Annotated in this window: 96 protein-coding genes and 3 pseudogenes; 10 read left to right on the top strand and 89 right to left on the bottom strand. The window is 27.7% G+C overall.

Features of this window, described 5'->3' with window-relative positions; genetic code table 11:
- The 41 genes from H8S10_RS06020 to H8S10_RS05820 all read right to left on the bottom strand — a co-directional run.
- A partial coding sequence (locus H8S10_RS06020; protein ID WP_186838265.1) for a phage tail protein occupies positions 1 to 2085 on the bottom strand: 2085 nt, incomplete at its 3' end.
- A gap of 9 nt (positions 2086 to 2094) precedes the next feature.
- Positions 2095 to 2787, bottom strand: coding sequence for a phage tail domain-containing protein (locus tag H8S10_RS06015; RefSeq protein WP_186838264.1), 693 nt, complete (start codon positions 2785 to 2787; stop codon positions 2095 to 2097).
- The gene (locus tag H8S10_RS06010; protein ID WP_186838263.1) at positions 2777 to 6298 is read right to left on the bottom strand and encodes a phage tail tape measure protein; all 3522 of its coding nucleotides are present in this window, start codon (positions 6296 to 6298) and stop codon (positions 2777 to 2779) included. The genes H8S10_RS06015 and H8S10_RS06010 overlap by 11 nt, the downstream gene beginning before the upstream one ends.
- A gap of 21 nt (positions 6299 to 6319) precedes the next feature.
- Positions 6320 to 6859 (bottom strand): hypothetical protein, encoded by a 540-nt coding sequence (locus H8S10_RS06005; RefSeq protein WP_186838262.1) that lies wholly within the window; start codon positions 6857 to 6859, stop codon positions 6320 to 6322.
- An 84-nt stretch (positions 6860 to 6943) separates the two neighbouring features.
- Entirely contained in the window at positions 6944 to 7531 is a 588-nt protein-coding gene (locus tag H8S10_RS06000) for a major tail protein (protein ID WP_186838261.1), read from the bottom strand.
- Between the two features lie 5 nt (positions 7532 to 7536).
- Positions 7537 to 7869, bottom strand: coding sequence for a hypothetical protein (locus H8S10_RS05995; RefSeq protein WP_186838260.1), 333 nt, complete (start codon positions 7867 to 7869; stop codon positions 7537 to 7539).
- A gap of 1 nt (position 7870) precedes the next feature.
- Positions 7871 to 8254 carry an HK97-gp10 family putative phage morphogenesis protein gene (locus H8S10_RS05990; protein ID WP_186838259.1) on the bottom strand — a complete coding sequence of 128 codons (384 nt, stop codon included), beginning with the start codon at positions 8252 to 8254 and terminating at the stop codon, positions 7871 to 7873.
- Positions 8254 to 8922 (bottom strand): phage head closure protein, encoded by a 669-nt coding sequence (locus H8S10_RS05985; protein WP_186838258.1) that lies wholly within the window; start codon positions 8920 to 8922, stop codon positions 8254 to 8256. The genes H8S10_RS05990 and H8S10_RS05985 overlap by 1 nt, the downstream gene beginning before the upstream one ends.
- On the bottom strand, positions 8897 to 9202 hold the full coding sequence (locus tag H8S10_RS05980; RefSeq protein WP_186838257.1) for a hypothetical protein: 306 nt from the start codon (positions 9200 to 9202) through the stop codon (positions 8897 to 8899). Before H8S10_RS05980 ends, H8S10_RS05985 begins: the two co-directional genes overlap by 26 nt.
- 1 nt (position 9203) lies before the next feature.
- Positions 9204 to 10397 (bottom strand): phage major capsid protein, encoded by a 1194-nt coding sequence (locus H8S10_RS05975; protein WP_186838256.1) that lies wholly within the window; start codon positions 10395 to 10397, stop codon positions 9204 to 9206.
- A gap of 15 nt (positions 10398 to 10412) precedes the next feature.
- Positions 10413 to 11180: a head maturation protease, ClpP-related gene (locus H8S10_RS05970; RefSeq protein WP_186838255.1), complete on the bottom strand. Its 768-nt coding sequence runs from the start codon at positions 11178 to 11180 to the stop codon at positions 10413 to 10415.
- Positions 11173 to 12354 (bottom strand): phage portal protein, encoded by a 1182-nt coding sequence (locus H8S10_RS05965; RefSeq protein WP_186838254.1) that lies wholly within the window; start codon positions 12352 to 12354, stop codon positions 11173 to 11175. The genes H8S10_RS05970 and H8S10_RS05965 overlap by 8 nt, the downstream gene beginning before the upstream one ends.
- 4 nt (positions 12355 to 12358) lie before the next feature.
- Positions 12359 to 14017 (bottom strand): terminase large subunit, encoded by a 1659-nt coding sequence (locus tag H8S10_RS05960; RefSeq protein ID WP_186838253.1) that lies wholly within the window; start codon positions 14015 to 14017, stop codon positions 12359 to 12361.
- Positions 14004 to 14621, bottom strand: a complete 618-nt coding sequence (locus H8S10_RS05955; protein WP_186838252.1) for a P27 family phage terminase small subunit — start codon at positions 14619 to 14621, stop codon at positions 14004 to 14006. Before H8S10_RS05955 ends, H8S10_RS05960 begins: the two co-directional genes overlap by 14 nt.
- Positions 14622 to 14771: 150 nt before the next feature.
- Positions 14772 to 15137: an HNH endonuclease signature motif containing protein gene (locus H8S10_RS05950; protein WP_186838251.1), complete on the bottom strand. Its 366-nt coding sequence runs from the start codon at positions 15135 to 15137 to the stop codon at positions 14772 to 14774.
- The gene (locus H8S10_RS05945; protein WP_186838250.1) at positions 15125 to 15439 is read right to left on the bottom strand and encodes a hypothetical protein; all 315 of its coding nucleotides are present in this window, start codon (positions 15437 to 15439) and stop codon (positions 15125 to 15127) included. The genes H8S10_RS05950 and H8S10_RS05945 overlap by 13 nt, the downstream gene beginning before the upstream one ends.
- A 167-nt stretch (positions 15440 to 15606) precedes the next feature.
- Complete coding sequence (locus H8S10_RS05940; RefSeq protein WP_186838249.1) at positions 15607 to 16020, bottom strand: RNA polymerase subunit sigma-24; 414 nt, start codon at positions 16018 to 16020, stop codon at positions 15607 to 15609.
- 45 nt (positions 16021 to 16065) lie between these two features.
- Positions 16066 to 16431 (bottom strand): hypothetical protein, encoded by a 366-nt coding sequence (locus H8S10_RS05935; RefSeq protein ID WP_186838248.1) that lies wholly within the window; start codon positions 16429 to 16431, stop codon positions 16066 to 16068.
- A 58-nt stretch (positions 16432 to 16489) separates the two neighbouring features.
- Positions 16490 to 17515: a site-specific tyrosine recombinase/integron integrase gene (gene xerA / locus H8S10_RS05930; protein ID WP_186838247.1), complete on the bottom strand. Its 1026-nt coding sequence runs from the start codon at positions 17513 to 17515 to the stop codon at positions 16490 to 16492.
- 51 nt (positions 17516 to 17566) lie between these two features.
- The gene (locus tag H8S10_RS05925; protein WP_186838246.1) at positions 17567 to 17761 is read right to left on the bottom strand and encodes a hypothetical protein; all 195 of its coding nucleotides are present in this window, start codon (positions 17759 to 17761) and stop codon (positions 17567 to 17569) included.
- 33 nt (positions 17762 to 17794) lie between these two features.
- On the bottom strand, positions 17795 to 17983 hold the full coding sequence (locus H8S10_RS05920) for a hypothetical protein (protein WP_186838245.1): 189 nt from the start codon (positions 17981 to 17983) through the stop codon (positions 17795 to 17797).
- Positions 17984 to 17996: 13 nt separating this feature from the next.
- Positions 17997 to 18218, bottom strand: a complete 222-nt coding sequence (locus H8S10_RS05915) for a hypothetical protein (RefSeq protein ID WP_186838244.1) — start codon at positions 18216 to 18218, stop codon at positions 17997 to 17999.
- 141 nt (positions 18219 to 18359) lie between these two features.
- Positions 18360 to 18878 (bottom strand): ClbS/DfsB family four-helix bundle protein, encoded by a 519-nt coding sequence (locus tag H8S10_RS05910; protein WP_186838243.1) that lies wholly within the window; start codon positions 18876 to 18878, stop codon positions 18360 to 18362.
- Between the two features lie 140 nt (positions 18879 to 19018).
- The gene (locus tag H8S10_RS05905) at positions 19019 to 19210 is read right to left on the bottom strand and encodes a hypothetical protein (RefSeq protein ID WP_186838242.1); all 192 of its coding nucleotides are present in this window, start codon (positions 19208 to 19210) and stop codon (positions 19019 to 19021) included.
- A gap of 132 nt (positions 19211 to 19342) precedes the next feature.
- Complete coding sequence (locus H8S10_RS05900; protein WP_186838241.1) at positions 19343 to 19534, bottom strand: hypothetical protein; 192 nt, start codon at positions 19532 to 19534, stop codon at positions 19343 to 19345.
- Between the two features lie 2 nt (positions 19535 to 19536).
- On the bottom strand, positions 19537 to 19818 hold the full coding sequence (locus H8S10_RS05895; protein WP_186838240.1) for a hypothetical protein: 282 nt from the start codon (positions 19816 to 19818) through the stop codon (positions 19537 to 19539).
- Entirely contained in the window at positions 19811 to 19951 is a 141-nt protein-coding gene (locus H8S10_RS05890; RefSeq protein ID WP_186838239.1) for a hypothetical protein, read from the bottom strand. The genes H8S10_RS05895 and H8S10_RS05890 overlap by 8 nt, the downstream gene beginning before the upstream one ends.
- A complete protein-coding gene (locus tag H8S10_RS05885; protein WP_186838238.1) occupies positions 19944 to 20330 on the bottom strand; it encodes a YopX family protein in 387 nt (128 codons plus the stop codon). The genes H8S10_RS05890 and H8S10_RS05885 overlap by 8 nt, the downstream gene beginning before the upstream one ends.
- A gap of 7 nt (positions 20331 to 20337) precedes the next feature.
- Complete coding sequence (locus H8S10_RS05880; protein ID WP_186838237.1) at positions 20338 to 20490, bottom strand: hypothetical protein; 153 nt, start codon at positions 20488 to 20490, stop codon at positions 20338 to 20340.
- 14 nt (positions 20491 to 20504) lie between these two features.
- Positions 20505 to 21386 (bottom strand): DUF3102 domain-containing protein, encoded by an 882-nt coding sequence (locus H8S10_RS05875; RefSeq protein WP_186838236.1) that lies wholly within the window; start codon positions 21384 to 21386, stop codon positions 20505 to 20507.
- A gap of 14 nt (positions 21387 to 21400) precedes the next feature.
- Positions 21401 to 21787 carry a Cas9 inhibitor AcrIIA9 family protein gene (locus tag H8S10_RS05870; RefSeq protein ID WP_186838235.1) on the bottom strand — a complete coding sequence of 129 codons (387 nt, stop codon included), beginning with the start codon at positions 21785 to 21787 and terminating at the stop codon, positions 21401 to 21403.
- 1 nt (position 21788) lies between these two features.
- Entirely contained in the window at positions 21789 to 22145 is a 357-nt protein-coding gene (locus tag H8S10_RS05865; RefSeq protein WP_186838234.1) for a VRR-NUC domain-containing protein, read from the bottom strand.
- Positions 22146 to 22601 (bottom strand): hypothetical protein, encoded by a 456-nt coding sequence (locus tag H8S10_RS05860; RefSeq protein ID WP_186838233.1) that lies wholly within the window; start codon positions 22599 to 22601, stop codon positions 22146 to 22148.
- An 8-nt stretch (positions 22602 to 22609) separates the two neighbouring features.
- On the bottom strand, positions 22610 to 23461 hold the full coding sequence (locus H8S10_RS05855) for a hypothetical protein (protein WP_186838232.1): 852 nt from the start codon (positions 23459 to 23461) through the stop codon (positions 22610 to 22612).
- Positions 23462 to 23973: 512 nt separating this feature from the next.
- Positions 23974 to 24159, bottom strand: a complete 186-nt coding sequence (locus tag H8S10_RS05850; RefSeq protein WP_186838231.1) for a hypothetical protein — start codon at positions 24157 to 24159, stop codon at positions 23974 to 23976.
- A gap of 40 nt (positions 24160 to 24199) precedes the next feature.
- Positions 24200 to 24367 (bottom strand): hypothetical protein, encoded by a 168-nt coding sequence (locus H8S10_RS05845; RefSeq protein WP_186838230.1) that lies wholly within the window; start codon positions 24365 to 24367, stop codon positions 24200 to 24202.
- Positions 24368 to 24372: 5 nt separating this feature from the next.
- Positions 24373 to 24753 (bottom strand): hypothetical protein, encoded by a 381-nt coding sequence (locus H8S10_RS05840; RefSeq protein ID WP_186838229.1) that lies wholly within the window; start codon positions 24751 to 24753, stop codon positions 24373 to 24375.
- Positions 24746 to 25105, bottom strand: a complete 360-nt coding sequence (locus H8S10_RS05835; protein WP_186838228.1) for a hypothetical protein — start codon at positions 25103 to 25105, stop codon at positions 24746 to 24748. Before H8S10_RS05835 ends, H8S10_RS05840 begins: the two co-directional genes overlap by 8 nt.
- A complete protein-coding gene (locus H8S10_RS05830; protein ID WP_186838227.1) occupies positions 25102 to 25302 on the bottom strand; it encodes a hypothetical protein in 201 nt (66 codons plus the stop codon). Before H8S10_RS05830 ends, H8S10_RS05835 begins: the two co-directional genes overlap by 4 nt.
- Positions 25303 to 25675: 373 nt before the next feature.
- Complete coding sequence (locus tag H8S10_RS05825; RefSeq protein WP_186838226.1) at positions 25676 to 25885, bottom strand: hypothetical protein; 210 nt, start codon at positions 25883 to 25885, stop codon at positions 25676 to 25678.
- Between the two features lie 17 nt (positions 25886 to 25902).
- Positions 25903 to 26043 carry a hypothetical protein gene (locus H8S10_RS05820; protein ID WP_186838225.1) on the bottom strand — a complete coding sequence of 47 codons (141 nt, stop codon included), beginning with the start codon at positions 26041 to 26043 and terminating at the stop codon, positions 25903 to 25905.
- 155 nt (positions 26044 to 26198) lie between these two features.
- Between H8S10_RS05820 and H8S10_RS05815 the strand changes: the two genes are divergently transcribed.
- On the top strand, positions 26199 to 26576 hold the full coding sequence (locus H8S10_RS05815) for a helix-turn-helix transcriptional regulator (RefSeq protein ID WP_186838224.1): 378 nt from the start codon (positions 26199 to 26201) through the stop codon (positions 26574 to 26576).
- Positions 26577 to 26655: 79 nt separating this feature from the next.
- Entirely contained in the window at positions 26656 to 28158 is a 1503-nt protein-coding gene (locus tag H8S10_RS18065) for a recombinase family protein (protein ID WP_186838267.1), read from the top strand.
- 30 nt (positions 28159 to 28188) lie between these two features.
- On the opposite strand, the pseudogene H8S10_RS05805 reads toward H8S10_RS18065, so the two are convergent.
- A pseudogene (locus H8S10_RS05805) lies at positions 28189 to 28509 on the bottom strand (aminoacyl-tRNA deacylase); the annotation flags it as partial.
- A gap of 116 nt (positions 28510 to 28625) precedes the next feature.
- Here H8S10_RS05805 and H8S10_RS05800 point away from each other — a divergent pair.
- Positions 28626 to 30041: pseudogene (locus H8S10_RS05800) on the top strand (spore germination protein).
- A 57-nt stretch (positions 30042 to 30098) separates the two neighbouring features.
- On the opposite strand, the gene H8S10_RS05795 reads toward H8S10_RS05800, so the two are convergent.
- From H8S10_RS05795 to H8S10_RS05785, 3 genes are all read right to left on the bottom strand, one after another.
- Positions 30099 to 31604: a carboxypeptidase M32 gene (locus tag H8S10_RS05795; RefSeq protein ID WP_186838222.1), complete on the bottom strand. Its 1506-nt coding sequence runs from the start codon at positions 31602 to 31604 to the stop codon at positions 30099 to 30101.
- Between the two features lie 142 nt (positions 31605 to 31746).
- Positions 31747 to 32586: a glycerophosphodiester phosphodiesterase family protein gene (locus tag H8S10_RS05790; protein ID WP_186838221.1), complete on the bottom strand. Its 840-nt coding sequence runs from the start codon at positions 32584 to 32586 to the stop codon at positions 31747 to 31749.
- 149 nt (positions 32587 to 32735) lie between these two features.
- The gene (locus H8S10_RS05785; protein WP_055262875.1) at positions 32736 to 33173 is read right to left on the bottom strand and encodes a hypothetical protein; all 438 of its coding nucleotides are present in this window, start codon (positions 33171 to 33173) and stop codon (positions 32736 to 32738) included.
- A gap of 226 nt (positions 33174 to 33399) precedes the next feature.
- Between H8S10_RS05785 and H8S10_RS05780 the strand changes: the two genes are divergently transcribed.
- Positions 33400 to 33927 carry a hypothetical protein gene (locus tag H8S10_RS05780; RefSeq protein ID WP_186838220.1) on the top strand — a complete coding sequence of 176 codons (528 nt, stop codon included), beginning with the start codon at positions 33400 to 33402 and terminating at the stop codon, positions 33925 to 33927.
- 24 nt (positions 33928 to 33951) lie between these two features.
- On the opposite strand, the gene H8S10_RS05775 is transcribed toward H8S10_RS05780, so the two are convergent.
- From H8S10_RS05775 to H8S10_RS05680, 21 genes are all read right to left on the bottom strand, one after another.
- Positions 33952 to 34356: a hypothetical protein gene (locus H8S10_RS05775; protein WP_055262871.1), complete on the bottom strand. Its 405-nt coding sequence runs from the start codon at positions 34354 to 34356 to the stop codon at positions 33952 to 33954.
- Positions 34357 to 34754: 398 nt separating this feature from the next.
- The gene (locus H8S10_RS05770) at positions 34755 to 35363 is read right to left on the bottom strand and encodes a glycosyltransferase family 2 protein (RefSeq protein WP_186838219.1); all 609 of its coding nucleotides are present in this window, start codon (positions 35361 to 35363) and stop codon (positions 34755 to 34757) included.
- A 95-nt stretch (positions 35364 to 35458) separates the two neighbouring features.
- Positions 35459 to 37186, bottom strand: a complete 1728-nt coding sequence (locus H8S10_RS05765; RefSeq protein WP_186838218.1) for a CFI-box-CTERM domain-containing protein — start codon at positions 37184 to 37186, stop codon at positions 35459 to 35461.
- Between the two features lie 27 nt (positions 37187 to 37213).
- Positions 37214 to 38311 (bottom strand): protein kinase, encoded by a 1098-nt coding sequence (locus tag H8S10_RS05760; RefSeq protein ID WP_186838217.1) that lies wholly within the window; start codon positions 38309 to 38311, stop codon positions 37214 to 37216.
- 1 nt (position 38312) lies between these two features.
- Positions 38313 to 39146: an FHA domain-containing protein gene (locus H8S10_RS05755; protein WP_186838216.1), complete on the bottom strand. Its 834-nt coding sequence runs from the start codon at positions 39144 to 39146 to the stop codon at positions 38313 to 38315.
- Positions 39147 to 39155: 9 nt separating this feature from the next.
- Entirely contained in the window at positions 39156 to 40580 is a 1425-nt protein-coding gene (locus tag H8S10_RS05750; RefSeq protein WP_186838215.1) for a VWA domain-containing protein, read from the bottom strand.
- Positions 40581 to 40596: 16 nt separating this feature from the next.
- A complete protein-coding gene (locus H8S10_RS05745) occupies positions 40597 to 42237 on the bottom strand; it encodes a hypothetical protein (protein ID WP_186838214.1) in 1641 nt (546 codons plus the stop codon).
- Positions 42238 to 42399: 162 nt separating this feature from the next.
- Positions 42400 to 43116: a phosphatase PAP2 family protein gene (locus tag H8S10_RS05740; RefSeq protein WP_055262857.1), complete on the bottom strand. Its 717-nt coding sequence runs from the start codon at positions 43114 to 43116 to the stop codon at positions 42400 to 42402.
- 189 nt (positions 43117 to 43305) lie between these two features.
- Positions 43306 to 43644, bottom strand: a complete 339-nt coding sequence (locus H8S10_RS05735) for a DUF6054 family protein (RefSeq protein WP_055262855.1) — start codon at positions 43642 to 43644, stop codon at positions 43306 to 43308.
- A 177-nt stretch (positions 43645 to 43821) separates the two neighbouring features.
- Positions 43822 to 44433 carry a hypothetical protein gene (locus tag H8S10_RS05730; protein WP_186838213.1) on the bottom strand — a complete coding sequence of 204 codons (612 nt, stop codon included), beginning with the start codon at positions 44431 to 44433 and terminating at the stop codon, positions 43822 to 43824.
- A 32-nt stretch (positions 44434 to 44465) separates the two neighbouring features.
- On the bottom strand, positions 44466 to 45083 hold the full coding sequence (locus H8S10_RS05725; RefSeq protein WP_055262851.1) for a hypothetical protein: 618 nt from the start codon (positions 45081 to 45083) through the stop codon (positions 44466 to 44468).
- Positions 45084 to 45234: 151 nt separating this feature from the next.
- A complete protein-coding gene (locus H8S10_RS18250) occupies positions 45235 to 45360 on the bottom strand; it encodes a hypothetical protein (RefSeq protein ID WP_278336503.1) in 126 nt (41 codons plus the stop codon).
- A 308-nt stretch (positions 45361 to 45668) separates the two neighbouring features.
- Positions 45669 to 46055: a VOC family protein gene (locus tag H8S10_RS05720; RefSeq protein WP_186838212.1), complete on the bottom strand. Its 387-nt coding sequence runs from the start codon at positions 46053 to 46055 to the stop codon at positions 45669 to 45671.
- A gap of 66 nt (positions 46056 to 46121) precedes the next feature.
- Positions 46122 to 46508 carry a MerR family transcriptional regulator gene (locus H8S10_RS05715; protein WP_055262847.1) on the bottom strand — a complete coding sequence of 129 codons (387 nt, stop codon included), beginning with the start codon at positions 46506 to 46508 and terminating at the stop codon, positions 46122 to 46124.
- Positions 46509 to 46540: 32 nt separating this feature from the next.
- Complete coding sequence (locus H8S10_RS05710) at positions 46541 to 47665, bottom strand: aldo/keto reductase (RefSeq protein ID WP_186838211.1); 1125 nt, start codon at positions 47663 to 47665, stop codon at positions 46541 to 46543.
- A 238-nt stretch (positions 47666 to 47903) separates the two neighbouring features.
- Entirely contained in the window at positions 47904 to 48278 is a 375-nt protein-coding gene (locus H8S10_RS05705) for a hypothetical protein (RefSeq protein ID WP_186838210.1), read from the bottom strand.
- Between the two features lie 114 nt (positions 48279 to 48392).
- A complete protein-coding gene (locus H8S10_RS05700) occupies positions 48393 to 50015 on the bottom strand; it encodes a Na/Pi cotransporter family protein (RefSeq protein WP_186838209.1) in 1623 nt (540 codons plus the stop codon).
- Positions 50016 to 50106: 91 nt separating this feature from the next.
- A complete protein-coding gene (locus H8S10_RS05695) occupies positions 50107 to 51234 on the bottom strand; it encodes a metallophosphoesterase (RefSeq protein ID WP_186838208.1) in 1128 nt (375 codons plus the stop codon).
- A 136-nt stretch (positions 51235 to 51370) separates the two neighbouring features.
- Positions 51371 to 51586, bottom strand: coding sequence for a hypothetical protein (locus H8S10_RS05690; protein ID WP_055262837.1), 216 nt, complete (start codon positions 51584 to 51586; stop codon positions 51371 to 51373).
- Positions 51587 to 51740: 154 nt separating this feature from the next.
- Positions 51741 to 52334, bottom strand: a complete 594-nt coding sequence (locus H8S10_RS05685; protein ID WP_186838207.1) for a class I SAM-dependent methyltransferase — start codon at positions 52332 to 52334, stop codon at positions 51741 to 51743.
- Positions 52335 to 52475: 141 nt separating this feature from the next.
- Positions 52476 to 52637: a hypothetical protein gene (locus H8S10_RS05680; RefSeq protein ID WP_186838206.1), complete on the bottom strand. Its 162-nt coding sequence runs from the start codon at positions 52635 to 52637 to the stop codon at positions 52476 to 52478.
- A gap of 174 nt (positions 52638 to 52811) precedes the next feature.
- Between H8S10_RS05680 and H8S10_RS05675 the strand changes: the two genes are divergently transcribed.
- Both H8S10_RS05675 and H8S10_RS05670 read left to right on the top strand, forming a co-directional pair.
- Positions 52812 to 53234, top strand: a complete 423-nt coding sequence (locus H8S10_RS05675; protein WP_186838205.1) for a hypothetical protein — start codon at positions 52812 to 52814, stop codon at positions 53232 to 53234.
- Positions 53224 to 54330, top strand: coding sequence for a hypothetical protein (locus H8S10_RS05670; protein WP_186838204.1), 1107 nt, complete (start codon positions 53224 to 53226; stop codon positions 54328 to 54330). Before H8S10_RS05675 ends, H8S10_RS05670 begins: the two co-directional genes overlap by 11 nt.
- A 126-nt stretch (positions 54331 to 54456) precedes the next feature.
- On the opposite strand, the gene H8S10_RS05665 is transcribed toward H8S10_RS05670, so the two are convergent.
- Complete coding sequence (locus H8S10_RS05665; RefSeq protein ID WP_186838203.1) at positions 54457 to 54969, bottom strand: hypothetical protein; 513 nt, start codon at positions 54967 to 54969, stop codon at positions 54457 to 54459.
- Between the two features lie 144 nt (positions 54970 to 55113).
- Positions 55114 to 55944 (bottom strand): hypothetical protein, encoded by an 831-nt coding sequence (locus tag H8S10_RS05660; RefSeq protein ID WP_186838202.1) that lies wholly within the window; start codon positions 55942 to 55944, stop codon positions 55114 to 55116.
- 312 nt (positions 55945 to 56256) lie between these two features.
- On the opposite strand from H8S10_RS05660, the gene H8S10_RS05655 reads away from it, so the two are divergent.
- Positions 56257 to 56952 (top strand): YoaK family protein, encoded by a 696-nt coding sequence (locus H8S10_RS05655; protein ID WP_186838201.1) that lies wholly within the window; start codon positions 56257 to 56259, stop codon positions 56950 to 56952.
- Positions 56953 to 56979: 27 nt separating this feature from the next.
- Here H8S10_RS05655 and H8S10_RS05650 read toward each other — a convergent pair whose 3' ends face one another.
- Complete coding sequence (locus tag H8S10_RS05650) at positions 56980 to 57777, bottom strand: HAD-IIA family hydrolase (RefSeq protein ID WP_186838200.1); 798 nt, start codon at positions 57775 to 57777, stop codon at positions 56980 to 56982.
- A 126-nt stretch (positions 57778 to 57903) separates the two neighbouring features.
- A complete protein-coding gene (locus H8S10_RS05645) occupies positions 57904 to 58551 on the bottom strand; it encodes an MFS transporter (protein ID WP_186838199.1) in 648 nt (215 codons plus the stop codon).
- An 87-nt stretch (positions 58552 to 58638) separates the two neighbouring features.
- Between H8S10_RS05645 and H8S10_RS05635 the strand changes: the two are divergent.
- A pseudogene (locus H8S10_RS05635) lies at positions 58639 to 59586 on the top strand (substrate-binding domain-containing protein).
- A 61-nt stretch (positions 59587 to 59647) separates the two neighbouring features.
- Positions 59648 to 60454, top strand: a complete 807-nt coding sequence (locus H8S10_RS05630) for an EcsC family protein (RefSeq protein WP_186838197.1) — start codon at positions 59648 to 59650, stop codon at positions 60452 to 60454.
- Positions 60455 to 60522: 68 nt separating this feature from the next.
- On the opposite strand, the gene H8S10_RS05625 is transcribed toward H8S10_RS05630, so the two are convergent.
- From H8S10_RS05625 to H8S10_RS05610, 4 genes are all read right to left on the bottom strand, one after another.
- A complete protein-coding gene (locus H8S10_RS05625; protein ID WP_186838196.1) occupies positions 60523 to 60945 on the bottom strand; it encodes a HepT-like ribonuclease domain-containing protein in 423 nt (140 codons plus the stop codon).
- On the bottom strand, positions 60938 to 61372 hold the full coding sequence (locus tag H8S10_RS05620; protein WP_186838195.1) for a nucleotidyltransferase domain-containing protein: 435 nt from the start codon (positions 61370 to 61372) through the stop codon (positions 60938 to 60940). The genes H8S10_RS05625 and H8S10_RS05620 overlap by 8 nt, the downstream gene beginning before the upstream one ends.
- A 196-nt stretch (positions 61373 to 61568) precedes the next feature.
- Positions 61569 to 62225: an NAD(P)H-dependent oxidoreductase gene (locus H8S10_RS05615; RefSeq protein ID WP_186838194.1), complete on the bottom strand. Its 657-nt coding sequence runs from the start codon at positions 62223 to 62225 to the stop codon at positions 61569 to 61571.
- 102 nt (positions 62226 to 62327) lie between these two features.
- On the bottom strand, positions 62328 to 63074 hold the full coding sequence (locus tag H8S10_RS05610) for a hypothetical protein (protein ID WP_186838193.1): 747 nt from the start codon (positions 63072 to 63074) through the stop codon (positions 62328 to 62330).
- Positions 63075 to 63276: 202 nt separating this feature from the next.
- Here H8S10_RS05610 and H8S10_RS05605 point away from each other — a divergent pair, with 202 nt between their 5' ends.
- Positions 63277 to 64320: a DUF2804 domain-containing protein gene (locus H8S10_RS05605; protein WP_186838192.1), complete on the top strand. Its 1044-nt coding sequence runs from the start codon at positions 63277 to 63279 to the stop codon at positions 64318 to 64320.
- A gap of 64 nt (positions 64321 to 64384) precedes the next feature.
- Here H8S10_RS05605 and H8S10_RS05600 read toward each other — a convergent pair whose 3' ends face one another.
- The 15 genes from H8S10_RS05600 to H8S10_RS05530 all read right to left on the bottom strand — a co-directional run bounded on the left by H8S10_RS05600 (position 64385) and on the right by H8S10_RS05530 (position 80540).
- Positions 64385 to 64804: a hypothetical protein gene (locus tag H8S10_RS05600; protein WP_186838191.1), complete on the bottom strand. Its 420-nt coding sequence runs from the start codon at positions 64802 to 64804 to the stop codon at positions 64385 to 64387.
- 42 nt (positions 64805 to 64846) lie between these two features.
- The gene (locus H8S10_RS05595; protein WP_186838190.1) at positions 64847 to 65311 is read right to left on the bottom strand and encodes a nucleotidyltransferase domain-containing protein; all 465 of its coding nucleotides are present in this window, start codon (positions 65309 to 65311) and stop codon (positions 64847 to 64849) included.
- Between the two features lie 319 nt (positions 65312 to 65630).
- Positions 65631 to 65951: a nucleoside triphosphate pyrophosphohydrolase gene (locus H8S10_RS05590; protein ID WP_055262803.1), complete on the bottom strand. Its 321-nt coding sequence runs from the start codon at positions 65949 to 65951 to the stop codon at positions 65631 to 65633.
- Positions 65952 to 66043: 92 nt separating this feature from the next.
- On the bottom strand, positions 66044 to 66427 hold the full coding sequence (locus H8S10_RS05585; RefSeq protein ID WP_186838189.1) for a hypothetical protein: 384 nt from the start codon (positions 66425 to 66427) through the stop codon (positions 66044 to 66046).
- Positions 66428 to 66802: 375 nt separating this feature from the next.
- Entirely contained in the window at positions 66803 to 67300 is a 498-nt protein-coding gene (locus H8S10_RS05580; protein WP_186838188.1) for a hypothetical protein, read from the bottom strand.
- 10 nt (positions 67301 to 67310) lie between these two features.
- The gene (locus tag H8S10_RS05575; RefSeq protein WP_186838187.1) at positions 67311 to 67784 is read right to left on the bottom strand and encodes a hypothetical protein; all 474 of its coding nucleotides are present in this window, start codon (positions 67782 to 67784) and stop codon (positions 67311 to 67313) included.
- Positions 67785 to 67966: 182 nt separating this feature from the next.
- A complete protein-coding gene (locus H8S10_RS05570) occupies positions 67967 to 68737 on the bottom strand; it encodes an EFR1 family ferrodoxin (protein WP_186838186.1) in 771 nt (256 codons plus the stop codon).
- A gap of 181 nt (positions 68738 to 68918) precedes the next feature.
- Positions 68919 to 69227, bottom strand: coding sequence for a nucleoside triphosphate pyrophosphohydrolase (locus tag H8S10_RS05565; RefSeq protein WP_055262793.1), 309 nt, complete (start codon positions 69225 to 69227; stop codon positions 68919 to 68921).
- A 26-nt stretch (positions 69228 to 69253) separates the two neighbouring features.
- Positions 69254 to 69712 (bottom strand): hypothetical protein, encoded by a 459-nt coding sequence (locus H8S10_RS05560; RefSeq protein ID WP_055262791.1) that lies wholly within the window; start codon positions 69710 to 69712, stop codon positions 69254 to 69256.
- A gap of 32 nt (positions 69713 to 69744) precedes the next feature.
- Positions 69745 to 72231 (bottom strand): DEAD/DEAH box helicase family protein, encoded by a 2487-nt coding sequence (locus tag H8S10_RS05555; protein WP_186838185.1) that lies wholly within the window; start codon positions 72229 to 72231, stop codon positions 69745 to 69747.
- A 164-nt stretch (positions 72232 to 72395) separates the two neighbouring features.
- Positions 72396 to 72644, bottom strand: coding sequence for a hypothetical protein (locus H8S10_RS05550; protein ID WP_186838184.1), 249 nt, complete (start codon positions 72642 to 72644; stop codon positions 72396 to 72398).
- A gap of 268 nt (positions 72645 to 72912) precedes the next feature.
- The gene (locus tag H8S10_RS05545; protein ID WP_186838183.1) at positions 72913 to 77220 is read right to left on the bottom strand and encodes a hypothetical protein; all 4308 of its coding nucleotides are present in this window, start codon (positions 77218 to 77220) and stop codon (positions 72913 to 72915) included.
- A complete protein-coding gene (locus tag H8S10_RS05540) occupies positions 77207 to 77938 on the bottom strand; it encodes a DUF6063 family protein (protein ID WP_186838182.1) in 732 nt (243 codons plus the stop codon). Before H8S10_RS05540 ends, H8S10_RS05545 begins: the two co-directional genes overlap by 14 nt.
- A 2-nt stretch (positions 77939 to 77940) precedes the next feature.
- Positions 77941 to 79548: a hypothetical protein gene (locus tag H8S10_RS05535; RefSeq protein WP_186838181.1), complete on the bottom strand. Its 1608-nt coding sequence runs from the start codon at positions 79546 to 79548 to the stop codon at positions 77941 to 77943.
- Positions 79548 to 80540, bottom strand: coding sequence for a Wadjet anti-phage system protein JetD domain-containing protein (locus tag H8S10_RS05530; protein ID WP_186838180.1), 993 nt, complete (start codon positions 80538 to 80540; stop codon positions 79548 to 79550). Before H8S10_RS05530 ends, H8S10_RS05535 begins: the two co-directional genes overlap by 1 nt.
- Positions 80541 to 80944: the final 404 nt, after the last annotated feature.

The following is an 80944-nucleotide window of genomic DNA, read 5'->3' as shown; positions in this document are numbered from 1 at the left end:
CTCATTTATTTGCATAGCTATTGTATTAGAATCTCCTTCTCTATAACCAAAAACTAATCCATTATCACCAAAACTACAGATATGTCCTCCTGTAGATGCATACATAATACTGTCGTAGTTCGAATTATTTTTAAAATATAATGCACTTCCATAATCTAGTCTAGTATTTGCTTTTAATTGTATTCCTATAAAATTTCCTGTTAATTCATGAAGTGCTCTTGTAAATCTCATCATTGCTGAATATTTTGCTCCTGGATTTAGCACTTCCCTATCAGAATAACCTAAATCTAAATAATCTCCCTCTGGAGACATTACTATACTTAATCCGTTTATATCTTCATTGCTTGCAAATCTTGAACTCCTTATTCCTCCAACTTCTTGATCCTTATGAGTTAATAAAAGTCCACCTCTTGATAAAACAGAGAAATAATCTCCATTACCACTTTTTATCGTTCCTACTAATTCAACATTACCATTGTTACTTATATATACTGTCCTAACACCGTTCCCATCTGTTACACTCATTTCCCTAGCATCAATTTTATTTCCTTTTAATTGACCGAACCACGCTCTATCTAACCTTAAAGTTCCTATTAACGCATCTTTTATAGCTGCGCTTTCGAAATACTCTGTTCCATCTGCAATTTTAAATGTTGATGCTGATACTTGCATACTAAATTCAGTTGCCTTATTGTGAGTATTTATAGCTCTAACTCTGTAGTACCAAGTCTCTTGTGGTTTTACTTCGTGTAAAAAAGTACTTACATTTCCTTTAAAAATTAAATTTGAAAAATTAGGTGTAAAGTTTTCTATTTTACTTCCATAAACTTCGTAAGTATAATAAACTTTATTTTCATATGTCCAAGAAAGCTCTATAACTGCAAAACCAGCTATAGTAGTTACAACTGGAACAGAAGGAAGTGTATTAGGAAAGTTTTTATCAGTTACATCATTAGGTTTACTCTCTAACTTATCTAATCTGTCCACTATTTGACTATTTGAATCAGAATCACTAAAACCTTTTATAAAATTACCTAATACAATTATCTTTTTACTATTATTTGAGTTTCTTGAATATCTTTGTTCTATTATTCTAGCTTGAATTAATAGGTCATATTCTTCATCCAATATAATAACAGTATCTCCTAACCTTACTTTCAGATGTTCATATCCCAATATATTAGATAAATCCTCCACAGAAACTGTATAAGTAACTTTACTTCTTTCACATTCCTTCAATTTTTCATAAGTTGCATTTAGAAGTTCTTCAGGATCTTTTATATTGTTCTCTTCAAATATACCTTCTTTTCTTCCATATCTCTTTATAGCTTCTACATTTTCAATATATTTTTGCCCTATAGGCTTATTTACTGGATTGTTTGGTGTTGACCATTCTACATCAGCAAAATCTATTTTTCTACTATAGCCATTACCACTCTCAAGTGATGACCCTCTACCATATAGAACTGTAAAAATATCACCATGTTCTTTTTTCTTTACTTCTTCTAAATTCAAATCAAAGGTAAATCTTAATCCTGTATCTTCACCTAAGCTATATTTAATATCTACATATTTTTTACTTATTGCAGTTTTATTTTCATTTAACTCAAGCCTAAAATAAACTTCTCCGCCATAAGTTTTGATTATTTCATTTATTCCTGATAATGAATTAGTAAAATAAAAATTAATATTTTTATTACCTAATGCTGATACTTCTCCAACTGAATAGGAAGTACCTTCTAAGCATTTCTCTAATGCTTGTCTAGCACTTCCATTAATAACTCTTTTATCTTCTATTACACTAAACCTTAAATCGTAAAAATCATGCAAACACGATACTAATACATCATATTTTTTACTATAGTTAAATACTTCTTCAGTGTCATCAATAATAAATAATTGAAATTTACCATCTTCATCAAAGAATCCAACTTTATTTTCTTTAACTATATTTTTGTTTATTTTATCTATATGGAAGGTATATATCCACTCTCCATTTATCTGTTGCTTATATTCATCATCAGAAAAATCCTCATCTTGGAGGATTTCTATAACTTGATCATTTTTATTTAATATAAATAGCATAGTTCCTCCTTATAAAAATTCATTCTGCCACTCTAAGGTAATACTACATTTAGAATTTTCAGAAATAGTATATATATTTTCTCCTGGATATAATCTATGAAAATAACTATCTAATGTCATTATAGTTAAATCTACAATACCATTTTTAGTTATCTTATTCCTTGACATATCTATTTCTATGTTATCATTTTGATTAAAGTTACCTACAAGCTTTATAAAGTTATTATACTTAATATTTTGTATACTTATCTTAATCTCATTAACTTGTGATAAGACTTTTATTTTTACCTTTGGTTTAACTTCGGCAGTTCCAGAATAATAAATTATGTTGTTACTATTCAAGCTTATTGAATTTATTTCCTCTTCTATTCTATTACCTATACAAAGAAATTCTATTGCTCCTCCACCTTTTTTAAATGTTCCATCAATGTCAATTATATTATTAACTTTTGCCAATACATAACTAGAATAATTATTAGGAAGAGTTAGCTTACTATACTCTTCTTGGCTACCTTTAAGCCAACATATAAACTCCATTTCTGTATGTTTGTCAATTAATCCATTTTTTCTAATAAAAAAATCAACTTTTATTATTTTTTCATTTATACGTTTATTTTTAGTTGGTAATAATTGAGTCGTTACATTTTTTACATGAATAAAATTAGGTAGCGGTATATTGTTATAGATAATGCTAAAGGCCAAGTTTAACACCTCCTAACCTTTTATTTTTCTTTTCAGAAATTTCATTAAGTTTTAAATCTATTAACTCTGCTAATTTATTTCCTAACTTCAATAGTTCCTCTTTATCTGTTCCATTAAAGTTCTCTATATTTAACATAACCTTTATATCATTCTTAGATGTTGTATTGGTTATGCTAATTATTTTTCTAATTATCTCTTTAATGTCTAATGATTTATCACTTGCTTTTAATAAATTACTTTCTCTGCTTTTTGAATTATAGTAAGTACCTACAGTAATATAATCATTCATATTAGGAACATTAAAATCATACGATAAAGCCATTACTCTTGGTGTATTCCTTAACTCTGAATTATCTTCTATTATTCTGCTTCTTGAGGTCGTTTCTCTAACATTTCTTGTTACAGATACACTTCCATATATAGGCGTACTATAAGCATTTCTCAATCTATCCCAATCCCTAATTGATTGATTAGCCATTTGAGACGTAGCATTAGTAACATTTCTTTTCATTGTATTAGCAGAATTCGAGGCATTTTTTTGCATTGTATTTGATGAGTTTGTAATACCTTTTTCAGCAGTATCAATATTCTTCGTTGCTTCTTTAGATGCATCACTGGTTTTAGTAGAAAGTTGCTTATTTAATTGGTCCATAGCTGATGTTATATCCTTTGACATACTGTCTCCGTTTATCTTACCAGCTTTGCTCATTTGCTTTAAATTCCACTCTACTTGGTTAGCTGCTTCATCAACTGTCATTCCTTCTCTAATTCCTTGGAACATCATTTTAGTCGTGTCATTCATCCCTTGAAGAATAGTAAGTTGATTAGTATCCATAGAAGCCAATTGATTGCCTAAAACTCTTCCTGCTTCGCTATAATTACCTTCTACTATTCCAGGAACTACTCCTAATGTTGCATCCATTATAGTTGTAAGTTGTGTTAAGCTTTCTTCAGTTGAATTCAACATTTGAGACATACCTCTTGAGGTGGTTAATGCTATCTTGCCCATAGCCTCTTCGGTATTTAAGGTCATTTTATTGGTCATTTTACTCCACGCTTCATTTACAGTTAAGCCTCCAGGACCATCTGCTACAGCCGCAATCATATCGCAAATTCCCATTATAGCTATACCTAAGTTCCCAAATGTAAGTTGAACTATTCCAGATATAAATTCACATACACCACCAATAACAAATCCTAATCCCCCAAATTTTTCTTGAAGCATTAATAAAGAACTTTCGCTATCTCCCAACCAAGCCATCAAAGCTACTAAAGCTGCTATTAATAATCCTATACCTACTGGTCCAGATAATACTCCTACCGCCTTGCTTAACATACCTGTCCCTGATGATAGCCCACCTAATAAAGTTACTGCATTACCACCAACTATAATCAATTGACCTATTCCTGTAAGCAATGGTCCAATTGCTGCAACTACCGCCAATATAGTTACTATATTCTTTTGTTGTTCTTCATCTAAGCTACTGAACCAATTAGCTGCTTCAGTTATTAATTCAACCACCTTAGATATAACTGGTTCTAGTGCAACAAAGGCTCGTATCAATGCACCTTCAAGAGCTGATTTCATCGACTCTACTTCTCCACCTAAATTATCCTTCATAATTCTAGCCATTTCACCCAATGAACCATTTGAATTTTCTAGGTGTACAACTAAATCATCGTATTCGCCACCAAGCCCATCTAATAAAGCCATTAATGTATCGAATTGGGTTTTCCCCCCAATCATAGCTGCATATTGTGCTTGTTGTTCTTCAGTTAACTCTGATGTACCATCAGCAGTATTAATAAGCTTACTTCTTAACTCCTTTAAAACTTCTACCATATCCCTTTGTTTACCTTCACCATCAAACAAAGAGATATTCATAGAACTTAATGCTTTTCCTGCTTGTCCTGTTTCTGTAACTAAATTGGCAAATACAGAACTCAAAGCCTTTCCTGCTTCGCTTCCTTTAATACCTCTATTAGCTAAAACCCCAAGTAAAGCCCCCGATTTTTCCATAGGTATATTAAGCATTTTAAATGATCCACCTGCAACTATGTTGGCCTCATAAAAATGTTGCATTGTTTGGTTAGACTTTGTTTGTGCTTTTGCTGACACATCTAAATATTTAGCAAACTCTTCTGAAGCAATACCTGCAGCACTCATCGAGTCAGTAATTAAATCAGCTGCTAAGCCTAAATCCATCCCTCCCGCTTCTGCTGCTCTTAATACTGGTTCAATTCTAGCAATTGATGTTTCAACATCCCATCCAGCCAAACTTAAAAATGTTAGTCCTTCCGCTGCTTCAGAAGCACTAAACGATGTACTACTTCCCATTTCTAAAGCTTTTTGTTCTAAAGCTTTAAAAGAGTCAGATGTTTTATCGCTTATACCTGCTGTAGCCTGTAGATTACTCATAGCAGTTCCAAAGTTTGTTCCTGCTACTATTGCTGCTATTCCAGCTCCAGTTATAGGCACTGTTACTCCTGCTGTAAGCCCTTGTCCTATACTCTTTGTTTTTTCTCCAAACTCTTTTAAATCTCCACCAATCTTATCAAAAGGCATATTTTTAAGTTCTTTGGTTAACTCTTTAACTTCCACTTGAGCATTATTAAGTTCTGTTTGGTATCCATCTAAAGATTTTTTATTATCATCAATTTCTTTTTCCAATGCCATATACTGGTCTTTTAACTCTAATAATCCTTGCTTTAATTTCTTAGCTTCATCAGAATTTTCACCAAATTCACTTTTAGCTTGGCTTAACTTATTTTCTGCTTCTTTAATTTCTTTACCAAGTTTATTATGTTCATCTCTATTTTTGCTTAATATAGAATTAGTTTTATTTATAGCTTCCTCATAAACTATTGTCTTTTGAACTGCTGTATCAACTTTAAATGTTAATTGATTTATTTCATTACCTATCTTTTTAAAATAGTTTCCTGATTGATCTAACTCTGAACCTAACTTATTAAATGTTGACTCTGTTAATTTAGCATTATCATCTATACTTTTTAGTTTTTCCTCTGTAGACTTAGTTGACTTTCCTAAATTATCAAACTTATCTTGAGCCTCTTTCAATTCTTTACTAAGCTTATTTATATTGGCTTCAGTATCCCTTATATCACTACCTAATTTACTTAAGTCTCGGCTATTCTTTTGTACTAGTTTGGCTTGCTCTTGCCACTCTTTAGAATTTTTACCTAATGTCTCTTCTAATTTGTTAAGTTTTTGAGTTTGTTCTTCAACAATCTTTTTATTCTTTTCATACTCTTCTTTTTGCTTGGATAATTTCAGATTATACAATTCTAATTGTTTTGTGGTTTTCTGAATTTTTGCATCAAGACCTTTAAAGGTATTCTCAAAATCCTTAACTCCTTTGCCTGCTGACTTAAAATCTTTTTCACTATTTTTAATAATACTATTTATTGAGCTTATCTTCTTTTTAAAGTCATCAGCTTCAAGAGAAAGTTCTACTGCCAATTTTTCAATTACATCAGCTTTACTTCCCACACGCTCACCCCCTTCTCTTTTCTATAGATACTCTACATCTTCTGTTTCCTCTTGTTCCTCGTTTAGCTTTTTGTAAATATCAATTTGTTCAAAATAATTTTTAGGTGTTACTTCCCAAAAATTATTTTTATTTAATTTACTACTCCATAAAAACTCCATATAAGGAAAATCCCAGTCAGCTTTTTCCTCTTCATTAAACTCTAGAACATCTTCAAATTCATCTTCTTCACTATTGGTATCACTTTTCGGCATACATCTTTTCATAAGCTTTGAAAAATATTCGGTTATATTAAGAAAATTTCTTTCAATTTCCTCTTCGTTTCTATCTCTTATATAAATTGATAAAAATTCTTTTTCCGTAATCTCCCCACATCTAATTACCGATTGTAATAACAATGCACTTATACAATGCATATCAAACTCTGCTATTCCTTTTAATATTTCATGTATCTTTAAGTCTTTGCCACATTCCTCTAATTCCATTTGTGCCATTTTTAACACATGCATATCTAATGTTCCATAAAAGGTATATCCATCTATTTCAAATACTGCTCTATACATAAATCACCCATAAATAAAAAAGAGACTGCATAAGCAATCTCTCTTAACTCTATTTTTTTACCGTAGCTTTTTCTGTTTGAGGTGCTACTTTCTTTCCCTCATCTCTTCTTTTTCTTGTGGCTTTTGTACTGTTTTAAACCAATTTGTTTTTGCTTCTTCTGGAATGGTTGGATCATCAGTATCTACATAATGATAAATATCTCCATTTGATAATTGACCTATAGCAAAGTTTATTTCATCAACTGAACCTGCTCCCTTTCCTTCTTCTATTGTTTCAGCCGATATATTTGAAGGTGAGCAAACACAAGAATATATTACATATAATCTTTTCTCATTACTGTTCTTCTTCTTTCTTTCAAATAAAAAAGCCCCTTCAGGAGATATATCTCCAGAGTTAACCTTAAGGCCACCTTTAACAAGAGTATTTCCAAACAATGTTGATTGTTCCTCTGCTGTAAGTGCTAATACACTTAAAGTTCCTTCTCCTCCTGCAAATTCATATCCATTTTCAACTAGTCTATCATCTGCCCATTCTGGCTCACCTTCATAGCTTAACTTACACTCACACTTTTTAGCATATAGTATTGGTATTGGGGATTGAAACTCTCCATCTACAAGCGGTGCAAAATGTATATTAGATAATCCTCTTAATATTTTCTTTTTCTTTGCCATTTTTCTTATTCTCCTTCTATTTCATATTCTTCATATATAAAATCTAAACTTCTTCCCATATACTCCTTATCATTGAGTTCTTTTCCTCCATCATATATGAAGTCATGCTTTTTTAGTAAAGATTTTATTTTTTTATACTTGTCTATATTGGTTTTACTTTTAAACCAATATGCTACATTAATATAATAAGTTTCTGATAAATTAGTATTATCAAAGAAGTCACTATCTTCATCTTTATAAATACTAACTAATATATATTCATCAGAATTGCCTTCATATTGGTTAATAGCAATATCTATATTTAATTTCTGTAGAACTTCAACTATTTTGTTATACATATTAACTATCCTTCATATCCTCTTTAAGCGATTTAGCCATAACTTCTAAAACTTTATCTTTAGAATTTTTACTAGCTCTTTTCATCCACTTCTTACCTGAAATTCTTTTAGTTCCATGTTCCTGATAATATCCTCTTTCAATAACTTCTCTATCATCAGAATTAATACCAACTGTACTGGTCCTTTTAGTTCCTTTTCCTTTTCTATTAATTTCTCCTATGCTTCTTTTAAGCTCTCCAGTATCTTTAGGAACTTCATTACGCATAGCTCTCTTCAAAACTATATCTCCCTTATCTAAAGCTTTATCAATATTCTTTTGATTAGCTTTATTTGCAAGTTTTGAAATTTTATTATTTAACTTTGAAAAATCTACATTTAATCCCACTATTCAATCACTGCCTCTAACTCTAATATTTCGTCTTTCTCTTCAACATTATTTGTACCAACAATATTGTAATAGTAGTTTTTATATTTAATTTTGTATTGAACAGTTACTTGTTTATTAAGCGTTGCATCTAATTCTTTTAAATATCTTATAATAAACTTCTTTTTAAGTTTGTTTTCTACTTTACCATTGTTAGTATCTTCAAGAGTTTTTACGGTATTTATAGCTTCTATATCTCCCCAAACGGTTCTAAATAAATCCCATTTATCATCAGTTAGAGGATTATTATCATCAATTTTGGTGTAAATTGATATGTGTTTACTCATATCGTTCTTTAATTCTGTTAGATATATATACATCTTTTCTTTAAAATTATCAGGATCTATATGGGCAATACTATATAGTGTATTATTTAATCTAATTGTATTAGATGATTTTAAATTAGGTAGATAGTATGTTTTTATTTTTATAGATACTTTTACCCCTGTATCATCATACTTTAATCTATCTTGCTCTCTTATAGTTTTATAAGAAAAAAGAAGCTTTCCCTTTATAGAAAACTCCTTCTCTTCACAAGCATTATTATTTTCATCATAACTTTCTATATAGTCCCCAAACTCTATAATTCCATCATTGAAGCTATCAAAGTTCTTCTTTCTTTTCAACATATCTTTTCACCTTATACTTATTTCTAATTTGATAAATTTCATTTCTATAATTATTATCAAATTCATTTACGCAGTCGTTCCATGCATATAGGCAATAGTTAAGAAATAAATTACGTTCCATTCCAGGAGCAGAATAGTCTATCTCCGCTCCTAATTTATGATTTAAAGTTACTTGTGCATCTTCAATCATTTCTGTAATTCTTTTATCTGTTGATTCATCTTGCCAAGTTACTTTTAATTTTTCTTTTACCTTTTGAAGTAAATCAGCTATATTTTTCATACTACTTACTCTTTCTTGCTGATAACGCTGCAGCTTGTGTCTCATTCTTCACTGTTATATATGCAGGATCTAAATCAGATATATCTAATAATATAGATACTGTATCATCATAAGCTTTACCCATACCATACATTTTTATCTTGTATACTCTTTTATCTTCTAGGAACTTCAATTCATCTGAATACTCAATTACACCTTCTTTAGCTCCACCAATTCCCATAAAATACTCTTCTGGTAAACATAGTACTGCTTCCCCATCTTCTAACTCATTTGATATAACAACCTCTGTTGGGAATGGGAATAAGTTATTTACATATGCTCCTGCTCCATTTAATACAGTTGTTGCAGGCATAATCTTTGATAAATAATCACATTGATTACAAATCATAAGAACCTTGTCAAACTTTCTATTTCTTTCTTTTTCATTCTTAACTAATTTAACAAGTAATTTTCCATACTCAACTGGTGAAAAACTTGTTACTTTTATTGCAGTCTTTTTAGGATAAACACCACCACTTACTGATACACCTTCGTGTATGTCTCTTGTTAACCCTATTGGCTTTTTATTTCCATCACCATTTACAATTCCTTGCTCTAATCCACATAGTAAAGCCTCTCTTAAGAACATTCTTATATATCCATCTAAAAATACTGGTCCTAAATCTAACATATCTTTTTCAATTACAGCAAATGCACTTAACTTGCATTGAGTAACTTCTATAGTTCTAAATGCACTTGTTATTTCTTCTGTTATCGCTGAATTTATATCGCCCCAAACTGCAGTTTGAACTGTATGGTCATTTAATATCCACTTAGTTAAATATTTTACAGATACAAAATTTATTTTGCTTAAAAGCGGATGATCTGCAACTAAATCTTTATATACATCCTCAATAATAGTTTCTGGCATAATATCTATTAATCCAGTCATAGCTTGTTTATAATTAGGAGACTTACCTACTTCAATTAACTTGTTATAGTAATTTGTTTCTTGCGGCGTTAATTGTCTATATCCTCTTTGAGCTAAAATAGTTTGGTTTCCATGAGCCTCTTCAAAATCTTGCTTAACAACATCTACTATTGATTGATGGAAGCCTTCCCATGCTTGTTGAATTTCAGTCTCTGTTCCTCCTGCCATAGCTTTCTGTAAAGCTACTACTGCATCCTTTTGTTGTAAATTATTAATGTTTAACATAAATTTTTCCTCCTACTATTTTAAAATTGCATTAAAAAAAGAACCCATTAAATTTTGTTGTGGTTCTTTCTCATTTTCATTATCATTATTATTTTCATTTTGATTGTTTGATTGCTGATTAGCTTCTGACTCATTAATCTGTTGATTAACATCTTGTGTCTTATTAGATTTTTCATTTTGAAGCTCTAAAATCATTTTAGATAATGATTTTCTTACACTTTGACTAGCTTTTTCTGTATCTTTTTCATTTACAATACTTGTACAGAAATTCATATCTAAAGCTGATTGAGGACTTAACCAAGTCTCATCATCTAATAACTGTTTTAATTCCTCTTCACTTATATTTATCTCTGCCATATAAGCATTAACTGAAGCTTGAGTTATAACATCTAAATCCTCCGCCTGCTTCCTTAATTCTTTTGCATTTCCACACGCGAAAGTCCACGCATTATGTATCATTAACAAACTAGCTGTTGACATTATACGCTCATCTCCTGCCATAAATATAACTGAAGCAATTGAGCAAGCAAAGCCATCTGCATGAGTAATGATTTTAGCTTTATGCCTTTTTAATGAATTGTAAATTGCTAACCCTTCAGCTACCTCTCCACCATATGAATTTATATACACATGAATAACATCAGCTTCTATGTTCTCCAATTGTTTTGATAATGTATAACTAGATACATCTCCTGGATACCACTCCCATGATGTTATATCTCCATAAATGTTAAGAGTAGCTTCATTATTTTCTTGAACTAACGAGTAGTATTGTTTATTCATTTTTCTCACCTCCTTTCAATCGATTTTCAATAGTATCATAGTTTTTAGTTATGAAATGTGTTTTACTAAAGTCTGTATTAAGAGCTTCCATATCAATTAATGCCCTTGTTTCATCTATACAAGTTGTACCTGAAGAAATAAGCTTGTCTAACTTTTCTGCTACCTCTAAAATATCTATATGATTTATCTTAGAAGTATCAACTTTAGCATAATTACCTTCTTTCCAACTCTGATAACCTTCTTTTCTAGTTAATTCTCTTTCAATCATCTTTGCATAAGGATCAATTACATTGGTAATGAAAGTATTCATAACCTCTTTCATATTAGTTATATTTCCTAACATTAATGATTGCGGTATTTTTATAGCTTGTGCTGTCGTTTCAAATATATCTTTCTTTATACTTAAAATATCTGAAGCATCTTTTGAACTATTTTTGGGTGTTATATCTTCTAATTTTTGTCCTGAATATTCAGGATAAATAGAAAATTCACTTTCAATAAAGCTCTTTAACTGTTCTTTTATGATAGTCTCAAAAATTTTATTAAACTTTTCATCTCCTGCCTCAACTTCATCAAGGTTTAATTTATATTTATTTGAATTACTTTTCTTATAGTTTTTTATAGCACAAGTTAAAAACTCCGAATAATTTTCATGTAGTCCATCAATAATCTTTTTAACTTGCATATTTTCAAGTCTAAACAAAAATACTTCATCAATTCTATAACTCCTATCTAACGATAAAGTACCTATTCTTATATTTCTATATCTATTCCCTAACATAGGAAGTTCATCTACAGTGTAATCATCAGCACAATAAAGCTTTTTATCTCTACCAACTATAACTAAAGCTTCTCCTTTTGAACTATAGAATATTTTTTCTATAACCTTATGCCAAAATAAACTTGAGTTTTCATTTAGGTTAGCTGAATAGTTTAATACAAAATACTCTTCTTCTTTAACTTCTTTTCCTTTAACAAAAGTTTTTATTTCACATTTAGATATTGCATTAGCTATATAACTTATAGCAGTATAAAGAGCTAACTCTTTAAAGTAAATTTGTGATTTTATATTACTTAAATCTATATCAATATCCTCTACAATATTTTTTCCACCAATCTTAGTTTTAGGATTTAAAAAGTCTTTTACAAACTCTATAAAATTAATTTTAACCACCTCCTTAATTAAATGTTATTACCCTAAAGTTCTCAAAGTTTGACTTCTTCTTTTCTTTTAATTCTTGAGCAAGAATAACAGCATTAACAAGGGCCATAAATCCGTCGTTTTTTCTGTAATTCTCTTCAATTTTCCCATAAATAACATTTCCATTTTGGGGAATTTTTTTTGTATTATTAGTAAACCATCTAAGTATAGGCACATCTCCCCATACAAAGTTATGATTGATAAATATCGAATTTATTATTGGAGCAATCATCATAATATCACTAGGTCTAATTCTTCTTATATTTTTCTTTTCGTATGCATCAAACCCTATTTTCTTAAACTCACTATTTAAAAATGAAAATCTAAAATGGTCAATTCCTATTTTCTTAATTTTATATTTAGTTCCCATTTTTAAAAACCAATCTGTTACTAAATGAGCTGGAATTTCAACATCTTCAACTATGGTTAAGTCACCTTTTTCTTCCCACTCTCTCAAAGGAGCTTTAATTCCTTTTAAGTCTTTTGAGTTAGCACATACAAAAGTATGTTGAATAACATAATACTTACCATTAGCTCTAAACACTAAGCATACTCCCACAAAATCATCGGTCATAGCAAAGTCAACTCCACCAACACACTCCATGCCTTCAAGGTTTGTCATTTCTTGATTAGTTGCAAGAATATCGTCCCATGTAGCTACTTCAATATCTTTGTTCCCTACAGGATAATTCATTCTCTTTGCCATAAACTCTGGAAAATAATCTAGTTTATAAGGCATATCTAATACTTCTTTTTCAATAGTACTTTTTAAACTTGGAAAATCATTAATTGATGGAATAGCCTTAATCCACTTATCTGGTTTATCCCATTCGTCTTCACTTTCTATCCTGCACCAAAAAACTAAAGTTCTATTTAATGGATTGTATTCTTTTAATATATCTTTGTTTTGTTCTAACTCTCTATCTAATAAGCCACCTCTAACATGACCATTAGTAGTTATTGTTATTTCTCTTCCATGCCATACCTTACCAAGTCCTGAAGCTAATGTATTAACGTTAGTTGTATCTTCATACTCATGCTTTTCATCATATATAACACATCCAGTTCTTTTACTGTCTTTACCTCTTTTACTTGAAGTATTAAATCTTAATACCGATTTGGTTTTTAATCCTGTAATTTCGGTTTTAGTAGCATGAAAATTTTTCTTTAATACATTTTCATAACTTTTATTAATTGGTTCTTTTATTATTTCATAAACATCATTAAATGTTGTTTTTGCTTGATTTTCTGTATTGGCCAATAAATCAATATTATATCCTTTAATTCCATGATAAGGACTTAAGAAATAGAATGATAAGAATGATATAAATCCATTTTTACCACTACCTCGACCTACTATTATTCTTACTTCTTTAAAAAAGATATCTCCATCTGATTTAAATACCCCAACTATTAGTGCAAATAAAAATACCTCCCATTCAATTAACTTGTATGGAAAGTATTTCTGTAGTGATAAACCTTCTTCAATTTTATTTTCATCAATATATACATCATCTCGCTCAAGTACTGGAATGACTATATTATTAATCATATCCTCTTGATGTTCACAATGCTCTATTTCATTGTTTAATATTTTTTCCATGTAAGGGTTTATATATTTACTATAATGCTTCATCATCTTCACCCTTACCAGAGCCTATATTTTTGTTTTCAGGAATATCTAATCCAAGCTTAGTTAATATATTCAGCATTTGCGCTACTGTTTTGTGTAATCCATCTAAACTATCATTTCTTTTAACGCTAGTTTGTTTACCATTACTCCATTCAACAGCAACCCCACGCTCTTCTATATCCAAAATCAACTTATTCTTTATTGTGTACATCTTCATATAAACATCAACTAAATCATCATAAAATAGTCCATTAACCCCATTATTCTTAAGCTGATTTAATAAATCTTCCCTCATAGCTTCATAATCTTCTAAAGTAGTATTATCATAGGTTAAAAGAACTTCTTTTTTTATCTTATTAGTTGCCCTTTTTGATGGTACTTTTTTTATGGCATTTTTTGCCCTATTTTTTGCCATAAAATTGTCCTTTTTTATGCCCAAATTGGATGTTTTGACCTCTTTTGGCCTTGTCCAATTGAATTTTTTTCGCCATGTTTTTATGGTACTTATTGACACATTATACTTTTCTGCTAACTTAACATAAGTCATTCCTGAAATATAGTCTTTTTCGGCTTTTACCTGTATTTTACTTTTACTTATATTGCTCATTTTAACCACCTCCTTACTACCTTAAAAACTGTCCTATTTTGCTATGCTACCCCCCTCATATGCGCGCAATAAAAAAACTCCGTTTACCTTAACCCCTTGCCGGTGTCAGTCCCCCCTAAAATAAAAAGGGTATAGGGAGGTAGGGGGTACTTACCAACGCTCCTCATTAATAAAGGTTTCTTTCTTAGGCTTATGTTTTTCTGGATGAAGTTTATTATGACAAGCTGCACATACTGCAATAAGATTGCGATACTCAACACCTTTATAAGTATAATACTTACTTAAAGCTAATCTTGGATGCTTTCTAACAAACTGTACATGATGAACTGTATCTGCTCTAGTTAACTTACCTTCTTTTAAACATTCTTGGCATTCATATTTCTGTTCTTCAAGGACCTCATTTTTTAATCCTTTATTATTTTTATTTCCTGCCCAGTATTTAGACTTATAAAATCTCCAAAGTTCCCTCTGCTCAATTAACTCTCTAATCCACTTCTCTAGCTTTAAAGGGTCCATTTCTTTTTAACTTCAGTCTTTAACCTATCTGATTGAGCTTTCAAATGTTTAAGTTTCCTTTGAGATTTAATAATAAGTCTTTCTCTTTCATGTATATTAATTGTATTAGCTATCTTCTCATCTAAGATCTTAAGCTTTCTCTGTTCTCTTTCAACATAACTATCTATACAAGTTGTTATATATACTTCATCACATTCAGAACACTTAAAATATTCAACTTTAATATCATCTATACTTTTCTTCAATATCTTTTCTTTAGTTATGGTAAATTCATTATTACACTTATCACATATAACTTTCATTTGCTCACTTCCTTCTAAACAAAAAAGATGCTCAACATAAGTTAAACATCTTTTTATAGCGCAATAATATTTAGTTTTTAAATTAACTCTTGCCATATTTACTTGTTTTTAATGAACTTTATATTTTTCACAATACAATTATATAACTTTTAAAGTGCTAATAGGTGCTAATCTTTTAAATTTCTAATTAAATTATCATGTTTTAGTCTTACAGTACTTGTACCATAATTCATTTTAGCTGCTATCTCTTTCCAAGCTAATCCGTCAATGTATCTATATATAAATATCTGTCTTGCCTCTGAATCCTCTAAGTTATAAATGAACTCTATTAAACTATCTTTCTCCTCTACTAATTCATTCATCTTATTTATTATTCTTTTATTTAATCTTGATACTTTCCTCTTATAACTGTTTAAATCATACCCCTCTACATGCATCTTGTGATTAGTATATGGAAACTCTGAATCTGAACCATTTACTGAATCACTAACAAATTCAGGTTCTAATTTTTCAAGTTGTCTTTTAAGCAATTCTAATTCTGATAATAACCTTCTATACCTCTTCAATTTTTCTTTAGTCATAATTCCTCCACTCTTGCTTTTAAAAGCACATTTAAATAACTTTATTTATTGATTTCTCAAATCTTCTCTTGCTTTAAGCCATATAGATTTAGTAAATGTATATACGTGCTTAAGATATGTGCACATCTCTTCAAGTCTTTCTTTAGTTGCTGTTAATTGCCCTCTCTTTAAATCCTTTTTTATATCATATTTAATGTATGACCACCTATTATAAGCTTGTATACTTTCCTTGGCCAAATTAAATGCTCCTGTTATATCCTCTTCTGTTAACACTTCAAGTCCATTATATATATTATCGAACTGCTGTAGCTCTTGATTATATTTCTCTTCAAAAGTAATCTCTTTTTCTTTTTTAACATTTTTAAATACCTCTTCTAGGTTACTATTATCTTTAGTGCCTAATCCTCCCATTGCTTAACTCCTTTTCATTATTATTTTTTAATCAGCTATATCTGAACCTTTATTGGTCCTATGATACTAATTTTCTATAGCTATATTCAACCTCTGTTTGAGCTACACGTGCATACACCCTCAAAGTCAATCCAACATCATTATGTCCTAGTATCTGTTGTATACATTCAGGAGCCATTCCACTTCTAAGTGCATTTGTAGCCATTGTATGTCTAAATGTATGAGGTGTTATATTCATTTCAATATTAGCCATTCTTTGCATATTTTTAACTATTACTTGATATCCTCTATTATTTAACTTCTTGTATGGTGCTTTCTTAGATACAAATAAATACTCTGTATTATCTTTTCTATCTTTTAAATAATTTAATATTGCTCTTTTACATCTTTCTGTAAAATACACTCTACGCTCTTTATTACCTTTTCCTATAACTAAAAGCGTTCTGTGGTTAAAATCTATATCTGATATCTTTACATTACCTACTTCAGCAACTCTACATCCAGTACTCAAAAAGAATTCTAATATTGCTCTATCTCTTTTAGATAACATACAGTCTCTTAACATTTCTACTTGTTCTTCATTAAGTGGTTTCTTTTCTCTCTTTGGCTCTTTTACTGGTTTTATAGAAGCACATGGATCCTTAACTATAAACTCTTCATTTTGTAAGAATTTAAAGAAAAGTCTTATTGGTGTCATAAATGTATTCATTCCTGATGGACTTTTAGTCTCACCCTCTGAATACATAAACATTTTTATGTCACCAGTTGAAATTGTACTAGCTGGCTTATTAAAGAATTTTTCTAATTTTCTTAATGTATATGTGTAATTCTTTAATGTTGCAGCTGATAAGCCTTCTAACTTCTTTGTAGCTAAGAAATAATTTATCTTACTATCTAAATCACTTGTAACTAAAGCTGTTTCTTTAGATGTAACTTCGTAGTTATATATTATTTCTTCAACATATCTTTTGATTTCTAATTGCTTAGGTAAGTTAACTTCTAGCTCTGGCATTTCTAACGTTAATTTCCCTATTATTTTTATAGCTAATTCCTCATTACAATTTCTATAGTTTAAGTTTTCCATGTTCTTCTCCTCCCTTTTATTTTCTAAATAGTTATATTTTTGAATAGTTCATTACCATTCTTTTATAACTTTATAACCAGTAAGTGTTGCAGAATAAAATCCACGAGAATTTAAAAATTTATCTGTTGCCACTTCAAGTCCTTTTCTTAATAAACGTTCTACTTCTGAATTAAGTCTATTATTAAAGACTTTTAAATCACTTTCTGTAATTATCACACTTTCTATATTTTGAATATGTCTCGGCATAAAAGTACCCCCTATTTTTGAATTGTGAACTATTTAATGTAAAAACTTTGAACCTTCTGCAAACATTTTTAAACTTAATAAACCGTTATTTTTGTATTTATTTGTAGCAATTTCTAAGTATTTAGATGGTATTTTGTTAATTAACTCTGTAGCTTCATCTACACTCAATTCAGTTTCATTGCTTAATGTTAATATAAATCCATGTTTGTCTATAAACTTCATTTGCAAACCTCCTTTAAACTTCTACTAATACATCTTTTAATAAATCAAAATAGCTTGAATCTTCTTGTATTTTTATATTCATTGATTCATACAAAGCTTTTAATAATAATTTCAGATGTACATTTTCTACTTTATCAAAATTTACTTTATACATTTTTGGTATTTTTATTTTGTTAATATTATTTGTAATATTATTGGGATATATTAATTTGTTAACTTCTAATTTATTATCCATTTTTATTCCTCCTGCTTACTTTGTAATATTTTTGAATTGCGCATAAAAAAATATCGTATATTTATTTAAAATAATACGATATTTTGACTAATTTAATATTATTAATTTTATGTTTATTTTATCTACTGTATAAATCCAGATTTATAATGCTAATTTCTTCCACTTTCTTATCTTAGTCCTAAAAGTCCCAAATGGTGCAACTGTATTTACATGAATAAATTTATATACTTCCCATATCGCTGTTTTGGTAGCCTCATCAGCCCACTTCCTTTTATGAGGCTTAAATAATTCATCCTCAGTCATAACATCTATCATTTTGTAAATATCATCAATATTTTTATCGAGCATATTTTTTAATTCCCTTAAAGATAAATGAGCATATGTATCTGTAAACCATTGATACAATTCACCTAACTGGTTCCATTTAAACATTTCAGTTGGTGTTTTGACTTCTAATCCTGATCTTTCATCATTTTCCCACTTTAAAATTAAAGTTGTCCACCCCACTTGATAGGCAAGATTTTCGGCAGGAGTTCTGCCCACTTCTTCATATCTTTTATCCTTAAAATCTTCAGGAATGCTATCAAATTCTAAAATATATTTTTCATACGTTTTCTTAATTTCACCTTTTAATTCTTCTTTATTTTTGTATACTCTCATTTAATATCTCCTTTTCACTTCCAATTCACCATTTACAATATAATTTAATCATACCATTATTTGCATATGGCTTCAAATACCGTACTATTCAATTTTCAAAGAACAAATTTTCTTAATTAGTTCACAATAATTTCAAATTGTTATTTATTTTCATAACACCACTTATATCCACATGATGTTTTGTATATTCCTTCTAAAGCTCTTCTTATGCAATTAGGCTCTATTAAATTATCTCTTGCTACTTCCTTTATGCTTTCATATCTTTTTATAATTTGATTGCTATCTTTATCTATTTTTAAAATAGGCTTCGGTTTGTTAAATCTTTTATTCAACTTAATCACCTCTTATTTTACTAGGGAGAGTTTCACCTCTCCCCTCTACTGTAACCACTTAACTTTAGCAATTTGTAATCCTGCCGCTTAAGTCTCTATTGGTTACGAAATTATATTAATGCATATGCATTGTTAGCTATTTATTGTTTTTGTTTTCATATATTCACCTTTCCATATGTAATAAACTCTATTTGCCTCTTCATTTGTTAATTCAAATATATTTCTTATTCTTATCTTCAGAAGTTCTGGTATAAAACTATCAAAGCTTTCTGTATTTAAATACTCTATAATTTCATTAACTGTTAACTCATTCATACCTCTCATTTCTATACTCCTATTTGATAAGTTAAATCTCCTAAAGTTTTACCAAGAGCTTGTACTATCAAAAGAGATTCTATAAATGTAGGGCTTGAACCTGAAGTTATCTCTAACATTCTATGTATATCTATTATGCATACCTTTTTAACTTCATTTGATGCTCGTCTTCTAATCTCTCTTACTATATCTTCTTCTGTCTTATTAGACACTTTCATCAAAAATTTTATTCTTCTACTTATCTTACTTTTATCATGCACATATCTCTTAAAGCCTTTAAGTTTATTATCCATTTTCTCTGCACCTCTTCTTTGTTTTATCGCAATACTTGCATCTATAGCCAAATCCATTTTTATAAACAATTTTATGTTTAAACCACTTTCCACATTTATTACTAAATAAAGTCTTTACAAAATCTTTAAACATTAATAGCCTCTCCTTTGCTGTAGATATCTCCTATTACTCTATCTATTGCAGTTTCTGAAAATAATGGTACTGCTCTCTGCTCTTGCCTATTCTCTATCCACCAAGCACCCTCGGTAAAAATAACTATTCCTGTTATTTCTTCATCTCCTGGTATTTGCCCTAATCTATCTACTATAAATCCCTCATATATTTCTCTTCCTGATACATCTTTCTTTCCTGAAGAAAATATTGGCCTTAAATGTCTATTATTTATTGTTCCTTCTGGTATTCCATCTTTATTAAATGTCTGTACTTCTCCATCTCCCGTTATGCTATAGCCTGTCCCATTTAATAACTTCTTTTCTTTCTCATCATAGATTTTAAATTTGCCTTGATACATTAATCTACTACCTCCTAATAGGTATTAACTTTCCTGTGCTTTTCTCATAGAATACATAATCATCAGCTGTAGTCCTTTCTAGCAAATAATTATTCGGCTCTAGTCCTTGTGATTCTAAAAGTTTCTTTTGTCTTAATGTTAAATTCTTTAATTTCTTCATTGTCTTATACCTCCCTAAACTAATCTATCTAACATTGAATTTAAGAATTTCTCTAATCCATTTTTTAGCTTTAAATATTCCTCTTCATCTTGTTGCTTTACATTTTCTAGTTCCTCAAATAGCTTTTGGAATATTTCTAACTCTTGTTTGAAGTAAATCTTAAACTTTACAGAACTATCATTTTGTTTATCCTCTGTAGCTTTAAGTTTTCTCTCTAACTCTTCTTTTTCTTCAAGTATTTTATCAATTTTAGCTTGTACCTCTTCCATAGTTTCTATATAATCAATATCTTCTGATTCTACTTTTCTTGATTTTACATCCTCTAATTCTTTTTCTAATTCTGCTATTTTTTCTACTAATAGATTTCTTTCCTCTGCTCCCTCATTAAAAGTATCTTCAAGTATTCTATTAGTCTCTTCTAAAGAACTTATTTGTTCTAAAGCTTTATCTCTTTCTTTTAATGCCTTTTCCTTTTCTTTATCTGCTCTCTTTAACTCTTCAATAGCTCTTTTTAATTCTCTTGCTGACATATCCTCTACATTATTATCTTCAACAAACTTTTCTCTTGTATCTGATGGTAATCCCAATAATGCTAAGGCATTACTATAACTTAAATTGGCATACGTTTGCGAGTTTAAATTATCCCCTAAGAATGTTATTTGACTTGAGCCATACTCATTAAAAATTCTCATTAAATCATTGGCTGTTCTTTGGCTGTAGGATACTGACTTTTCTAGCCACTTCCCCCACTCTCCATGAGGTAATAAACTTTTTGCTTCTACTAGCTTTCTCCCTATTTCAATACTATTGTGAAGAACAATATTTTTAGTTTGCTCTTTTATACTATTAATTTCTATTGCTATAATCTCTGGTGTTCTAACTACCATCTCACTCATAAAACTACCCTTTCTTATATATAATCGTTAATATCAATATTTAATTTTTCTGTTTTACTGGTTTGGCTATTACTTACCCCATCTATCTCTTGGAATATTTCCTCTAGCTCCAACCCTATAAATCTATCTTGAACCGCTTCAAAGTTGTAGTAATCTCTAATGATTTTATATATCCCATTATCTGATAGCACTAAGGTATTGCTCTTACTTTCTTGCCTTGCTATTTTTTCTATTTCTTTAATACTCTTTTCTATACTTTTACTTTCACTGCATATTTTCTTTGCTGCATCTCTATTTATTTCTATTTGCTTCAGTAAGTAATCTCCAATTACTTGAACATATAAATTATTCTTTTGATTATTAATCTCTTGCTTTATTTTCTCGATAGCTTTTTCTATCACCTTACTTATCTCCTTCTAAATACTTCTCTATAACTTCTCTTGCTTCTAACCACCCACGACAAACTTTAGTTGCATATCCTTCTTCATCTAATGCCTTAAGCCATTCTTTTTGTGATTTTTGTAATGTTCCTTTTTCAGTTTTAAGTTCTATATATAATCCATGATAATTACCTCTTGCTACTGGTAATACTATATCTGGAACTCCTGCTTTAACTCCTTCTTTCTTTAAGTTTGCTGCAGTTCTTGCATCTCTCTTTCCGCCATTAGGAACATGATGTAATAACTTTAGTTCTGGATACTTTTGCTCTGCTAATCTTGCCCATTGAAATAATGCTCTTTGCTCTTGCGCTTCACTCATTTAATTTCTCCCCTTTCGACAGCTATGTCTTATATCTATCTTTTCTGTCATAGCTCTTTCTATTTGCCAGCCTCTACGTAGTCTAGCTTCAAAAGTACTTCTACATATTCCATTCGCTTCAAGAGTAACGTAAACTTCATCTGAATATACTTTTCTTCTATTGGCCATAATAATTGCCTTTTCTTCAATAGTTTTTAAAGGCTCTGTTGCTGCCCTTTCACAGTCCCAACCACCTATATTTACTCTAGCTATAAATGTACCTTTTGATATTCCATTACTTTCAGCTATCTTATACCACTTTGTATATTTTCCTCTTTCCCTTTTAGGCTGGCTTATAGCTCTTTTCTTATCCCAAGACTGTCTCCTTATTCTATCTTCTAAAGTACGCTTGTCTATTCCGTTGGCTTCAGCTATTTTATACTCTTCTTCTGTAATATAACTATCGTAATCAATCATAATTAAGCTCACTCCTTCTTTCTCATTTTTGCTCTTATATATACTCCTGGATAATCATCAGACTTATATACTTCACAATCTATAAAAAATAGTTCTCTATATTTATTTTCAAAGAACTCTTTATGACAATTAATATCTGCAGCAAACTTTTCGGCCTTCCTATTACTTAGATTGGTTCTACTCTTTGTTATAGTCGGTTGCTTTAGATTTCTTGAATGACTTACATTTATTTTGCTTTGATTGGCCATATATGTTGCTACCCCTTCAAACCCTTTTTCATCTGCTTGAAGTCTCTCTACTGTTTTTCTTCCTAAAGTCCATTTACTTCTTACTACATCCATATCCATACCACTCATAATTAAATGATGATGTATTCTAGTTCTTTTAGTTTTATCAGGATCATCTACATAATCTATTACATAAAGATATTTAAACTCTTTACCTTTCATATTCTTCTTCCACCAACGCTTAATCTTATCTAAAAAATTCCTCATATCTTTTTTAGCTCTCTCTAATGTTGGTGCTTTTCCTTTGTATGATAAGGTTATATATAAATCTTCTTCAGTGAAATTTGTATTTACTAATCTAGCTGTATTTTTAGCTTTATTATTTTTATTTAACTTCTTAATCTTTTCACTAGATGTTTTTTTCTTCTCTCCCCTTGGACTATTACTCTTCCATTTCCATATTGGATATATTTCTTTTTCAACAATCTTTCCACTTGTTATAGTTTTTACTATGTAAACATAATTTCTATCTACTCTTAAGTTTTCAAACTCTTCTAAGTTTTTTATTTGCTTATCATATATCTCTTCATAACTATAATCTTCATATAGTTTCCTTATCTTCTTTCTATTCATCTCTAGTCCTCATCTTTTCTATATTTATATTTAAAAATACGTAAGATTTTATTACTCAATACAAGGGTCTTAAAGGTTAAATTTTTGTAAAAAAATAAAAAAATAATAAGCCATAATTTGACTTTTTTCTCATTTTCAATATATAATTTTCTTGTAAAGCACCTCTGCAAGTGCTCTATTTTAATATTTTTTCCAGAGATCATGCTATCCCCAAACATATGTCAGGCATGGTCTCGCTTTTTTGTTACAATTTGACATTTTATTGATTGATAATATATAATTTTATTGATATTAGTGTATTTCTAATTATCAATCACTTTTTATTTATTTTAGAGAACTCGCTTACACAATACCCAAATTAAGCGAGTTCTTTTTTCTTATATTCACCACTTGACATAGTTAAACTTTCTTCTTTATAATTTAATAGAACTGAGTTTTTATAAGCACAATTCCCAAGTTACGCATTCTGTGAAAAGGCATATCTTAATCATTGATATGCCTTTTCCTTTTTTCTAAAGATCAATAAACACATCTCCAGTTGCATCATTATATACTTGTCCATTTTCTATATTGATTTTTCCTGCTTTAATCATTTCTTTAGCTTTAGATACTGCATCTCTTTTGTTTAAGTTTTCTCTACTCATTAGTTCTTCTGATATCTTATTTATAAGTAGTAGTCTCCTTATTTCTTTTCCCACTTCTTACTCTTCCTTATAGCATTACTATTTTGCATTAATGTTAATTTAGTCTCTTTACTAATCTGCTCTGTAGCCATTGGTTATATATCCTTTCTTGCTCTACAGCTATCTCTTTATCTCTTTGTTGACTTAACATAATAGTTCTTCTGTCACTTATTCCATAATCATTTATCGCTTTTAGTAACTGTTCTTGTATGCTGCTACTCATAACTTTTACTCTTCAATTTTTTTAGTACTTTTCTTAACTTCTAATTCACTCCAAGTACGCTCTACTGTTATCTTATGAATTAACTCCACACTCTTTCTTATCTCTCTACTTATAGCAACCTTTTCTACTGAAGTTGGTGCTGACTCTCTTTTCTTCTTCAATTCTGATATGCTCTCTTTAATAATTTGAGTAACATCTCTTTCTTTCTCATCTTTATTCTTATCTTTTTCATATCCTTGACTAGCTAATTCCTTCTCATAATAATCCACACAATTAAGTGCATACTCTAACGCTTCTGTGTCTCCATTTTTTGTCTCATATGCATCTAATGTCTTGCTTGCTTTAATTAACTCTACTATTCTTTCTCTTAATTCTTTTTTATCCATTACACTTACTTCCTTTCTTTAACCATCTTTGTATAATATTTTTAAAGCCTTTCTTTTTTCTAAATACTTGGCCATTCTCTTTACTGTCTCTATCACTTATAAAGTCAATATTTTCATTTGGTATAAGTTCATCATCTACTTTAACTCTTATTCTCCAAAGCTTTTCACTATCTAAAAATTCATTAATAACAACTTTAGGTGGTGAAAATTCTAATTGATTTATCGCAAACTCATAAGCTTGTACTTTTTCTTTGAAATGCTCTCTAGTAGCTTTGTCTTTTGATACTTCTTGAAGGCATTTAAAACTTCTTTGCTCTTCCTTTAATATTTTTAATGCTTTTTCTCTAGTCATAAGTCCTCCTTTCTTATTAACTTATAATATTTACATTTCTTAGGCATAACACCTGCATAAAGTAACCTATAGTCCTTTATATTTATAAGTGCTATAAACTGGCCATCTTTTTCTAATGTCACATAGTTTCTTCTAGTACTCTTCTTTAAGCTATTTCCTTCAATGGTAATACCATTGCTATAAATACTTATATCCACTTATTCTCTTCCCCCTTTATATAAGTTTCATTATGTATATCTATTTAATTTAAGGCTATTCAGCCTGTCCATCTTTTGTTATAACTCATCTCTAGAATCTTCTTCTAATCTCTTTATATATTCACCTAACTCATCATGCGTTAATTTACTAGCAACTATATCAGCCATAACATCTGCAAACTTTTCCTATAACGTTTCCATATCACTTGGAAGTATTAATATCACTGTATATATAGCTCAATTCTCCTTTTAAATTAATATTTTATAAGTTTTTTACCACTTATTAGAAAACTATGTATAACAAAGCTATATTTCTTATACTAATTTATTCTTATGTTAAGTTTATTAATTTAAGGTTATTCAACTATACCTCTTAAACAACTGTTTTATTTTTAATCTTCCTAGCTTGGTCAGCAAATAACTTATTTACATATTTAATAGTTTCTATAGAAGGTTGTTCTTTTATTATTACTCTACTCCCCATAATCCAGCCATCAGTTACAAATGGTTTTCCATCCCTCCACTCTAACTTTGGCTTTGGAAGATTAGGATCATATTCTTTTTCTTTTTTCTTTTTTGACATATCTATCCCCGCTTTAGTTAATTACTTTTTACTTTTATGCTTTCACATTTTATTGCTATTCCGGTTGCATAGCCTAAAATGAAACTTAAATCTGCTTCATTCATCTTTTCACAGGCTCCTACTATTTCTTTTATTTTATTCATCTTTGTGTTACTCATAACATTTCTCCTCTCATAATTGTTTCTATAACCACATTTTATTACCTCTTTTTGTTTCTGTCAACACATTTTAGCATTTTTCTTCTTTTCTTTTTTATTTTTTTGTGTTTACTTCCACATTTTAATGTTGTATTATTATTATAGGAGGTGTTTTAATGCTTTTATCTGAAAGAATTAAAGAAATAAGAAAAGCTGAAAAACTTACACAAACTAAGTTTGGTGATAAACTTAGTGTTAGTAGAGATGTTATTAGTAGTTTTGAAAGCGGACGTGTAGAACCTAAGCCAATTTTCCTTAACTATTTATGCGAAATTTTCAATATAAATAAAGATTGGTTACTTACCGGAGAAGGTGAAATGTATAAGCAGCTATCTGCTGAGGAAGAATTCGCTTTTCTAATAGGCCATATAGCTGCAAGTGATAATCCAAAATTAAAGAACCTAATCAATATTCTCTCACAAATTGACAACGAACAAGATTTAGATTTGATTTTGAATCTTTGCAAAAGACTATCAGATAAAAAAGAGGTTTAATCCTCTTTTTTATTTATAATATTAAATGCATTGCAAAGTAATAAAGTAATATTAATATATATAAAATGAGGTGATTTAAATTAGAGTTGCAATTTATTGTAGGAAATCTGTTTTTGTTGAAGGCTCTGTTTCTATAGAAACTCAAATTAATCTATGTAAAGACTATATATTGAGAAAATATAATAACGCTAAGTTTGAAATTTTTGAAGATGAAGGCTTTAGTGGTGGAAATACTAATAGACCAGCTTTTCAAAAAATGCTTAAACTTATAGAGCTTAACCAATTAGATATTGTAATTTGTTATAAGATTGATAGAATAGCAAGAAATACTTTAGATTTTTTAAATACATTAGAAAAGTTTAAAGATAAAAATGTAGAACTTATTTCGGTAAGTGAAGGTTTTGATCCAAATACTCAAATGGGCAAAATGATGTTAACATTACTTGCTTCATTTGCTGAAATGGAAAGAAGTAATATTCAACAAAGAGTATCTGATAATATGCTTTCTATTGCTAAAAAGGGTCGTTGGACTGGTGGTAGTGCTCCTACCGGATTTATTAATGGGGAGAATGGTGGTCTTGAAATTTCTAATGCGGAATTAATTACTGATATTTTTAATATGAAATATCATAACTCCTTAAATTCAGAAATAATTACTTACGCTAAAGAAAAGCATAAGCATACTTTTAGTGGCACTACATTAGCTAGTGCATTCAGAAAACCTATTTATGTTAAAAGTTCCGAAAGTGTTAGCTTATATTTAAAACATAAAGGCTATACTGTAATAGGCGAAGAAAACTTAAAAACCTCTTACTTAACTTATAATGATAAAGATTCTAAATATGCTGTAGTTAGTAATATTCCAGGATTGATTGATCCTGAAATTTGGGTAGCTATTAACAAACAAATGGATGAGAATATTTCTCGTGAAGGTAATAGATTTAGTGAAAAGTATTGGTTAACCAAAACTCTACATTGTAAATGTTGCGGAAAGACTTATTGTGGTCATACTAAAAATACCAAAACTAAATATTATAAAAAAGATGGTACTGAAAAAATATACGAATCTACAACAGATTATTATATGTGTAGGGATATGCTAAAAGGGAAATTAAAAACTTGTACTAATACTAAAAGAGTCAAAAAAGATTATTTGGAAGTTAGAATTTCAGAATTAATCTACTCTCTAAAAGATATAAATAATTTTAATTCTGCATACAATGTACATTCTATTGATAATAAAAAACTAATTTCATCATTAGAAAAGAAAATTAAATCTATTGATAAAAATATTAATAATCTTACTGATAAACTTTCGCTACTTAGTAATGAAGCTTCTGTTATATTTATTAATAAAATAGAATCCCTAGTTAAAGAAAAATCTAACGTTAAGAGTGAAATTCTTTCATTGGAAATGCAAGAACTAGAAAGCATAAATAATAATCATGATTTTGTTTTCTATAACATTACTAAATTTAATGATGATATGACAGTAGAAGAAAAAAGAGCTGCTTGTATGAATATATTTAAAGAAGTAACTTATGATCCTTTAAAGGATACATTTGAATTCTCATTCAAATAACGGACTTTTGTTCGTTATTTTTTTGGTTTAAATTGAAAGTGTAGGACAGCCACCCCTAATATATCCTGTTAGTTTCAGAATATCATTTACATGTATCATATCTATTTTCTTTTCACCACATACTTTTGCTGCTTTCTTAAGATTTAATTCTTCATTTACTGGTATAACAAATACATAAATCGTTTTAGTATTGCCCTGTGTTACTAATGTTTTATACACTTCTTTAACATCTTGATTTGTCTTTTCAGCAACAGATACTCCATCGATTTTTCCATCAGATATATCGTATTCTATTACTTCATATTTAATCTTATTTTTATCTAAAATTCTCATAGCATTTGTTTTAGTCATATGTAACAACACCTCACCTTTAAATTATCTTCTATTTATTTTACTACAAAATTAGTATATAAGCTTCAAAAAAAGTTAAAACTAAATGTATTATTTTTATAGATAAGGAGCTAAAAATGAAATTAACAAATAATTTTAAGAAAAATGTTGAACTACTACAAAAAGAATTACAAGTAGGAAAAACATTTGATGTTCTTGAAAGAATAATCGATGTACATAACACAAAATTCTATTGTTATTATCTTGATGGCTTTGTAAAAGATACTAATATGGAATATGTAAGAAGAGATATGTACAATCTTAAAAAAGAAGACTTTAAAAGTATATCTTCTGCCCAAGAGCTTATAGAAAAAGCTTTAAGCTCTATAGAAGCTTCTACAGATACTGATATAGACAGCATCGTTAAAGCTGTTTTATCTGGTCAAACAGCTATGCTATGTGAAAGCTTTAATGAAGCTCTTATTCTTGATTATAGAACATATCCTTCTAGAGGTGTTGATGAGCCAGATAAAGAGAAGGTTTTACGTGGTTCTCATGATGGTTTTGTGGAAACTATAGTATTTAATACTGCCTTAATCAGAAGAAGGATTAGAGATCCTAAGTTTATATTTGAAATGCATACTATAGGTCAAATATCTCAAACGGATGTAGCAATCGGATATCTAGAAAGTAAAGTAGATAAAAAAACATTAAATAAGGTTAAAGAATTAATAGAAGGCTTAAAAATTAAAGCTTTAACTTTAGGAGATGAAAGTTTACTTGAGGTATTAATGCCTAAAAGTCGATTAAATCCATTTCCTAAAGCAAGATATACAGAAAGACCTGATGTAGTAGCTGCTGAAATTATCGAAGGTAAAATCGTTATATTAATCGATAATACACCTTCTGCGCTAATATTGCCTGGCAGTATTTTTGATTTTTTCCAATCTATCGATGATTATTATCTACCTGTAATTACAGGAAATTATCTAAAAATGTTAAGATATCTTGTACTTTTTGTAAATATATTCTTAACTCCAGTTTATGTGCTATTAACAGATAATTCTCAGTGGTTAGTTGGAAAATTAAGCTTTCTATTGCCGAAAGACCCTTATATAATACCAATATTCATACAATTTCTTATAGCATAAATTGCTATAGATGGATTGAAACTAGCATCACTTAATACTCCTAACTCTCTAGGTACTTCACTTTCAATTATAGGTGGATTAATTTTAGGTGATTATACAGTTCAAACTGGATGGTTTACCCCTCAAACTATCCTTTATATGTCAATAGTAGCGCTAACTAGTTTTGTTCAACCTAGCATTGAACTAGGATTTGCATTAAAATTTAATCGTATCCTCCTACTTATAACTACTGGATTGTTCGGTGCTTGGGGATTTATAGCAGGATTAGTATTTAATTTAATAATTCTATTTACAACTAAGACAGTAACTGGTGAAAAGTATTTATACCCACTTATACCTTTTAATTGGAAAGCTTTGAAAAAGGTACTTTTCAGAACTAGAAAACAAATTGAGAAAAGATAATAAAAGCTCTATTAAACCGCTTTACAATTTTATGGTTTAATAGAGCTTTTTTATTATTTATTTAATATTGTATATTTCATAATACTTATCCTTTAAATACTTAATGAAATATTGTGGGTTTAACTCATCTCCAGTTACTCTTTTAATTATCTCAGCTGGCGAATAAATACTTCCATATTTATGAATATTTTCTTTTAACCAAGAATGTAGATTATTAAGATTCCCCTCTGCAATGTCTTCCATTATTTTAGGTTCTTCTTTTAAAAGCGTATAATAAATTTGTGCTCCATAAAGATTACCTAATGCATAGCTAGGAAAGTATCCAAATAATGATGCAGACCAATGAACATCTTGTAAAACCCCAACAGAATCGCTTGTCGATTCAACACCTAAGTATTCTTTATACTTCTTGTTCCATTCACTTGGAAGTTGATCTAATGTTATTCTTCCATTTATCAAATCTTTTTCTAATTCATATCTAATAATTATATGAAGTGAATAAGTTAATTCATCAGCTTCTGTTCTAATAAATGAAGGCTCTACTTTATTCATTGCTTCATAAAACTCTTCTGCAGTAACGTCCTTAAATTCTTCAAAATATTTTCTAGATAAATTCAATAAATATGAAGTGAACTCTTTGCTTCTTCCTATTATATTCTCATAAAATCTTGATTGTGATTCATGAATAGCCATTGAAACCCCAGCGTTTAATCCTGTATTCTCTAAATCATCACTAATATTTTGTTCATAAATCCCATGTCCACCTTCGTGAATTGTACTAAATAATGCTGAAGCAAATCTATCCTTATGATAATTAGTAGTTAATCTTACATCCTTGTTTCCCATATTTGTTGTGAATGGATGGACACTTACATCTAATCTTCCTGCTTCTAAATCAAATCCCATTTTTTCAAGTACACACAATGATAACTCCTTTTGCTTATTTACATCGAAATTACCATTTAGTATATCTGTACTTATTTTCTTATCACTTTTCTTGATGTTTTCTAATATCTCTACTATTCCATCTCTTAACTCACTAAATATTTTATCTAACTTTTCAACTGTAAGTCCTTTTTCATATTTATCTAATAATGTATTATATTTATCACCTTCGTATCCCCAATACCCAATAAATTCTCTAGAAAAATCAATAACATTCTGAAGGTATGGTTTAAAGCTTTCATAATCATTTGCCTCTTTAGCCTTTTCCCATGCAATTTGAGCTCTACTTGTAGCTCCAACAGAAGCCACATATCTATCTTCAGGTATTTTCATAATTTCATTATAATTTCTTTCAAGCTCTTCAAGAATTCTTCTTTGAACTAAAGACATCTCATTTTTATATGGCGTTAACTCTTCTATAAATGTCTTAACCTTTGGTGATGTAGTCATATTAAATAACTGACCTGATAAATATTCTAATACCTTACTTCTTGATTCTCCTGCTTTTATAGGCATATTAGTTCTTGTATCCCAATCAACTAACACCATTGCATGTGTTAGATATTCAACTTCTCCAATATACTCCTTAACCTCTTCAAACTTCTTTTCTAAATTCATTTTCATCCTCCTATTTTTATTTATTGCATTTAGCAAGAATAAATTTTCTGTTAAATTTCCCCATTTTATTATAACCAAATTTTATATAAAAATAAAGGACTGTATCTAGTCCTTTTTATTTAAGCTAATTTATATTTAAAATTTAGTAATTCATTGGTTCACAATGCTCAAAGATTATCGTGTCGAACTTTTCACTACTTACTTCCAAAGCCTTTTCAGAATTAACAGTCCAAGCAATAGTTATAATTCCTAATTTTCTTAAAATTTTTAGAGAAAGATTATCTGAATCTATCCAATTATATGCTATAAAATGAGGTCTACTTTTACAATTTAATAATAAGTATTCTAGGACTATTTTAAGTGTTTTCGGAGATTTATTTTCTTTAGGAAACTTCATTGAAAGTTGTCCTCTTATTACTTCTGGCATATTCTTTTTTATTCTGCTCAGTATTAAAGGATCAAAAGATTCAATACAAAAATTACCTTTATATTTTTTAAGCTCGTTTTCCACAGCTTTACACAAACCATCTCTATCACTATTTGATTTTATTTCAATTATTAAAGGAACTTTTCCATCTACTAAACTAAGTACCTCACTAAAAGTAGGAATTTTATACTCTGTATCAGCTAATGTTAAGTTTTGTAGTTCCTCTAATGTGCAATCACTTATTTTTTTATTTAAACCTGTCATCCTTAATAAGTTATCATCATGAAATACTACTGTTTTCTTATCCTTAGTAAAAGCAACATCTAATTCAATACCATAATTGTTTTTAATGGCGTTATTAAAAGCTTCTAATGAATTTTCTGGTATTACTTGGTCGTTAGAATACAACCCTCTATGTGCAAATTTAGTACTTGTCAACCATTCTGTCTCCTCTACATCCTTCTTATCTCCATATATAAGAAAGATATATATTACAAGTAAAATAACTATATCTAATCCAACTGTTACTATTATTTTTCCAAAATTCTCATACATTCAATCATCACCCATCTATAAATTATATATCTTTTTCCATTTATTATCCAACTTATTTATTACTTATTAATAAATTTATATGAATAAATAAAGAGAACTATATCTACTAAATAAATTTAATTTATTAGTATCTATAGTTCCATGTATGATTATAAGAATTTTTTCCATTCTTCTTGATTATCTTTTTCAAAATCTAACAATTTATTTGCTAATTCTAAAACATCTTTATCTGCATCATCATATTGGTTAATTCTCTTAGTTGCATCAATTACTCCCATGGTGCTTCCTTGAATAAGCATTTCTGAAAGATGTGATGGACTTTTATCAGTTAAAGTTTTCATATTTATCATAATATATGTTGTGATTTTTTGAAACTTATTAATATCTTTTGGGTCATGTCCTCTATCTTTTATCATCTTCTCAGAATCTTTAAATATTTTATTATATTCATTGTATTGAGAGTACAAAATATTTTTAAATTCTTCATTTGTAGATTTCTCAGTAATATCAATAAGATGTTTTATTGTTTCAGTACCCATCTCAGAGTTTTGGTATATAAAATTTAAAATTTCTATGTTTCCATCCATTCAAAACACCTCCTAAAAAATATTATTTCCTCTATTATTTTTTTTATTTAATTATAAATAGTTTTTTATTATATTTAAATAACGCTACAATTTAACCTAAATATGTCCAAATATCGAGAATAAATCTTTATATTCCTATTTTTTAATATTTGATAAATTTTATACAATATTGTAAAATACTCTTTGCTATGATTTTAATAAATATATAATTTTAAAGGAGAAATCGATGAATACTTTTATATCAATTTTATTTACTATTCTTTTTATAGGTGTTCCAACATATTATTTTACTATTTTATTTTCATCATACTATAAACAAGTAAGAAAAAATAAGGACAAAATAAAAGTTGTATTAAATGTTAGCTCATATACAACTTATCTTGCTGCAATAGTATTAGTTATTGCTACAATAGCATTTGGTATATATTCCTTATTCAACAAAACTTTTGTATTATTACTAATACCAATGATTTTAATAGATATACTAGTTTATTTTTTAATAAAATTATCAAGTTCAAAGTTCTACATATTCGATAATTTTTTAATAATTAAAAATTTCTATGTTGAGTTTAGTGAAATAAAAAATGTTTTATTGAAGCCAGAAAATAAAGATAATTTGTATGAACTTTCAATTTCTACAAAGGATTTTCTTCACACAATAAAAATAAAAACAGAAGATCCTAAATCTCTAATAAAGGAATTCAAAACATCATTACCAAAAAATATTAAAATAAAAGAAGTGCCAGCTAAATAAGAGCTGCACTTCTTTTTCTATCTATTATAAACTTCTTGTTATGCTTTCTATTTCTAATAAACTATTATAAATTTCTTCACATCTGAATTGAGCGTATATAATTCTACCTATGTAATTTGAAAATTCTTCTTTATTTAACTTATCATATTCCAATCTTGCTTCTCTTAATGCTAATTCTATACCTTCATTAAAGTTACTACCACAATTGTTAAATCCCTCAATATCATCTTCAAAAATATAACTTATTTCACTTAAGCTATATTCTATAGGTTCCTTTATTCCATTTTCAAAAATTACTATATCATTTGATTCATTAACTAAAACATCACAAAGTGGGTTTTCTCCTAAAACACACGCTTCTTCTCTAAATTCCTTTATTAAATTTACCGCCTCATCAGCCAATTTTCTTAATACTTCAGCTCTTTCCATTTCCCCCATCACCTTTCGTACTGTTTTTACAATATAATTATATAATAAACAGCTTAAAACCTATGTCGAATTTTATCACAATCATTATAGTAATATATTCCAACTCTTGTATATTCAATACATATTTTTTGTTATATTATTAACTTATAATATGTATTTTTTTAATTTGTTTAGTCGCTATAATATTTATTACATCAAAGATTTATTTTCCAAATATACTACTATATTAAATATCCTATTTTATCATTATTCTTTTAAAGTAAATGGCTGTTACTGAATTAAACTTTCAAAATTACTTATAAAAAAATAAGCTCTTTATTCAGAGCTTTATTTTCTATATAAAAAGCATATATGCTTAAAGAAGTTGCACTTATATAACACTTCTAAAACCTTTTTACCTAAGAAGCAAATGAATCTTCAACAGACTTAATTAATTCCTTTATTCCATCATTATCAATAATACTATTAGTGTTACATATTAATACTATATCTCCAGTGCTTCTAGTAAATCCCCATGTTTCTGCACTACTTTTGTCTTCATTTCTAGATGTTTTTTTAATTATAATTTCAGGGCAACTCTTTATATCACCTAAATCAATTTCACCTTTTATTCCACTTTCTTTAAATAGCTCAATTTGTTTACGTATCTTTTTAGCCATATAATATATATTTAAATTTTTACTATTTATATTTATGATTAATATCTCTTTTAATGGATAGTCTTGATTTAGCAAATTTTTAACTAGTCTAACTAAAGCTTCTGAATCTTCCCCTTCCACTACTATCACTACTGATACAGAATACTGCAACAAATCATAATCTCTAGATTTATAAGAAAAAGAAATAACCTTCTTGATTACTATATATAATAATAGTATTACTAAATAAGAACTTAACGTAAAATAAGCTTTAGATCCAAAAGTACTACACATGTATAGAAGACCTAAAGCTATTATTATTAAACTCATCAAAATTCCTATATTTCTACTAAAGTTTGAATTACTCATTTTCTTATCCCCCACGTTTTAACAAAAGTTCTATTCCTTTTACTATATGATTCAATATTGAAAAAATTTAATGTTTTTCAATATATTTTTAACTTTTATTCATTTTCTCCGTTAGAGGTTGTTGTGGTAATATTAAGAATCCTTTCTGGAAGAACAAATATATAAGCTAAAAGAAATACAAAAAGATAAATTATAAAAATTAATACTGAAAAAATATAATACAACATATTCTTATTCGATAATCTTTGAATAATTTTAATAAGCTTTGCTTCAAGGTCAATTATAGTTTTTACTATATATTTACGTACCTTCATCCCTCTTAGCTTATTAGCTATCTTTGGACTATATCTGAAATAAAACTCTAATGAGGCTTTTCCAATCTTATTTTTTATAAGAACATTATCTCTATACCATCTAAGCAAGTCTAATTTAGGAGCAACAGTAGTTCCGTATGCTGCTGTTGATATAAAACACCATCCATCTTTTTTAGGCTTATTAGGATAAGTATTTTTAGATACATTATTTGATACTATCTCATTATCATCGATTTGTGTTATACGTTTGAAAGAAGATACACTTATAGTATCTTTAATTTCTGATATATATGTTAAATCATCATGTTCAACTCTTGAAAATATAACTGTTCTTCCAGGCTCCAATTTACTTACAAGATTTTTGTCTACAGCATTTTTATAGAATTTAAATTCTTTTCCATTACTATCTATTATTTTACCTGTAGCTAATTCTGTATTATACTCTTTAATCACTCCATTTTTATTGATGATTTCTTTTCCTTCACCTAAATCTATACTCTTTAAAATTTCCTCGATATAATCATAATCTACTAATCTAGTACTAACGTCATGATCACATAATCCAGATATTAATCTATGTAACACCTTTCCGTTACTTTGCTTTTTTATAATACTATCAGTTACTCCATTAGGATAAATAAAAGACCCATTCTTTAATGTACCTTCTTTAAAACTATCAGATTCAATTATTATTTGATGTAAAATAACACCTAGTGAAAATGCGCCTACTTCTTCTGATGATGCAAACTCTCCCCAATTATTATTTATATCATTAAGCTCTGGAGCTGAATAACCTAATAATGTACGTCCGAAATTAATATGATTTGAATCAAGGTGACCATTTTTCATTTTGCAAATCCTACCTAGCCCAACAAACCTAGGTACATAATCTTTTAATAGTAAAATATGCTCTGGGCTTAATGCTAAGTATGCATAATTTTTATCTTTTAATAACTTTAAAAAATAAAGTATTGAAAGCCCTAATCGAGCTATTTTAGAAGAATCTATTTTAGTTGTAGCTACTCCATTGTAATTTCTATATCTAAAGCTATGCTTATTAATTTCATCTGTTAAAGTTGAAGCTTGTTCAAAGTCTAATACAAGTATCGGCTCTTCATTTCTCATATTTTCACTCATATTTTTATCGTAAGTATTCTTAACATAAAACCAATCTAAAGGTTCTGGTAATAGAGGTGATGCTAAATCATTAAGTATATTTATTTGTTCAATTAATACACTTCTTCTTTTTCTAATACTTATTTCATCTTTTAAATCATTTGACCTATACTCAACAGTTTTAATTATTACTGGTTTGCATATATTGTCATCATATCCTAAAGAAAGGTTTGTTCTTTCATCTTTTCTATTGCATATAGAGTAAAACCATCTCCAATTGCCAGTACATATTTCTTCCATTTTACTTGGAGAAATCACTACCCATCTATTCTGTAAATTACAATTTGTTGAGTTTATAAAAATTTCTCCTTTGCTCCCAAATCTGTACCTCATTTTCCCCTCCCTTAAAACATGATTATTTTATCCTCTTATAGACATAAATGATTTATAAATATCATTTTTGACTTCTATCATATCATTATATCTTTCATTAGCATTATACTCTGTACACTTTTTAACTATATTGTATGTATACTCAGTACAGCTAAACTTTTTAAGATTATCTACAGGAATTCTTCCATATTCATCTTTAAGCGTTAACGATAAATTTTCACCGGTTAACATATGATACATAGTCGCCCCTAAAGAATAGATATCTACCCTTCTATCAAGTTTAGCAAGCTTAGATGGATTATTCATTTCTGGAGCTTTATATCCCCATGTACCAACTCCTGCTGATCCACATCCTTCAATATTACTCCTAGCATTACCTTGATTATCTTCAATAACCATGGTCATAGCGCCAAAATCTAAAAGTGTAAGGAATAAATCATCAGTAATAATTATATTTTCAGGTTTTAAATCTTGATAAATATAATACCTATTATAATTTTCTTTATCTTTTTTATGAAAACCACCTAATATTGTAGCTAGTTGGAGGGAGTATTGTAATACATCCCTCTCCCAGCTTTTATAAAACTTATAATTTCTAGAAAGCATAATATTCCTTATACCTGATTTTAAATACTCACCGAGATTAATACCATTTATCATCTGCATAATTATATAAGGTTCATTGTATGCAACGTAGTCAGTACAAACAAATACTTTTCCATCTGTAGATAAATGTGGACCATAAATGCTTGGGCAAAAATCCTCAACTATATCATTTACGTTTGGTATCCTGCCTTCTCCTAAGGTTTTAAAATCAATTAAGCAATTATATTCAAATCTAGTTACTTTTCTTATTTTCTCGATTCTATCAATTCTGCTTCTATCTTTTTCATATGAAAACAATCCATTTTCTTTATCATATCTTCTTGCTTTAACTAATACAGTTCTATCTCCAAGTCTTGTGTCTTTAGCTTTTAGAATTACTCCAAATCCTCCTGAGACAGATAAGATATCATATACTGTATATCTTCCGCCTATTTTAATAGGAGAAACCACCTCTTCACCGTTCTCATTTACAAAAATTTGAATGTTAGGTATCTTAGAGCTTTTTGTGGTCCACATCATTTTATTCCTCCACTTCGTTAAAGTAAGCTTCTAAAATAAATTTTCCACTTAAAACTATAAAATCTCCATCTTCTATAACTACAGATTCATTAAAAGATAACACCTTAGGCTCATCTTCATCATATCTTTTAATATGAACTGAGCACTTTTTAGAAAGATTTCTTACATAATATTTATCGTCCTCTTTATATACAAGCAAATGCTTTCTACTAATTGCATTTTCATTATCTACTTCTTGTAAATCAATATCAGGTGTAAATTCAGAGCTATTTCTTCCGATTATTGTTTCATCATATTTTAATTCATAAACTTTAAAGATTTCATTATCTTTATAAAGAATAAGATTATTACCTTTTATATTTTCATAAGGGTTTACTTCTTCAGTATTTTCGAGTTCATCTTCTTCCTCTTCGTCTTCTTCATTAGCTTCAGTAATAACTATATCCTCTGCTTCATTCTCTTCAATATTTTCATCATCATTTTCATCTGAATCAACATCCTCTTCAGCAAGTATTACTTCGCTTTTAAGTTTATCATCAACAATGTCTATATCTATAAAACAATTTCTATCTTCAAAGGTTTCTTCAGTATCTTCTATATCATTATCGTCTACAATATCTTCTTCATAACTCATATCATCTTCACATATAACGTCCTCAGTTTCATAGTCAGTATTTTCTTCAAATTCATCGCTTTGTTCCTCTATGTCATAATCATCTACAAATACATCTTCTAAAGGAGCTCCACAAAGCTTACATACAGTAAGATCATCAAATCCTTCACCTTCTAAATATTCCTTTGCACATTGAGGCCTTGGACATACTTTCTTTCTCATATTACCCTCCTATCTATTTCTCCTACGTCTTAATGTTGCATTTGTAGGAAAATCTATTTTTATAGTAGTTGTCGCAGAGTTTACTGGTCTTGTACTAGTTTTCCCCGCATTATTTATAGCTTGAATAGATATTGTGCCATTCTCTCTGAATTCGTCTATTAAAGCTCTATACTGATTTACAGCTAATGCATTTCCTAGCTCTTCATATCTATTTATTATCCATTCATATCTTTTTATCGCTGTATTATAATCATTTCTTTCTCTTGCAATATTTGCTTCATCTTCTAGCTTTTTAATTTCAGCTTCATAATAGCCTCTTTCTACTTCACCATCTTTTTCTACTAAACTTGTATTATCTCCTACATCCACACTTACATTTCTCACTATAAAGAAATTTCTATTTCCATAAAGCTTAGGTATATAATATTCAAGCTTAGCACTCATTATTTCTAAAGATGAATCACCGCTACTTCTTCCTGGTATAGTCATTAAAAAATAGAATTTGTATTCTTGATTTCTTTCTATATTAACTAAATTTACAGTAGCTTTTCTTTCTTTATCAAGAATAACTTTTCCTAAATATGCCACCTCAGGAGTTCCCTTATAATGTTCTGTTACTCTAACATATTTAGGGAATGTTAATTCTAATTTAGCATTAGTAATTATAACCTCTGTAGAATTTTCAAATAGTTCTGTAAACATATCCCTAGCTTCTTCTGGTTCATTTATAAGTTCTGTTCTACCATTTGATGGCTTAGCTAGCTTTTCTAAAAATGCAAAGTTTACATCACTTCCTCCAAAACCTAAGCAATCTATTGATATACCAGTTTCAGCTATTAGTTTAGCTTGTCTTATACCAGCTTCTTCAGTATCTCCATAAGGTACACCATCAGTCATAAATATCATTTTTTTTATCTTTCCATTATTATTGTTATTTAATATAAGTCTACCTAACTTTAGAGCTTCAGATATATTTGTATTTCCACTATAATCTTTGCATTTTTCTAAAGCTTCAGTTATTCTTTCTTTATCAGACCCTGGTAAGTTTTGTACTATTATATGTGGAGTATCATCATACGCTATTACTGTAACATTATCTGTTGGTCTTAAAAGCTCAACAACCTTATTTACTGCTTCTAGTGCTATATCAAGCTTTGTAGTGCCTCCAGTAACTATATTATATTTAACTCCATCAATTATTTGCTTCTTTCCTGTAGGAGTAGTTTCACCTCCAACTATTTTAAACATTGATCCACTAACATCGATAAGAAGACATAGGTCAACACCATTATTAATTTGTTTTTCCCCTTCAAGCCTTTCTTTTACTTCGTCACTTGCATAAACTGATAAACAAGCCTTTACTACATGCTCTTTATCATCACAAAGTATATAAGGATCGCTTATCTTAGTTTCTAATACTAATTCTCCAGCCATTTTACTCCTCCTTCAATTAATTCATATTTACTTCTATCAATATACTTGTGATATTATCTCCACCACCATTATCATTTGCTGCTTGTGTTAAATTAGACGGAATATCTAATACACTTTCCATATTATCTTTAGCTACTATATGCTCCTTTATTTTTTTATCAATATTCCACAAATTACTACCATATCCTAATGGACTAATATAATCTGTAACACCATCAGAGCATATTAATACTATGTCTTTATCTTCTAATGTTATTTTCTTAATATTTAAGTCATCATCTTTAACTATTTTTGCTTCTATATTTATGTCATTGCCTCCAATACAATTAGTTAAAGCTTTAAATCCATCAACATTACTGCATTCTCCCCAGCTATAACCATTCTTTAAAAGCTCTGTTCCGTAATTTTCTTCATAGTTTAATAGGTTTAGCCCTTTGTTTTTGTTAAACAAATATATTTTACTGTCACCTAATGATGTAAAGTACATTATGTTTTCTATAATAATTACTCCTACAAAGGTAGCCCCCATAACTGTACCCCACAATTCCTTATCGCTATTCCTAACAATTGAATTGTTTATCTTAATATTACTATTATTTATAATTGAAAGAAAAAATGACTTTACATCACTTAAAGTTTGTAAATTCTCATATTTTTCTTTCCAAATTTCAATAGAAGTATCTTTTACTATGTTAGCCGCCTCATATCCTGATCCATAATTTGTTGTTGAAATTCCATCAGACACCATAGCAAATATTTTATGATTTTCAGCATCTTCTAAAACAACATAACTATCTTCATTAGCTCGTTCTTTTAAATTATCATCCTTATTTTCTACTTTAGACTTTTTATAATTCCCCATATCTGATGAATAAGAATATTTAAAACTTATATCTTCAAAATTCTGTTTTTTATTTTTACAAATTTCTTCAAAAATAATTAGTGCTTCTTCAACATTTTTATATCTATCTTCTGGAAATAATGTTGTAGTTTTATAAATCCATTCATGAAGCTCTACAGGTATTTCTTCATTAAAAGCAGTTATAAAATATGCTAAGTAGGTTTCATGTGACCTATTTTCAATCACTTTTCCTTTTAACGCCAAAACCAAAAGAAGTCTTCCAATAATATATACATCTGAAGAGTAAGTAATATTTTTACTATTACCATATAAGACTTCTGTTGAAGAGATTCTTCCAGCTTTATATTTTGAATTATCTGCACCTTTGGTTATATACGGTCTTATTTGCTTTAAATGCAAAGTTTCTATATTCTCATCACTTATCCATAATTGATCTAAATCTATAGAGCCTAAAATCTTTTTCTTTCTATTTATTGATTTAATAATATCTCCTACTCTATTTATTACAAAGTCAATGATTTTAAAGTTTATATCTTTTTCTTTAATATATTCTAATAAAGTCATCTCTTTATTGTAATTAAAATATGCCTTACCAGAGTCAATATATAAAGGACTTTCAATATATTTGTTGTCGCAATTAATAATATCGTCTTGTTTCAATGTAGTATCTATTAATAATTTATTATCTATACTTATCTTCCATTTACCTATGTCTCTTTTTATTTTCTTTCCACATTTACTACAAAACTCATTATCAATGCTAAACTCATTACAGTAGGTACATAAAACAGACATACTATCCTCCTTTCAAAATATTTAACTCTATGGTTAAAAATTTATATTTAATTATACGTAAACTTAACTTTTATATTACTAATTCACAAATAATTTAAGGAAATTTCAGGTATCCTTCTGAATAATAGTAAAAAAAGAATGAAACTATTAATTAAAATAGCTTCATTCTTTTTCATTTGAACTTACTTCTGAAAACTTCTGTGATTTGTGAGTTAGCCTTTCAACTATCTCATAAGGTATTTTTAAATATTTTTCTAAATTTTCTTCACTTATTTTTTTAACAATAATATTTATTAACTCAACTATTAACATTGAAGCAACAGCATCTAGTACGAAATGCTGCTTAATAAAAATAGTTGATAATATTATCAAAATCCCTACAGTTTGAGTATAGTAATACACATATTGACTATTTTCTTTTTTTGTGTATCTCATAATAAAGTAAGTTCCTAACACATGTAACGATGGAAAGCAATTAAAAGGTCTATCAAGTGAATATATAATCTTAACTATACTACTTAAGATACCATTACCTGTTACTGTTGGCCTTACTATCTCAGTTGGAAAGATTAAATAAATAGTGTAACTAAAGAACATTCCTAAATATAAACCTAATATACATCTCATGTATTTTTTTCTATCATTTAAAGATAAAATAAGAAATCCTATTATCATATATAAGTACCAATAAACATATGGAATAATGAAGATAGGTACAAATGGTATCATTCTATCTAAAGCTATAGTTAAATCAAATCCTTCTTTATGAATATGATTAGTTATAAAATAGATAACATTAAACATAGGAAACAAAATTAACCATAATAAATCGAGTTTATACTCATATTTTTTTACTTCGTTTATTACTCTTTTTAGCATCTTCCTACTCCCCCTAAAATACGCTCGTTTTATTATATAAAGCTATTATATTCTCAATTTCATAAATCTTTCACAAGAATATATTTATTTAATCTCTCTATGTTCTGTTGATTTATATATCTTATAATTTAAATAAAATAGATGGATATAAAAATAATTATTTTTATATCCATCTATTTAATCTTTATATTATTCTATTATATAATCTTCTAATATTTCTCTTGGTAAACTAGTGAATTTTTCACTTGCTTCACCATTGCCTGTAATGGCTTTTTCTATTCCACTAATACCTATAACATGAATATGAGTTTTGTTTTCTAACTCTTCTAAACATAACGTTAAAGTTAGTCTATTACTCGCTCTAAAATATTTTTTTTCATAAACCATAACAACTGCTTTATTTTTACCTTGTGAGTTAATTTCATGAAAATCAATCTTTTCTGTAATTGTTCCTGATATTATACCTGCATCTAACCTCTTAATGGTTTCATCTAAAGTTAATTTCACATCGAAACTGTATATTCCCATAATTTTCTCCCCCTTTTATTCCCTATACCTTATATAATGTCTTAACATTATATCACATTTTTATATGGATATATATATTAAATTATGTTTTTATTGTAATTTTTTTAATTATATTCTTTCAAAAATATAGTTTAATTAAAGTTTAGCTAATTATTTTCATCATTTAATAAAACATTATTAGCATTTATAAAACTCTACATAAGTATTTGCCAAAGCTAGATTAATAAAATCATTGGTTACATAGGCATTATCACTAAATAATAATCCGTAATCCCCATAAAACCTACTTAACATTAATATAATATAAAAATTTATAGGACTTATATCTATAACACCTGTAAATACAGGGATTACAGCACTTGCATTAGAAATTAAGTAAGTTAAGGATGGTACAAATTCTGTAGTAATATTATATTCATTATCTAAAACATTTTTAATAAATTTATCTGCATTATCATCTTCATGTATTGATATATTTTCATAATCTTTAATATTCCCTTTTTGAACTTCATTAATAAATAAGCCAATTATAAAAAAATATAATTCAATTTGTAAATTTCCAACTCCAGTTGAACTGTAGGTACTTGGATCCATAGGATTATACGTCTTACCTGCATTTGATTTTGTATTAAAACTTAAGAATAAATACAATCTATTATTATTTCTATATATTATCTTACCATCTTTAACAAAAGGGTTATTACTGCCTAAAAACTTAGCACAAGGAGGTAGTTTGAAGCTATCAAAATCCTCACAAAATGATTTTTTTCTTTTTTTTCTTTTTGTCATAGGTTTCCTCTATAGAATTACTATATACTATATTATGAATTTCTTGGTTCTACTAGCACAGGAATATTTTCACTATCTAGATTACAATAACCTATATCATACTCCTTAAGATTATAACTTCTATTTTCTATAGCATATCCAAAGCTAAGATGAACCTCTACCCCATTAACTATATAGATATTCTCTCCTCTTTTCTCTCCAATTACATTAAAAATATTACATGCTGCATTCATATGTTCTTTAGAAACGACTATACAAATACTTTCAGGACAGATGCACTCCTCTCTACATTTTATATAATCATTCATAATAGCCCAACGTATACAATTTCTATCTAATATGTTTTTTATTAAAACTAGTACTTCAAAAGTTCTATCTCTTCTTTTTGCAAAAACATACTCTCTCATTGCTGGTTCAATTCCAACAGTATAACTAGTTACTAAATCATCTACTCTTTTACAAAAATCTGAAAAATATCTTTTTTTAAACTCAATAAATACACACTTAGTTAAATATTCTTCATTTTTATTCTTATTACAATCTAGTAGCTTTCTATAAACCCTCTTTTCTGCGCTTTCGTATTTCTTTTTAATTTTAGATATTCTCTTTCTGCATATTAACCCCTTTAACTCTTTTAAATCTGATGACACATTAATGCCTCCTAAAATTTAAATGCTAATATAATAATACAAAAATTTTCTTTAGAATGTTCTTAAATAAATAAGCTATAAAATATTAAATAAAAAAAGAGATGAAATTCACCTCTTTTAATTAGTTTATTTATGATATACTCTTCTGTTTTTAATACCCTAATAAATCTTCATATTCTCTAATTTTATCGTCTTTATTATCTTCTTTAACATCAACTTTTTCTACTTCTATTATTTCATCCATTTGAATTACGTTTTTTGATTCCTCTTTACACATATCAAATCCTCCTTGAATAATAATTGAATACGTTTACTTAAAGTGTAATAAAATACTTTGATATAAGTATAACATACAGTTATATCGTTTACCATATATTTCAAATTATAATTGTAATTAAATTTAAATTATAATTTGAAGAAGCTTTTAATTCATATCTTATATAAATTATATATAATCATAGCTTACTTCATTTATAAATAGCTTTAAAGTTAAGAGTTAATATAAAAACTACTATACTGTCTTTATTTCTAAACTCTTAACTCTACTAACTATTTTTATATACTATCTTCAACTTATAATTATGGTTACACTTTTGAATATAGCTCTAATGGTAACTTATCTGGATCCTCAAAGAAAGTAAACTTTCTACCTGTACATTCATCTACTCTTATAGGTTCAGTTTTAATCCCTTTTTGCTTTAGCTCCTCAACTGCTTTTTCTATATCATCAACTTCAAAAGCTAGATGTCTTAAGCCTTGAGCTTCAGGATAGCTTGGTCTTTTTGGTGCATTAGGAAAAGAAAATAATTCAATCTGGCTATCTCCTATTTCTAAATCTAACTTGTATGAATCTCTCTCTTCTCTATATACCTCTCTAATAATTCTAAGACCTAGCTTTTCTACATAAAACTCTTTAGATATTTTATAGTCTGAGCATATTATTGCTATATGATGTATCTTTTTAAACTGCATAAATCCCCCTAAACCCGTATTATAATAAGTATTTTTTCTTATGCTTAAATAGCAAATATATAAATTTTACTTATCTGTTTTTGATAATTCTTGTTCTTTAATAAGAACTCTCTCTTCGTAACCATCAATTTTTTTATCAAGCCTATCTAAAGTCTCTTGCATTTCTTTAATTTTATCTGCTAAATGATTACGTTGTTCTATTAAAAGCTCTTTTCTAGCTTTTATTGTAGAATTACCCTCTTGGAACATTTTAACATACTCTATTAAAACTTCAATGGAAAGGCCTGCACCTCTCATACATTTTATAAACTGTACCCAATTGCAATCTTCTTCAGTGAAATCTCTTACTCCACTATTATTTCTGTTTACGGGAGGAATTAATCCAATTCTTTCATAATATCTCAATGTATCTGCTGTTAAATTATATTTTCTACTTACTTCTGTAATAGTCATATACTTATCTCCCTTTTATCTTTAAGCTATATTTATTTATTTTCAAAAGTCATAGCAACATTCTTTAGGTATTCTGTTATATTTAAATGCTGTGGACAACTCTTTTCACACTTTTTGCAATTAATACATTCTGAAGCTTTTCCATATGTTTTAGTTAAATTTGCATAATATACACCTTGAGTAGAAAAACCTTTGCTTTCTGATTGCTTTTCTGCATTATATAAAGCAAAATACTTTGGTATATCAATTTTTTTAGGACATCCATCTACACAATATTGACATGCAGTACAAGGTATTTCTATAGAATCATTTATTATATCTACTACCTTATTTATAATATCATATTCCTCTTCATTAAATGGTTTAAAATTTTCCATATATCCTGTATTATCTAATAGTTGCTCCATTGTAGACATTCCACTTAAGACCATCATAACATTTTTATGACTTGCTGCAAATCTAATTGCCCAAGATGGAACTGACATATCATTGTGATATTCTTTGAATAATTGCTCTGCTTTAGGTGGAACGTTAGCTAATGTTCCTCCTTTAATTGGCTCCATAACTATTACAGGTTTATTATGCTTTGTAGCTACTTCATAACATTTTCTTGATTGAATACTTTCATTATCCCAGTCAATATAGTTAAGTTGAAGCTGAACAAAATCAACCTCTGGATGCTCTGTTAGAATTGTATCTAATAGGTCTGCAGTATCATGAAATGAAAATCCTATTTTTTTAATTTTACCTTCTTCTTTCTTGCTTTTAATAAATTTAAAAGCATCAAATTTCTTTGCTATCTCATAATTACTCACTCCAAGGTTATGAAGTAAATAATAATCAAAATACTCTACTCCAACTTTATCTAACTGTTCATTAAAGATTCTCTCTAAATCTTCTTCCTTTTTCAAAAACATAGTAGGCATTTTTGTTGCAATTGTAAAAGCATTTCTTGGATAACGTTTTACAACAGCTTCTTTTATTACTGATTCACTTATAAAATTATGATACATATATGCTGTATCAAAATAAGTAAATCCTCTTTCCATAAATACATCTACCATATCATTCACTTGTTTATAATCGATACTAGATTGGTCTTCTTTATTTGTAATTGGTAGTCTCATAAATCCAAACCCTAATTTCTTTTGCTCCATAGTTTTATCCTCCATTTATTCTCTCTTATTAATTCAATTAAATAAATACTCTTTTTATATAAATTTTACCTAATCCCACTATACTCCTTAGAGTTAACTCCAAGTCAATATTTTTTATATTAAAATAAAAAATAAAAAGATAGCAGTAACATATTTACTAGTCACTACTACCAAAATCGAACTTTTAGCTTAGTCCATATTTTATATCTTCAACTCATCTTTTATAAATTAAAAACTTCTAATAAACTAAAACTAAATCCATTAACATATTTGTATAATAAGTAAAGTTTTTAAAATCTAAAGGCTCCATAGCTGATAATATTCCTTCAATGTATGCAATCATATCTTCTATATATTTAAGCAAGTACTTTTTACTATTTGTATACCCTTGAATATAGCTATCATCCTTTAGTTTATCTGTCATAGGTTTTACAATATCATATATAGCTTTAAGTCGTCTTCTATTTCTTACTTTAAACTCATCCTCGATAGGTAAATTTAATATAATTATATTTCTTAATTCATCACATACATCTCTTAAGTTATAAACTGAATCATCTAAATCTACTGCATCTTTTTTGCCCATAATCTTTGTAATCAACAATTTATCCAAAATCAATCCCTCCCATCCTAGCTACCGCTATCTTAATTATATTTTGAATAAATTATATCATCTAATCTTAAAATAACAAACTTTCTTTTAAATACTCTACACCTTAACTTTAACCTACTCATTAACCATTATAACTCTCTTAGCAATGCTTGCAGCATGGTCTGAAATTCTTTCAATATTTGTTAATAAATCTAAATATATTATACCTGAATCTACACTGCAAATATTTTTGTTTAATCTTCTCATATGTTCATTTCTATAATCTTTATCTAATTCATCTACAGTTTCTTCTAGTATAATAACACGCTTAGAAATATTTACGTCATTTCCTTTCATAGCATCTAAAGCTAAACTATACGCCTCTAAAGTTTTATTAAATATATTTTTTATTTCGGCTATAGCTTCTTCTGAAAAGTTAACATTATTATTAATAGACTCTTGTGCTAATTCTGCAATATTTTCTGATAAGTCTCCAACTCTTTCAATATCGTTTATTGTATGGAATAATAAATCTAGAGATAACCTCATCTTTTCATCTAATGCCTTATTTGAAAGCTTTATTAAATAATTTATAATTTCTTTTTGCTGAGCATTTACAAGCTTTTCTTTTTCTAAGCTTTCATTTACACCTTTTTGAGACTTATCAATCAAAGCATTTGTAGCACTACTAAAACAATATTTAGCTTTTCCACCCATTCTAAGAGATTCTCTAATTATATTACCATAAGCTATTGCAGGTGTTTCTAACATTCTTGTGTCTAAGTATTTTGTAATAGCATTGTCAACTTCTTCTTCACCAGCTTTATCAGGTATAATTAACATAGCTAATTTAACTATAAACTTAGAGAATGGTAGTAACAATATCACATTTACTATATTAAATAAAGTATGTGAATTTGCTATTTGCCTTGCAGGATCAGTTGGATTTAAGTATTGAACCACCATAGTTATAGGTTTGTTTAATACAAGCATAAATAAAATAGTTCCAATTACATTAAAACACAAGTGCATAGTAGCAGCTCTTTTAGCATTCTTATTTGCACCTACGCTTGAAATAAGAGATGTTGTACAACTACCTATGTTATCACCATATAATATAGGTAATGCTGCTTGTAGTGGCATTAATCCTTGTGAAGACAATGCTATTAATATTCCCATAGATGCACTAGAGCTTTGTAATATTGTTGTCATTAAAAATCCCGCAATTAAAGCTAGAATTGGTTGATGTGCAAGCTCTGCTAATACTTTTCTCACAGCTGGATATTCTGATAGCGGAGCTACTGCATCCTTCATAAACCTCATACCTATAAATAATATTGCAAATCCAATTAGTATTTCAGATATATTTTTAAGCATAGGCTTAGATTTTGAGCCAATCATATGTAAAACTATCCCTATTCCAAGAGCTATGGATGATAATATACTAACATCAAAAGATACAAGCTGAGCTGTAACTGTTGTTCCTATATTAGCACCCATTATTACTCCTATTGCTTGATAAAGGCTCATTATCCCTGCATTAACGAATCCAACAACCATAACAGTTGTCGCCCCACTACTTTGAATTATCCCTGTAACTACAGTTCCTACTAGTACACCCATAACTATATTGCTAGTTAAAAGACCAATAGCTTTTTCTAATTTAGGACCAGTTGATTTTTGAAGACCTTCACCCATAACACTTATTCCATAAAGAAATAAACCAAGGCCTCCTATAAGACTAATTAATATATACAAATTATATTCCCTCCTAAAAATGTAACTCTTATTATTTTCTTTTTTATGAGGTCAGTCTATACATATATTTTTAAACTTTCCTATTTATTTTTTAGCTTTGCTTCTCTATATCAATAATTAAATACTCTGACTTAGAACCAGTCCTTATTGGATAATTCCATCCTGATATTCCTGACGAAACTATTATTTCATAATCTCCTATCTTTTTATATCCATATTCTAGTTCATTAAAGTTAAACAATTCACTTATTAAACCTGCTGGCCAAATCTGACCTTTATGAGTATGACCTGATAATTGCAAATCATATCCTAATGAGCTATTTAGATTAAGTTCTGATGGCTGATGGTCTAAAAGTAATATAAACTTACTCTTATCTATATTAGCAATTAAATCCTCACTACTTTTCCTTCCTTCTTCTTTTGAAAACCCTTCGTCATCTCTACCAACAATAACAAGATCATCATTAATTTCATAGCTTTCATCTACCAATACATAGATATTATTTGATAATAACTCATTCTTTAGCTCATCTTTAGTATAACTAGGAATAGATGAATATCTAGCATCATCATGATTACCATATATATAAAATACACCATATTTACTTTTAATATCTCCAAGAATTTCAGTAGCTTCTTTCATCTGCTCAATTGTTGTTTTTTCATCGACAATATCCCCACAAAGCACTACAATATCAGGTTCTGCTTCTTCAATATCATTACAAACTGCTTGTAGCTTCTCTCTATTCATAACAGTTCCATAGTGAAGGTCAGAAATCATTGCTACTCTATAGCCTTCTTCTCTTATATTCTTATTTGTATATATCTTATAATCCTTCTCTACTATGTCATTCATATTCCAATACCCATAAGCTAATATAATTGCTGTTAATATAATTGGAACAATTCCACTTTCATATACTGTTCTCCATTTATTAAAAGTTATAGTATTTCTTTTACTTAGAATCTTAAATATATAATTTAAAAGATCCATAACAAGTGCTAAAACCACGATATGAAGCAGTACAACAATACCTATACCTAAATCTCTGAGAGAAAAATACATAATAATAAGTACTAAGGCAATAATTATTAATTTTACTCGGTTCTTTTTAACATCTACTTTTACTCTTCGTAAAGCTCTTGCAATGTAATAATATAAATAGATGCTAAGCAATATCATAAGTAATGCTGGAATAATAAAGTATAATATATTCATATAATCTCCCTCCCCTTTTATTCTTTATAATCTACTTCCTATATAAATAAACCATACTCCTTAAAGTTAACTTTAAGTCAATACTTTTACATTAGAATAAAATAAGGCAGCAACAACGGTTATACGTTATTACTGCTTATTCATTAATTATCTTCACATCATTTTTATAAACTGCTGCGTAACTTCTTTTATCCTTAAAACATTTTCTACATTCTTCTTTATTAAGCTTTACAAATATTTTGTTTTTACTTAATCCTGTTGGTTCTATCTTTTCAACTTCAAATATTTCTCCAATAAAGCTTTTATACCAACACTTATTTACACCTTCACATTTCTCTATCTTAACTTGCATAAATTCCCCTTCTATAATAATTAATTTTATACACTTAATTATTGTCAAATTTATACTTTTTAAACACTAAAGGGAATTTTTTTATTAAATAGAGCCATTATTATATATAGTAACTTTATATATCTTTATTATATTAATTTTAACGAATGGAATTCTAAACTCTTTGTAATAATACATTTAACCAGGTAAGATTATCTCTTCCCCCTAAGGAGTCTCCTGTTATATAGATATTTTTAATATCATATTCTTTAATTTTATTTATCATCTCAATAAAGCTTTCTTCTCTATAGCAATTAAAATATCTGCCTCTTTCATCAACATATTCATTATCACCACATTTAAAAGATAAATAAAATACTGCTCCTTCTTTTAAGTTATTAGAAAGCTTTCTTAGTACTTCTTCAATATTTTCTCTTTTAACATGAAGTAATGATGCACAAGCCCATATTCCATCGAACTTTTGATTTAATTCTAAATCCTCAAATTTACTGACTATTACATCTTGATTTATCAACTTTTCTGCTTCCTTGGCTAGTTTTACTGAACCATCCACTGCAGTTACATCATAGCCAGCATTTTTAAAATATAAACTATCTCTTCCTGAACCACATCCAAGGTCAAGTATCTTACCACCTGACTTAACACTATTTAAAAAAGCCGTATATATATCACTTGTTTTTAGCATCTTTGTAATTTCAAAGTATTCTTTTGCATTTTCATTATAATAGTTTAACGTTTCATTTTTCATATTATCACCTTATTCTTTAATAAACTATTTAAAGTTAGTTATTTTATATTTAAATGCGAAATCTTAAGTTATATCTAACTTTAAAATTCCTAATAAAAAAAGTAGTAATAACATATGTTAAATACTACTTTAAATCAAATCTTATAATAGAAATATTGATAAAAAACCTATTCCATTTAATATTAAAGAAGTCTTTCTATCTCCTTTTTTATGTGCGTAAATTGATAATGCTAAAACTGATATCAAATATAAGTCTACCATTAAGTTATAATCTATTCCTAAAATTATATTTTCTATACTCATAAAATTCCTGTCATTCACTTTCTTTTAATTTCTATTCCACATAAGTATATACTATTTTTAAGTTTTAATAAACATATTATTATAATAACTAATAATATTGAAATATTAACCCATTTATAATTTCTACATAAATTATATTATAAACACAAACTAAAGATTTATGGAGGAACAAGTATGTATAGATTTAAAAAATTAAATCCTACTGATGGATTTGACTTTAATAATTTAGATAATGCTAGACAAAATAACTATGCTTGGGCAATTGCAGAGCTAGGTGACTATATTTATGTTGGTACAGGCCGTAACGTTCCTTTAACAATTCTTCAATCAATTGCACCAGATATAAATATTCCTGCTATTTTAAAAGCTACTAATCAGGATAACCTTGCAGAAATATGGAGATATAAAAAGAATGGAGAACTTCCTTGGGAAATAGTATATAAAGCAAAGCCTGGTTCAGGTATTACAGGCTTCAGATTTATGATAAATGCTAAACCAGCAGGCTCAGCACAATGTTTATATGCATCAACTTATGGAAATCAAGTTAAAGTAATAAAATCCTATAACGGAATAAATTGGTTTTTTTATGCCTTATGACACACTAATTGGTAATTCATCTAGGTATATGGTTACCATAAAAGATAAACTCTATCTTGCAGTGGTAGATGAAATTAATTCTAGTGAAACTCCATTCCTTTATAGAAGTAAAGACCCTGAATTCTACCCATGGGAAAACGTAACAGATACAACTAATCCTGATTTTGACCCTAATAAAAACCCTCAAGGTTCAATAGCAAACATGGCTATTTTTAACAATAAGCTTTACGTATCAACTAGCAAATCATCTGGAGTTCAAGTATGGAGAAGCAATAAAGAAGTCCCTGAAATGAATGATTGGACACTTATTGTAGATAACGGTTTTGGAGATTCTGAAAATCAACTCTCACTTAGCATAGGAGTATTTAATGATTATATTTATGTAAGTGGAATTAAAGCTCCCCCTCTTTCATGGGCAATTCCTGTAGGATTTGATATGATTAGAATAGATAAAGCTGACAACTGGCAACTTGTTGTTGGTGGACGTCCTTTAACTCCTGCTAAACCAAGTAAAGGAATCAGGAATAAGAGCTTAAGTGGATATACTTCTGGATTTAATAATCCTTTTAATGTTTATGCTTGGCAAATTCAAGAATATAACAACTCTCTTTTAGTATCAACTTTTGATGATTCAAGTAATATGGAAGTAATTCTTGATACCTTACTTGCTAATAAAGAATATTTAATTAACGAAATAGGTGAATCTGACACTGAAACTCTTATTAAGATATACCAAAAAATCGTAAAATTATTAGCAGAAACTAAATATCCAATAGGATTCGATTTGTATAGGTCAATTAATGGTAGATACTTCACTCCATTATTGAAAAATGGCATAAACAATATGAATAACTATGGAGGACGTATATTATATGTAGGTAAAGATAATAAACTAATAATTGGTACTTCAAATCCTTTTGATGGCTGTCAAATATGGAGGTGCACTGAAGATTGTAACTGTAGAGATAATTATAAACAACACTCTACTGATATAGACAATAATTCAAATCTAAACGAAATCGAAAAAACTATATATGAAAACTTTAACTTTTTAAAATCTACTCTTACTAGAATAGCTAATCTATTATCAAGATAAACTTATCATAATTTCATTCAAAAATTTGATATGCTTTCATTATAATAAATTAGTATTCACATTAAATTAAGATATAATAATTAGGAGTTAGTGGTACATGATATACTACTAACTCCTTTATTTTAATTATATAGCTATTAAATTTTCAATTATTTCAGATTTTTTAGAATTTAAATAGTTATTAAACGCATCATGAAACTTATTAGAAATCCCCATTATTTTTCTTGTAGTTTCAGTATATGTTGCATAAACTCCTTGCTTAATATCATTAGCTACGTACATGTTTATTGCAGCGACACCTCTTGATATCTGCGTACTGATTGCCTTCATTAAAACATTTCTATTATGGTCTTCAGGCATATTTTTAAGCATTTTATTTGTATAATCCATTGTGAATATATATATAGCAAAAGCTGCTATATCTTCAAAATAGTTATTATCTTTATCTGTAATTTTCTTAGCTAGAAGCTTGTAGTTGTTTTGTCCCTTATAATTTCTATCTAAAGAACCAGCAATAACATTAGCTATAACTTTAGCTCCATCTTCTTTACCTTCTACTCTTTCACGCATAAAAACAGAGATATTACCTTCAATTCCATTCTTCATATTTGTTTCTTTTATTAATTTGTCATAAGCCATATTTATTCCCCTCCCATAATCCGTCTATACATAAATATTATAACTTTTAGAAGTTTTTGTAAACATTTGCCTGGATTTTTTTGCTTGTTGTATCCAAGTAACATCATATTAAATACATATTTCTAGACTTGAAAGCTTTAAAATCTATCTTCCAAAAATAGGTTGATTTTCATTTCTATTATATATTTTTATAAATGCTATTAAAACTGTTATATTTGCAATTACTCCAATTATATTAGCAATTACAAGAATTTGTTGTGCTGGTAGTAATAATTCTTTTTCTAACTCCGTTCCATTATTTATTAGTGTTACTAATGCAATACAACCAATATCATACAGTACTCCTCTTTGTAGAACATAAAATTCTGCTGCAATTACTGCATCAATATCAGGATTATATATTTTTTTAATACTCTTATCATACTTACTTCTTATTAAATCAATACTCTTTAAAGTAGATCTTAAAAGAAAATAATCTCCATAAAATCTCATTAAAAAACAAACAGCCTGTAAAAATAGTAGGTTTATACTATTTTTATCACATTTAAAAATATTAATTACCAAACTAGCTTCATATTGCTTAGAAACTGCAATTACATTTAAACTGTAAAGAATTATACTTAATATTGATGCTTGCTTTACTAAGAACTCTGGCTCTAAAGATATCTCTTCTTCATTGTATCTTTCACTTAACTGACTATATCTAGTAGAAGTTATATAATTATTTATAATATTAGCTATTAAGGCTAAAATTTGCCCTTGTTCTAACAATAATATTGGATTATTATCTTCTTTTTTACCATAGCATATATTTATACTTTCAATTGTACCAATAAAAAGAAATACATCCGACATCATATATATATAAATAAAAATTAATTGTAGATGTAATAGTTCTAGCGCATTCTTATCATTATTCGATATATGTTTAAACTTTTCTTTATCACTCCTATTCTTTGAATATTTACACTTCATAAGTACTTCTCCTATATATACTTTCTCTGACCGAATTAATATAAAAATTTCTCTACTTCAAGATACTATTTATTTTAAATAAATGTTCTTTTTAATTCACTTTAACTTATATTAATCATCTAATACTATTTTAAAAACATATCTTGTCAAATTTATTGTTTTTGTAGTGATAAAGCTAATTAAATAATTGTTCTTATAAATTTCAATTATTTAACAATTATATTCTCCTTATTTATACAAAACAAAGGTTAAATTATAGGGCATACTATATGAAGAAAATATACTACTTAAAAATAACAAGGGATGAATTGAATGAAAAATGATAATAAAAGAAAAGAAATAATTCCACCTTTTAAAAGACCAATTTTTCTTATGATAATAACCTTTGTAGGTGGCTATATGAATGGATATACATATATTACAAGAAATGAAATACTTGCTAATATGCACACTGCTAATATGTCAAAACTAGGAATAAATATTGCCTTAGGAAACTACATAGAAGCACTGCACTACTTTATTCCCATTATTGCCTGTATATTAGGTGCTGCATTTAGTGAATTAGTAAAAACTATTATTATAAAGACAAAATTTAAAGGCGAATGGAGAATATTAGCTCTTCTTTTAGAAGCTACTGTCTTATTTTTTATAGGATTAATTCCTAGTAGTTTTCCAGATATAATTGTAACTAATCTAGTTTCATTTTTAATGGGATATCAATTATGTCTATTTAGGGATTGCCTTGGAATTCCATTTAACACAACTATATGTACTGGAAATATTAGAAACGTTGGGCAATTATTATTCCAAGCATTAGATGAAAAAAGCATAAAAACACTAGAAAAGTTGATTTACTTTACAGCTCTTACTTTTTCATTTGCTATCGGAGCTATTCCAGGTACGCTAATATCACTAGTTTTAAATACAAAAGCTGTATGGATTTGTAGTGGTATTTTATTTATTCAAGCTATTTGGATAAATAATAGCAAATATAATAAGGTACAATGAAAAATAATCATTGTACCTTATTTTAAACTATTTAAGTATCTCTTCATTTATCTCTTTTACAGATTCATAAACATAATCAGCTTTTATATTTGAATTATAATATTCTTCTAAATTCGTTTCACCTGATAAAACTAATACTGAAGAAACAGATGCATTTTTCCCTGTCTGTATATCTGTATATAATCTATCTCCAACCATAGCAATACTTTCTTTGCTAACATCATACTTCATACATATTAAATCAATTATTTCTGGATTTGGCTTTCCTATTACATATGGTCTTTTACCTGTAGAAGCATAGATTAACTCTATTATTGATCCAGTATCAGGCATAAATTTCCCACCCTCTAAAGGACAATTTTTATCAGGATGAGTAGCGATATATGTAACACCATCTCTAATAAGGTCACAAGCTATCCATAATTTATTATATGTTAGAGTTGTATCAAATCCTAAAACTACAAAATCTATATCATCTTCATACTTATCTGTAATATTAAATCCTGCATTTATGAATTCTTCTTCTAGATAATTTGTACCTAATAAAAAAATCTTACTATTTGGCTTTAAAGAGTTTAAATATATAGTTGTTGCTTCTCCTGATGTAAATATTTTTTCTTCTTCTACATCCACCCCTAATCCATTTAATTTCTCTTTATAAACTTGCCTATTTTTAGAAGAGTTATTAGTTAAGAAAATATACTCTCTTCCTGTTGATTTAATTGTATTTATAAATTCTATAGCACCATCTATTATTTCATTACCTAAATATATTGTCCCATCCATATCTAAAACAAAACATTGTATATCAGTAATCGCTCTCATAAAGCCCCTCATTTCTCATTTATACATGCTTAACTATATATAATTAAACTGTTGATTAATAATATTTAAAAATGTATCATTAACCAACAGTCTAAATAACTATTACAAACTAAGCTTGATTTATTTTTATTCAGTTACTCCAACTTCGCTTGTAATTTTTACGTTCATTTTAGCTAACTTTTCAGCTTTATCATGTCTATTTTGTAATACTACACCACAAATAGTACTTACAACAGCTACAAATGCCACAAATATACCTATAAATATTACATTTCCATTTCCTACTTTTAATAAGTATGTGCAAATAGTAGGAACTATTCCTGCAACTAAGAAACTAGGTGCATGATATACAAATGAAATACCAGAATATCTAACTTCTGTTTCAAAAAGTTGTGCCCATAAAGAACCAAGAACACCCCAGATTCCTAAATAGAAGATACTCCAGCCTAATATTATTACAGCAGTGATAATAAATAGATTTCCACCACTATTTTCTATTATTTTCATACCTGGAATAGCTATAAGCCCACAAGCAATACTTGACATACAGAATAATTTACCTTTTCCTAACTTATCAGCAAGTTTACCTGCCCAAAGTATAAAAGGCATAGCAGCAACTGCAAATATTATATTAACTATATACATTGAACTTTGAGCTACTCCTAAATTTTGAGTTGCATAAGAAAGTGTAAATACAGCAAATACATTATAGAACACACCATCAATCCATCTTGTACCACAACCAAGTAAAATTGTCTTCCAATAATTTTCCAAGTTGCCTGGCGTTTCTGTTCCAACTGCTTCTATGATAATTACAAAAAAAACGGAGTTACATTTTCTCCTGAAACAATAGAAAAAGTTATGGATGCTGTTAATAAATTAAATTACATAAGTAAAACTGATAAATCACAAAATATTATTAAAGCAACTAATCAAGTAATTGCAGTAATTTGTCCTAATATTACAAACCCATATTACTCAACTATAGTTCAAGCTGTAGAACAGATTGCTAAGCAAAATGGTATAGATGTTATTATCTTTAATACTTATAGAGACCCTAAAATTGAAAAAAGAATTATTGAAACTTTTTATAATTTAAACCTTGCAGGAATTATATTTGCAATGATGCCAAGTAACCCTTAATTTGCTGAACAATTAAGTTCTAAATTACCGATTGTTGTAATCGGAGACAGTGATTGTTCCGTACACATTGATACTGTTGAAGTGAGTAATTATAATGCTGGTGTTTTAATAGGAAACCATCTTATAGAATTAGGTCATAAACATATAGCGTTTCTATCTCCAACTTTAGACCATATAAACACTTCAAGATTGAATAGATTAGAAGGACTTAAGGCCACTTACAAAAAGCATGGTAATGATTATTCAATTACGGTTAAATCACAAAATATTACTCCAGACATAGAAAGAGATAACATATCTATCGAGCATGCTATTGGATATAATTTGTGTAAAGAAGTTTTAAAAGATAAAAAAGTTACTGCCTTTGTTGGCCTTAATGATATGGTTGCATACGGGATAGCAGATGCTATTATTGATTCAGGTTATAAAATTCCTAATGATTATAGTATTTGTGGGTTTGATAATATATTCCCATCTCATTTTGCTCCAGTATCTCTAACCTCTATTGAGCATTGTATAGAAGATATTGGCCATAATGCTTTTAAAATCTTGCTAAATAAGATTAATGAATATACAAAACCACAATTTAAAAATAGCTCAATTATTAGAGTGGAATATGAACAAAGATTAGTACAACGTAATTCTACTGGTCCTGCTCGTTATTAAATTACTTTTAGCCTTTTTAATGTGATATAATTTTTATATTAATATATATGGAGAAGTTATTATGAAAAAAGATATAAATAACTTAATTAATAAACAAATTAAAATAATTGAAAAGAAAGAAGCTAAACTATTAAAAGAACCTAAAGACAGCTATATAAAAGAGAAAATATCTCCTATTAAAAATAAATTAGAAGATAAAATTCCTGAAAAGTTACAATCTACTTTAGAATTAGCTTTTCAAAAAGGGTTTAAATTAGTATTTGATAAAGGTATAGGAATTATAGAGAAAACTTATAATAAAGATTCAATTAATATGGAGTATGATATTAATGCTTATGCAGTTAATAAATATCCATCAAAAAAGAACTTAAAGAAAATAGATAAAGCGGCAAATAAAAAATCTATGATAAATAAATCAATAACAGCCATTGAAGGTAGTGGACTTGGCTTGCTTGGTATTGGTCTACCAGATATTCCTGTTTATATTGCAGTTATTTTAAAATCAATCTATGAAATTAGTTTAAGTTACGGATTTGATTACTCAACAGAAACTGAAAAGGCTTATATCTTAACTTTAATCTCTTCTGCTGTAACTAAAGGTGCTGAAAGAAAGCATTATTTTGATAAGCTAGATATCTTAGCTAGTAATATAGATAATAATAACGCTTATGATTATAATTTAGAAGAAATACTAATTGATACATCTAATAAAATATCAACCTATATGCTTACAGCAAAATTTATTCAAGGTCTTCCTATCGTTGGTGTTGTAGGTGGTGTTACTAACTTTATCACATTACAAGATATCACTAAAATAGCTAAGATTAAATATAAAAAGAGATATTTAAATAAACTTTACTTTATATGAACTCTTTTACATTTAAAAACAACCGTCTATTTCTACTAATATCAAAATAGACAGTTGTTTTTATCAATTTAAGAAAAACTCTTTATAAACAAATACAAACTATTTCTTATTTCTACATTTTCATTTAAAAAGCTAATTAAAGTCTCTACTTTAGGCTGTTTATACCTATGTCCAATTCTATTTCTTAAAAGTCTTGCAGAATTTAAATAATTGGAAAGCTCTTCAGATAGTACATTCTTTTCATTTAGTATTTTTATTGCTGAATCAACAGTTATTCCAATTTTATAAAGATTATATTCTTTCAAAAGCATCGATATAAAATCTTCATATAAAATAAACATGCTTAAGTATTTATATTTAAGACTATTTGAAATTTCTTTTTTTAATAATTCATTATCTGAATAACTATCTAAAAGTTTCAAAGATTCCTCTATATCCTTATTTTTACTTTCCATATCATAAAGCAATTTCTTCAGCCTATCTTTATTCACTTTCTAATACCACCTTATCTAATCTATTCCAAAACTCAATATTTTCTTTGAATAGTATATCATAATAAACATATTTTTCATCATATTTTTCATTTTTCATTATTACCATATCACTATTTAAAGCTTCAATTTTTATAATATTTTCTATATCTTCATCATTTATATCTATTAAATCAATGCTTCGTCCAAGGAAATCTTCAAGTTCTAATGATAAAGTTAAATCTAATTTAGATGATATCTTTTCTGATCCAATTATAGCTATATCAATATCTGATTCTTCATTAAATTTATCAGTAGATAGACTACCAAATATGATAACATTATCTATATTGTACTTTAGAAAAATGTCCTTAAACTCTTGGCTACTTACTAACGCTAAAACTTCTTCTTTAGATTTATCATCTACTATATTCCTATTAAAACTCAAAATATTCTCCTCCACCTTAATATTGCAACTTTTTTCTGATTATATTTATATTATATACAATTACTTATGGTTATTAAACATAAATATACCTAAAATACGTATTCCTTACTTTACAATAAATTTAATTATGACTATAAAAATAGATGTTATTTAGTACATTTTATTAACTAAATAACATCTACTTATTTTATATTTATTAATTAAAATCTAATCCATCTATTATATCGTCAATTTTTTCTTTAGCTTTATTAATTGCATTTTTTCTCTCTTCTTCAGTTGTTCCTGTTCCATCAACTTTAAGCTCAACAACAGTCTTTATTCCCATTAGCTTCATAATAGAAGCTATATAATTTTCTCCCTTATCCATTACAGGATCTAAAATCCAAGGAATACTTCCACCTGATGATTGTATATATACTAATGCCCTTTTCTTATCATCTAATAATCCTTTAGGCTTCTTATCCTTTTCAATTAATACTGTCTTATTTACTTGAACAATACAATCAATATATTCCTTTAGTGGAGCTGGAAATGATACGCTCCACATTGGTGAAGCTATAACATACATATCAGCACTTATAAATTGGTCGCATAATTCCCTTATTCTTTGGACCTCTTTTTGCTCCTTTTCAGGCAACTTCTTTTCTGCCTCTTCATTAATAATACAGTTACGACTTTCAAAATACTGATACTCTAATCTTGGTATATGTTGCTTATATAAGTCTACTTCCTCTACCTGAAAATCTTTATTTTTATCAAGAAACTTGTTAATAAAATCTCTCGCTACTGATTTAGATGACGATAAATTTTCAGGTTTTGAATTAACACTTATATATAATAACTTCTTACTCATAATACACCTCTTATCTTTAGAATAATATTAACAAATATAGTTTTACCTAAATTCTAATAATTATATATACATAACTAAATATTTATCACTAATAGATAAGATTTAAATAGGCAAATAAATATATACTATTGTATTTATGAATATTAATATCATAGAAATTATAAATAAACCTAAACTGATATTAAAACATATCTGCTTTATTTTATTAATCACATTTCCCTCATTTATTCTTGGGCTAATTAATTTTATAAGATACTCATAAAATTTATCTGTTTTATCTGAGTATCTCCTTTTAGAAATCTTCATTATTTCAACAGGGTCATCCATTTCTCTATAGCAACAGCTCTCTCTTATAGTTTTTCTAGCAACCCTCTTTTTTTCATCCTTTGTTAATTTTCTCTTATAACTTTTTTCTTTGCTCTTAACTGCATCATCAATCTTATCTTTTAACTCTAAATCTTTGTAGATGTCTATTTTATATATTTTCTTAAATAAATACCTAAACACTTTTTTCTTTATAAAAGTATTCTTTAATGAAGCTACTAAAATTAATATATCTAAAATTAATACCACAAATGTTCCTATATATAAATAATCACTTATTACTAATTCAGTGGTATCATATAATAAACCTACTCCATTAAATATTAAAAATAAAGCAGAAATTGATATTATTAATAGCAAATATATCGAATTTCTATCTATATGTTCCTTCTGCTTTATCATATAATTATATCTTTCCTTAGAATACTCAAATACTATTCTAATATTCTCCTCTTTTTTACTATCTACTGTATTTTTAGCTTCAGTTGTTTTCTTGCTTTTAGCCTTCTCCCCTTTACTAGCCATATTTCCCCTCCATATTAAAATATATGTGTAAATAAAGAGACTTCAATATTTTCCCTACTTATAATTATATAAAAGTATCAATGAATCTGTTACTTTACAAATTTTCTCAAAAAGTTCATAATTATATCTATAATTGTAATATTATAAATTAGATTAACTATTCTTAAATTAAAGTAATATTACCAAAAGGATGGAGATTAATATGCAAGGAAACCTAAGTCGTGGAAAATTACTAGATGAAAAAGGACAACTTATAGAATCAGGCTGGTCTACAAAATTAATTAAAGAATATTCTAGAAATGATATTGCTGCATCGAAATGGCGAATTAAGGAATGGGATTATTATATAATCACAAATGGTAAAATCGCTATTGCCTTAACTTTCGCAGAAAATAGCTATATGTCTTTAGCTTCAGTAAGCTTTTTAGACTTTTTAAAACCAAGTTATAAAACTACAAGTGAAATTAAATTATTTACATTTGGTAAAAACATTATGCCATCAACTACGGATAATGGTGATATTAACTATAAATCTAAAAGAGTTGATATGATTTTTAAGAATGATGGACAAACTCGTAATTTATACTGTAGATTTGATAAATTTGATAATATTAATGGTAAGGATATTAATTTAGAAGTAAATCTTATCTTAACTGATTTTCCAAAAGATTCTATGGTTATTGCTTCTGCCTGGAATGAAGACAATAAGAGCTTTTACTACAATAGTAAGATTAATTGCATGAAAGCTAGTGGATATTGCATTATAGATGGCAAAAAATACGACTTTGATGAATCTGATAGCTTAGGAACTCTTGACTGGGGACGTGGCGTTTGGACTAGAGTTAATACATGGTACTGGGGAAGTATGCAAACATACTTAGATGATGGAAGAGAATTTGGTTTTAATATAGGCTATGGCTTTTCAGACAGACCTAATGGTTCAGAAAATATGATTTTCCTAGATGGTATAGCTCATAAATTTGACCAAGTTACATTCAATATTCCACAACTTAATGGTAAAGATGACTTTATGAGTCCTTGGACCTTTACTTCAAACGATGGTAAATTTGAAATGACATTTAAACCTATTATAGATAGAATAGATAATACTAACCTAGGTATAATTGCAAGTAAACAACATCAAGTCTTTGGACTATTTTCAGGACAGGCAACCTTATCTGATGGTACAGTAATTAATATTAAAGATAAGCTTGGCTTTGCAGAAAAAGTATATAATAAATGGTGATAAAAAGATATAGGCTACAGATTTCTCTGTAGCCTATATTTATCAAGTGTCCACTATAAACAAACTAATTCTTTATATACTTTAATACTACTTTATCCTTACTTTCTTCTAAAAATATATCTAACTTAGATAACTCTTGAAAACAAAACTGCTCTATCTGTTTTTCACTTTCTTCTCTCTTATAATAATCATGAGTATATCTATTTCTTAATTTTACAGAAAATATTAAGTACTCTTTCAAGTCTTTGTCAAAAAAGCCTAATTCATATGCTTGCTCTATTAAATTTAATGATGTACTCGAACTTTTAATTCTTCCATCATTTATTATAATATAACTTTCACACATATCTACTATATATTCAGAAAAATCTTGAAAAAAAGCAAACATTGCTCTTCTTATAATTCTATTAGGATTTTTACTGTATTCATTTATTGCTTCTTTCAAATCATTAAGATTATCATAAGCATTTTGGTATTTTTCCATAAATTTTTCTTTTTTAAGTGATACTCTAAATCTTTGATTTAGTCAGTTGAACTTACTCATCATTTGATGAGTTTCCATAAAAAGTGACTCATCTATTATCCTCCCAAAGTAACTAAATTGTTCGTCAATTTTAAGAGTTCTTTCTAAATTCTCATTATTTCTTGCATATTTACAAACATAATGTTGAAAATCAAACCACTTTTCATCATTTATTATAAATTTATTATCACTATCTACTGCTATTCTTGCATACTTATTAGAGAATTCATTAAATAATACAAATGTAAGATGAATATCATCATATTTATAAAACTTCTTTGCTAACTCTAAAATATCATCTTCAATTTTTAATGTATACATAAAATTTTTATCAGGAGCAGTTACTATAACTAAATCAATATCACTCACATCTTCCATCCAATACTCGGTTCCATAACTTCCGAATTGACAAATACTTACTAACCCCTCTATTTTACTAAGCTCTTCTATGTATTCACTTTTATCCATCTATATCACCTCTCTAATTCTATAGCTACATTATACCATATGAACATATTTTTATCATTATGGTTTTAAAACTTAAATTATATATCGAAGCTTCCAATACTAGTTCTCTATAATAATGTACAATGAAAAAGTAATAAAAATAAAAGTATATTATACTTGCAATTAGTGCATGTATAATATTATCATCACATATCTAGACGCTTTGAAAATCCTGTAGTTGAATTTCTAAACTCTCAATTTTAGATAATATTTCTCGAATAATAATATCATTTTAATTAAATGTTTTTGCCATAATTTTATCTCTACCTTTATTTAATACCTAAGATTTATTTTTATATACTCCCTTTAATACAATTCCTTTTTTAAAACCTCCACGAGCTTTAAGCTTTTCATTTCTCATATTAATTAAATCCTCTTCTGAGTAACCTAAGTTATGCGCAAGTCCAAATAAAACTTCCATAACATCTGCAAGCTCTTCTAAGTTTTTATCTTGAAGATATTCGTTTACTTCTTCCATAAGCTTGGCTTCAAGAAGAGCTGTTTTTTCTTCATCTTTAGCTATTTCTATTTCACATTCCTTACCATCAGCCTTTATAACTTCTGGAATTAAGTCTCTAACTAATTTATTGTAATTTTTCATAACTTTTATCTTCTCTCAGTAGAATTTCCATTAATTGAAGATACATCTTATCTTCCATAAATAAGATGTATCGTTTTAAATATCTTACTTTTTTATCTATAAAACACAGCAGTAATCATAAAATTAGTGCCATACTTTTCATTTTCTATAATCCCACTATCGGACCATTTACCAAAGCCAGCTTCCACTGCCAAAGGTCTTAAATCACCATAAAATGAAAATACACCCTTAGACCAAACCTTTTTATAGCCATAACTTTTAACTAAATTTTTAATTTCCTTTAGATTTTTATTAGCTATATTGTTTACTTTTAAAACATCTTTTGAGATCTTAAAAAACTTCTTATAGAATAAAGTACTATCACAGTAATGTGCAAATATTAAACAATTAGTATTATTACTTATTTTGATACTTCCTTTTAAGATTACATTATTACTATCAGCTATTTTATAAGCCTCATCAACTAAAGAAACCATATTCAACACTCCAAGCTTAAACTATACATATTCTACAATTAATATCTGTAAACACAAGCTTTTTATACCTAACTATCTTTAACTTCTACATATAAAAAAGCGTGCCATTTAATAGCACACTTTGTGAAAATTATTTATTATAAATTATATGATAAAATATTTCTTAGCTTTAAATAAGTTTAGCATACTACTTACCATTTAATACTTGTGTATGGAACTTTCTCGGATACAAATTGTAATTTATTACAATATAGCGATCATATTGTTCATTGAATAAAAACCTAAACAGACAAACCAAAGGTTGGCACTAGGAATTTACTTCATGTTTAATGTTCTACCAAATTATAGTGAAATCATGAAATCTATTCCTCATTTTTATAGTACAAGGTTTTTATATACTATATACCAATCTGTTTTCCAACCTAATTCCTCACATAGATTTAATAGACTCTCCTCATTAACAATAGCTCTTGCTGTGATTATTTCATGTGTATCTACATTTACTATTAAACCGTTATCAATATTTAAAGCATATGCTGGATAAACAGATTTTGCTCTTATATGTGAAAATTGTGCGCCTTTTAGTAATATTTTACCTGTTAATTCATCATTCTCTATTTTATATCTTTTTATTCTTTTCTTTTTAAGAGTCTTAAACTCTTCTATCAATTGTAATTGCATCTCTGTCCTTTTATTTATAAATTTATCATTATCTCTTATATTAATTAAAAACTGCTCAGCTAATAAAAGATATGATCTTGTTTTACCTACTGGTAACTCCTGTAGCCTCTTTGTTACTATTTTCATGATTTCTCCAAGGGTTACATAGGTTACCCCTTGAAATATAAGCTTGTCCTCTCTTGGTATATTCACAAGAATCTCTTTAGCTACAAAGGACAAACAATTGATTAATTTCCGCAACGGCTTCATTAGAATACTTATGGCTTACCTTATCTGGATGAATACTTTTTAAAATATTATTCTTCCACTTCCTTGCTTCTTCTTTATTTAGAAAACACTTTCTTGTAATACCAAGCTTTTCGCTTCTTCTTTTACCATCCATTTCTAATATATAAAATATTAATTCATCTTCTTTAGACTTAAAATAATCAATATTTGAATTACTATAACTATCAATCATATTTCTAAACAAACAAATCTTATTATATAACCCGTCCCATGAGTTACTTGTAATACTAACCATTTCTTGTGCTGACTTATCTTTAATTCCTGTTTCAATAACATAGTTTCTAAGATCAGCCTTAATTATTCTTCTTATGTTATTTAAATTCCTTTTACCTCTAACTTTTGATAATTCTTGTAATTCTGCAACACTCTGAACTCTAAGCCACTCCATTATATTCCCCCAACTAATTTATGTTCAATCAAAGTATATTCAAAATAAACTTAATAAATTACTTTTTAGTTAGTATAATTCCATTATAATATTTTACTAAAAAAAGTAGCCAAGATTTAGACTTCTCCAATCTCCTGGCTACTTTTATTATCTATACATCATAGTATTCCTCCGCTAAATATTTATATTTCTTTCATTTTTAATTTATATTGTTTAATCTCTTTACCTTTATAAAGAATAGCATTCATAGGACATATATTCAGACACCTAGCGCATGTTATACACTTATCTCCAAAAACAATCTTTCCATCTTTAATAAATATATTATTTTCAGGACAACTTCTAACACAAGTTCCACATTTATTACATTTAATAGATGTAGAAAAATTTTTAGCCACCTTATTACTTTTCTTCCCGAAAAAGTAACTAACATCTTTACACATATTTTCAAGAAGAAAATTAGTTTTTTCTAACTGCATTTTTCCATTGTTAATATCTATTGCAAATTTTCTTGCTATTTCTTCCCCAGTTTCACAACTAGATATTAATGGTTCTTTATAAGATTTATCAAATGGAGGTAAAAAATAATTATTTGACATTTTTATAGTTTTTGTTGCTTTAACATTAATATTTTTAGATTTTAAAATATTAATCATCTTTTTAAATCCGCTATTAAGATCTGCTGCTCCATTTATAAATATAGCAGCATCAGTTGGCTTATCGCATTCACTTAGATTATCCTGTATCCAATTCAAAAAGAATAATGGAATATACTCATAATGTTTTGGAGATCCAAATATAAAAAAGTCAAAATCATTATAATTTTTAAACCATCCCTCTTCAAACTTTCTTATTTCAACTATATTATGCTTACTTTCTAAAGTAGACTTCATTACCTTTGCTAAATCTGCAGTATTTCCTGTTGCACTAAAATAAAAAATTCCTATTTTCATTTTTATTCCTCAAATCAACATTTTTTAATATTATTATTCCTTATTTAATAAGTTTATACCAATAACATATATTCTATTACATTTACTGTAATATCAATTATTTACACCTTTCCTTAGATCTACTGCTTCTAATACCTCAAATGAGGTACAGTTACTTTCTGTTCACTGTACCTCATTTTTATCAATACACTTTTTTTAATACTATTCCTTCTTTAAAGCCGCCACGTGCTTTAAGCTTTTCATTTCTTTTGTTAAGTAAATCCTCTTCTGAATAACCTAAATTATGAGCAAGTCCAAATAATACTTCCATAACATCTGCAAGCTCTTCTAAATTCTTATCCTTAAGATACTCATTAACCTCTTCCATAAGCTTGGCTTCAAGAAGCTCTGTTTTTTCTTCATCCTTAGCTATTTCTATTTCACATGCCTTACCATCAGTTTTAATTACTTCTGGTATAAGATCTCTAACTAATTTATTATATTTCTTCATTTATTGCCCTACTTTCATTTAAATAATTAAAACACATAATTATTTAAATTTTTAGTTATATCAATAGGTGTAGCATCCGATTTTACTCTTGAATCAACACAACTTCTTCCAATAAAATGAGGGTACATATCATAATCTATCTCATCATTTTTCTTTCTTTTTGATATATTGCTAAAATGAGCTACTAACTCATTCCTAGTAAATACTAATGATTTCTCTAGATTATCGCTACATATTACCACAAAATAATCATTATCCTCTGAATTCTCTAATTCCTCTTTACTAAACGAAACCCATAAACAATGTTTATTTTCTTCATTCTCAGTATAATCTTTACTTGTTTTAATTTTAATATTAATTTTACCACTGTTAGTCATAAAAGTTATATTATTTGCTTTCATTTCTACATCATTAATTTTATCTAAATTAGAGTTTATAAAATTAGATAATACCTTTAATGTGATTTGTCTTCTTGTTAACTTCAAAGTTATCTCTCCTTTATCTTTCATAAATATAGTTATTTATTTAAAAACCTATTTTTATAATAAGTCTCTACTCTTAAATCTATAGCATCCTTCATATGCTTTTTAAAAGCTTCATTATCAATAAACTTCTTTAAGTCATCTTGTAATGCTATTACACTACCATCTGTAACTTTAAAGAAATCTCCATGAGTTTTTAGTAAGAACTTAACTGGATTATTTTTAGCTAAAGTAATGTACTTTTTCTTATCCCAGTTCATAAAGTCACTTGTATTCTTATCCTTCAGCATATCAACCTTATTAGAGCCTTTTCTATAGAACTCATAAAAGCTTCTATAAATATCCTCTTCTGTAATTTGCATTTTTATATTGCCGTCATTATAAAATGCTAGTAATATAGGCATCTTATAAGTTTTACTCATACTTGTAGTTTCTATCATATTGATGAATTCTCTAGCTCTAGTGTTGTATATTTCTTCTTCCCGTAGATTTAAGGTATCATTTTCTTTAATATACTCTAGGTAATTTGAGAATGGATTCATTGCTTTATTTTTAGATTTTATATTTTCGTATACTGCATCGTCCATATAAGTAAATAGTTCTACTCTAGATGGTCTGTACCCTAGCATATCTTTTACTATTTCAAACTGTTCTTTTATCTTATCTTTAATCTTCATTTCTCTTTCAGCTTGCTTTTTGAATATGTCTATCAGTCTGAAATCAAAATCTACTACACACTCTTCAGGATAATCATAATCTCCTTGATTATTTCTTTTTGCTTCAGTAGATGAATAATCTTTTCCACTTAATAAGAATGGTGCTAAGTTAGCTTTTTTATAATTTCCTATAAAATCTAATACATTTAAGTATTGCTTGTCTTTAGCTTTTCTTAATCCTCTACCAAGCTGCTGTAGAAATATTGTTGGTGATTGAGTTGGTCTTAAGAACATTACCATATCTATTGCAGGTACGTCTAAACCTTCATTAAACATATCTACAGAGAAAATAACCTTTAATTCACCAGAAGTTAACTTTGCTAGTGCTATATTTCTTTCTTCTGAATATTCTCCAGCTTCACCACTATAAACTGCTGCTGATGGAATGTTATTTTCATTAAATATCTTAGCCATATATTCTGCATGATGTCTTGATGAACAGAAGCCCATAGCTCTCTTTGAGTTATATTTAAGGTAATGATTTAATATAAGCTCTCCTCTTTTATTAAGCATTAAAGCTTCTTCTAATTGTTTATCATCATATTTACCATTCTTAAAATCTATATCTTCATAATTAACTGTTTCATCATAGATACCATAATATCTAAAAGGAACTAGCCATCCCTTATTTATAGCTTCCTTTAATCTTACTTCATAAACCATGTTATAATCACAAAGTGCAAATACATCCTTAGAATCTAATCTTTCAGGAGTTGCAGTAAGTCCTAATAAGAACTTTGGAGTGAAGTAATTAATTATCTTATTGTAATTGTTAGATACTGCATGATGGAATTCATCCACAACTATGTAGTCAAAGTAATCCTTAGGAAAATATTCAGGATTTAAATACTCATCTTTACCTAAAGTTTGAACTAATGAAAATATAAATGAATTCTTTGTATCCTTCTGCTCTCCATAAAAGAATCCAATATCATCAGAATTTCTAACATTCTTAAAGCTCTGAGCTGCCTGCTTTATTATCTCTTCTCTGTGAGCTACAAATAAAACTCTATTGTAATTTGCAGAATCAAAAGCAGCAAGATATGTCTTACCAATACCAGTAGCAGCTACTACTAACCCCTTATCAAAGCCTTCTTCCCTAGACTTTTCTAAAGAATATAAGGCTTCTATCTGAGCTCCCCTTGGTTCAAATATATTTATGACCTTTTCTAGCTCTTCCTCCTTGTGTTCCTTTTCCATATCCTTATAAACATTAGGTCTTGTCCAAGCTTTTGAATAATCCTTTAAAACTTCATCAGTTATAATTAATGAATGATTATTAAATAAATCATCAAAGGTATCATAGAAAACCTTAAAATCATTTGGAGCATTAGACTTTAAAAATCTATAATTCCACTCTATAGATGAAGTTAAAGCACCTCTTGAAATATTTGAAGAACCTATATAAATCTCACTCTCTACTGGATTATGAAACATGTATGACTTTGGATGAAAAGACTTGTTAGGATTGTTATAAAACCTTAAATCAACTTTATCCTTAAGTTCTGACTTTAAAAGATATAAAGCTTGTGGTTGAGTTATCTTAAGATAATTACCTGTAAGAATTCTTATATTAACTCCCCTATCTAATGCTTCCTTAAGATCCTGAAGTAAAAGCTTTACACCTGATTCCATAAGGAATGAAACAATTATATCTATTGAAGTTGCTGTTTTGAAGCTTTGTTTTAGTTTTGGATAAAGGTAATCTTTATCTCCAGTTGATGTATTTAAATTTCCGCTATTATAGTCTATTGATTTTTCATAAACTTTATCTATAGTACTTAACTCTTTTATATTTTCTATCATTTAATCACCTTTTGATTATTTTTAATTAAATATATTTTATCATAGGTTTAAATATGATGAAACATTTCCTATAACAATAAATATCACTATGTATTCCAATTATATTATGGATACATAGTGATATTTTAAATCTTATATCTTTATAGGATTTATTAACAAGAGAATTATTCGTGATAACTTAAATTTACATTTATAAAAGATATAACTTTATATATTCTTTTTGGGTTTAATAATTCAAATTTTTGTTGAATCAATTTATTATTTAACTTATCATCAATCAAACCTGTAATACTTACATTATTTCCATCATCTTTTAATATAGATACATATCCAATTTCTATTTGTCTTTCATCATCTAATAGACCAATACCTGAATAATATTTTTCCATCAATGATATTTTTATGAATGGCACTAATCTCCTCTAGTAGATTTTCTTCTAATATACCTTTCAGCTCTTCTATATATTTTTTCTCTTTAATTAATACTTTCAATAAGATTATTTTTGTACTCCTTCACATCTCTCTCAGCTATTATTAATATATAGTAATTTATACATCATTATTCAATATATAATACCAACTTATACAAAAATAAAGAAGTACCTAATTCACTTCTTTATCTTTGTTAACCAATTTTGTGTTATTTCTTTATGAATTTACATCTAAACATAATACTTAAGTCTAATCTATCAATGATATTTGTTCATTATAGTAATAATAGCCATCATTCATAACTTCAAAATCATCCTTTATTTTTTCAGATGATATAAATTCTTTGTTATTTACTAAAGTTTTAATCACTAGTTTATGAATAACATTAAATCTATCCATAATATCAGCCTTATTATGATCTGTAAAACATATAAGTTGAATATTATTTTTCTTTGCATATTCAAATAATGGTATTAATAAATGCTTAGATGATATAGCAGCAAACGGATTATCCATTATTAAACACATGCTTACAACTTCTTTATGAAGATGGTTTTTTCTCTCATAGTTAATTAAAGTTGAGAATAATACGAAGTAACTTATAAACTTTTCTCCACCAGAGTTATTAGTTGTTACCTCTTCCCAAGGTCTATCTTTAGATAAAAATATGTTATCTTCAATCTTTAGAAAGTCTATTCTTACATAATTTAATCTACAGTAGTGAATAAGTAAAGTTTCAATATCAAATTCTCTATTTATAGCCTTTACTAAGTCATTATTTTCTACTTCAATGTTATTAGTTAACATTTCTAGTTGTTCTACTATATAATTAGTTAGATTTATAGGTGAACTTTCATCATCTTTTATATTCTTTATTTTCATCATTTTGAGTTTTTTTCCTTGGATAGTAATAGTGCTGTTTTTATCTATTTTATTTATTTCTTCTGTATACTGCTTTGCTACATCTAAATAATTATTAATTAGTTGTTTCTCTGCTTTTTCTAATGAACTTAAATCCTCTTTAATTTTATCTATCATCCTATTTATCACTTCTATACGAGTTTTTATAAATTCATGGAGTTCAAAAGTGATATTATTACTATTAGAGGTTAAGTTTCTTAAAACTTTTGTTATCTTATCAATAGTATCATTTTTACCACTATGGTTATTATAAAGATTATCAAACTGCTCCTTTATTAAAATCTTATAGTCAAATTCTTCTTTAATAAGTTTATTTAACTCTTTATTGTTTTTATCAAATATGTGTTGCCTATTACTAATAAACTCCTCAATATATATACTAGGTTCTACTTTCACAAAGCCTTCTAGTAATGTGCTATCATCTATCCTAGTAAGTATTTGTTCACATTCAGTAATTTCTTTTTTTACCTTAATAATATTTTTATTAAATTCTTGCAACTTATTTTTTAAGTATATTTTCTCTTGGTCTAAGTTGCTTCCAATGTCTTCTCTACTCTTGAGTTCATTTGCTCCTAGTTTTCCTATAATATTGTCCATTGCCTCCTTTTTCTTACCTATATTATTGTTTAAAACAGCAACTTCTCCTACATAGGACTCAATTGTATCACTTATTTCTTTTAGTTTCCTTTTAGTTTCTTTTCTTTTTTCAGCATCATATTCAATTAGATCATAATCCTCGTACTCTTCTAATTCTTCCTTTAATCTATTTATTTCTTTTTTTATCTCGACTAGCCTTTCCTTATATTCATCCATTGAACTGCTATCAGTTTTGCTTTTTAACGACCTATATCTTTGTTCTAATATTGCTAATTCCCCATCAACAACATTTCCTGTGTTATATATTGAATATTGTTCCTGCTTTTCTGCTTCACTCTTAACTTTACCTTTATCAGTAGTAATTGTTACATTCATATCCTCATTTTTGGTTCTTAGTTCCTGTATTCTTTCAGTTAATTCATTCTCTTCTTTATACACTAAATTCTGATTAATCTTAATATCTTCTAACTTGGCTGATAGTATTTTTCTCTTACCTATGTGTTTATAAAGTTTGTCGCATTTTTCTATCAATGATTTATGAATTATTACATCATTATTTAAGGTAGTTAAATAGCTCTCCTTTTCTAGAATTTTATTTTCTAGTAGGTTATTAGCCTCTTTTAACGCTGCTTGTGTTTCTCTCTTTGCTTTTTCTTTTTGCTTTAATTCGATTATTTGTTCATTTAATAATACATCATAATCTTCTTCATATGTTAACCCCTCAATAATGTCACTTAACTGGCTAATCTTAATCCTTTGATTATTCCAATTTTTATTTTCTTCTTCTAGTCTTGAGATTGTTGATATTATCTTATTTTTTTCCTCTTCAACATCTTTTTTTATAACTAATTCCTTATTGTATAATGCTAACACTCCGATATTTTCATTAATTAAGGTATAATCTTTAGAACCTGATAATTTAATGTGTACTAATGCTTCTCTTTCTATAATTATAATAGGACTATCAGCATATATCGCCGGAATATTTTCTTGTATATATTCTATTGAGGCTTTATCTAATATAATAGCAAATGGTAATAAAGGATTTTTATCTATTATTTCTAATCTTAATTCTTCTGTTGGCATAGATTCCTTAATATAATCTGCTCCTAAGATTGGCTGTATTCCTTTATCTTTTAAATAATTTATAAATTCATTATTAATCTTTATTCCACCGGATGATAACTTTTCTAATGTTTCCCTATTTCTAATAACCTCTAAATTATTATCAGACATATGCTTATTTAATACTACAATTTTATTGTTAAGATTACTCAACACTCTATCTTTTTTACTTATAGAAAAATCATTTATATCAAATAAAGATAATCTTGAGTTAATCTTGTTTAATTCATTATTGAATGCATCTAATAAGTTAGTTTTAGTTGTAATATTAATATTTATTTCCCCGATACTCTCAATAGTTTCTTGTATTAGAGTAGTGTTATTATTTATATCTTTCTTTAAGTTTTCCTTCTCCTCTCTTGTTCTTTCTATTTGACTATTTAAATAACTTAGTTTATTACATAAAAGTTTTTTCTCTTTAGTTACTTCATTTTCGTCTATTTTAAGCATTATATTTAATGGATCAATTTCATTAACTAAGTTTTCTACCTCACTCTCACTTACAGAAATACTTGTTTCAGTAGATGCTCTATCTGTTAATAGTTTTTCCTTTTCAGTTACCACACTTTTAATATGTTGTTCAAGTGAATTTAATTCTAGTCTGCTTTCTTTGAGACTTTTTTCATTTTTAATTACTATCTCTTTCAATGTATTTATCTTCTGGTCGTATAAACTTCTTATAGTAAATCCTAAATCCTCTAATTCTTTATCTATTTCAAATTGTTCTTTTGTTAATTTAGATAATTTTGTATTTATATCCTCTAAGCTTTTCTCTTCTTTTAGTTTTTGACCTCTTAAATTAGCAGCCTCTAATGACCTTATTACTCTTTCAAGTTTTTCATTTTCTTCTCTTGCTTTTTCTAGCTTAGCTTCAAATTCTAATTTACTTTGCTCCAATTTTGTTTTGTCATCTAACTCAAAGTAATACTGTGATGATAATTCTTCTATTTTTATTTGTCCTAATCGCTCATCAATATCAGTAATATCTAGTTCTATTATCTCTTCTTCTAGTTTCTTTTCTTCGATATGTGTATTAAGTGTGTATAATAGATTTGCTAAATTAACTTTTGCTTCCATTATTTTATCATCAATATCTTTCAACTTAAATAATTTCATATTGATATTGGAAATTTCATCAGAGTATTTTATTAAATCTCTTCTTTTTTCTTTATCTTCTATACTTTCTCTTGATTGAATAATATGCTTTTCAGTTCTATCTAATAGGCCAGGCATATTTGTACTATCTCTTAGATTTTCTTTTATAGATTTAAGTATCCAATCTCTCATTAAAGCAGATGAAGTTTTACAGTTTTCAAACAACTTTAATAGTCCACCCTCTTCTGAATTGATTTTTGCTATTACATTTCTCCACTCTTTAGTATCAATTCTAAATGAATTTAATGCCTTTTTATATGCATCGCTGTTCTTTTCATAAGTAGTTCCGCCTGAACTCTTAATAGTATTTTTTACTTCTGAAAAATGAGCAAATGTTATTTTATCATTTACTTTATTACTAAGTTTTAAATTAGTAATATTAGTTTTACTTTTTGTTCCTTCTAGGATAAAAGTAAAATAATCTATCTTATCAGTACTTTCATCATCATGTGAGTTGCTATTTCTTTTAATAGCAATTCCATTAGTCATATATCCATTGTTATTATCTAGTTTCCACTCAACTAGTATGTATGCAGGTTCTTTATCTTTTCTGAATAATTCTTCAAACTCTCTTTTTCCTAACTTAGCAAGTGGAATAAATGGCTGCATTATTGCTTGAATTAATACAGTCTTCCCTCCACCGTTCAATAAGTTCATAAGTCCATTTTTACCATGATAGTCAAAGGTTTCATCTATAATTAAACGTTTATCATCATTATAAGCAAAGTTGACTATTCTAATTTTATTAATCGTTGGCATTAATTAATAACCCCCTTTGTAATTCTAAAAAGTTATATATTTTTTCTTTTCTATCGTAATTTAAGAAGAATGATTTCATAATATCATCACATCTTTTAGTAGTTTTTATAATATCCTCTGGCTCGTGATAAGTAATAAGTTTCTGTTGTTCCAAGAACTTAATAGTTCTTAATAATACTCCCCGTTTTGTTCTTAAAGATGCTTTAACAATATCATCATGCATTAATAAACCATCCCACTTAGTAAATAGTGATTTAATATTTATTTCATAAGTACTTTCTATAGCATCTATATCCTCATCTTTGTTAACTATATTCAATGATGTTGATATATAATTAATTAAATCATTTATAGAAATATCAGTAAGCAATTTTGGGGTATCCCCTGTGCTTGAGTAAAACTTACCAAGTATTAATAGCACAATATACTGAAATAAATATAAATCAACCTTATTAGTTCCTGAATATAAACTATCTCTTATTTCTCTATCTGAAAATCCATATAGATAATTATCCATATTAGGTAATAAATATATTGTTTCTTCTACCTTTTTTATTGTTACATTTGATGTTTCTGCTATTTTTATTAATATTTCGTATGTTTCAGTATCTATATAGTAGTTATATAACTCTGAATTATCGTTTATATTTATTTCTCCGTATTGGAGTAAATTATTAAATAAATTTACTGCATTAGTTAATTTTTCTCCGTATATCATTCCTAACACACCACCTTAAAATTATAATTAGTTATTTCAAATTCTCTTGTTATCCTTTTAAGCACTCCATTAATGTTTCTTTCAGTTTCAGATACAAGCCTAATTCTATTTTTATCATCATCTATAGTTACTTCAAAACTTTCTATAGCCTTATACTTACTATCTAAAGCACATAACTCTTTAACTGTAGTTGCTATATTGAAATTTTCATCTTTAACTGTTTCCCTTTCTAATAACTCACGTATAAAATATGTTTCGCCTGTGTATAGCATAGTAATTACCTTGAAGAATGTTTGCCCATCATCTTCTTCGATAAAATATGCTTTTTGCCTCATAGTAAATGTATTACATAAGCCTCTTAAATCAACAGTTCCTCCTGCATTAACTACACAGTAATCTAAAATACATCTAAGACATTCAACATATCTGTTATTTATTTCAACTATCTCTTGTTCTTTATTATCAGCAATTGAGGTATCTTCCACTAACTCTAACCCACTTTCAATAATATCTACTTCTTCTCCAACAAGTTGTTGCTCTTCAAAAGCCTTAAATACATTAAAATGTTTCGGTACATTAATACGTAATAATGGCCTTAATAAAGTAAATGTGTTATCTAATAACGTAATATCTTCATTTATTGGCTCTATAAAAATTTCATTAAAGTCATACCTTTTTGTAAGTCCAATAGACATAGCATTATCTAAAGCCTCTTCATAAGCGTCATCAGCCATATATCTCTTTTCAAATAATTCATTATGTTCTCTTCTAATTTGATTTAATGTATCTTTAGTCATTTGAAACTCTTTAATCTTCTTGTCATATTGGCCAAGATTAATAAATTCCTTTTCAGATTCATTTAACAGGTCAATAATATTATCAAATTCACTTTTTTGGTCCTCTAATGTATTGAATATCCCATTAATTCTGTCTTTATATTCGCCTTTTTCAATTGTAAGAATATTAGATGTCTTAACTTTATCTATAAAATTATCTACTATTTGTCTTTCCATATTTACAGCGACTAATAGATCCTTTGCAATAGCATTAGCACCCTTAAAGTCCTTTCTTCTTATAAACTCTTTAGTAACTATTTGTTTCATAGTAATTTGTAAATGCTGGTCTACCTCTTTAGTTCTTAACAAAATATCATTACCTAGCTCACTAAGCGTATATAATAAATTATTTTTCTTATCAACTTTATCTTTGACTAATTGATAGTATTTCGTTTCTATTACATTTTTTTCAAAATTTATTACATCTATAGTGTAATGCTCTCCACCACCCATAAAAACGTCTCTTACTAAAAATCTTGTAATATCTAGAACTGTTTCATCATCTAAATCCTTCTTATAGTAAGCCTTTATGAGATCTTTAACAAAATCTCTTATTTGTAAAATTGTAGCACCTTCTCTGGTAATTGTTTTATCTAATAAGTAACATAATACTGCTACAGAAATATTTATTAATTCATCTTGATTAAAATTTTCTTTTACTCTAGGTGAATATCTAGTTGTATCAACTAATTTAGTAACAAATGAACTTATTGCTCCTATAGTGTTCATTCTACTATCAAAGCCCTCTAAAAATCCCCACTCTCTTTCTTCCATTAGTTATTGTCCTCCATAAGTATTCTATAGTTTATTATTTCTTGTGGAATATACTTATTTTTATTTAATATCTCTTTAATTTTATCCTTATAAAAATCATTAAAATTAGATACGAATTTATCTAACTCTTTAGTCTCATTCTGTTTATCTTTCATTTCTTTTAGATTATTAATATCATCTATCCTATTTAACATATCCTCATATGCATTAGTAAATAAACTTAACTTAACCTTTTTGCCTAAACGGTAGAAAATATTAATGCCTTCAAAATCTATATCACCCCAATAATAGATTGTTGGGGCATTTAAGAAGTTAAAATCAGGATGTTGTAAATATTCTATGCTGCTAACTATTTTATTTCCTTCTCCATATATTAACAATCCTATATCTACTCCTAAAACAGGCTTATTTCCTTCTCTAAGTATCTTATTTAACGTGAACCAAGTGTCTTTATTCTCTATTATTAAAACCACGTTAGAAGTCCTGCTAATTATTTCTGAAAAGAAAGGTTCAGGTGTGTTATATACATTTAACTTTTCAATAGATATTCCTAAATTAGAAAGTAATGAATGAGCTTTTCTTAAATACTTCTCTTCACCCCATATTTCAAAAGATCTTTCATTAATTGACATAGGAATATTTAATCTATCCATATTATAAGTAATATAAGTGTTTAACTTTTGAATATACTCTCTAGCCTTTTGATATTCTTTAGGCTTATTTAAATAATAATTAATACTAAAGAAAGCATTTAAAGTCTTTATTTCTTTAATTGTTTCTGAAAAATCTTCTTTTGGCTTATTAATTCCATACTTCTTGTATAGAATAGGATTTCTTCCATTAGTACCAGATCTTAATTTAGGTTCAAGTAGCCCTTTATTAACAAACTCTTCTACTTTTATTACCAATTCATCATATTCTAATGATATATATAAATCCGATAACTCTTGAAATGTTATTGTTTTTCTAGGAAAGTTTATAATCTTATTCATATTTTTTCTCCATATTATAATTGGTTGTTGTATTTATATTTTAACATTTTTCCCTATAATAACCAACAATATTAATTAAATACTTTTTTCTAGACAACTTCTTTATCTACTATATTCTTAAATACATCTTATACCTCAAAAAAATAAAGAAGGGGCTGTATCAAAAAAAAATTGATATTTGCCGATAAAGAAAAGGAAGTTCGAATTTGAACTTCCTTTTTTGAGCATAGTAATAATATGAAAAACTTCACAAAAAATGTGATTCCTATGCAACAAATAGGATTCGCATTACAGGTTCCTTCTATACCAAGTGAAGATGATTCAGTAAGATTGCTATTTGAAGTTACGGAGGGATTAGATTTTACAGATTTATATAAAACATACTCTACATTAGGTAGAAATCC

Origin of the sequence: Clostridium sp. NSJ-49, from assembly GCF_014287725.1 — a bacterium.
In the GTDB taxonomy this organism is placed as follows: Bacteria; Bacillota; Clostridia; order Clostridiales; family Clostridiaceae; genus Clostridium; species Clostridium disporicum_B.
Note: the sequence above shows the minus strand (reverse complement) of the source record. Positions and strands in the feature narration are given on the sequence as shown.

What these genes read in the sequence shown, in the direction of transcription:
- H8S10_RS05535 (WP_186838181.1), bottom strand. Translation starts at nt 79,548, where the DNA reads ATGGAAGAAAGAGAGTGGGGATTTTTAGAGGGCTTTGATAGTAGAATG.
- H8S10_RS05655 (WP_186838201.1), top strand. Translation starts at nt 56,257, where the DNA reads ATGAAAAATGATAATAAAAGAAAAGAAATAATTCCACCTTTTAAAAGA.
- H8S10_RS05665 (WP_186838203.1), bottom strand. Translation starts at nt 54,969, where the DNA reads ATGGCTTATGACAAATTAATAAAAGAAACAAATATGAAGAATGGAATT.
- H8S10_RS05675 (WP_186838205.1), top strand. Translation starts at nt 52,812, where the DNA reads ATGTATAGATTTAAAAAATTAAATCCTACTGATGGATTTGACTTTAAT.
- xerA (WP_186838247.1), bottom strand. Translation starts at nt 17,515, where the DNA reads ATGGAAAACTTAAACTATAGAAATTGTAATGAGGAATTAGCTATAAAA.
- H8S10_RS05900 (WP_186838241.1), bottom strand. Translation starts at nt 19,534, where the DNA reads ATGAGAGGTATGAATGAGTTAACAGTTAATGAAATTATAGAGTATTTA.
- H8S10_RS05750 (WP_186838215.1), bottom strand. Translation starts at nt 40,580, where the DNA reads ATGGCTGGAGAATTAGTATTAGAAACTAAGATAAGCGATCCTTATATA.
- H8S10_RS05910 (WP_186838243.1), bottom strand. Translation starts at nt 18,878, where the DNA reads ATGAGAGTATACAAAAATAAAGAAGAATTAAAAGGTGAAATTAAGAAA.
- H8S10_RS05935 (WP_186838248.1), bottom strand. Translation starts at nt 16,431, where the DNA reads ATGGGAGGATTAGGCACTAAAGATAATAGTAACCTAGAAGAGGTATTT.
- H8S10_RS05975 (WP_186838256.1), bottom strand. Translation starts at nt 10,397, where the DNA reads ATGTTAAACATTAATAATTTACAACAAAAGGATGCAGTAGTAGCTTTA.
- H8S10_RS05650 (WP_186838200.1), bottom strand. Translation starts at nt 57,777, where the DNA reads ATGAGAGCGATTACTGATATACAATGTTTTGTTTTAGATATGGATGGG.
- H8S10_RS05995 (WP_186838260.1), bottom strand. Translation starts at nt 7,869, where the DNA reads ATGTATAACAAAATAGTTGAAGTTCTACAGAAATTAAATATAGATATT.
- H8S10_RS05685 (WP_186838207.1), bottom strand. Translation starts at nt 52,334, where the DNA reads ATGAAAAATGAAACGTTAAACTATTATAATGAAAATGCAAAAGAATAC.
- H8S10_RS05915 (WP_186838244.1), bottom strand. Translation starts at nt 18,218, where the DNA reads ATGGATAATAAATTAGAAGTTAACAAATTAATATATCCCAATAATATT.
- H8S10_RS05555 (WP_186838185.1), bottom strand. Translation starts at nt 72,231, where the DNA reads ATGATAGAAAATATAAAAGAGTTAAGTACTATAGATAAAGTTTATGAA.
- H8S10_RS05960 (WP_186838253.1), bottom strand. Translation starts at nt 14,017, where the DNA reads ATGAAGCATTATAGTAAATATATAAACCCTTACATGGAAAAAATATTA.
- H8S10_RS05820 (WP_186838225.1), bottom strand. Translation starts at nt 26,043, where the DNA reads ATGAGTAACACAAAGATGAATAAAATAAAAGAAATAGTAGGAGCCTGT.
- H8S10_RS05785 (WP_055262875.1), bottom strand. Translation starts at nt 33,173, where the DNA reads ATGGATGGAAACATAGAAATTTTAAATTTTATATACCAAAACTCTGAG.
- H8S10_RS05950 (WP_186838251.1), bottom strand. Translation starts at nt 15,137, where the DNA reads ATGGACCCTTTAAAGCTAGAGAAGTGGATTAGAGAGTTAATTGAGCAG.
- H8S10_RS05695 (WP_186838208.1), bottom strand. Translation starts at nt 51,234, where the DNA reads ATGAATATATTATACTTTATTATTCCAGCATTACTTATGATATTGCTT.
- H8S10_RS05730 (WP_186838213.1), bottom strand. Translation starts at nt 44,433, where the DNA reads ATGACAAAAAGAAAAAAAAGAAAAAAATCATTTTGTGAGGATTTTGAT.
- H8S10_RS05755 (WP_186838216.1), bottom strand. Translation starts at nt 39,146, where the DNA reads ATGAGAAAGAAAGTATGTCCAAGGCCTCAATGTGCAAAGGAATATTTA.
- H8S10_RS05570 (WP_186838186.1), bottom strand. Translation starts at nt 68,737, where the DNA reads ATGAAAATAGGAATTTTTTATTTTAGTGCAACAGGAAATACTGCAGAT.
- H8S10_RS05895 (WP_186838240.1), bottom strand. Translation starts at nt 19,818, where the DNA reads ATGGATAATAAACTTAAAGGCTTTAAGAGATATGTGCATGATAAAAGT.
- H8S10_RS05670 (WP_186838204.1), top strand. Translation starts at nt 53,224, where the DNA reads ATGCCTTATGACACACTAATTGGTAATTCATCTAGGTATATGGTTACC.
- H8S10_RS05715 (WP_055262847.1), bottom strand. Translation starts at nt 46,508, where the DNA reads ATGACTATTACAGAAGTAAGTAGAAAATATAATTTAACAGCAGATACA.
- H8S10_RS05775 (WP_055262871.1), bottom strand. Translation starts at nt 34,356, where the DNA reads ATGGAAAGAGCTGAAGTATTAAGAAAATTGGCTGATGAGGCGGTAAAT.
- H8S10_RS05690 (WP_055262837.1), bottom strand. Translation starts at nt 51,586, where the DNA reads ATGCAAGTTAAGATAGAGAAATGTGAAGGTGTAAATAAGTGTTGGTAT.
- H8S10_RS05605 (WP_186838192.1), top strand. Translation starts at nt 63,277, where the DNA reads ATGCAAGGAAACCTAAGTCGTGGAAAATTACTAGATGAAAAAGGACAA.
- H8S10_RS05595 (WP_186838190.1), bottom strand. Translation starts at nt 65,311, where the DNA reads ATGGATAAAAGTGAATACATAGAAGAGCTTAGTAAAATAGAGGGGTTA.
- H8S10_RS05720 (WP_186838212.1), bottom strand. Translation starts at nt 46,055, where the DNA reads ATGCAGTTTAAAAAGATACATCATATAGCAATAATATGCTCAGACTAT.
- H8S10_RS05840 (WP_186838229.1), bottom strand. Translation starts at nt 24,753, where the DNA reads ATGGATAAAAAAGAATTAAGAGAAAGAATAGTAGAGTTAATTAAAGCA.
- H8S10_RS05890 (WP_186838239.1), bottom strand. Translation starts at nt 19,951, where the DNA reads ATGTTTAAAGATTTTGTAAAGACTTTATTTAGTAATAAATGTGGAAAG.
- H8S10_RS05740 (WP_055262857.1), bottom strand. Translation starts at nt 43,116, where the DNA reads ATGCTAAAAAGAGTAATAAACGAAGTAAAAAAATATGAGTATAAACTC.
- H8S10_RS05885 (WP_186838238.1), bottom strand. Translation starts at nt 20,330, where the DNA reads ATGTATCAAGGCAAATTTAAAATCTATGATGAGAAAGAAAAGAAGTTA.
- H8S10_RS05545 (WP_186838183.1), bottom strand. Translation starts at nt 77,220, where the DNA reads ATGCCAACGATTAATAAAATTAGAATAGTCAACTTTGCTTATAATGAT.
- H8S10_RS05610 (WP_186838193.1), bottom strand. Translation starts at nt 63,074, where the DNA reads ATGGCTAGTAAAGGGGAGAAGGCTAAAAGCAAGAAAACAACTGAAGCT.
- H8S10_RS05680 (WP_186838206.1), bottom strand. Translation starts at nt 52,637, where the DNA reads ATGAGTATAGAAAATATAATTTTAGGAATAGATTATAACTTAATGGTA.
- H8S10_RS05865 (WP_186838234.1), bottom strand. Translation starts at nt 22,145, where the DNA reads ATGAGTGAAGCGCAAGAGCAAAGAGCATTATTTCAATGGGCAAGATTA.
- H8S10_RS05920 (WP_186838245.1), bottom strand. Translation starts at nt 17,983, where the DNA reads ATGAAGTTTATAGACAAACATGGATTTATATTAACATTAAGCAATGAA.
- H8S10_RS05615 (WP_186838194.1), bottom strand. Translation starts at nt 62,225, where the DNA reads ATGAGTAAGAAGTTATTATATATAAGTGTTAATTCAAAACCTGAAAAT.
- H8S10_RS05590 (WP_055262803.1), bottom strand. Translation starts at nt 65,951, where the DNA reads ATGAAAAATTACAATAAATTAGTTAGAGACTTAATTCCAGAAGTTATA.
- H8S10_RS05970 (WP_186838255.1), bottom strand. Translation starts at nt 11,180, where the DNA reads ATGAATAAACAATACTACTCGTTAGTTCAAGAAAATAATGAAGCTACT.
- H8S10_RS05585 (WP_186838189.1), bottom strand. Translation starts at nt 66,427, where the DNA reads ATGGTTTCTTTAGTTGATGAGGCTTATAAAATAGCTGATAGTAATAAT.
- H8S10_RS05745 (WP_186838214.1), bottom strand. Translation starts at nt 42,237, where the DNA reads ATGTCTGTTTTATGTACCTACTGTAATGAGTTTAGCATTGATAATGAG.
- H8S10_RS05780 (WP_186838220.1), top strand. Translation starts at nt 33,400, where the DNA reads ATGAATACTTTTATATCAATTTTATTTACTATTCTTTTTATAGGTGTT.
- H8S10_RS05630 (WP_186838197.1), top strand. Translation starts at nt 59,648, where the DNA reads ATGAAAAAAGATATAAATAACTTAATTAATAAACAAATTAAAATAATT.
- H8S10_RS05940 (WP_186838249.1), bottom strand. Translation starts at nt 16,020, where the DNA reads ATGACTAAAGAAAAATTGAAGAGGTATAGAAGGTTATTATCAGAATTA.
- H8S10_RS05710 (WP_186838211.1), bottom strand. Translation starts at nt 47,665, where the DNA reads ATGGAGCAAAAGAAATTAGGGTTTGGATTTATGAGACTACCAATTACA.
- H8S10_RS05765 (WP_186838218.1), bottom strand. Translation starts at nt 37,186, where the DNA reads ATGAGGTACAGATTTGGGAGCAAAGGAGAAATTTTTATAAACTCAACA.
- H8S10_RS05790 (WP_186838221.1), bottom strand. Translation starts at nt 32,586, where the DNA reads ATGTATGAGAATTTTGGAAAAATAATAGTAACAGTTGGATTAGATATA.
- H8S10_RS05925 (WP_186838246.1), bottom strand. Translation starts at nt 17,761, where the DNA reads ATGCCGAGACATATTCAAAATATAGAAAGTGTGATAATTACAGAAAGT.
- H8S10_RS05825 (WP_186838226.1), bottom strand. Translation starts at nt 25,885, where the DNA reads ATGTCAAAAAAGAAAAAAGAAAAAGAATATGATCCTAATCTTCCAAAG.
- H8S10_RS05735 (WP_055262855.1), bottom strand. Translation starts at nt 43,644, where the DNA reads ATGGGAATATACAGTTTCGATGTGAAATTAACTTTAGATGAAACCATT.
- H8S10_RS05660 (WP_186838202.1), bottom strand. Translation starts at nt 55,944, where the DNA reads ATGAAGTGTAAATATTCAAAGAATAGGAGTGATAAAGAAAAGTTTAAA.
- H8S10_RS05980 (WP_186838257.1), bottom strand. Translation starts at nt 9,202, where the DNA reads ATGAAAAATATAGCTGATTTACTTCAAAAGGTAAAAGAAAAATTAAAA.
- H8S10_RS05860 (WP_186838233.1), bottom strand. Translation starts at nt 22,601, where the DNA reads ATGATTGATTACGATAGTTATATTACAGAAGAAGAGTATAAAATAGCT.
- H8S10_RS05770 (WP_186838219.1), bottom strand. Translation starts at nt 35,363, where the DNA reads ATGAGTAATTCAAACTTTAGTAGAAATATAGGAATTTTGATGAGTTTA.
- H8S10_RS05985 (WP_186838258.1), bottom strand. Translation starts at nt 8,922, where the DNA reads ATGTTGAAAAGAAAGAAGAACTTTGATAGCTTCAATGATGGAATTATA.
- H8S10_RS05815 (WP_186838224.1), top strand. Translation starts at nt 26,199, where the DNA reads ATGCTTTTATCTGAAAGAATTAAAGAAATAAGAAAAGCTGAAAAACTT.
- H8S10_RS05880 (WP_186838237.1), bottom strand. Translation starts at nt 20,490, where the DNA reads ATGAAGAAATTAAAGAATTTAACATTAAGACAAAAGAAACTTTTAGAA.
- H8S10_RS18250 (WP_278336503.1), bottom strand. Translation starts at nt 45,360, where the DNA reads ATGTGTAAAGAGGAATCAAAAAACGTAATTCAAATGGATGAAATAATA.
- H8S10_RS05945 (WP_186838250.1), bottom strand. Translation starts at nt 15,439, where the DNA reads ATGAAAGTTATATGTGATAAGTGTAATAATGAATTTACCATAACTAAA.
- H8S10_RS05845 (WP_186838230.1), bottom strand. Translation starts at nt 24,367, where the DNA reads ATGAGTAGCAGCATACAAGAACAGTTACTAAAAGCGATAAATGATTAT.
- H8S10_RS05600 (WP_186838191.1), bottom strand. Translation starts at nt 64,804, where the DNA reads ATGGAAAAATACCAAAATGCTTATGATAATCTTAATGATTTGAAAGAA.
- H8S10_RS05565 (WP_055262793.1), bottom strand. Translation starts at nt 69,227, where the DNA reads ATGAAGAAATATAATAAATTAGTTAGAGATCTTATACCAGAAGTAATT.
- H8S10_RS06000 (WP_186838261.1), bottom strand. Translation starts at nt 7,531, where the DNA reads ATGGCAAAGAAAAAGAAAATATTAAGAGGATTATCTAATATACATTTT.
- H8S10_RS05875 (WP_186838236.1), bottom strand. Translation starts at nt 21,386, where the DNA reads ATGAGTGAGATGGTAGTTAGAACACCAGAGATTATAGCAATAGAAATT.
- H8S10_RS05955 (WP_186838252.1), bottom strand. Translation starts at nt 14,621, where the DNA reads ATGAGCAATATAAGTAAAAGTAAAATACAGGTAAAAGCCGAAAAAGAC.
- H8S10_RS05575 (WP_186838187.1), bottom strand. Translation starts at nt 67,784, where the DNA reads ATGGAGTGGCTTAGAGTTCAGAGTGTTGCAGAATTACAAGAATTATCA.
- H8S10_RS05540 (WP_186838182.1), bottom strand. Translation starts at nt 77,938, where the DNA reads ATGATATACGGAGAAAAATTAACTAATGCAGTAAATTTATTTAATAAT.
- H8S10_RS05855 (WP_186838232.1), bottom strand. Translation starts at nt 23,461, where the DNA reads ATGAATAGAAAGAAGATAAGGAAACTATATGAAGATTATAGTTATGAA.
- H8S10_RS05835 (WP_186838228.1), bottom strand. Translation starts at nt 25,105, where the DNA reads ATGACTAGAGAAAAAGCATTAAAAATATTAAAGGAAGAGCAAAGAAGT.
- H8S10_RS05760 (WP_186838217.1), bottom strand. Translation starts at nt 38,311, where the DNA reads ATGATGTGGACCACAAAAAGCTCTAAGATACCTAACATTCAAATTTTT.
- H8S10_RS05530 (WP_186838180.1), bottom strand. Translation starts at nt 80,540, where the DNA reads ATGAATAAGATTATAAACTTTCCTAGAAAAACAATAACATTTCAAGAG.
- H8S10_RS06005 (WP_186838262.1), bottom strand. Translation starts at nt 6,859, where the DNA reads ATGTATAGAGCAGTATTTGAAATAGATGGATATACCTTTTATGGAACA.
- H8S10_RS05795 (WP_186838222.1), bottom strand. Translation starts at nt 31,604, where the DNA reads ATGAATTTAGAAAAGAAGTTTGAAGAGGTTAAGGAGTATATTGGAGAA.